The 115,343-nt window shown below is 29.8% G+C and carries 108 protein-coding genes and 3 other annotated features (1 of these 111 running past the window's edge); of the genes, 21 read left to right on the top strand and 87 right to left on the bottom strand.

Translation table 11 applies throughout. From position 1 onward, the window contains the following. On the bottom strand, window positions 1–657 hold the start of the coding sequence (locus QMG30_RS12005; RefSeq protein ID WP_281815656.1) for a beta-glucosidase. 1,503 nt of this gene lie to the left of the window's left edge; 657 of the gene's 2,160 nt are visible here — the first part of the coding sequence; the start codon lies at window positions 655–657; its stop codon lies off the left edge, out of view. Continuing rightward, on the bottom strand, window positions 650–2,020 hold the full coding sequence (locus QMG30_RS12000) for a glycoside-pentoside-hexuronide (GPH):cation symporter (RefSeq protein ID WP_281815653.1): 1,371 nt from the start codon (window positions 2,018–2,020) through the stop codon (window positions 650–652). The genes QMG30_RS12005 and QMG30_RS12000 overlap by 8 nt, the downstream gene beginning before the upstream one ends. A 168-nt stretch (window positions 2,021–2,188) precedes the next feature. Here QMG30_RS12000 and QMG30_RS11995 point away from each other — a divergent pair, with 168 nt between their 5' ends. Together QMG30_RS11995 and QMG30_RS11990 are read left to right on the top strand one after the other, a co-directional pair. Further along, window positions 2,189–3,364, top strand: a complete 1,176-nt coding sequence (locus tag QMG30_RS11995; RefSeq protein ID WP_281815651.1) for an AraC family transcriptional regulator — start codon at window positions 2,189–2,191, stop codon at window positions 3,362–3,364. 72 nt (window positions 3,365–3,436) lie between these two features. Next, window positions 3,437–3,697, top strand: coding sequence for a hypothetical protein (locus QMG30_RS11990; protein ID WP_281815648.1), 261 nt, complete (start codon window positions 3,437–3,439; stop codon window positions 3,695–3,697). A 104-nt stretch (window positions 3,698–3,801) separates the two neighbouring features. On the opposite strand, the gene QMG30_RS11985 is transcribed toward QMG30_RS11990, so the two are convergent. The 11 genes from QMG30_RS11985 to QMG30_RS11935 form a co-directional block, all read right to left on the bottom strand. Beyond that, window positions 3,802–4,221, bottom strand: coding sequence for a DUF1893 domain-containing protein (locus QMG30_RS11985; RefSeq protein WP_281815646.1), 420 nt, complete (start codon window positions 4,219–4,221; stop codon window positions 3,802–3,804). Beyond that, window positions 4,208–4,726, bottom strand: coding sequence for an ECF transporter S component (locus QMG30_RS11980; RefSeq protein WP_281815644.1), 519 nt, complete (start codon window positions 4,724–4,726; stop codon window positions 4,208–4,210). The genes QMG30_RS11985 and QMG30_RS11980 overlap by 14 nt, the downstream gene beginning before the upstream one ends. Before the next feature lie 88 nt (window positions 4,727–4,814). Further along, window positions 4,815–5,222 carry a DUF3842 family protein gene (locus tag QMG30_RS11975; protein WP_281815642.1) on the bottom strand — a complete coding sequence of 136 codons (408 nt, stop codon included), beginning with the start codon at window positions 5,220–5,222 and terminating at the stop codon, window positions 4,815–4,817. Continuing rightward, the gene (gene larC / locus QMG30_RS11970) at window positions 5,219–5,950 is read right to left on the bottom strand and encodes a nickel pincer cofactor biosynthesis protein LarC (RefSeq protein ID WP_281815641.1); all 732 of its coding nucleotides are present in this window, start codon (window positions 5,948–5,950) and stop codon (window positions 5,219–5,221) included. The genes QMG30_RS11975 and larC overlap by 4 nt, the downstream gene beginning before the upstream one ends. Window positions 5,951–6,113: 163 nt before the next feature. Beyond that, window positions 6,114–7,787 carry a hypothetical protein gene (locus QMG30_RS11965; RefSeq protein ID WP_281815639.1) on the bottom strand — a complete coding sequence of 558 codons (1,674 nt, stop codon included), beginning with the start codon at window positions 7,785–7,787 and terminating at the stop codon, window positions 6,114–6,116. A gap of 253 nt (window positions 7,788–8,040) precedes the next feature. Beyond that, on the bottom strand, window positions 8,041–9,069 hold the full coding sequence (locus QMG30_RS11960) for a potassium channel family protein (RefSeq protein ID WP_281815637.1): 1,029 nt from the start codon (window positions 9,067–9,069) through the stop codon (window positions 8,041–8,043). Between the two features lie 23 nt (window positions 9,070–9,092). After that, window positions 9,093–10,643, bottom strand: a complete 1,551-nt coding sequence (locus tag QMG30_RS11955; RefSeq protein ID WP_281815635.1) for a polyamine aminopropyltransferase — start codon at window positions 10,641–10,643, stop codon at window positions 9,093–9,095. Window positions 10,644–10,679: 36 nt separating this feature from the next. Further along, window positions 10,680–10,874 (bottom strand): DUF350 domain-containing protein, encoded by a 195-nt coding sequence (locus tag QMG30_RS11950; RefSeq protein WP_281815633.1) that lies wholly within the window; start codon window positions 10,872–10,874, stop codon window positions 10,680–10,682. Between the two features lie 61 nt (window positions 10,875–10,935). After that, complete coding sequence (locus QMG30_RS11945) at window positions 10,936–11,142, bottom strand: DUF350 domain-containing protein (protein ID WP_281815632.1); 207 nt, start codon at window positions 11,140–11,142, stop codon at window positions 10,936–10,938. 33 nt (window positions 11,143–11,175) lie between these two features. Next, on the bottom strand, window positions 11,176–11,985 hold the full coding sequence (locus QMG30_RS11940; protein ID WP_281815630.1) for a hypothetical protein: 810 nt from the start codon (window positions 11,983–11,985) through the stop codon (window positions 11,176–11,178). A 33-nt stretch (window positions 11,986–12,018) separates the two neighbouring features. Beyond that, window positions 12,019–12,543, bottom strand: a complete 525-nt coding sequence (locus tag QMG30_RS11935) for a DUF4178 domain-containing protein (RefSeq protein WP_281815629.1) — start codon at window positions 12,541–12,543, stop codon at window positions 12,019–12,021. A gap of 239 nt (window positions 12,544–12,782) precedes the next feature. On the opposite strand from QMG30_RS11935, the gene QMG30_RS11930 reads away from it, so the two are divergent. From QMG30_RS11930 to QMG30_RS11910, 5 genes are all read left to right on the top strand, one after another. Beyond that, window positions 12,783–13,166, top strand: a complete 384-nt coding sequence (locus QMG30_RS11930) for a type III secretion system chaperone family protein (RefSeq protein WP_281815628.1) — start codon at window positions 12,783–12,785, stop codon at window positions 13,164–13,166. Window positions 13,167–13,205: 39 nt separating this feature from the next. Further along, the gene (locus QMG30_RS11925) at window positions 13,206–13,880 is read left to right on the top strand and encodes a PspA/IM30 family protein (protein WP_281815627.1); all 675 of its coding nucleotides are present in this window, start codon (window positions 13,206–13,208) and stop codon (window positions 13,878–13,880) included. A 278-nt stretch (window positions 13,881–14,158) separates the two neighbouring features. Beyond that, the gene (locus QMG30_RS11920; RefSeq protein ID WP_281815626.1) at window positions 14,159–15,334 is read left to right on the top strand and encodes a hypothetical protein; all 1,176 of its coding nucleotides are present in this window, start codon (window positions 14,159–14,161) and stop codon (window positions 15,332–15,334) included. Window positions 15,335–15,428: 94 nt separating this feature from the next. Then, window positions 15,429–16,112, top strand: coding sequence for a response regulator transcription factor (locus tag QMG30_RS11915; protein ID WP_281815625.1), 684 nt, complete (start codon window positions 15,429–15,431; stop codon window positions 16,110–16,112). 3 nt (window positions 16,113–16,115) lie between these two features. Next, the gene (locus QMG30_RS11910) at window positions 16,116–17,870 is read left to right on the top strand and encodes a sensor histidine kinase (RefSeq protein WP_281815624.1); all 1,755 of its coding nucleotides are present in this window, start codon (window positions 16,116–16,118) and stop codon (window positions 17,868–17,870) included. A 76-nt stretch (window positions 17,871–17,946) separates the two neighbouring features. On the opposite strand, the gene speD is transcribed toward QMG30_RS11910, so the two are convergent. From speD to QMG30_RS11835, 15 genes are all read right to left on the bottom strand, one after another. Then, window positions 17,947–18,744 (bottom strand): adenosylmethionine decarboxylase, encoded by a 798-nt coding sequence (gene speD, locus QMG30_RS11905; RefSeq protein ID WP_281815623.1) that lies wholly within the window; start codon window positions 18,742–18,744, stop codon window positions 17,947–17,949. A 26-nt stretch (window positions 18,745–18,770) separates the two neighbouring features. Beyond that, a complete protein-coding gene (locus QMG30_RS11900) occupies window positions 18,771–19,358 on the bottom strand; it encodes a rhomboid family intramembrane serine protease (RefSeq protein WP_281815620.1) in 588 nt (195 codons plus the stop codon). A 250-nt stretch (window positions 19,359–19,608) separates the two neighbouring features. Further along, entirely contained in the window at window positions 19,609–20,727 is a 1,119-nt protein-coding gene (locus QMG30_RS11895; RefSeq protein WP_281815618.1) for a metal ABC transporter permease, read from the bottom strand. 2 nt (window positions 20,728–20,729) lie between these two features. Then, a complete protein-coding gene (locus QMG30_RS11890) occupies window positions 20,730–21,635 on the bottom strand; it encodes a metal ABC transporter permease (protein WP_281815616.1) in 906 nt (301 codons plus the stop codon). Between the two features lie 4 nt (window positions 21,636–21,639). Next, entirely contained in the window at window positions 21,640–22,383 is a 744-nt protein-coding gene (locus QMG30_RS11885; RefSeq protein WP_281815615.1) for a metal ABC transporter ATP-binding protein, read from the bottom strand. 32 nt (window positions 22,384–22,415) lie between these two features. Next, complete coding sequence (locus tag QMG30_RS11880) at window positions 22,416–23,342, bottom strand: metal ABC transporter solute-binding protein, Zn/Mn family (protein ID WP_281815614.1); 927 nt, start codon at window positions 23,340–23,342, stop codon at window positions 22,416–22,418. Between the two features lie 12 nt (window positions 23,343–23,354). Continuing rightward, window positions 23,355–23,792, bottom strand: a complete 438-nt coding sequence (locus QMG30_RS11875; protein ID WP_281815612.1) for a metal-dependent transcriptional regulator — start codon at window positions 23,790–23,792, stop codon at window positions 23,355–23,357. Window positions 23,793–24,022: 230 nt separating this feature from the next. Continuing rightward, window positions 24,023–24,973, bottom strand: a complete 951-nt coding sequence (locus tag QMG30_RS11870; protein ID WP_281815610.1) for a carbohydrate kinase family protein — start codon at window positions 24,971–24,973, stop codon at window positions 24,023–24,025. Window positions 24,974–25,012: 39 nt separating this feature from the next. After that, the gene (locus QMG30_RS11865; RefSeq protein WP_281815608.1) at window positions 25,013–26,059 is read right to left on the bottom strand and encodes an NAD(P)-dependent alcohol dehydrogenase; all 1,047 of its coding nucleotides are present in this window, start codon (window positions 26,057–26,059) and stop codon (window positions 25,013–25,015) included. 62 nt (window positions 26,060–26,121) lie between these two features. Beyond that, window positions 26,122–27,075, bottom strand: a complete 954-nt coding sequence (locus tag QMG30_RS11860; protein ID WP_281815607.1) for an ABC transporter permease — start codon at window positions 27,073–27,075, stop codon at window positions 26,122–26,124. Window positions 27,076–27,082: 7 nt separating this feature from the next. Continuing rightward, complete coding sequence (locus QMG30_RS11855; protein ID WP_281815605.1) at window positions 27,083–28,585, bottom strand: sugar ABC transporter ATP-binding protein; 1,503 nt, start codon at window positions 28,583–28,585, stop codon at window positions 27,083–27,085. A gap of 136 nt (window positions 28,586–28,721) precedes the next feature. Continuing rightward, window positions 28,722–29,741 carry a sugar ABC transporter substrate-binding protein gene (locus QMG30_RS11850; RefSeq protein WP_281815603.1) on the bottom strand — a complete coding sequence of 340 codons (1,020 nt, stop codon included), beginning with the start codon at window positions 29,739–29,741 and terminating at the stop codon, window positions 28,722–28,724. A 216-nt stretch (window positions 29,742–29,957) separates the two neighbouring features. Then, window positions 29,958–31,118 (bottom strand): ROK family transcriptional regulator, encoded by a 1,161-nt coding sequence (locus QMG30_RS11845; protein ID WP_281815600.1) that lies wholly within the window; start codon window positions 31,116–31,118, stop codon window positions 29,958–29,960. Window positions 31,119–31,248: 130 nt separating this feature from the next. Further along, window positions 31,249–32,604 carry a TldD/PmbA family protein gene (locus QMG30_RS11840; RefSeq protein ID WP_281815598.1) on the bottom strand — a complete coding sequence of 452 codons (1,356 nt, stop codon included), beginning with the start codon at window positions 32,602–32,604 and terminating at the stop codon, window positions 31,249–31,251. Next, window positions 32,604–33,995 (bottom strand): TldD/PmbA family protein, encoded by a 1,392-nt coding sequence (locus QMG30_RS11835; protein WP_281815596.1) that lies wholly within the window; start codon window positions 33,993–33,995, stop codon window positions 32,604–32,606. Before QMG30_RS11835 ends, QMG30_RS11840 begins: the two co-directional genes overlap by 1 nt. Before the next feature lie 651 nt (window positions 33,996–34,646). Between QMG30_RS11835 and QMG30_RS11830 the strand changes: the two genes are divergently transcribed. After that, entirely contained in the window at window positions 34,647–36,002 is a 1,356-nt protein-coding gene (locus tag QMG30_RS11830) for an NAD(P)H-dependent oxidoreductase (protein WP_281815595.1), read from the top strand. 45 nt (window positions 36,003–36,047) lie between these two features. Here QMG30_RS11830 and QMG30_RS11825 read toward each other — a convergent pair whose 3' ends face one another. Then, a complete protein-coding gene (locus QMG30_RS11825) occupies window positions 36,048–36,542 on the bottom strand; it encodes a flavodoxin domain-containing protein (protein ID WP_281815594.1) in 495 nt (164 codons plus the stop codon). A gap of 343 nt (window positions 36,543–36,885) precedes the next feature. Between QMG30_RS11825 and QMG30_RS11820 the strand changes: the two genes are divergently transcribed. After that, on the top strand, window positions 36,886–37,929 hold the full coding sequence (locus QMG30_RS11820) for a 2-hydroxyacid dehydrogenase (RefSeq protein ID WP_281815593.1): 1,044 nt from the start codon (window positions 36,886–36,888) through the stop codon (window positions 37,927–37,929). 127 nt (window positions 37,930–38,056) lie between these two features. Here the strand turns inward: QMG30_RS11820 and QMG30_RS11815 are convergent, their stop codons facing one another. The 20 genes from QMG30_RS11815 to polX all read right to left on the bottom strand — a co-directional run bounded on the left by QMG30_RS11815 (window position 38,057) and on the right by polX (window position 59,233). Further along, entirely contained in the window at window positions 38,057–39,079 is a 1,023-nt protein-coding gene (locus QMG30_RS11815; protein WP_281815590.1) for a hypothetical protein, read from the bottom strand. A 78-nt stretch (window positions 39,080–39,157) separates the two neighbouring features. Then, complete coding sequence (locus QMG30_RS11810; RefSeq protein WP_281815589.1) at window positions 39,158–40,177, bottom strand: uroporphyrinogen decarboxylase family protein; 1,020 nt, start codon at window positions 40,175–40,177, stop codon at window positions 39,158–39,160. Window positions 40,178–40,198: 21 nt separating this feature from the next. Then, the gene (locus QMG30_RS11805) at window positions 40,199–40,636 is read right to left on the bottom strand and encodes a PTS sugar transporter subunit IIA (protein WP_281815588.1); all 438 of its coding nucleotides are present in this window, start codon (window positions 40,634–40,636) and stop codon (window positions 40,199–40,201) included. A 14-nt stretch (window positions 40,637–40,650) separates the two neighbouring features. After that, the gene (locus tag QMG30_RS11800) at window positions 40,651–40,953 is read right to left on the bottom strand and encodes a PTS sugar transporter subunit IIB (RefSeq protein ID WP_281815585.1); all 303 of its coding nucleotides are present in this window, start codon (window positions 40,951–40,953) and stop codon (window positions 40,651–40,653) included. A 58-nt stretch (window positions 40,954–41,011) separates the two neighbouring features. Beyond that, complete coding sequence (locus QMG30_RS11795; RefSeq protein WP_281815584.1) at window positions 41,012–42,307, bottom strand: PTS ascorbate transporter subunit IIC; 1,296 nt, start codon at window positions 42,305–42,307, stop codon at window positions 41,012–41,014. Window positions 42,308–42,369: 62 nt separating this feature from the next. Then, entirely contained in the window at window positions 42,370–43,431 is a 1,062-nt protein-coding gene (gene ulaG / locus QMG30_RS11790; protein WP_281815582.1) for an L-ascorbate 6-phosphate lactonase, read from the bottom strand. Between the two features lie 4 nt (window positions 43,432–43,435). After that, window positions 43,436–45,166 (bottom strand): phosphoenolpyruvate--protein phosphotransferase, encoded by a 1,731-nt coding sequence (ptsP, locus tag QMG30_RS11785; protein ID WP_281815580.1) that lies wholly within the window; start codon window positions 45,164–45,166, stop codon window positions 43,436–43,438. Between the two features lie 14 nt (window positions 45,167–45,180). Beyond that, entirely contained in the window at window positions 45,181–45,441 is a 261-nt protein-coding gene (locus QMG30_RS11780) for an HPr family phosphocarrier protein (RefSeq protein WP_281815578.1), read from the bottom strand. Window positions 45,442–45,454: 13 nt separating this feature from the next. Continuing rightward, window positions 45,455–46,144, bottom strand: coding sequence for an L-ribulose-5-phosphate 4-epimerase (gene araD / locus QMG30_RS11775; protein WP_281815576.1), 690 nt, complete (start codon window positions 46,142–46,144; stop codon window positions 45,455–45,457). A 15-nt stretch (window positions 46,145–46,159) separates the two neighbouring features. After that, window positions 46,160–47,011, bottom strand: a complete 852-nt coding sequence (locus QMG30_RS11770) for an L-ribulose-5-phosphate 3-epimerase (RefSeq protein WP_281815575.1) — start codon at window positions 47,009–47,011, stop codon at window positions 46,160–46,162. A gap of 410 nt (window positions 47,012–47,421) precedes the next feature. Continuing rightward, window positions 47,422–48,381 (bottom strand): sugar-binding transcriptional regulator, encoded by a 960-nt coding sequence (locus QMG30_RS11765; RefSeq protein WP_281815573.1) that lies wholly within the window; start codon window positions 48,379–48,381, stop codon window positions 47,422–47,424. Window positions 48,382–48,571: 190 nt separating this feature from the next. After that, complete coding sequence (gene pyk, locus QMG30_RS11760; RefSeq protein WP_281815571.1) at window positions 48,572–49,996, bottom strand: pyruvate kinase; 1,425 nt, start codon at window positions 49,994–49,996, stop codon at window positions 48,572–48,574. 318 nt (window positions 49,997–50,314) lie between these two features. Then, window positions 50,315–51,562, bottom strand: coding sequence for an L-lactate MFS transporter (locus QMG30_RS11755; RefSeq protein WP_281815570.1), 1,248 nt, complete (start codon window positions 51,560–51,562; stop codon window positions 50,315–50,317). Window positions 51,563–51,572: 10 nt separating this feature from the next. Next, a complete protein-coding gene (locus QMG30_RS11750) occupies window positions 51,573–53,498 on the bottom strand; it encodes a DUF4914 family protein (protein WP_281815569.1) in 1,926 nt (641 codons plus the stop codon). A gap of 127 nt (window positions 53,499–53,625) precedes the next feature. Continuing rightward, window positions 53,626–53,991 (bottom strand): Na-translocating system protein MpsC family protein, encoded by a 366-nt coding sequence (locus tag QMG30_RS11745; protein ID WP_281815567.1) that lies wholly within the window; start codon window positions 53,989–53,991, stop codon window positions 53,626–53,628. 276 nt (window positions 53,992–54,267) lie between these two features. After that, entirely contained in the window at window positions 54,268–55,575 is a 1,308-nt protein-coding gene (locus tag QMG30_RS11740; protein ID WP_281815566.1) for a DUF6179 domain-containing protein, read from the bottom strand. After that, window positions 55,575–56,036 carry a DUF6323 family protein gene (locus QMG30_RS11735; protein ID WP_281815565.1) on the bottom strand — a complete coding sequence of 154 codons (462 nt, stop codon included), beginning with the start codon at window positions 56,034–56,036 and terminating at the stop codon, window positions 55,575–55,577. Before QMG30_RS11735 ends, QMG30_RS11740 begins: the two co-directional genes overlap by 1 nt. Before the next feature lie 461 nt (window positions 56,037–56,497). Next, on the bottom strand, window positions 56,498–56,794 hold the full coding sequence (locus QMG30_RS11730; protein ID WP_281815564.1) for a hypothetical protein: 297 nt from the start codon (window positions 56,792–56,794) through the stop codon (window positions 56,498–56,500). A 22-nt stretch (window positions 56,795–56,816) separates the two neighbouring features. Then, entirely contained in the window at window positions 56,817–57,377 is a 561-nt protein-coding gene (locus QMG30_RS11725; protein ID WP_281815563.1) for a ferritin-like domain-containing protein, read from the bottom strand. A gap of 149 nt (window positions 57,378–57,526) precedes the next feature. Next, window positions 57,527–59,233 carry a DNA polymerase/3'-5' exonuclease PolX gene (gene polX, locus QMG30_RS11720; RefSeq protein WP_281815562.1) on the bottom strand — a complete coding sequence of 569 codons (1,707 nt, stop codon included), beginning with the start codon at window positions 59,231–59,233 and terminating at the stop codon, window positions 57,527–57,529. Window positions 59,234–59,553: 320 nt separating this feature from the next. Between polX and QMG30_RS11715 the strand changes: the two genes are divergently transcribed. Next, a complete protein-coding gene (locus QMG30_RS11715) occupies window positions 59,554–60,270 on the top strand; it encodes an SOS response-associated peptidase (RefSeq protein WP_281815561.1) in 717 nt (238 codons plus the stop codon). Here QMG30_RS11715 and QMG30_RS11710 read toward each other — a convergent pair. The 3 genes from QMG30_RS11710 to QMG30_RS11700 form a co-directional block, all read right to left on the bottom strand. After that, window positions 60,217–60,726 carry a flavodoxin family protein gene (locus tag QMG30_RS11710; RefSeq protein WP_281815558.1) on the bottom strand — a complete coding sequence of 170 codons (510 nt, stop codon included), beginning with the start codon at window positions 60,724–60,726 and terminating at the stop codon, window positions 60,217–60,219. The genes QMG30_RS11715 and QMG30_RS11710 overlap by 54 nt on opposite strands. Window positions 60,727–60,867: 141 nt before the next feature. Then, window positions 60,868–61,350 carry a flavodoxin family protein gene (locus QMG30_RS11705; protein WP_281815556.1) on the bottom strand — a complete coding sequence of 161 codons (483 nt, stop codon included), beginning with the start codon at window positions 61,348–61,350 and terminating at the stop codon, window positions 60,868–60,870. A 22-nt stretch (window positions 61,351–61,372) separates the two neighbouring features. Continuing rightward, the gene (locus tag QMG30_RS11700; protein WP_281815553.1) at window positions 61,373–62,539 is read right to left on the bottom strand and encodes an iron-containing alcohol dehydrogenase; all 1,167 of its coding nucleotides are present in this window, start codon (window positions 62,537–62,539) and stop codon (window positions 61,373–61,375) included. A 350-nt stretch (window positions 62,540–62,889) separates the two neighbouring features. Beyond that, window positions 62,890–63,151 (top strand) — a binding site (T-box leader). 130 nt (window positions 63,152–63,281) lie between these two features. Between QMG30_RS11700 and tyrS the strand changes: the two genes are divergently transcribed. Further along, entirely contained in the window at window positions 63,282–64,529 is a 1,248-nt protein-coding gene (tyrS, locus tag QMG30_RS11695) for a tyrosine--tRNA ligase (RefSeq protein ID WP_281815551.1), read from the top strand. Window positions 64,530–64,754: 225 nt separating this feature from the next. Here the strand turns inward: tyrS and QMG30_RS11690 are convergent, their stop codons facing one another. The 14 genes from QMG30_RS11690 to QMG30_RS11625 all read right to left on the bottom strand — a co-directional run bounded on the left by QMG30_RS11690 (window position 64,755) and on the right by QMG30_RS11625 (window position 78,075). Further along, window positions 64,755–65,531: an ABC transporter permease gene (locus QMG30_RS11690; RefSeq protein ID WP_281815548.1), complete on the bottom strand. Its 777-nt coding sequence runs from the start codon at window positions 65,529–65,531 to the stop codon at window positions 64,755–64,757. After that, window positions 65,532–66,167: an ABC transporter ATP-binding protein gene (locus tag QMG30_RS11685; RefSeq protein WP_281815545.1), complete on the bottom strand. Its 636-nt coding sequence runs from the start codon at window positions 66,165–66,167 to the stop codon at window positions 65,532–65,534. Window positions 66,168–66,169: 2 nt separating this feature from the next. After that, window positions 66,170–66,490, bottom strand: a complete 321-nt coding sequence (locus tag QMG30_RS11680) for a PadR family transcriptional regulator (RefSeq protein ID WP_281815543.1) — start codon at window positions 66,488–66,490, stop codon at window positions 66,170–66,172. A 165-nt stretch (window positions 66,491–66,655) separates the two neighbouring features. Continuing rightward, window positions 66,656–67,330, bottom strand: a complete 675-nt coding sequence (locus QMG30_RS11675; protein WP_281815541.1) for an SIMPL domain-containing protein — start codon at window positions 67,328–67,330, stop codon at window positions 66,656–66,658. Between the two features lie 206 nt (window positions 67,331–67,536). Further along, window positions 67,537–68,622 (bottom strand): aspartate-semialdehyde dehydrogenase, encoded by a 1,086-nt coding sequence (gene asd / locus QMG30_RS11670; protein ID WP_281815539.1) that lies wholly within the window; start codon window positions 68,620–68,622, stop codon window positions 67,537–67,539. Between the two features lie 258 nt (window positions 68,623–68,880). After that, complete coding sequence (locus QMG30_RS11665) at window positions 68,881–69,417, bottom strand: DUF5698 domain-containing protein (RefSeq protein ID WP_281815538.1); 537 nt, start codon at window positions 69,415–69,417, stop codon at window positions 68,881–68,883. Window positions 69,418–69,762: 345 nt separating this feature from the next. Beyond that, a complete protein-coding gene (locus tag QMG30_RS11660; protein WP_281815536.1) occupies window positions 69,763–70,668 on the bottom strand; it encodes a GNAT family N-acetyltransferase in 906 nt (301 codons plus the stop codon). A 35-nt stretch (window positions 70,669–70,703) separates the two neighbouring features. Further along, window positions 70,704–71,012, bottom strand: coding sequence for an AzlD domain-containing protein (locus QMG30_RS11655; protein WP_281815534.1), 309 nt, complete (start codon window positions 71,010–71,012; stop codon window positions 70,704–70,706). After that, a complete protein-coding gene (locus tag QMG30_RS11650; protein ID WP_330680725.1) occupies window positions 71,013–71,771 on the bottom strand; it encodes an AzlC family ABC transporter permease in 759 nt (252 codons plus the stop codon). Window positions 71,772–71,883: 112 nt separating this feature from the next. Further along, window positions 71,884–73,635: a ribosomal protection-like ABC-F family protein gene (abc-f, locus tag QMG30_RS11645; RefSeq protein WP_281815532.1), complete on the bottom strand. Its 1,752-nt coding sequence runs from the start codon at window positions 73,633–73,635 to the stop codon at window positions 71,884–71,886. 740 nt (window positions 73,636–74,375) lie between these two features. Continuing rightward, window positions 74,376–76,145 carry a hypothetical protein gene (locus QMG30_RS11640; RefSeq protein WP_281815531.1) on the bottom strand — a complete coding sequence of 590 codons (1,770 nt, stop codon included), beginning with the start codon at window positions 76,143–76,145 and terminating at the stop codon, window positions 74,376–74,378. Between the two features lie 48 nt (window positions 76,146–76,193). Next, window positions 76,194–77,024 (bottom strand): YitT family protein, encoded by an 831-nt coding sequence (locus QMG30_RS11635; protein WP_281815530.1) that lies wholly within the window; start codon window positions 77,022–77,024, stop codon window positions 76,194–76,196. A gap of 67 nt (window positions 77,025–77,091) precedes the next feature. Further along, the gene (locus tag QMG30_RS11630; RefSeq protein ID WP_281815529.1) at window positions 77,092–77,280 is read right to left on the bottom strand and encodes a hypothetical protein; all 189 of its coding nucleotides are present in this window, start codon (window positions 77,278–77,280) and stop codon (window positions 77,092–77,094) included. A 429-nt stretch (window positions 77,281–77,709) separates the two neighbouring features. Next, the gene (locus tag QMG30_RS11625; RefSeq protein WP_281815528.1) at window positions 77,710–78,075 is read right to left on the bottom strand and encodes a YccF domain-containing protein; all 366 of its coding nucleotides are present in this window, start codon (window positions 78,073–78,075) and stop codon (window positions 77,710–77,712) included. Window positions 78,076–78,312: 237 nt separating this feature from the next. On the opposite strand from QMG30_RS11625, the gene QMG30_RS11620 reads away from it, so the two are divergent. Further along, window positions 78,313–79,248 (top strand): multicopper oxidase family protein, encoded by a 936-nt coding sequence (locus tag QMG30_RS11620; RefSeq protein ID WP_281815527.1) that lies wholly within the window; start codon window positions 78,313–78,315, stop codon window positions 79,246–79,248. A 95-nt stretch (window positions 79,249–79,343) separates the two neighbouring features. On the opposite strand, the gene QMG30_RS11615 is transcribed toward QMG30_RS11620, so the two are convergent. The 3 genes from QMG30_RS11615 to QMG30_RS11605 all read right to left on the bottom strand — a co-directional run bounded on the left by QMG30_RS11615 (window position 79,344) and on the right by QMG30_RS11605 (window position 81,108). Beyond that, window positions 79,344–80,237, bottom strand: a complete 894-nt coding sequence (locus tag QMG30_RS11615) for a hypothetical protein (RefSeq protein ID WP_281815526.1) — start codon at window positions 80,235–80,237, stop codon at window positions 79,344–79,346. 282 nt (window positions 80,238–80,519) lie between these two features. Then, a complete protein-coding gene (locus tag QMG30_RS11610) occupies window positions 80,520–80,810 on the bottom strand; it encodes a hypothetical protein (RefSeq protein WP_281815524.1) in 291 nt (96 codons plus the stop codon). A gap of 127 nt (window positions 80,811–80,937) precedes the next feature. Continuing rightward, window positions 80,938–81,108 carry a ribbon-helix-helix domain-containing protein gene (locus QMG30_RS11605; protein WP_281815523.1) on the bottom strand — a complete coding sequence of 57 codons (171 nt, stop codon included), beginning with the start codon at window positions 81,106–81,108 and terminating at the stop codon, window positions 80,938–80,940. A gap of 196 nt (window positions 81,109–81,304) precedes the next feature. Here QMG30_RS11605 and QMG30_RS11600 point away from each other — a divergent pair, with 196 nt between their 5' ends. Continuing rightward, entirely contained in the window at window positions 81,305–81,811 is a 507-nt protein-coding gene (locus tag QMG30_RS11600; protein ID WP_281815522.1) for a DUF5698 domain-containing protein, read from the top strand. Between the two features lie 135 nt (window positions 81,812–81,946). Here QMG30_RS11600 and ileS read toward each other — a convergent pair whose 3' ends face one another. Beyond that, entirely contained in the window at window positions 81,947–85,084 is a 3,138-nt protein-coding gene (gene ileS / locus QMG30_RS11595; RefSeq protein ID WP_281815521.1) for an isoleucine--tRNA ligase, read from the bottom strand. A 121-nt stretch (window positions 85,085–85,205) separates the two neighbouring features. Beyond that, window positions 85,206–85,434, bottom strand: a binding site (T-box leader). A 325-nt stretch (window positions 85,435–85,759) separates the two neighbouring features. Beyond that, window positions 85,760–85,975 (top strand) — a binding site (T-box leader). A 76-nt stretch (window positions 85,976–86,051) separates the two neighbouring features. On the opposite strand from ileS, the gene QMG30_RS11590 reads away from it, so the two are divergent. Continuing rightward, window positions 86,052–88,448, top strand: coding sequence for a valine--tRNA ligase (locus QMG30_RS11590; protein WP_281815519.1), 2,397 nt, complete (start codon window positions 86,052–86,054; stop codon window positions 88,446–88,448). A gap of 225 nt (window positions 88,449–88,673) precedes the next feature. Here QMG30_RS11590 and surE read toward each other — a convergent pair whose 3' ends face one another. From surE to QMG30_RS11575, 3 genes are all read right to left on the bottom strand, one after another. Further along, complete coding sequence (gene surE, locus QMG30_RS11585) at window positions 88,674–89,423, bottom strand: 5'/3'-nucleotidase SurE (RefSeq protein ID WP_281815518.1); 750 nt, start codon at window positions 89,421–89,423, stop codon at window positions 88,674–88,676. Window positions 89,424–89,492: 69 nt separating this feature from the next. Then, a complete protein-coding gene (locus QMG30_RS11580) occupies window positions 89,493–91,280 on the bottom strand; it encodes a M3 family oligoendopeptidase (RefSeq protein ID WP_281815516.1) in 1,788 nt (595 codons plus the stop codon). A 94-nt stretch (window positions 91,281–91,374) separates the two neighbouring features. After that, window positions 91,375–91,857 (bottom strand): GNAT family N-acetyltransferase, encoded by a 483-nt coding sequence (locus QMG30_RS11575; RefSeq protein ID WP_281815514.1) that lies wholly within the window; start codon window positions 91,855–91,857, stop codon window positions 91,375–91,377. A gap of 452 nt (window positions 91,858–92,309) precedes the next feature. Between QMG30_RS11575 and QMG30_RS11570 the strand changes: the two genes are divergently transcribed. The 4 genes from QMG30_RS11570 (at window position 92,310) to QMG30_RS11555 (ending at window position 95,912) form a co-directional block, all read left to right on the top strand. Further along, the gene (locus tag QMG30_RS11570; protein ID WP_281815513.1) at window positions 92,310–93,233 is read left to right on the top strand and encodes an ABC transporter ATP-binding protein; all 924 of its coding nucleotides are present in this window, start codon (window positions 92,310–92,312) and stop codon (window positions 93,231–93,233) included. Then, window positions 93,226–93,999: an ABC transporter permease gene (locus QMG30_RS11565; protein WP_281815511.1), complete on the top strand. Its 774-nt coding sequence runs from the start codon at window positions 93,226–93,228 to the stop codon at window positions 93,997–93,999. Before QMG30_RS11570 ends, QMG30_RS11565 begins: the two co-directional genes overlap by 8 nt. Before the next feature lie 108 nt (window positions 94,000–94,107). After that, window positions 94,108–94,806, top strand: coding sequence for a response regulator transcription factor (locus QMG30_RS11560; protein WP_281815510.1), 699 nt, complete (start codon window positions 94,108–94,110; stop codon window positions 94,804–94,806). Next, the gene (locus QMG30_RS11555; protein ID WP_281815508.1) at window positions 94,806–95,912 is read left to right on the top strand and encodes a HAMP domain-containing sensor histidine kinase; all 1,107 of its coding nucleotides are present in this window, start codon (window positions 94,806–94,808) and stop codon (window positions 95,910–95,912) included. The genes QMG30_RS11560 and QMG30_RS11555 overlap by 1 nt, the downstream gene beginning before the upstream one ends. 47 nt (window positions 95,913–95,959) lie before the next feature. Here the strand turns inward: QMG30_RS11555 and hpt are convergent, their stop codons facing one another. From hpt to QMG30_RS11515, 8 genes are all read right to left on the bottom strand, one after another. Then, window positions 95,960–96,496: a hypoxanthine phosphoribosyltransferase gene (gene hpt / locus QMG30_RS11550; protein ID WP_281815507.1), complete on the bottom strand. Its 537-nt coding sequence runs from the start codon at window positions 96,494–96,496 to the stop codon at window positions 95,960–95,962. Window positions 96,497–96,686: 190 nt separating this feature from the next. After that, window positions 96,687–97,334, bottom strand: a complete 648-nt coding sequence (locus tag QMG30_RS11545; RefSeq protein ID WP_281815505.1) for a class II aldolase/adducin family protein — start codon at window positions 97,332–97,334, stop codon at window positions 96,687–96,689. A 32-nt stretch (window positions 97,335–97,366) separates the two neighbouring features. Beyond that, entirely contained in the window at window positions 97,367–98,377 is a 1,011-nt protein-coding gene (locus QMG30_RS11540; protein ID WP_281815503.1) for a sugar ABC transporter substrate-binding protein, read from the bottom strand. 37 nt (window positions 98,378–98,414) lie between these two features. Next, on the bottom strand, window positions 98,415–99,389 hold the full coding sequence (locus QMG30_RS11535; RefSeq protein ID WP_281815501.1) for an ABC transporter permease: 975 nt from the start codon (window positions 99,387–99,389) through the stop codon (window positions 98,415–98,417). Next, window positions 99,379–100,881 carry a sugar ABC transporter ATP-binding protein gene (locus QMG30_RS11530; protein WP_281815499.1) on the bottom strand — a complete coding sequence of 501 codons (1,503 nt, stop codon included), beginning with the start codon at window positions 100,879–100,881 and terminating at the stop codon, window positions 99,379–99,381. The genes QMG30_RS11535 and QMG30_RS11530 overlap by 11 nt, the downstream gene beginning before the upstream one ends. 15 nt (window positions 100,882–100,896) lie before the next feature. Then, window positions 100,897–102,369 carry a rhamnulokinase gene (locus tag QMG30_RS11525; protein ID WP_281815498.1) on the bottom strand — a complete coding sequence of 491 codons (1,473 nt, stop codon included), beginning with the start codon at window positions 102,367–102,369 and terminating at the stop codon, window positions 100,897–100,899. 28 nt (window positions 102,370–102,397) lie between these two features. Beyond that, a complete protein-coding gene (locus QMG30_RS11520) occupies window positions 102,398–103,306 on the bottom strand; it encodes a glycyl-radical enzyme activating protein (RefSeq protein ID WP_281815497.1) in 909 nt (302 codons plus the stop codon). Window positions 103,307–103,331: 25 nt separating this feature from the next. Beyond that, window positions 103,332–105,743 carry a glycyl radical protein gene (locus QMG30_RS11515; protein WP_281815496.1) on the bottom strand — a complete coding sequence of 804 codons (2,412 nt, stop codon included), beginning with the start codon at window positions 105,741–105,743 and terminating at the stop codon, window positions 103,332–103,334. Window positions 105,744–106,017: 274 nt separating this feature from the next. On the opposite strand from QMG30_RS11515, the gene QMG30_RS11510 reads away from it, so the two are divergent. Next, on the top strand, window positions 106,018–107,019 hold the full coding sequence (locus QMG30_RS11510) for a LacI family DNA-binding transcriptional regulator (protein ID WP_281815494.1): 1,002 nt from the start codon (window positions 106,018–106,020) through the stop codon (window positions 107,017–107,019). A gap of 88 nt (window positions 107,020–107,107) precedes the next feature. Here the strand turns inward: QMG30_RS11510 and QMG30_RS11505 are convergent, their stop codons facing one another. The 4 genes from QMG30_RS11505 to QMG30_RS11490 all read right to left on the bottom strand — a co-directional run bounded on the left by QMG30_RS11505 (window position 107,108) and on the right by QMG30_RS11490 (window position 111,068). Beyond that, window positions 107,108–107,704, bottom strand: coding sequence for a hypothetical protein (locus tag QMG30_RS11505; RefSeq protein ID WP_281815492.1), 597 nt, complete (start codon window positions 107,702–107,704; stop codon window positions 107,108–107,110). A 337-nt stretch (window positions 107,705–108,041) separates the two neighbouring features. Beyond that, complete coding sequence (locus QMG30_RS11500) at window positions 108,042–109,091, bottom strand: uroporphyrinogen decarboxylase family protein (RefSeq protein WP_281815491.1); 1,050 nt, start codon at window positions 109,089–109,091, stop codon at window positions 108,042–108,044. Window positions 109,092–109,170: 79 nt separating this feature from the next. Further along, window positions 109,171–110,043 carry a helix-turn-helix domain-containing protein gene (locus QMG30_RS11495; RefSeq protein ID WP_281815490.1) on the bottom strand — a complete coding sequence of 291 codons (873 nt, stop codon included), beginning with the start codon at window positions 110,041–110,043 and terminating at the stop codon, window positions 109,171–109,173. A gap of 539 nt (window positions 110,044–110,582) precedes the next feature. After that, complete coding sequence (locus QMG30_RS11490; protein WP_281815489.1) at window positions 110,583–111,068, bottom strand: flavin reductase family protein; 486 nt, start codon at window positions 111,066–111,068, stop codon at window positions 110,583–110,585. Between the two features lie 537 nt (window positions 111,069–111,605). Between QMG30_RS11490 and QMG30_RS11485 the strand changes: the two genes are divergently transcribed. Together QMG30_RS11485 and QMG30_RS11480 are read left to right on the top strand one after the other, a co-directional pair. Next, on the top strand, window positions 111,606–112,598 hold the full coding sequence (locus QMG30_RS11485) for a diaminopimelate dehydrogenase (protein WP_281815487.1): 993 nt from the start codon (window positions 111,606–111,608) through the stop codon (window positions 112,596–112,598). 268 nt (window positions 112,599–112,866) lie between these two features. Next, window positions 112,867–113,775, top strand: coding sequence for a DUF362 domain-containing protein (locus QMG30_RS11480; protein WP_281815485.1), 909 nt, complete (start codon window positions 112,867–112,869; stop codon window positions 113,773–113,775). A 90-nt stretch (window positions 113,776–113,865) separates the two neighbouring features. Here the strand turns inward: QMG30_RS11480 and QMG30_RS11475 are convergent, their stop codons facing one another. Both QMG30_RS11475 and QMG30_RS11470 read right to left on the bottom strand, forming a co-directional pair. After that, the gene (locus tag QMG30_RS11475; RefSeq protein WP_281815484.1) at window positions 113,866–114,624 is read right to left on the bottom strand and encodes a transposase; all 759 of its coding nucleotides are present in this window, start codon (window positions 114,622–114,624) and stop codon (window positions 113,866–113,868) included. Between the two features lie 66 nt (window positions 114,625–114,690). Further along, entirely contained in the window at window positions 114,691–115,011 is a 321-nt protein-coding gene (locus QMG30_RS11470) for a DUF6951 family protein (protein ID WP_281815481.1), read from the bottom strand. Window positions 115,012–115,343: the final 332 nt, after the last annotated feature.

Here is a 115,343-nt window from a genome sequence, read left to right as displayed (position 1 = left end):
CTCTCCTCTAAATTTATTGTATGAACCCATAAGAGACGCTGCTCCTGCTTCAACACATTTTTTAAAATGAGGAAGATAAACTTCTCTAAGGGTTCTTTCATCACATTCAATATTTACTTTGAACCTTGAATTTTCAATATTATTTACTGCATAATGTTTAATACAAGCCATAACATTATGTTCTTGTACACTTTCAGTTAAAGCTTTGCCCATTTCTCCTAACAAGAATGGATCTTCTCCATATGTCTCTTGTGCCCTACCCCATGCAGGATGACGAAGTAAGTTAATACAGACTCCCGCAAAATAATTGGCTCCACCTGCACGTGCTTCAATACCAATAACATTGCCGATTTCTTTTTCCAATTCTCTATCAAAACTAGCACCACGTGCCATAGATACTGGAAAACAAGTAGAATGTCCCATTACAACTCCTCTAGGTCCATCGGTGAATGCAATAGGCGGTATATCTAACCTATCATTTCCATTGCTTTTAATGGGTATGGGATTATATGCATTTCCATATTCAATACTATTTTGAATCATATCCCAGTTACCATTTAGTAACCATACTTTTTCCTTTAGTGTCAGTTTATTCATTAAATCAGTAACCTTATTATTAATTTGTTCATCAGTTAATATACAATTTTTTTTAAACATTATTAACATCCTTTCTATTATTCTGTCGGTTCTTTAATTCTATTAGAATTTTACTATATGTTTTATTGTCAAGCTTATAAAAATTCAAAACTATAATTAATACTATTATCAGTAATAATGGAACAATTGATACTAGACTCTGAATTCCTATTAAAGCTGTTGTTGTTTGAACTGTATTCTCTATATAACCTGTCATCTGAAGTACGAAACCTGGTATCATTCCTCCAAGTGCCATACCAAATTTGAAGAAAAATCCTACAATAGCATATATAGTACCTTCTGCTCTTATGCCTGTTTTATATTCACCATATTCAATTGTATCTGGTACTAACCCCCATACAACTCCTGTTGCAAAACCAGCTCCTATCGAACCAATAACACTTCCAATTAATATAAGTGGAACAGATGTTGTAAAAGATACGATTGGTCTAATTAACGTTATTGCCATACCTAGTATAAATATATTTTTTTTCTCCATTTTTTTTAGTAATAATGGTGTAAATAGTAATGAAATTAATGTAACTACCATTGATAGAACTAGATTTAGTGAAATCAAATCTTCTCTCATCAAATTATATTTAAAGAAATAAACACCTACTGAACCTGTTATAGCATTATTACCAAAAAGAATTACAAACGCTAAACATATAATTTGTAATGGATGATTTGCTTTAAATATCTTGACAATGGTTTTCAAATTAATTTTTGAAACCTTATTTTCATTTATTGAAGTGTGCCTTTCTTTTGTTGTAAAAAAGGTAATCATCAATAAAACGACAGATATAACAGCAAATATAATCATAGTCAATTGATACCCTTTTGCTGGATTACCATCACCTAGACTTTTTGTTAATGATGGAATACCTACTGCAACTATTAACCCACCAGTCATGGCAAAAAACATCCTTATTGATGACAAACTAGCTCTGTCAGACGAATCCTGTGTCATTGATGAAGTCAACGCACCGTAAGGCACATTTATAAATGTATATGCCATACCTAATCCTATATAAGTTATATATGCATAAACTAATTTTCCAGTATATGAAAAATCAGGAGTAGTAAAACAAAGAACAGCTAAAATACCAAATGGTATTGCCCCCCATAATAAATAAGGTCTGAATTTACCCCATTTTGTATTCGTCCTATCAACAATACCTCCCATTATAGGATCATTAATGGCATCCCATAATCTTGCTACTAAGAAGAGTGTTGAAGCTGCTGCTGGTGAAATTCCGAATATATCCGTATAGTAAATCAACAAAAAGATACTGATAGTCTGAAATACTAAATTACATGCTAAATCCCCCATAGCATAACCTATTTTTTCACTCATTTTTAAATGTTCTTTAACTTGATTCATATGTATTCTCCTCCTTTATTATTTTCATCGATTGATAAAAATTATATCATCTTTAGCAAAATGACCGTATTAATATAAAAGCATTTGTGGTAAAATATTAGTCAATTAATAAACTTTATGAAATCACATAAGTTAAAAAAACACATTAAATAGAACTGGAGGAATTCTATGGATATATCCTCATATAAAGAAAAAATGTTCATGTACACTATGACAACTGGTCTACCAATAAGTTTATATACCAGTAGTGCTAAACTCATTCACCAAATTAATATTCCTGAAATACCCTTCAGTTTTTTAGGAGTTTTTTCACTAGAACAAATAATAAGGGATAAGAAATTATTTTATAATCATAAAACAAATTTTGAAGAATATTTTATTTCGTTACGCATAACTTCTGAAATTTATAATGATTTGATTGTTGTAGTTGGTCCATTTAAATACAAAATGCTTACCAACAATGAAATAAAATCTATTGCAAATCAACATGTTGGTAAATATAGAATGGTTGCATTACAAAAATATTATTATAGTCTCCCTATAGCTAAAATAGGTTCAATCAATCAGCACTATAAATATCTTGAATCTCTTTTTAACAGTACCCATATAGTATTTAATGACGTAGACAAAGATATAATATGTGTTAATTCTCTTGAAAAAAATATTATAGAATATAGAGAAATTGACTTCTACCATCATAATTATTTTTCAGAAAAACAGTATCTTAATATGATGTTTAAAGGCAGAGTCAATCTATATGAAGATTTGGATTTATCTAATATCGAAGCCGGTACAATAGCTAATAATTATATCAGAAACAGAAAGAATCTATGTATTATCAATATTGGTATATTTGAGAGATATGCAATCGAGCAAGGACTTGAAACTCATATTTCATTTACAATAGGAGATACTTATTTGAGGATGGTAGAAGAATGCAAAAATCTATCCGATATAGATATCATCATGCAAACAGCATTTAGGAAATACAAACAAGCTTTAGATCTAGTTTATAAAAGTAAATATTCAAAAATAATAAATACTACTATAAAATATATTAATAATAACTTATCAAACAAACTATCATTAAATGCTGTAGCAAAGCATGTGAATGTACATCCAAATTACCTATCCAAATTGATAAAAAAAGAACTTGGTATGTCTTTTACCGATTATATTTTAAAAGAAAAGATTGATGAATCAAAATTGTTACTTAAATATTCCAACAATTCATTATCAGATATAACTGGTATTCTAGGTTTTAGTTCTAAAAGCTATTTTATAAAATGTTTTAAAAAAATAGAGGGAATAACTCCTGGAGAATATGTAAAAAAACATAATTGATACCATAATAAATACTATTTTCTACTTACTAAATCATATATTAGTTATGAGTATAATATTTGGTGATAGAATATGGATAATAGAGATCTATACTATAATGAAATGCCTTTTATAAATATACAAGACAAGAGAAGGCTTAAGAACTATGAAGATAAATTAGTCATGATAAAATCCAAATTAGGATTTACTCACTTATTCCGATTAAGAGAATGTAACCCAAAATATATCACCGGCATTATGTATACAGGTAAACAATTCGAACCTGTAAAGATACCTCTTAATAATATAGAATGTTTTTATGCTACAAAACTAGATTATAATAATCTCAAGTAACAGTTTATAACCAAAATTCAGGTTGGCAAAGGATATTATCCAATCCATTGCCAACCTGAATTTTCATTTGGATAACCCGATTGATAACATGATGATGTTTCTAATCATTTATTTGATAGTTCCTGTAAAGTATTAATAATAACACTATACGCTTCTTCTATATTATTAATACTAGACACTGCATTTTCTATTGGACAAGGTCCTGTACCTGTTCTATTGATTATTTCAGGTACAATTTCTTTATAATGTACATCTACATTATACATATTAGCTGTATCTAAAGCTTTTTGGCTTATGATAGGAGTAATAACTTTCGTAGCTTTACATTTGATAGCCAAACACATTGCGCCTTTTCCTATGATTTTATCAATGACTGTTATATTGGTATAATCATATTCTTCATTAATATAATCCAGCAAAGGTTTTACACCTTTTTCTTTTGAAGTAAATACTACTTTATCATTATGTTTAACCATACATGTATAATTATTATTTTCTAATTCATAATTATCAAGCTGTCGCATTTTGATACCCTACTTTCTTAATCAAGACCATTATTGAAGGAATTACTACCAATTGTAATGCTATTCCTGGTAGTCCAGTCACTATCATCCCTGTAAAACTGATAAACTTAGGAAGCGTAATACCCAACAGATTTGTTGCAGCAAATATCATGAAACCTACAACTATTCTACCTGTAACCATAGCAGAAATCAACGATACAATTATATTCAATTCATATTTATTAAATAATAGACCTGCCATCAATCCATATACAGGCAACTCAACTATCATAAAAAACAGATTAGGTACTGGTGGCATTCCAGTAAAAACATGACTAATCAATACAGATACTAAACCTACTAATAATCCACTTATAGGACCACATACAAAACCTGCTAAAAGAACAGGTATATGCATAGGTAAGAAAATACTCCCTGCCAAATTGCCAAAAACATGAAACATCTGAGGTAATACAACTCCTAATGCTGCAAATAATGCTGTATAGACCAATTGTTTACTCTTCATATGAAATTCTCCTTCCAAAATGTATATACTATGTTAAATCCTAAGATAAAAAAACAAACACCAAAAAAGCCTTACAACCTTCTTGGTGTTATATTTCTCTTAGCACTTCCTGCACTAATTCTTCAATCAATTTATTTAATTTTTTACCTTTTACACCTGCAATTACCATATTGCATTTATTAAATGGCAAAAGTATTTTCTTCGCTTCACTGGATGAAATGGATAAAGCTATATCTGATGTAATTTCTCCCATCATAGCATCAGGTACCATAATTGCAAGAGGTCCTAAGATGATATCAACTCTTTTACTCATGACTTTTATAGCATTTTCACCAGTAGCACCGGAGTTCGCTCCAGATTTTATCATACCGGTAGTTGCAGTTGAATTCGTTCCAAGTGCAATTAATTCATGAGTTCTATCAATATTGTCTTTTAACTTTTCAATTATGATTTTTCCGATACCTCCGCCCTGTCCATCAACGACAGCTATCTTCAATTAACCACCTCTTCTCCAATTATTACTCTCAATAGATTTTTTATAGGTAAATTCTTTTTGCCTGATCCATAACCAACTCTTTTTATAGTCATCTTAGGCATAGAAATAAAATTCTCGGCTATAGTTTTAATAATCGCAGCACCAGTCGGTGTTACTAGTTCAGTTTTAATGTTAGTCTGATAAATCGGTACATCCTTTAATACTTCAACCGTAGCAGGAGCAGGTATTGGTATTATGCCATTAGCACATTCAATAAAACCTGTACCCAAATGAATAGGAGAAGCATATACTTTGTCTACATCTAATAAATCAATACATATTGAAGCACCCATAATATCAACAATTGAATCTAAAGCACCTATTTCATGGAAAAAAATATCTTCTACAGGTTGCCCATGTACTCTAGCCTCGCTTTCTGCAACTAAAATAAAAATGGACTTACCTATTTCTTTCGCTCTTTGGCTAATGAGACTTTCATCTATAATATTAATAATATCATTTAAGTTCCTTTTTGGATAGACCAAATTTTCATCTATATGTACATAAACATCTGTTGCACTTATACCATCTTTTCTCTTTTTGTTTATATCAAGACTGAATCCCTCAACATTTAATTTGTCTAGCTCTCCAATAAAAATATCTTTTTCGACTCCCAAATCTAGAAGTGCACCTAGAGTCATATCGCCACTCAGACCACCTAGACAATCAAAATAAAGTATTTTACCCATGTCTAAACACCTCCGATGTCCAAATTTGTACCAAACGTTTGGAATAACTATACTTTATCATAAGAAACCAATTAAGTCAACCTTTTCTAACATATAATTAACCATTATTACTATATTATATAGTATAATGGTTAATAAATATTACATTAATCTTTATTTAGTTTTAGTTTTTATAACCATTTTTTACTGCCCAATCCTTCTTGGAATTATATATGACCATATAGTCGTCTGGTACTTCCTTATAAATTAATTTCAAATAATATTTTGCCCTGTCCAGATCATTCAAAGTAACTAATTTATAATCCTGTCTTGTATATTCTCCATCCTTAGTAATACAATAATATAAATCACCATTAGGCTTTATCCAATTATCTTTAGTATTCATAATACTATGTAAAAACTTTTCAGCTAAGTCGAACAATTTGTCATCTTGATATAACAGATGGTATCTATACATGACTGTCATTTCAGATAGCATATGATTAAGAGAACAATGAGGCATTATTTCATTACCATCATAGTCCATATAATCTGCAATAAAAATATTTCCGTCCAGATAAAAACTATTGTTATCAACAAAATCAATGTAGAACTCAAAATACTCATCCAACACTTCTTTTATTTTTTCATCTGGATACACTTCCTGCATGTGTAAGAAACTGCTTATCGTGTCAGTATTGAATCTTGTATCATAGAATTCACCATTAATTTTGTAATCATCGTATAACCAATCAGATCTTGGTACTGTAGGAATATAATTCTTATCGTTATATAAATCAGCATAAGTATACATGAGACTTACACCATAAGTCGTAAATATACTACCTTGATCAAGCACCCAATAACAACCTCTCATATGTGTTCCACAAGCTGTCCTGTAGAAATCATTTTTAGCAGAAGGTTTATAAGTACTTGGATTATCATAATATATGCCATCAGCCCAAACATATTTTACATCAGCTAAATCTAATGCTGATAAAGTGGCTAAATTGAATTGTACACTTTTATCGTTAATTAAATTATTAAGAGCGACCATTCCGTTTACTTTAGTCGAATATCCATTCTTAACTGGCAGAACATATCTATATGTGTTTTTATCATCCATAATTATTGAATTATCCTGCTTAATTTTAGTTACAGATTTTACTGTTTCACCTATATCCTTCTCCAAGAAAACTCTTCCTAACATTATATGATTTTTATCTCCATCAACCAGATTAAAGATATTATTAAAATTTTGGCTTGATGTAACGTCATGAATATTATATTTTATAACATGGTTTTCATAATAACCTTCCGTAACACTTATACTATCAGCTTTTGAAGCTTCTATAGAAAATGACAGGCTTTTACTTTTTTTATTGTATGGGATATATTCCACATAATATAAAATTCCGCTATCAATAACTTCGTGAAATGTTAGTTTCAATTTACCATATTCCTCGGATAAATTAAGATCATAAGTATATTCATTCATATACTTATGCTTAACCAAACTCATATTAGTCAAAATTGGATCTATTGGTTTATCATCTATCAAATCAGCAATTTCTAACTCATAATCATTAACATTATCTTTATCTAAATCAAACCATATCTTGGAATAGTCTGTCTTATTTTCTGTAGATACTGTATTATTATCATCAATACCACTTAAATAATCTTTATATTCTTGCGTATCAGTAAAGTTATTCTTATCGTTGTCGTACTCAACATTTAAATTATTACTAGTTTCAATAGAATCATCTTTCAGCTTATAAATCACCAAAAATATTATTGCAATAGAAATAATAACTGCAAACATTACAGCTATTTTCTTACTAGAATTTCTCATCATTAGTATACCTCACTATTTTTATAAAAAGTTATTTATTTCCATTGTATCATAATTATGCACTATATTAAATCCTCACTTTCCCGATTGCATTTAACACCATTAATATTTTTAAGATACAATGAGAATTTGTAGTTAGGGAAGTTTTCTTAGTGCATATGAAAACGCTCCTATTTCATATGCTTAAAAAGTAGGACTTACCTATAAGCTAAAAAAGTATAAGTCATAAAAATTTCATTTCTATGACTTATACCTCTTACAATTTTTCACTAGATATGTATATGAGAATATCATTTTTCTTTATCTTCCTATCTTTATCAGGATTTAAGGAAACTTTTTCATTTGCGATTCCAACTAGAATTGTATTATATTTATCTATATATTTAATCGAAAGTTCTTTGAATGACATTCCTATATCATCTTCTTTAGCAGTACATTCATATAATTCATTACCATATGAGTTTGTCAATAATTCTTTTAATACAGAACTTACATTTTTATATACTGCACTCCTAACCATAACTCGACTACTCATTTGATTGCTAACAATAATATCATTAACATTTGCTCGTTCAAAATGGGGAGTATTCTCTTCATCAAGCACTTCCGCAATCAGGTGAATGTCACTATTGAATTTATCGACTGCCAGACATATGAGTACTGATTTAGCATCTGCCATTCCATCTTTATCTCTTAACTTTTCATCAGCTACAACTATCACAATATCCGCATAAGGAACATTAGCCTTTAATAATGTTTCATCTACAGTAGGATCTCCATGTACAAAATAGGTATTCTTATCTGGTAGATTCAAACTTTCAATTTCAGAAACTATAACTATTTTTCGTTCTGGACTATCTTTTATTAATTCTTTCAACATTGTTTCACTTTTCTTATTCCATCCAATAAGTACTATATGATTCTTGAACTTGATGTCCACTAATCCCCTACCTTCTTTCATTTTATTCTCAATAAAGATTGATGCAACAGCTGCTGTCACAAAACCAAATGTACTAATACCTATTAACATAAGGGCTACGCCAAACAGACGTCCTCCAAGTGTAACTGGATAGTAATCACCATAACCAACCGTTGTTGTAGTTACGAATCCCCACCATAAAGAATCACCATAACTTATATCAACATCAGCTTTACTTTCAAAAATGTAAAAAGCTGTTGAACACACTAATAATGCAACTATGAAAATTCCTATCAACTTATATATTTTACTCTTTTCCATTGATATATGCAGAACTTTAATTGCATTTAATAATACTGATATCATCTCATCGTCTCCTAGATTGTTTATTAATAACTATCCCAGGCTTTTTCGTAATAACCGAATAAAACAGGATTAGTAAGACTATTAACCTCTACTTTATCTTTTGATTTTTTCTCATCATCAGCAAAAACAAATAATGCCTTGACCATATCATTATTAAGGTATCTGGTTGGGACTTTTAGATCAATATCTTCTTCTTTAAATTCCTCATTGGAAGCTAATGTAAATCCCCAATCCCCAAATGAAGGTACATACAAATGGTATCCTGTAGTATAAAATCCTTCTGATTCAACGGTCTTACGGATACACCAATAAGCTTGTTCAGCATAATATGGACTTGTTGATTGAATAGCAACCATACCTCCATCATCTAACCTGCTATATATCAACCTATAAAATAAATTAGTATATAGTTTATTTAAAGCTTCATTGTTAGGGTCCGGTAAGTCCACAATAATAACATCAAATCTCTTATCCGTATTTTCAAGAAATTTATAGGCATCTTGATTGATGACATTCATCTTTTCATTATCCAAAGACTCCTTATTCAATGATTTCACGAGAGGGTTGGTCTTACAGAATTTTACGACTTCTTTGTCTAAATCAACTAAAGTAATATTCTCGACATCATCATATTTCAATATTTCCCTTGCAGCTAATCCATCTCCACCACCTAGGATAAGTATATCATTATGCTCTTTAGCAAGTGTCATCGCAGGATGAATCAGAGATTCATGATATCTATATTCATCCTGTGAACTAAATTGAACATTACCATTAAGAAACAAACGAAGATCATCACGATGTTTAGTTACAACTATTCGTTGATGCTCTGTTTGCTTCCTATATATTATTTGATCTCTATAGAAACTATCCTCAATCTTATCAGCTGTCGAATCAGCTGTTATAAAACCTACTATAATCAATAGAGCAAATAATGCAGCTAATATCTTCAACGCATCTATTCTTTTTATGTGGTCACTATACTTATAAATTATGATATTCGCAACTATTATATTGATAAAACCAACTAAAAAAGCTGTTTTTATATATCCTAGATGTGGTAATAAGATTAACGGAAATGCTACCGAACCTATTAATGCTCCAATATAATCGAAACTTAGAACATTAGCAAGCGTCATCCTAAGATTATTCTCTTTTTCTTCTATAATACGAGTAAGTATAGGTATCTCCAGTCCTACTAAAATACCAATTATAATTATTGTTATATACATCACAGGAAGATACACTTTGGTATATCCATATGCAGCAAATAAAAGCACCGCCGATATACCTCCAACTAAACCTATTGATAGTTCTATTATAACAAAAACATCAAATAAGTTACGTCTGAACTTCTTGGTCACATATGATCCTACACCCATAGCACTCATATACAATCCTATAGTAATAGAATATTGCTTAACACTATCCCCCAATAAATATGAACTGATTGCACCGATAATCAGTTCATATATTATTCCACATATAGCTATAATAAAAACAGCAAACATCAAAGGGGTAGCATTAATTTTCCCTGTATCTATATCTTTTTTAATGCTATTTTCTTTTGTCATGTTAACCTCCATAACTTTTTGCAAAGCTATTCAAACTTATAAAATTGCAGCACTTACAACTATTGCCACACCAATAAAAATTCCTGCTACTGCTAAACCTGCAGCCATATTATGATCATCAATTTCTTTGTTTAAATCGAACGGTGTTATTAAATCAAACACTTTATATCCTATTGCACAGAAAAACATACCAATTGCAAAATATATTATACTAGAAATGATAGGATTCATTTATTCAAACCTCCTTAGACATTATTATTTATAAATCAATTTTTATATGTACTTAAAAAACTTATGCAATAGCTGCTTTGATGATTATTGCTACCGCTATGAATATTCCTGCTATTACCGCTCCTACAGCTGGATTTTTCTCTTTAATCTCTTCGGCGAAATTATAAGGTGTAATCATATCAAATATTTTATATCCTACAAACATTAAAACTAATGCCAAAATAGCATAAATAATAGTTGCTACAAACTCATTATTTAAAAAGTCCATTATATTATCTCCTTCCTTAACATATCAATTTGATTATTTACCAAAGCTTGTACCTCCACCTAATCTTGATTTTGAACCAACACTACCAGAGCGAATTGACTTTGTTCTAGATGTACTACTACTTGATGTACTGTGACTTGTTTTTGGAGTACTTTTACTAGATGTTGAAGTGTTCTTACTTGTTGATGTATTACTATTTGTTGTCTTGCTAGATGATGTGTTGGAATTTTTAGTTCTAATCTTACTAGAAGCATTTTTATCTGGTTTAATTTTATTAGAATCAGTTTTTACTTTAGTCGTATCTTTTTTATCAGCAGTTGTACTCTTGCTTGATGAAGTTTTAACGTTTTTAACTGCTCTAGCATAACCATTTCCATAACGACTATTATCTTTTGTATAATACCTGCTAGAAGTATAAGAAGTATCATAGAACAACACTATGTTATTTCTATATGGTCTATACAAACCATGGTATCCATTATTATGTATATATTTTCTCGATGATATTTGTATATATGTTTCTCCATCTTCATTTGCATAGATTAATACATAATAATCATCATATGTCAATTGTATAGCTTCATTATTATCCAGATCAGTATAATCTTCTGGCCAATCTTCCTTCATTAGGTATTGAGCAGCTTCTTGTACAGTCATATCTGTTGTATATACATTGGCTTTATCTGATTTATCATAATTACTTGTTAGACTGGTCGCATATTGAAAATTAGAATTATCATCTAACTTCTTGGCTAATGATTTATGTGAACCTATACAACTGATTATGAAAATAAACCACATACATAAAACTAAACCTATAAAAATCTTTAAGCCTTTTTTCATATAAACTACCTCCTCTCATTGACTAGACCGTATCTAGTTATTAGGATAGATCTCCACATTATAATCTTCTATTTTCCTACCGACACCCATTTCTACTTCACCATTCCATATTTCAAGTGAAAGAAGTTTCTCACCGTCTTCATCACAATATTCATAGTAATCTACCTCTTCGCCTTTTACAGAACTAATATCTCCTTGAACATCTTCTACGATAGCATCACTGCCTTCTTGCATATAATATGTAACTCCTTTATATTCATAAACTTTTGGAGCCTCAGTAGTTATTGCAACAACTTCTTGATATAAGCATATCTCAATATCGTCATCTTTTTCTACGCTTAACCAATAAGTTTTCCTAGAATCTTTTAATTTGTATTCAGTCCATCTCCAACCGTGATCATTAAATTTTAGTATACCTTTAACTTCATAATCAACTTCTTCAATAGAAACTATATCTCCTACCCTCATATTAAGAACTGTCAATTTATCGTTTTCTGATTCCATTTTTGCAGTTTTGTTCGCTCTTGATATGTTTTTGATTCTATCAATAAATCCCATTAATATTCACCTCCTTAAATACACCAAAACTATATTATCATATATTTTATTATAGTAAAAGTTATTTTGCAAAAATTATATTATTTTGATGAAAATATGTCTTTATTGATAAATTAATATTGGATTTTTTATGTTATAATATATATAATTAAAAAAGTCATATACATATTGATAAATTTAATTTATAATTATATTGCTATGGCTTAATTAATAAACACTATTATAAGGAGGTTATCATGATGGATGTTAAACAAAGAATTGAAAGTTTTATGCTAAATATGAATTTACTTTACGAAGAATTAGATGAAAGCACATGGAAAATAGAAGATGATCTATCTCACATAGATAATATTGTAGTCAAATTAGTCGAACCAATAGTTTTATTCAGAGTTAAGATTATGGAATTACCTAAAAGCAATAAAGAGGAATTTTATAAGACTGTTCTAGAATTAAATGCTAATGATCTAGTACATGGTGCATATGCTATCGAAAATGATAGTCTGATCATCATAGATACGTTACAAGCTGAAAATCTTGATGAAAACGAATTTCAATCAACAATAGACAGTATAGGTCTAGCTCTAATACAACACTACGATTTATTAGCTAAATTTGCAGATTAACTTTACATACATACAAAATATAAAGGGAGGTAACTTATAATGGGTATATTTAATCGTATAAGTACAGTATTTAAATCAAACGTAAATGATCTAATTTCAAAAGCTGAAGACCCTGAGAAAATGTTAAATCAATTAATAATCGATATGGGTGAACAGTACAACGAAGCAAAAGGATCTGTTGCATCAGCTATAGCTGATGAGAAAAAATTAAAAAAAGCTTTAGACGAAGAAGTTGCAAAAGCTGCTCAATGGGGTAAAAAAGCAGAATTAGCTGTAGCTAATGGTAATGATGCTCTAGCTTTACAAGCTCTAAACAGAAAAAAAGAATATGATGATTTAGCTGAACAATATCGTCAGCAGTGGCAAGCTCAAAAAAATGCAACTGACAATTTAAAAGCTGGATTAAGAGATTTAAGTAATAAAATAGAAGAAGCTAAACGTAAAAAAGGTTTATTGATTGCTAGAACCAAACGAGCTGAAGCTCAAAAATCCATTCAAAAAACTATGTCAAGTGTTAATGATACAAGTGTATTTGATACATTTTCAAGAATTAGTGAAAAAGTTGATACAATCGAAAGTGAAGCTGAAGCTGAAACAGAATTAAATAGTTATATGGCTAACGATGATCTAAACAGCCAATTCGATAAACTTGAAAATTCAGACTCTGAAGTAATGGACGAACTTGCTGCATTAAAAGCTAAACTTGGTAAATAAAGGTTAATAAAATAAAAAATTCTGTAAAATATGAGGGAAATAGCTTTCTATGATTAAATAAACATATAGGAGGCTATTTTTTATGTCGATAGATAATTCTATTTGCTATGAATATAAATCACATCTTTTCTAATTTTCATTCACCTTCTACAGTAAGAAATGAAAACTTCAAGTATATAAAAACACATGATTCTCAAATACATTTCACACGTTTTTCACATGGCCATACTATACTTTACTCATGAAACAAATACAAATAAATTAATGGAGGAATTAGTATGAATATTAAAAAAGGATTATTAGCAGGAGCATTAGTAGCTACAATAGGTATAACATCGCTGAATAGCGTGTATGCAAAGACCGACGTAAAGGAGTTGAATGATAATATTGCCAGTGCCATAACTGAATATAGTGTATTTGATTTTAAACATTTCAGTAAAGAGTTTAAAGAAGATATATCAAAAGAAGATTATAAAAAAGCAGAAAAACTCTTTAACAAAGCTATTAAGTTAGAAGATGATTCATCTAAATATTGGGATGAACTATACAAACTTGATTTATTTGATGAAATAGAGAATGTTGATATTACTATTGGCAGTGATTTGACATTTGAAGAATTTGCAAAGAGTTTTAAAAAAGATTTAAAGGAAGAAGATAAAAAGAAAGCTAAGGAATTATATGAAAAAGCAGTACAACTTGATAAAGATAAAAAATATGATGAGGCAGTAAAAGTATGGAATCAATTATTTGAAATGAACCTTTTTGATGAAATGGGAGAAAATGTTAAAGTTGAAAATATGGATGAAGATATAATATTAAGTGGTTCAGAAGCAATTTTTATTGATGATTTATCTGAAATACCTGGTGATATTATTGTAGAAATAAACAATACTTCATTTGAAGAATTTTCAAAGAACTTCAAGAAAGACTTAAAGGAAGAAGATAAGAAGAAAGCAAAAGAATTATATGAAAAAGCAGTACAACTTGATAAAGATAAAAAATATGACGAAGCAGTGAAAGTATGGAGTCAGTTATTTGAAATGAATCTTTTTAATGAGATGAAAGATATTGAGCATATGAATATAGGAAATATCGAGGACGTAATTACATTTGATGGAGACATTGATATGGATAAAATTATTGAGTCCGGTGTAATTACAATTGATGGTGATATTGATATGGATAACGTGAGTAATTTTGATATGACTAAAGTTGATGGTAATATGATTATAAGTTCAGAAGCAATAATAGATATTGCTCAACCATTTACATTTGAGGAATTTTCAAAAGGATTCAAAAAAGATTTAAAACCAGAAGTTATTGAAAAAGCAAAAGAGCTATTTGAAAAAGCAACTAAAAAAGAAGAAGAAGTTCAAAAAGTATGGGATGAAATCTATAAAATGGATATTTTTGAGATAAATATTGAGGAAATAAGCACTGGAATAGAAATTTAGAGGACTAATATCTCAATATAATCACCTATTATATTTATATGGAAAATGGTATACTTATTATAAGTATACCATTTGCTGATATAAGGAGTTTATGATGAATAAAAATATTTTAGTTGTTGAAGATGAACAAAGAATGCGTGAAATCATATGTGATTATCTGGAAATAGATGGTTTTGCAGTTTTTCAAGCAGATAATGGCATAGAAGCAATGAATGTATTTGAAAATAATAATATTGATCTAGTTCTATTGGATATTATGATGCCTGGACTTGATGGCTGGTCTGTGTGTAGAAGAATAAGGAAAAAATCAAATGTACTTATTATCATTTTAAGTGCTCGTAGTGATGAAGATGACAAATTATTAGGATTTGAACTTGGAGCTGATGAATATGTGACAAAACCTTTCAGCCCAAAAGTATTAGTAGCAAGAGTTAAGACATTGCTTAGTAGATTTAATGAATCTAATGGTGAGCAAATAAAAAGCAATATAATTTCTAGAAAAGAGATACTTATAAATAAAGATGCTTATTCTATAAAAGTAGATGGAGAGGAAATTATATTTACAAAAAAGGAATATGATTTATTACTTTTTTTAATAGAAAATGAGGGAATCGTTTTGATGAGGGATAAAATTATTAATCATATTTGGGGATATGATTATTATGGCGATGGACGAGTTGTGGATACAAATATCAAAACCATTAGAAAAAAACTTGGTGATGCTTCCAAATATATAAATACAGTTGTTGGCGTTGGGTATAAATTTGAGGTGGTTTGATAAATGAAAAAAATTAAAAAGACTAAGTCTATCGTTTTTAAAATGTTTATAATTACATTTGTTTCTGTCATGAGTCTTATCACAATTATTTTTCTTGTTCAAAGTTTATTTATTAATAAATACTATATAACCAAAAAAATAGATAATATTATAAAAAACATGAATAGCTTTAGCAAACAGTATAAACAAGAAAAATGGAGTTTTGATGAACTCGCAAGACAGATTAATAAATTTGAGGGTAATAATAATACTACTTTGACAGTTAATGGATTGAGCTATGATGATATGCAAGTTGAAGAGTACATTCTAACATTACAAGTAGCTAATAGTAAGTATTATGATATTTATATTTCTAAAAGTGATTTGTTAAAAGCATTTGATGGAGAAATGCCTACCCAATATCAAAAATTTTATTTGGAAGCAGTAATCCTTGATACAGAAATATTGACTCCTATTAAAATAAATAATCATAAAATATATGATATATTAGGACAAGAAAGTTTTATTATATTAAAAGGTAATGCTATCCTTATAAATATTAGTAATGTAATGGATAATATAACAATTAGTTCTGGCATGGATATACAAGTGGAAAGAGCTGTAGATGTAATTAATTTTACCGATATTGAAGATATGACCCCACAGTATTCAAAAAAAGATGATGTGTATTATAAAATTGATGATATGCCTTTTACTAATGTAAAACAAGTTAATTTTACTAAAATAATAGAGATAGATAATGTGACAAAAACATATATCAACGCTACTGCCTCATTACAACCAGTTGGTGAAGTTATGAGTATATTAAGTGACTACTATATTATATTTTATTTATTAGCTGTTATTATATCTCTATTTATTGCATGGATATATTCAAGATCAATATCTTCTCCATTATTGAACATAACCAAGATAGCGGATAAAATGGCTGGAATGGATTTTTCAATCAAGTCCACTCATAATAGTGACGATGAACTAGGGGTTTTATCCAACAGTCTGAATATATTATCAACCAATCTTGATGAAGCTCTAACTGACTTGAAAGGAGCTAATAAACAGCTGGTAATTGACATGGAAAAAGAAAAACAGCAGGAAAAAGTCAGAAGAGAATTTGTTGCGAACATATCTCATGAACTAAAAACACCACTTGGTATAATAAAAGGCTTTGCAGAAGGAATAAAAGACGGTATCAAAAAGGAAAAATCAAATTATTATCTAGAAGTTATTTTGGATGAAATAGAGAAAATGAATACTCTTATACTTGATATGCTTGACCTATGTAAATTTGAGGCAGGCAAAATCGAAGATAAAGAAGGATTTGACATTATAAAGTTAATTAACAAAGCTGTTACTTTATTAGAAATGCACATTAGGGATAAACAACTAAAGATAGATATTGAAGGTGATTTCACAAAAGTATTTGGTGTGAAATTTCAGATTGATCAAGTAATCATGAACCTGATTTCTAATGCAGTAAAATATTGTACCAATAATTCAACTATAATTATCACGGGCGAAATCATTGACGACAACAATTATATATATATCTATAATGAAGGAAACAAGCTCACAAAAGAAGAATTAGATAGCATTTGGCTCAGATTCTATAAGATTGACAAATCTCATAATAGAGAAAACAGAGGAACAGGACTAGGACTAGCCATTGTTAAAGCTATACTCGATGGCCACGGAAGCGATTATGGTGTTATCAACAAACAAAATGGAGTAACGTTCTACTTTAATATAAATATCCTATAATAAAAAAATGAAAATATCCCATAACACTAAATAATGTGTGTATTATGGGATATTTCTTAAGATAGCCAATTAAATATTATTCTTCACAAAAGAATATTGAATTCATTTCATTTTTAATTTTTGTAGTAATACTTTGAATCTGATGATTATCTAATAATGTCTCTTTTTTCATTTCAAATAGATAACTATCTAATATAAATACATTATCAATCATTTTAGTATAAAAAATATTATTTTTAGGTGAATTGAAATCTACCATCTTATAATCTAATTTATTTTTTTGTGATATGAAATCTTGTATGGATGATATCTTATGGTCGATATAATGTTTTCTTCCGCTAGTATCTCTACTAAACCCTCTTACTCTATAATCGATAGTAATGATATTCGAATTGAACTTTTCAATTAAATAATCAATTGACTCTAATGGGGATATTTCTCCACATGTACTAATCTCTATATCTATTCTAATCACAAATATATCATTACTAGTATTATTTTCTGGATAAGTATGTACAGTTACATGGCTTTTATCTAGATGACCAACTATATGTTGGGTATTAGGTATAACATTTCCTCTATTACAAGAATCATCAATTCTAATAATTGGGATTTCCCCTTCTGATATCAATAAGCTGGCACTGGCACCTTGTGGGTCATAATCTTGTTTTGCAATATTTAATATATTTGCACCAATCATTGATGTAACATTTCTTAGTATATCCGTTAAATTATCAGCATTATAGTTACAATTGATAAATTCAATATATCTTTCCTTCATTTTCTTATTGCTTATATAACAAATATTATAAAAATTCATATTGAGAGTTTTAGTCAGGTTATTAAAACCATGTATTTTATATTTCTTACTCAATCCAATACCTTCTCTCCTTTTTCAAACTAAACATTATAATTAATCTGCTTCTTCTTATTTTTTTGTATTATAAATATATAACCAATTCCTACAACAGCACCTAATATATGACCCAATTCCGAAATATTATTAACCACGAATAGTCCATTATATATTTCTTTTGCTAAGAATAATATAGCTATACAAATAAATGTAAGAGGAACTTTTCCATCTTTCATATTAGTGAACGAAGTCAATACTATCATCATAAATACAATACCACTAGCTCCTAGTATTCCACTATTTAAAATAATCACTTGAAAAACTCCTATAATTATAGTTGTTATAATAATCAAAATCAAGATTGTCTTTGATGAATACTTCTCTTCTAACATAGGTCCTATTAATAAAATCAAAGTAATATTACCTAACAAATGATCTATGGAAGCATGTCCCAAAGGCCATAATATCATCTGAATCAAACTCATTACAGAAAATCCACCTCTATAAACAAAAAATGTATTAATAATATCTATAGGTATAATTTCATCTATAAAAAAAACTCCTGTTGCTAGTAGAGCAAATGTTAGAACCACAGGTGAATTATATTCTATTTTGTTTAGTAAGTTTTTCATAATAATACTCCTTTTGATATACTATAACTATTAGTACTTATTTCAATACTATATATTGTAAGAATTTAAATCCTTTAAGTTTTGTAGGCTAATCTTATTATAAACATTTATGTAAGTTCATGCAACATATTCTTGATTCATACTACTAATGAGTCGAAAAATGTTTAAATGAATAACTTAAAAGGACTGTCTCATACATTTTATTAATGATACTATAAAAAATGTACTAGTAAACAGTCCTACTCTAACATTATTCTGCTATTATTTCTTCATAACTTTTATTAGCATACTCCCTTCCTTCTTCAGTTAATTTAAAGATTCCATTGGTTTCAACAATAAAATTATCACTTTTTAACTTAATAACAATACGTTCTAAAAAATCTTTTTGCCAGTTTAAATGATTACTAATACTCACTATTCCATTTTCTATATATTCATTTTCATCACCCTCATGATTATATACATGAAATAACATAGTCTTTGCAGCAAAATCTATTTCCTGGTACTTACGTCTTCTAATGATGGTTATCATTCCTCTTTTGGGTGCAAAAATAAATATCAGCATAAATGATATACCTGTAAAAGTTGCCATGCAGCCTGCAATAGATACATCTAATAAATCTGCAAATTGATATCCTATGATAGCATTAACAGCTCCAATAAAAGCACTTAAGATTATCATTTTCTTAAGATCATCAGTAATCAAATAAGCTGATATAGGAGGACCAACCATAAAAGCAATAACTAATATAGAACCTACTGCCTCAAAAGCTCCTACTGCTGTAACTGAAACTGAAGTCATTAATCCATAATGGATTAATATAGGTGAAAAACCTAAAACTGCCGCAAGTCCTTTATCGAAAGTGGCTAACTTCAATTCTTTAAAAAATACGATTACCAGTACCAAATTTATTAACAATACTGTTCCCATAGAATAAATAGCTTTGGCTCCAATGTCAACTCCTCCTATAACCATTCTGTTAAATGGTGCAAAAGCTAATTCTCCTAATAGTACTGAATCAGTATCTAAGTGAACCGAACTAGCATACTTAGAAACAATAATGATTGCTATACTAAATAGCAAAGGGAAAACAACACCTATTGCTGAATCTTCTGATAACAATTTAGTTGAATTAAGAAGTTCCACTAAGTATACGGTTAATAATCCAACTACTGCTGCACCCATTATTAAGAGTGGAGAACTCAAATCAAATACAATGAAATATGCTCCAACGATTCCTAATAAAATGGTATGGGTTATAGCATCTGACATCATAGCCATTTTTCTTAGAACTAGAAATACACCAGGGATAGAACAAGCTACTGCAACGATTACTGCTATTATTTGAATCTCTAATTGTGGCGTCATATCTATTCCCCCTTAACAAACATACAACTATTTTTGTTGTTATAATCTCTAATTTTTTTCCATACCAAACCTCTATTAGGTGCAAGAAATATGCTAACTATCACTATTAAGCTTATAACAAGAACTATAGAAGGACCTGTAGGCATATTTTCAATTGACGAACTAATAATAGTTCCTAAAACTCCACTAATTGCTCCGAAAGCAGAAGCAAGTATAACCATTATAGAAAGTTTATTTGTCCACTGTCTTGCTGCTACACCTGGTGCTACCAACATTGCACTCATTAGGATTACACCTACAGTTTGTAGTCCAATGATTATTGTTGTTACTATCAAACCAGCTAACAAAAAATCTAATTTTTTAGTAGAAAATCCGATACTTCTTGCAAACTCATAATCAAAAGTTATTATTTTTAACTCTTTCCAGAATATAATTACCAATGCAATAACTACTATACCAACAATAAATATTATCTTGACATCCCTGCTAAGTAACGTCGAAGCCTGCCCAAAAATAAAATTTTCTAAACCTGCTTGATTCGCATTTGGAATCTTTTGTATATATGTCAATAGTGTAAGTCCAATACCAAAAAAAACTGATAAAATAAGTGCTAGAGCTGAATCAAATTTTATTCTAGAATGTTTATTGATAAATCCAACTATCCATGTAGCTAATAATCCAGTTATTAATGCTCCTATTAAGAGAATCACCGTACTTTTACTTCCAGTAAGTATAAATGCAATGGTAATCCCTGGTAATGCTGCGTGCGATACTGCATCCCCTAATAAACTTTGCTTTTTCAGTACTGCAAAGCTACCCACTATTCCGCTAATTATTCCAAGAAGCGCAGAACCCAATGAAACTATTTGTAATGTGTAATCTGTAAATATCATTTTAAAATCAACCATAACATTACCTGCCTTTTAACAATTTGCCAGTACTACGATATGTTTTTATTAGATTTTCTTCTGTAAAAACTTCCGAAATTGGTCCACATGCTATTAATTGGATATTTAGAAGAGTTACCCAATCAAAATATTCTTTTACTGTTTGTAAATCATGATGAACAACTATTACTGTTTTTCCTTGCTTTCTCATATCTTTTAGAATATCAACAATGGCTCTCTCAGTCTTTGCATCTACACCTTGAAATGGTTCATCCATAAAATAAATATCTGCATTCTGAACAATTGCTCTAGCAAGGAAAACACGTTGTTGTTGTCCACCTGATAATTGACTTATTTGCCTATTAGCAAACTCTTGCATCCCTACCTTAGTTAAGGCTTCCATAGCTAATTTTTTTTCTTTTTTGCCAGGTCTTTTAATCCAGCCTATATAACCATATCTTCCCATCAAGACTACATCTAAAACAGTTGTAGGAAAATCCCAATCCACACTACCTCTTTGTGGTACATAGCCTATATTTTTTCTCTGATGTTTATAAGAGTGTCCATTAAAAATAGTACTACCAGAAACAGGTTTTATTAAATCAAGCATAGCCTTAATCAATGTAGATTTACCTGCACCATTAGGTCCAATTATAGCCATTAGTACACCTTTTGGAATCCTTAGGTCAATATCCCAAAGCACTGGCTTTATTTGATATGCAACTGTCATATCTTCCACTTCTATTACATAATTATCTGAATTAACCATATGATTACCCTCTTTTTAATAATTAGTGTGTATTATTTTAATGCATCAATTATAGTATTTACATTACTTTTAACTGTTCCTATATAAGTTTCAGCTTCTGTTCCTTCACTTCCTAATGAATCAGAGAAAAGTTCTCCGCCGATTTCAACTTGAAAATCTCTAGCTTCTACGGCTTCTTGTAAAGCCTCAACATTTTTCTTAGGAACTGAAGATTCAATAAAGATAGCACCTATTTCATGTTCTACAATAAAATCTGCTAATTCTCTTACATCACCTGTACCAGCTTCTGAAGCTGTTGATATCCCTTGTAATCCCTTGACCTTAAAGCCATAAGTACTACCAAAATATTCAAATGCATCATGAGCAGTAATTAGAATTCGCTTGTCTTCTGGTAACTCATCAACTCTTGATTTAACATATTCATGTAATTCGTCAAGTTCAACCATATATTCTTCGTAGTTATTCGTGTATGTTTCTTCATTCATATTATCTAACTCAATAAGTCCATCTTTAACTACCTTTGCAGCATCTTTCCATAATAAAACATTAAACCAGATATGTGGATCATGTAAATCATCTTCACTTATAATTAAATTCTCCTCATTTATTCCAGAAGATATCTTGATAACTAATTTTTCATTATCATTGATATTCTGAAATATTTCACCCATTTTACCTTCAAGGTGTAGACCATTATATATGACCATATCTGCATTCTGCATCAATGATACATCACCAGCACTAGCTTTATATAAATGAGGGTCAACTCCTGGTCCCATTAATCCTTGAACTGATACGCTATCACCACCAATTATCTTGACTAAATCCGCAATCATAGTAGTTGTAGCCACTATGTTATATTTACCGTCAATTTTAGTTACTTTTTTACTGTTACCACAACCGCTTAATCCAATAGCTGAAATAATAACCAATAACATAATAAATAAATTTTTTTTCATTAAAAAACCTCCTTAATTATCATTTTTGTTCCCGATTGTTTCTTTAAGTCTAGGTATATAACTTCCATGGGGACATTGTTTCGGCTCTCCTAAAAATTTATAAAGTCTTTCTTCTAATAAAAATGAAGTAGCATGCTCTAATTTTTCTGCTTCTGCATGTACCTGTTCCCAAGTATATCCTAATTTCTCAAATAGAAAATATTCCCAGAGTCTATGGATTCTTATTAATCTGGTACCTATGTCTCTACCCTCATCAGTCAATTTAGTACCTTTATAAGGAACATATTCTACTAACTTTTTATTTACTAACTTTTTTATTGTTTCATTTACTGTTTGTGGCGTATGCCCTAATGTTTTTACAAGTTCATTATTATTTAGGTACTCATCTTCATTTTTATCTTCTAACATGAATATTACTTTTATATAATCTTGTTCTCCTCTATTTAACATTTTGTCCCTCCTCATTTGTTAAGGTTAACCTTAACTTTTCTGTTGATACTATTATATATTAAATAATAATGATTGTCAATATCATTTATTTGATTTATTTTGATATTCCAGATAAAAATTTTATGATTACTCTTATAATCAATCCCAATTGCAAAATTAAAAAACAAAAAAATAGAGAGTAACTAAACTATAGTACTCTCCATTCTAATTAAATATTTATCTTCAATCATTTATACAGTTTCATTAATCTGGTCCTCATTAGGCATAGCAGGTATTGCACCTTTTTTCAAAGTTGTAATTCCTCCTGCTGCATTGGCAAATAATAGAATCTGTTCCATTTCATCTTTTTCCATCTTTTGAATATCATGTAGGCTTTTTGACCTGATTTTATAATGTATTGCCCCTAAGAAAGCATCACCAGCCCCAGTTGTATCAATAGAATCCATCTTAAATGCTTCAACTAATCCTGTAGCATTTTCATTTGAATAATAAGCACCTTTATCTCCCATAGATATCAAGACAAGTGAAACACCCATTCTTTTAATCTTTTCTATACCTTCATTGATATCTGTTATACCAAAAAGGAATTCCATTTCCTCATAAGATATTTTTACTATATCAGCTAATGGCATTACTTCTAAAATCTCTTTTCTAGCATTCTCAGGAGTATTCCAAATCGCTTTTCTATAATTGGGATCATAGCTTATGATCTTACCCTTACATTTTGCATATTTAACTGCTGAAATAGTCGTACTCCTGCAAGGCTCATCTGTCAAAGATACTGAACCGAAATGAAATATATTGCAATTATCTATTAATTCTTTCTTGATCTCTTTTTCTTCAAGCATCATATCGGCACCTGGTTTTCTATAAAAACTAAATGAACGTTCTCCATTGTCACTTAGGTGGACAAAAGCCAATGTAGTATGTACATCTTCTGCCATAACAAGTCCACTGGCATTGATATTGACATCTTCTATCACTTTCTTTAGAAAATGTCCGAACTCATCATCTCCTACTTTTCCAATAAATCCAGTTTTCCCACCAAGTATAGAATTCATAGCCAATACATTAGCAGGAGCTCCTCCTGGATTTTGTTCAAAAGTAGGAGCTTTATCGCTTTCTTTTTTAATTGGAGTAAAGTCTATAAGAAGTTCTCCCATAGCAACTACATCATACATATTATCCCTCCTCTCTAATTTAATCCACGTATAAAATACCTACTTAATACGAACTACAGCCTTAACGATATCGGCCTTATTCTTAACACTACTATCCATTGCATTTTGTATATCGTCAAATTCAAATATATCTGTAACTATATCCTCAAGATTTATTTTGCCACTAGCTACTGCGTCAATTGCCATAGGATAAATATGACGATAACGAAAAACTGTCTTGAATGTTATTTCCTTATCTAATGCCAAGCTCATCTCTAAATTCATCATACCTGTTTTTCCATATCCTACTAAGACTATGTTTGACCCTTTTTTGACCATATGTATTGCTTGGTTGGTAGTAATCTCAGTACCTGCTGTTTCTATTACTAAATCGCAACCTTTTCCATCTGTAATTTCCATTAATTTGGACACAGCATCTGTCTCTGATGCATTAATTATATTGGTTGCTCCTAATTTAAGTGCCTTATCTAATCTTTTTTGCATTATATCCACAACTATGATATTAGACACACCTCTAACTTTTAGAGCCAACACACTCACAAGTCCTATAGCTCCAGCACCTGTAACCACTGCTGTTTGACCTACATGTGCATCTCCTTGACTGGCAGCATGCATTCCCACTGCCAATGGCTCGATTAATGCTCCTGACAATGTACTCACATTATCAGGTAACTTAAAGCATAGATCTGCATCATGAGCAACATATTCTTGGAAAACACCATCATATGGTGGTGTTGCAAAAAATATTACATCAGGACATAAATTATATCTTCCAGTTTTACAAAATTCACATTTTCCACATGTCTTACCTGGTTCTAAGGCTACACGGTCTCCTACCTTAAGATTAGTTACTTCTTTTCCTATCTCAACAACAACACCACCTGGTTCATGTCCTAATACGAAAGGTGGCTTTACAATATAATCTCCAATACGTCCAGTTTCATAATAATGCAGATCTGAACCACATATACCCACATATTCCAGTTGTACCAATACTTCCTTATTTTTCACCTTAGGGATTGGACGTTCTTCATATCCCATTTCTCCAACTTTATTCATTACAGCAACTTTCATTTTACCATTCATATTCTAACCTCTTTAACTTTCTTCATAAAATCTAGTTAATATACGTCGATTTATCTATGTAATTAAGCTGTAACAGCTTTCATTTTACCATTTTTCTGCATACAGTCAAACCCTACTGCTAACAATAATACAATCCCTTTAGTTACCATTTGAACATATTGACTAACATCAAGTAATACTAATCCGTTACTAAGTACACCAATAATTAATACACCCGCAATTACATTATAGATTTTTCCACTTCCTCCATTAACACTAACTCCTCCTAGAACTACCGCTGTTAATACATCAAATTCAAATCCTTTTCCAGCAAGAACTTGTCCAGAATTGGTTCTAGAGAGCATAACAATACCTGCAATACCTGCAAAAAGCCCAGAAAGTGAATACACTAAATATTTAACTCGTTTAACATTAATACCTGATAGTTTTGATGCTTCTTCATTACCACCAACAGCATAAAAATATCTTCCAAAATAAGTTTTGTTTAGAATATAAGAACCTATCGCCAAAATTATTATCATTACTATGACAGGTATAGGAATAGGACCCACATACCCTTGGCCTAATTTGGTAAAATACTTAGGGAAACCAAAAATAGGAATTCCTTTACAAATAATATACGCAACCCCTTCTATTATTGTCATAGTAGCCATAGTGACAATTAATGGTGGCATTTTAATATTTGCTATTATCCATCCATTAAAGAAACCAATCAATACACTCATAACTATTGATATAAGACTTGCTAAAATAGGATTCATATGTGCATTAACCATTAACCAAGCTGTTACTATATTTACTAGTGTAATCTGAGAGCCAATGGAAAGATCTATACCTCCAAGCAACAACACGAATGCCATTCCTACAGCGGCAATTCCTAACATAGAAACCTGACGTGCAACATTAAATAGATTGGATGGATTTAAAAAAGCCTTTGATGTTACACTGAAAAAAATAATCAACACTACTAGAACTACAAAGATTCCAAATTTCTTTAGTACAGTTATAAAATTCATAACATTATTACTCTCCTTTTACACTTGATGCAAGACTCATGATAGTTTCTTGACTAAAATCATGTTTATTTAATGTTCCTGAGATTTTCCCTTCAGATAAAACAATTATTCTATCCGACATGCCCATAATTTCTTCCATTTCAGATGATATCATCCAAATGGTTTTACCTGATTCAACCATTGAATTTATTAATTTATATATTTCATATTTAGCTCCTACGTCTATTCCTCTAGTCGGCTCATCTAATATGATTAAGTCAGGATTAGTCGCTAGCCATTTGGCGAGAATAACTTTTTGCTGATTACCTCCACTAAGATTTTTAACTAGTTGTTCTAAACTAGGAGTCTTGATTTTCAATTGTTTCTTGTATTTATCAGCTATTTTGTTCTCGTCTTTCTTATTTACAACAGACCCTTTTGATATTCTATTTAAAATAGCCATAGAAATATTGTTTTTAATATCTATATCAAGCAATGCCCCTTGATGTTTTCTATCTTCTGGAACTAAAGCAATACCGTGATCTATTGCCTCTCTTGGTGTTCTAGGTGATATCTCTTTGCCCATGAAAATTATTTCACCTTGTGTTTTTTGTTTAACACCAAACACTAGCTCTGCAAGTTCTGTTCTCCCTGAACCGATTAAACCCGCAAATCCTAACACCTCACCACGCTTTATTTGAAATGAAATGTCCTTTAGTCCATTTCCACAAACATCTTTAACATCCAATAATATCTCATCTTTAACTGCTAATCTACGAGATGGATATGTTTCTGTTAATTCACGACCAACCATTAATTTAACAAGCTCGTTAACATCAGTATCTCTTGTATTTATCGTTTTGACTTTTTGCCCATCTCTCATAACTGTTATTCTATCTGTCAATCTAAAAATTTCATCCAATCTATGTGATATGTAAATTATAGTCACACCTGATTCTTTTAATTTATCAACAATTGCAAACATAGACTCTACTTCAGATTTAGTTAAGGGTGCTGATGGCTCATCCATAATTAATATTTTAGCTTTTTGAGAAATAGCTTTTGCAATTTCAACAATCTGTTGATATCCTACTGTCAGATTTTTCACCAATTCATTTGGATTGATATTAATGTTAAACTGTTCAAATATTTTTTTTGATTCTTCATACATCGCTTTCTTATTAATCATCAATCCTTTTTTTCTAATAGCTCGACCTAGAAAGATATTTTCGGCTACAGATAATTCTCCTACATTGTTGAATTCTTGATATATAACAGCAATACCATTTTCTTCTGCTGATTTTGGTGTCATAGATGTGAATTTTTTCCCATCCACAATTATTTGCCCCTTATTCGGAGTAACTGCTCCTGTACATGTTTTAATTAATGTAGATTTACCTGCACCATTTTCTCCTACCAAAGCATGAACTTCACCTTTTTTAATTTTAATAGTCACATCATTTAAAGCCACTACACCTGGATAAGTTTTTACAATATTATTAAGTTCTAAAATTGTGTTTGTAATACCCATATAATCTACCTCGCGTAAGCATTATATTTTATTATGTTTATAGTAATTCACTTTCCTCTTTTAATTATATATATCAATCACTATATCTTTTAGTGGATTACATAGTAATATTTTTAAAAGAGGAAAGTCTAATATATTATTTGCAATAATCGTCAACGTTTTCTGCTGTTACAATTATAGTATTACGATATACTTCTTTTTCCACATCTTCACCTGCAACAAGTTTTTCTAACCAACCATAGATTTCATTTGCAATAGCTTCACCATTACCAGTAATAAGTACTGACATTCTATTGGCCTCATTATTTTTAATAGCTTCCATTTCTTGCTCTGTCGCATCAGCTGCAAAAACACCTATTTTATCTGTCAATTTACCTGCTGCTTTTATAGCTTCGTTAGCACCAACTGCACCACCGCCTCCAATACAACATACTACTTGTACCTCTGGATTAGCTTGAAAAATTGTTTCCATTTTTGCCATACCCTCTGTAGGATTAATAGCACTTGTTTTTGCTACTATTTTAGCTTTTGGCGCATATTCTTTAATTGCATCAACGATACCATTCCCTCTTTCTAGTAGAACTGGTATTTGTGGATAATCCAATACTGCAACTTCACATTCTCCATTATGTACATCATTTATCCATCTAGCAGCTTCTTGTCCTATAATCTTACCTAACTCATAGTTATCAATTAACCAAACGATATCTGCATTTTCTAAGTTCTCATCCCAACTGTAAACCTTTATACCTGCTTCTCTAGCTTCTGAAAGAACTTGTTCAACTGCATTGACATCTACAGGATGAACAACGATTGCATCAACATCATTAGCAATAAAATTCTCTATTTGTTCTATTTGCTTTGATGCATTGTTAGCACAATCGAGATATGTCATCTTACCACCGTCTGCTTCAACTAAACCTTTTAACGCTTCACAAGAGCTTGACCATATCTGATTACTTAAATCTTGAACTGTCATTCCAACTACCATACCTGAATCTTCTTCATTATCTTCATTCTTTTGTGTATCATCTTCCTTTTGTGCAATTACTTCTTCATCTTTCTTTTCTTCTTTTTTACTACATCCCACTGTCATTGTTACTCCTAATACTAGGATTAATAACATCATAATAGTTTTTTTAAAAGTCTCTTTCATTTTCATCCTCCTGGTAATTAAATAGATTTTTTAAGTCTTTATTAAACTCTTTAATTAAGTATCTACATAATATCACCATTAAAAATTTATGTCAATAGTTTTTTGTGTTTTTTATATAACTGATTATGTTCAATATAAGTTTTTTATAACTAATATAGACAAATAAAAACCCAGCAAATACTAATTTACTGGGTTTTTGCACAAGTATATTTTCTTTTAAACTGTACAAAGAAACGCTTCAATATGTTGTAATGCTGCACCAAGTGCTGATGCTTCAACTTTATAACGGCAAGGTTTAATGTATGATGCATCCATTTCAAAAGTATTCAGTATGGCTACTTCTTCTTTGACTCTCGAAATATATGGTTCAATATAACTACCTACGTACCCTCCTAAGATTATTGTACAATCAAATATCATCCTCAAGTTATTAATTCCTATTGCTAAACATGAAATGTAATTCTCCCATATTTTCAATAAATTTTTATTTCCGAGTTCTATTTCTCGAAAGAATTTTTCAAGTTTTCCATCTGTATATTGGGATAATGTTTTGGCAGAGCAATAAACATCAAAACAACCTCTTTTACCACAGTAACATTTATTACCATTTGGTATTAAAGTAACATGTCCGAATTCTCCTCCTCGCAAATTATCTCCTAGATATAATTTATCAGCAATAGTACTATCACTCAAATATGATTGTCTTTCAACAATAATAGCACCACCTACACTATTACTTAGTGAAAGATATACTGCGTTGAAACATTTATCATAATGATACATTTCTGCAAATCCTGCGGCATTGGCATCATTAATTAAAATACATGGATAAGGAATAAATTCAGAGAATCTTTCACTTTCAATATTGGAGAAATTAAGAGCATGTGAAAATTGGATTTTTTTATTTCTAGTATCAACAATCCCTGGTATGGAAATACCGACTCCCAAGAATTTTTTATCTTCATCTATTTCATTGTTTTTGAATTCAAGAGCTATTTCAGCCATTTCCTTGTAATATTCTCTATCATTAGAAAATGGCTTATATATTCTTTTATGTTTTAGCACATCCCCTGATAAATCAGTAATTACGAGTCCTATGTGGTTTTGCGTAATATCAATACCTAGTGCATAATATGATTCTCTAACTGGAGCGATAGCTGTAGCTTTTCTACCACCCGTCGATTCGAATTCACCAACTTCATGTACCAAACCTTGTTTTATCAATTCATTTATATTCTGTAGAACAGTTGGCATACTAATACCCAACTGGGTTGATATATCAGGTTTCGATACCCTTCCATATTTATTGACATATCTAAAGATTTTGTTACGATTAATTTTCTTGACCTCAATATTACTTGCTCTCTTTTTTATCATATAATCCCATCCTTATAACTTTATTAAAGTATTTACATTAGTTATTGTAGCATTCTGTTAATGATTTCACAAGAAATATTTTTTATTGATGAAAGCCCCTAACAATAGATTGTTAAGAGCTCTCTTTGACTTATTGTCCTGCTACGGATAAACTTTTGACCTTTATAGAAGGCGAACCGACATATCCATTATGCGGTAAAATAAATTCTAAGTCATTACCTATATCTTCAATATTCATTAATAATTCAATATAGTTACCTGCTATGGTTATCTGATTAACGGGTCTAGTTATTTTACCATCAATTATTTCATATCCGTATGCTGATACAGAAAAATCACCACTTATAGGATTAAGTCCAGAATGTAGTCCTTGCACATCTATGATCAACAAACCTTTTTTCGTACTTTGAATTAATTCATCATAACTTTTTTTCCCTATTTCAATATACATATTAGTAGGTGCGATATCTACTGCTGTGTTAAAAGAAGTTTTATAAGCATTACCAGTCGGCTGGACATTATCCTTATTAGCTGTCTTTAGATTATGAAAATATGTTGTCAATATGCCTTTTTTAATAATTTTCTTATATTTAGTGGCTACCCCTTCTGCATCAAATGGTCTGGTAAATGCTCCATCTTTCATAAAAGGATCATCTACTATTGTAACTTTTGTATCAGCAACCTGTTCTCCTAGCTTTCCTTTTAATAGTGACATATTTTTTTGTACTTTATCAGCAGAAAAAATGGATGCAAATGCATCTAGTATACTAGCAGATACATCAGAACGAAAAATCACAGGATATATTCCCGATTGTATTGAGGTGGCACCAAGCATTGACACTGCCTCACTTATTACATCATTTATTAATTTTTGACCCTTAAGTTTTGTAAAATCATTAGTTACTTGATATCTATAAGCGGATTTCACGTCTTCATGATCTTCTATATCAACATCTAACTCATATTTATATAAATTAGATTTGTACTTCAGGTTTAGTCCTTTAGTATTAGCTATCATAATACTCTTGGTCGCATCGTTAATCATATTATACGTAATCGACTTGACTCTGCTATCTAACTCTTGACCCATATTTTCTATCTGTTTAAGGTATTTGATTTTTTCTTCAACTGGGACATTTTCTGATTGTTTATTATATGTAACAATGTCCTTATACTCTTTAGAACCTTCATAAATTATATCTATATCATCATTATCTAACACTTTAGCATTTTCCATCGCTTCTCTTATAAGCATATCTATAGTACTTTCATCTATTTTTTCTGTATAAGAAAACCCCATCTTTTTATTATTATACAAACCTCTGAATGACAATCCTTCACTAACAGAATTTTCAAAACTATCAACATCATCATTGTATACATTTATATTTTGTTTTTTTTGGCTACTTATATATATTTCCATTTCAGCAAAGCCTGCTTTTCTCCCTTTTTCGAATAGTAATTTAATAAATTTCTTCTTATCCATTATCTCTCACCATCCCTTCCACCTACAGTCATTTCACTCACTCTCAGGGTAGGCTGACCAACATTAACAGGTACACCCCCACTAATTGAACCACAAATACCTTGAGAAAAATCTACATTATCACCAACCATGTCAATTTTTTCTAATACCTCCATTCCAGTACCTATTAATGTTGCACCTCTTACAGGTCTGTTTATTTTACCATTTTTAACTATATAACCTTCTCTAACTGCAAAATTAAATTCACCCGTTGATGGGTTTACTGAACCACCCCCTAAATATTTCGCGAATAAACCATATTCAGTATTAGCTATTATATCATCGATTGTAGATTTACCTGATGCAATATATGTATTGGTCATTCTTGATGTTGGAGCATATTTATATGATTCTCTTCTTCCTGAACCTGTAGGTTCCATATTCATTCTTCTACCATTAAATTTATCTATCATATAGTTCTTCAATATTCCATTTTCTATTAGGATATTCTTTCTTGTATTATTACCTTCATCATCAATATTACAAGAACCCCACTGATTAGGAATTGTACCATCATCAATAGCTGTAACTAGTTGTGAAGCAATTTCTTGGTCTAGCATATGAGAAAATACTGATGTATTTTTAGCAACTCTTGTCGCTTCTAAGCCATGTCCACAAGATTCATGGAATAATACTCCTCCAAAACCATTATTAATGATTACAGGCATTCTTCCGCTTGGACAATATTCAGCCATGAGCATTGTTTTAGCCATTCTTGCAGAATCTTCGGCATAATCTTTTACGTTAATCTCATTAAAAAATTCATAACCTTTTTGTGCACCTGGGAAATGAAGTCCAGTTTGCATTACATTATCCTTAGCCGCTACAGAATTTATTAATATTCTAGTTCTTATTCTTTTATCTTCCACCAATCTTCCTTCTGTATTAGCTATAAGAACATTTTGTATCTCATCCAGATATTGTACTTTCACTTGTGAGATAAGTGAGTCATAACTTTTAGCCGCCTCATATGCTGTTTTCATTAAATCCACTTTTTGCATCTTGGAAATAGAATCCGGCATAATTTCAATGGGATGAATATTATTTATGATACCTTTGTTAAAATTCAGTATTATATCTTTTTTCACACCTTTGATAGTTGAAGCGGCTTCTTTCGCTACTTTTATTAGATTATCTCTGGACAAATTATTGGTATAGGCATATAGATAATTAAATCCTTTAAATATTCTTATACCAATACCATAGATTTTTCCGGAAACACTTTTTTCAAGTTTTCCCCCAACTAATGTAAGGTTAGTATTATTTTTATCTTCTGCAAATATTTCTGCAAAATCTCCACCTGTCGACACAGCAGCTGTCAGTACATCCTCAATTAGCGATTTACTTAACACTTGATTCCCTCCTCCACATATATAATTTATTATTTTTACTACTAATAATATTATTGCAAATTATATATTTATAATACCACATTCACTATATTAATGTAATTGTAATTATATTTTAATTTTATTAATAATTCCACAAAAAAGAGTATATATATTCATTTACCAAATAATAAATAATTAAGTTTTATTAATTTTGATTTTATCTATTGTCAACATTGAAAGGCTAATGCGTATATGTTAAAATTAATAATGACTTATTACTAGGCTAAATATTTTTTAGTTTATAATTATTAATTACACAATTTTCCCAAATTTATAAATACAGTTTGAACACAAGTAATAGATTACTTTTAGTTAACTTACCTACATGTCACATCTAATTTGGGAAATTGATTAATTAAAAATCAGTAAGTTAAGTATTTTTGTTGCTCTACTACATGTTGATAACAAAAAAAATCAATGATACTTATGATCTACTATTAATAAATCATATAGACAATCTAAAAACTTAATTTCTTCAATAACTATAGGAATAACGAAAATTACTCAAATAAGAGCCGATTTAGCACTCTACAATGCAAAATCAAGTGGTAGAAATAAATTCATATTTAGTGAATAAATTATATATGATATAAACTAAAAAGAGGTGTTAGTATGCAAGTTCTAGTTATAAACGGTAGTCCAAAAGGCAAGTATAGTACCACATTACAATCTGTATTATACATAAAAAAGCATTTTCCAGATGACAACTTTGAAGTTATAAATGTAGGACAACAGATAAAAAAATTAGAAAAACCAGAAGAACTAACAAAAGTCATTGAAAAAGTAAATAATTGTGATCTAATTCTTTTTTCATATCCTGTTTACACGTTTATAGCACCTTATCAGCTTCATAGATTTATAGAATTAATGAAACAATCAAATATATTTTTAAATGAAAAATTTGCAACCCAAATCTCAACTTCAAAACATTTCTTTGATGTTACTGCACATAGATATATTGAAGAGAACTGTAATGATATGAACATAAAATATATCAAAGGTATTTCTTGTGATATGGACGATTTGTTAACCCCAAAAGGTAGAAAAGAGCTTCTAGTGTTCTGGAAATACATTAAATTTTCAGTAGAGAACAATATCAGTAATCCCATAAGTATAAACAATACTCCATACAGCACATATACTTACAATACTTGTCTTAGTGAAAATATTAAAAGCGAAGATCTTGAGACTGTAATAGTTACTAACTACACTGATAAAGATATAAGTCTTAAAAATATGGTCAATGATTTCTGTAATACCTATAAGTATAAAACCAAAATCATCAATATCAATGATTTCAAATTTGATGGTGGATGTCTTGGATGCTTTAATTGTGCATCAGGTGGACAATGCATATATAAAGACGGCTTTCAAGATTTGCTTCGTAATGTAATCCAGAATGCGGATTCTATAATATATGCTGCTACAATTAAAGACCATTCATTAGGAGCTTCATTTAAACTCTATCATGACAGACAATTCTGCAATGGTCATAGAACAGTTACCGTGGGTATGCCTGTAGGATATATTTTAAGTGGTAATTATTCTATGGAAGGTAATCTGAGAACTATTATTGAAGGAAGAAGCGAAGTTGGACACAACTACCTAACTTCCGTTGTAACTGATGAAGTTAAAAATGATGAGATAATTAAAAATAACTTAGTCAATTTATCTAAACAGACTGAATTTGCTCTAGAAAACAAATTAGTATTGCCTCAAAATTTCTATGGTATAGGTGGTATGAAAATATTTAGAGATCTTATCTACCTTATGAGAGGACTTATGAAAGAAGATCACAAGTTCTACAAAAAACATGGAATATACGACTTTCCACAGAAAAAAAAGAAAACCATTATCAAAATGATTTTAATAGGATGGCTGATGTCTATTCCTTCAGTTAAGAAAAAAGCAAAAGGCAAAATGAATGAAGCTATGATAAAACCTTATAGAGAAGCTATTGATAAATAATAGAAAACTGTTAATGATCTTTAACAAGTATAATAAATAATTGTTCTATTTGCAATTATTTATTATACCTGCAAATCTGTTTATGTTTTCACTTATAATACCATTATTTCTGGTTGTTGCAGAATTATCTGCTTTTGATACCATTTTAACAATAAGTCTATAAAACAAACTCACTTTATCTTTATTAATTTCTCCTCCAAATCCCTCTTTTACAACTGCTTTATTGCATAATTCATTTGGAAATACATCATTCAATTGCTTTAAGGCATTTTCTCCAGACATTGAACAAGCTACGAATAATCCTATTTTCTTATCTAATAAGATTTGTGTATTATCTACTAGAAATCTTCTTAATTTTTTTGGTAATCGTCCTGCATATATTGGTCCACCAATAATTATTGTATTATAACTACTGATGTCTTTTATAACTTCTTGTTGAATATTTATTATATTCACTTTTCCATACAACTTATTGGCTAATGCTTTAACACACTTTTCTGTAAAACCATATTTAGTAGCATAGACTATTAAAACATTCATGTATATACCTCCCGCCTATAAAAAATTATAAATATATAACTTATGTTTTAATATTGTAGATTTTCTTAACGAAATTTACATGCAACCATTTGATTATACCATAAAATAATAAGTGGTAAAAGTAATTATAAGCAAATAAGTTAAACATTATTTAGTTTTAAAAAAGGTTTTTTTTAATATATTATTGATGCTATAAATTAAATAGATAATAACCTTTTTTAATTAGTTATTGACTTATAAAATACATTACTTTATAATTATGTTTAGTTAATAATAATTATTATTTATTAGTAATGAATAAAATTACCTAATTAAATAAAATATATACTAAGAGGTGACTACTATGTTAAAAATTGCTTTTTTTGATACTAAACCATATGATAAGGAAATTTTTCAAGAATTAAATAAAAAATATGGATTTGAGATAATATATTTTGAAGAACGTTTGAATGATAAAACAGTTAAGCTTACAGAAGGTTTCGATGTAGTTTCAATATTCGTTCAAGACAAAGCTTCTTCCTTGGTTATAAATAAATTACATGAATACGGGGTTAAATTAATTGCACTACGTTGTGCAGGATACAATAATGTTGATTTCAAAGCAGCAAGAGATAAAATACACATTGTTCATGTACCAGCTTATTCACCTCATGCTATAGCAGAATTTACAGTATCCATGATGTTAACCTTAAATAGAAAAATACACAAGTCTCACACTAGAACAAAAGACCTTAACTTCTCTTTGAGTGGATTATTAGGATTTGATATGTATCAGAAGACTGTAGGTATAATAGGTACTGGCAAGATAGCTAAAATACTAATAAAAATTCTAAAAGGATTTGAATGTAATGTTATTGCTTATGATTTATATCCAGATACTAGATCAGCAGAAGAACTAGGCTTCAGCTACGTTTCACTAGATGAGTTATTCATAGAAAGTGACATTATTTCTCTACATTGCCCATTAACTAAAGATACAGAATATATTATTAATGCTAACAGTATTAACAAAATGAAAAAAGGAGCAATGATAGTTAATACTGGAAGAGGCAAATTAATTAATACAAAGGATTTAATTGAAGGATTGAAAGAATATAAAATAGGAAGTGCTGCATTAGATGTATATGAAGAAGAAGATAAATATTTCTATGAAGATTTCTCTGTTTCAGGAGTTAATGATGATGTATTGTCTAGGCTACTAACTTTCCCTAACGTGCTAATTACTTCTCACCAAGCTTATTTTACAAAAGAAGCTTTAAATAACATTGCAACTACTACACTTGATAGCATGATGCAACTTGATGAAGGTAAGCCTCTTGAAAACGAAATAGCATATATTTGTGATGAAAATGGTTGTATAATTAAGAAAGTTATAACTCAAAAGTAAGATTTCACTACAAATAAAAAACAGGTATAATAAATAATATTTATAGCTAATTATTTACTATACCTGTAACTCTTATTATTCAAATTCCAATAGCAGAACTATCCTTATATAAATTTCAAATCATTTTTCACTTAGTTAATTCATAAACAGCTATTTCTCCAACTTGGCGATTAGCAGCTAATATGACATCTTTATCATCCATATTAACCACAGATATATTACTTGGTCCTCCAGTATTATCAATTAATGTCGAATTAATATTACCTGTTTTATCCATCTTGAAGCACATGAGTTCCATTTTACCTTTTCTTCCACCAATAATGAATGCAGGTTCATTAAGAATCTTACCACCCCAAATTACATGTCCGAATTCATAAGAATAAGAATAAATAGGCTTAAGTTTACCATCAACTTTTTTATAGATAATGCCTTTATCACCATGAAATGCCTCAATAGTGGCTAATTCCATTACACCATCATTATCAATGTCACAAGTAGCAATATCACTTACTTCATGAGATAATAATTGCTCTGTCTTCCATTCTCCATCTCCATTTTCAGGTACATATATAGCAAATACTCCTTCACTGCCTGATACTAAAATAGTTCTTTTACCGTTCCATATACCATTACAGAATCCATGATTCTTGGTTATACCCTCTAATATAGGCTTAATATCAAAAGGTTCAGTTATATTATCATTCAATTTACCAATATACACTTTACCAGGTTTAGTCCAGTCATCTTTAAATTCTTTACCTTCACAAAGAGTTGAACCTATAAAATATATTTCACCATTTACGTCTATTATATCAAATCTATGCAGATAAGGTATCTTCATTATTGGTGTAATTTTCCAAGTTTTATCATACTGTAAAACAGCATGGACAATTCTTGATTCTTTTGCATCAAAGGTAGGGAAAAAATTCTGAGTAGCGATAAATTCTTTTTCTTTATTAGGAACAGGAATTATGTTCATTGTTCCACCTGGATTGTCCCAGACTATAGACTTATTATAATTTTCATCAAATCTAAGGCATGAACCTTTTCCTTCTGTTGCAATTAAATAATTATATTCATTGTCTATATTCATTATGTTTGTTGCATAAACTCTTTCTAAATTACCTAGTACTTTCTTATTAATTTTCATATGTTCCTCCACTATACAAAGGTGTCAATCTAACTAATATTCTACTATATTTTAAAAAATCAAGACCTTTAATCTTATTTATAATTTACCATGTTTTTGAAAACATTCTAGCGCAAATTGAAGAGATTCTTTAGTTGCACCTATGGCATCAAGATACCTGTATTCTACAGCAATCAATCCACCTTTAGGAGTTGACCAATATTCTATAAGTTTTTTCACTTCATCTTCAATAGCTTTTTTGTCTCCTGTTGGAAGTGTAGCTTGTATATCTATTGATGCTTCAAAACAAATCCTTCCAGCATACTTTTCTCCAATTTCTTCTATGCCTAATAGCTGTGGTTGATGTATATTAACGATATCAAAACCAAGCTCAATAAAATCTTCCATTAAGTCATTAACTTTACCATCTGTATGGAATCTAATATGCATACCACATTCTTTAATAACATCCATAAGTCTTTTATATCTAGGTTTAAATATTTCACGCCATAGATCAGGTGATATCAATAAACTATTTTGTGTACCCCAGTCATCTGTTGTATCAAAACAATTTATCCTTCCTTCTGATAAACGGTATGCCTCTTTTACAATACCAATCTGATAATCAATCACCTTATCTGCTAATTTCTTAACTTTATCAGGCTCAGTATAAATATCCATAAGTAGATTCTCAAAACCTCTTAGAAAGTGCATCCTCTCAAATAAACATTGAGGGCTATTCAGCTGTATGTATTTATCACCTGCAGATTCTAAAGCCTCTTCTAGTCCATCAAATCTACCTTCTGCATAAGGATCTGGTATTGGTAAATCATCAAGCATAGACCAATCTTTTAATGGATTGTCGACAACCATACCCATATCACCACTACCTGTATTAGCATCTTTATCCCATCCGCAACCCCATTCATCCATGAAATTTTTGAATGGACGAGGTTTCTTGTTCATATTGATTTTTATATCTCTATCTTCCCTAAGAGATCTTGGAATTTGTGTATAGATTCTATAAACATCACTTACTCCTAGGCTATTAAATCTAAGGCCAATACGTTCGGGACATTTGAATTCAATATTTCGTTTCATTATTTCATAACTTTTCACGCAAATAACCTCCAGTACATATTAAAATATATTAAGAATATCATTATTAGTATTAGCTTCTTCGATTTTATCAATATTATCTTCTACAGATATTGTTGTGACAATATCTTGCATCATTTCTAAATGAGATACATTGTCAGTAGCTGACAAACTTATAATAATACTAACTGGATCATTATCAGGATTACCAAAATTGACAGGTTCCTCAAGTGTCATAATCGAAATTCCGTTCTTTTTAACTCCATCTTCAGGCCTTGAATGTGGCATTGCGACTCTAGGACATATAACATAATAAGGACCATGTTTTTTGGTACCTTCAATTATTGATTTACTGTATCTATCATCAACAAAACCAGCATTGTGTAATAATTCAACACCTTGTTCTACTGCTTCTTCCCAATCTTTTACATTTATATTAGTACGTATTAAGTCATTTTGCTCAAGTAACTCTCTTAACATCCTAACCCTCATTTCTAGTTTATTTCATCTGGGAAATTTTCTTTTACCGTATTAACCAATTTATCAGTCAAAGTTTTTTCATCCATTAAATTAACAAGAGTAATTAACACTGTACCTTCAGGATATCTGATCATTTTTCCCCATTCTGGTGTAGTTATTATTAAATCAGTATTACTAGTGAATGATGCAGCTTCACCTGCTGAACACGAATCAACTACTACATCAATTCCTAATTTCTTACAGATACCTTTAACTTTAATTTTAATTATTGTACTTGTACCCATTCCATTTCCACATATTGAAAGTATTCTAATCATATAATATACCACCTATCTATTATTTTATTATTATATTGTAAACCTTTATCTATTTCTATTAACAAATACCTAAAAAACTACCGATACATTTAAATATATATATAATTCCTAACCAAATTGTTGCCCAGTCAAAACTTCCTTGCCAAGCATTAATACCTAAAGCAGATGCTGCTAATCCACTTCCCACTACTTGAATTATTCCAGAGCAGAACGTTATAATTAATGTTGCTTTCCAACCACCACGTTTATTAGCAAATATACCTATTACTGCATTATCAAAAAACATAGGTATGAATCCTGGTATAATCAATATTGGTGAACCAACTACAATTAATCCCACTACACCGAAAATCATACCGATAGCACCACCAACAAAACCTAATAACACAGCTTTTGGCGCAAATCCAAATACTGCTGCACAGTCTACAGCTACTACTGCACCAGGTAGAATCTTCTCTGATATACCTTGAAAAGAATACATTAACTCTGACACAAACATCCTTACACCTGTTAATAATATATATAAAGATACAGCTAAAGTAAGGCCAGTCTTAACAATATATATTATCCAATTAGTACCCCCCGCCATAGTTGTAACTGTTTCTTTACCTAATGCAACCATTAAAATTGTCACGAAAAATAGTAAAACTATAGATGAAGCTACCACATTATCCTGAAATATAGAAAGCCAATTTGGTAATTTTATTCTTTCAATATCATCATCTTTGTTACCTATTTTAGGTGCGATTTTATAAGCTATCAAGCTACCTAACATCTGTTGATGACCAATTGTAAAATCTGCTCCTCCACTGATTTCTTTAACTGGTTTAATTAGTAATGTAGACATAATACCCCAATACAAAGCGGTAATACTACTAGCTATTAATACCGTCACTAACATTGATGTATGTAAAAAGTTATAAACTATAAATGTTGAAATAGCCGTTTGAATAAGCATTACATTACCTGTTAAAAATACTGCACGAATCTTGGTATATTTTCTAAGAGCTACTAAAATAATGTTAATGATGAAAGCCCCTAACATTGTATATACAGTCCAAGTTACAAACTCACCTAATTTATCATTTGTTGCTACCATCGTACTATATGTATCTAGTAGAACACCTGTCATTCCGAACTTATCATTTAAAGCATCCAATAATCCTCCAAATGTACTAGTAAGTTTTGAAGAACCTACACCTAAAACCAGAACACCCACAGCAGTTTTTATTGAACCTGCTATAGCTTTGGATAAAGGTTCCTTCAGTGCTATATAACCAATTAATGTAACTAATGCCAAAAGTATATATGCTTCTCCCAAAATTTGTGTGAATATAAAATTTAAAGTATCCATAAAATATCTCCTCTTTAAGTAATTTATAATGTTTATTGGTAGTTATAATACTAATGTAGTCACTATAACAGAGACTTAAATGGTAGATCTGGTTCTATGGCAAATGCATCATGGAATCCTCTATCGTGGTGATATTCCATTTTATCTTTGTCAGCAGGATAAGTAAACTTACCTCCAACTTCCCATATGAATGGTTTGAACTTATATTGTAATCTGTCCTTTCTCATTTTCCACAATATTTGTATCTCTTTCGGATCTGCCATGAAGTTTGTCCATATATCATGATGAAAAGGAATAATTACTTCTGTATTTAATGATTCAGCCATTCTTAAGATATCTGATGATGTCATTTTATCAGTCATACCTCTTGGATTTTCACCATATGATCCAAGAGCAACATCAATCTTATGGTCATTTCCATGTTTAGCATAATAATTTGAATAGTGGGAATCTCCACTATGATATAGATTTCCTCCAGATGTTTTAAACAAATAATTGACAGCAAGTTTGTCCATATCCTGAGGCATTTTATCTTTCAGAATTACACCTTTTGGTGCAGTAACCAATTCTGTTCTATCAAATGAATCAAGAACAATAACTTCTACATCTTTTACTTTTACAGTATCTCCTGGTTTTACAATTACACACCGTTCTCTTGGTACTCCCCACTCTGTCCAAAGGTCTACACAAGCCTGTGGTCCTATGAATTTTACATCTTCCTTACAGTTTTGCATAATAGCTGCCGCCACATGTATATCAATATGGTCACCATGGTGATGAGTAGCAAATATTGCATCAACTTCTTTAATTGCAAAAGGATCAATTACACAAGGTGAATTTCTAAGATTTGGTTGCAAATCAACACACCCAATCATTCGTTGATGCTGATGTTGTTTTTTCATAAAGGGATTAGCTTTTGTTCTTTTACCACTTTTCACCCATAAATCTATACACAAATTGGTATTTTGTTCTGATTTCAACCAAATACCGGTACATCCTAACCACCACATACAAAAAGTACCTGGTTTCACAACTTCTTGTTCTATCTCTTCATTAAGCCAAGTTCCCCATTCTGGAAATTGACTTAAAATCCAAGAATCTCTTGAAACATCATTAACGTTCATTTATTCAACCTTCTTTCAAATTATTATTATTTATGTAATTATCTAAATAATTTTCCACTTCATCTACGCTGCTGATATTCAATAAGTCTTCTGCTATTTTTTTAGAACTTGAATAATTACATTTACGAATTATTCTTTTGACTTTAGTCATTGATGTAGGACTCATACTGAATTCATCTAATCCAAGTCCAAGCAATAATACAGCAGCTTTCTCATCTCCAGCAAATTCACCACACATACCTGTCCATTTACCTGCCTTATGTGATTCATCAATTACTTTTTTAATAAGCCTTAATACCGCCGGATGATATGAATTATACAAGTATTCAATTTTTTGATTACCTCTATCCACAGCTATTGTATATTGAGTAAGATCATTTGTTCCTATGCTAAAGAAATCCACTTCTTTTATTAGTAGGTCAGCTATTGTAGCAGCTGCTGGAGTCTCTATCATAATACCTACTTCAATATTTCTATTAAACTTTATTTTTTGATTATGTAACTCTAATTTTGCTTGATTTAATATTTCGTTTGCCTGTCTCACTTGTTCAATATGTGTAATCATTGGATACATAATCATTAAATTTCCATAATTACTTGCTCTTAAGATTGCTTTCAGCTGGGTTTTAAATATATCTTTTCTATCAAGACACAATCTTATTGCTCTATACCCTAGAAAAGGATTCATTTCTTGAGGACAGTTGAGATAATTAATATGCTTATCTCCTCCAATATCAAAAGTTCTAACAATAACTTGCTTATCACCCATTTTTACAGCAACATTTTTATAGGCTTCAAATAATTCACTTTCCGTAGGTAAAGATACCCTATCCATATATTGAAATTCTGTTCTGTACAATCCAATAGCCTCTGCTCCATTTTTCAAAGCATTATAAACATCTTTTTCTATTCCAACATTAGCTGCTATCTTTACTCTTCTTCCATCTATAGTTATAGCTTCTTTATCAGCTAACTTCTGTAATTCATTTTTTTCTTCTTTTAGTTCTTTCTGTTTTGATCTATATATTGTTATTTCTTCTTCTGTAGGGTTAATAATTACCGTTCCATCACAACCATCTATTATTAGAATGTCATCATTTTCCACTTTTGAAAAAATATTCTTCATTCCTACTACAGCAGGTATTTCAAGACTTCTAGCTATAATAGCCACATGAGATGTTTTACCTCCCATATCAGTTGCAAAACCTAAAACTTTATTGAAATTCATGGAAACTGTATCAGAAGGTGTCAAATTTTTAGATACCACAATTACTTCTTCAGACAAATCTTGTAAATTCACAATTTCAACTTCAGCTAAGTTATAAATTAGTCTTGTACAGACATCAATAACATCGCCTGCTCTTTCTCTAAGATATTCGTCATCTAATTCTTCAAACATATGACTAACCTCATTCATAGCCAACCTAACTGCTGTTTCAGCTACATAGAAATTATTTGAAACATATCCTTTGAACTTATGTTCAAGTATGGGATCATCTATGAGCATTAAATGTGCATCAAATATACTTGCTTCTTTTTCTCCTACTTTTGCAATAGTATCATCATAAAGTTTACTTAATTGGTCTTTCGTTTTTTCCTTAGCTTTTTCTAATCTATTAAGTTCATCCTCAACAGAATCCATATCAATCTTAGTATCATTTGGAATTACTTCAACTTTTTCAAGTAGAAATACTTTTCCTATGGCAATTCCTTGTGAAGCTCCAATCCCTTTCATATTGCACCTCCTCCTTATTCAACCATATTATTAATTAAATCAGTAAGCGCTTCCATTGCCATTCCCTCATCTTCACCATCTACTATAATCTCAGCCTTTGAACCTTTGTTTAAGCATAATGCCAATATACCTAATATACTTTTTGCATTTATTTTCTTATCTTCTTTCTGAAGGAAAACATCACTTTTGTAATTCTTAGCAACCTTAACAAATTCACTTGCTGGTCTTGCATGTAATCCTGTTTCATTTGTTATCTCTATCAAACTTTTTACCATTTAATACACTCCTCTATTTTTGTCCATAATATGCGTCTTTACCGTGTTTCCTAAAAAAATGTTTATCTAATAATACATCACTTATAGGCTCTAAACCTGGTGTCAATTGATATGCATGATATGCCATTTTTGCTATTTCTTCTAGTACAACAGCATTATGTACAGCTTCTGAAGCATTCTTGCCCCAAGTGAATGGCCCATGATTTCTCACTATAACTCCTGGCATATCCATTGGATTATATTCTTTAAAAGTTTCAACAATAACTTTACCTGTTTGTTCTTCATATTGTCCTTGTATCTCATCTGAATTCATTTCTCTTGTTACTGGAATATATCCGTAAAAATAATCGGCATGTGTTGTCCCAAGTGCTGGTATTCTTCTACCTGCCTGCGCCCAAGTTGTTGCCCAGCTAGAATGATTATGCACAACACCACATATATCAGGAAATTTATCATATAATACGACATGTGTAGGTGCATCAGACGAAGGGTTCAGATGTCCTTCTACTATATTTCCTTTTAAATCAATAACTACCAAATCATTTATAGTCATCTCATCGTAAGGTACACCACTTGGTTTTATTACAATTAAACCTTTACTACGGTCAATACCACTAACATTTCCCCAAGTATAAGTAACCAAACCTTTTTTAGGTAATTCAAGATTAGCTTGTAAAACTTCTTCTTTAAGAGATTCCAACATAATTTCCACTTCTTTCTATATTTTCATACCAGCTTTATTCATTTTGTTAATTATCCATTTTCTTGCATCTGTAATAATCTGCATGAAATCAGCAGAATCATCTACCCACATCTCAACCAATATAGGTCCTTGATAATTCATTCTATTTAATTGTGTAAAACCTTCAACAAAATCTACACATCCTTTTCCAAAATCGACTCTTCTGAATTCCCCTGGCAAAGTATCTTTCGCATGAACAGCAACTATATGTCCATCACCACATTGTAAATCTTTTGCTATATCATTGCCCCAAGCAGAGATGTTACCCAAATCTGGATAGACTTGAAAATAAGGTGAATTAAATTCTTTTACATAGTCCATTATCTTTTTGACAGATCCTGTGAATTTATAATCCATTACTTCCATAGCAAGTATTATATTGGCTTTACTAGCCCATTCAATACTTTTTTTTAATCCTTCGTAGAATCTTTGTATGGTCTTCTCATTGCTTTTTTCATAAAAAACATCGTATCCAGCAATTTGAATTACATTAATACCTACATCTGATGCAAATTGGATTGCCTTTTTCATTATATTTAGAGCTTCATTTCTTATCTGGTCATTTTCACTTCCAAGTGGATATCTACGGTGACCACTTAAGCACATACTAGGAATCCTAACTCCAGTTCTATGTATGGCATCGGCTAGTTCTTTTCTCTGTTTACTATTCCATTCTAATCTGTTTAATCTTTCATCACTTTCATCTATTGATATCTCTACATAATCATATCCAGCAATTTTAGCAGCTATCAAACGTTCTTCCCAAGTATAATAGGATGGAATGGCTTTTTCATAGATGCCTATTGGATTTCTATCTAAATCAATCATGTTATAACCTCCAACCATAAATATTTACTATTAACTTGTGATAAGTATATATTACAATACCTTTTTGGTCAATATATATATATTATTTTATACATATACCCATATTTTTGTTAAACATCAACATATGTTCAGAGGTAACATAATTTCTAATTAGTAAAATATTGCACATTTGTGCAGATTATTATGCAGAATTAATCAATGATTCAAAATTGTAAGGCGAGAATAATAGAAAGTAGTACTATCCTAATTAATAAAAAAACTACCTTCATTTAAGAAAGTAGTATATATTATATTTGAATTTATTATCAATAACTTGTACCATTAAGAGCCATAAAAAATGAATAAATAACAATTTATGAATATACTACTGCTAATTTTATTTAGCATAGTTATATAGAACAGTCAATTAACTAAATGGAACCATATGAATCCATAGTTATAACATTAAGTGCAGATTTTTCATCTGTTACAAGTACGTTGATTAGTTCTCCTTTTAAAGCACCATAAATAGACTTTATCTTGGATGCTCCTCCAGCAACACCTATTACATATTCTTTTTTGATTATCTTCTTTATATCAAGCCCAATAATGCTTTTATGAATTTTGGTATCAATAATATTACCGTTAATATCATAGTAATAGCCACAAATATGCCCTATTGCTCCTTTTGAACGAAGATTAAATATCTCTTCTTGTTCTAAAAAACCATTCCAAAGAAGGCTTAGGTCATCAGCTGATAGGAAACCTAATCCTGTAAGAATAATATTAGCTGCTTCAGATAAATTTAATGTTTCAGCTACAGCTACTGTCTTCATTAGGACTTCTCTTGCATTTTTATCTTCAAGAAATAATGGAGTAAATAAATAATAATAACTTCCTCCATAAGCATTAGCAAATTGTCTAGCTATTTCTGGGCCTTCAATACTAGGATCATTGCTATTGGTTGAACCAACTAATTGAACTACTGTAATGGGAATCTTCTTACTTGGAGAAATAGTGTTAATAACATTTTTCATAGTTTTTCCTCTTGATATGCCTATAATTGTATTAGGCTTCAATAATGAGTCAACATACTCATTAGCTAATGTTCCAATACCACTTAACATCTGATCTGTCTCAATATTGCATCCTAATAACACATGAGCATCTTTTAAATGAAACCTTTTCTTTAGTTGTTCTTCTAAATAAGTATTTCTTTCATTTGGTCCGTGAATAATTATTTCTACAATACCGTTTTCTCTAGCTTCTTGAATCAGTCTTGAAACCTTTGAACGAGAAATATATAAAGCATTAGCTATTTCAGATTGAGTTAAATTTTCATAATAATACATATTCGATACTTTAACTAATAAGTTGATTTGATTTCTCATAAGATGCCTCCAAGCAATAAATTAATGTCATTTCATAATAATATTACCATAGATAAAACAACTGGTCTATAGCTCAATCAACATTTTTTGGTAAAAACAAACAAAATGAATGAAAAAATACCCACCTTATCATTACCTATGTATACTAAAACTTTAATTAGTATAAGTTAATTTTAAGGTGGGAAAATAATTATTCTACTATTTGAACTTTCATTAAATTAGTTTTACTACCTTCTGCAAGTGGAACCCCAGCAGTTATTACAACTGTATCTTTCGAATTGACTATTCCTAATTCTCTTGCCATAATAACGGATTTATAGAATAAGATATCTGTTGATGTTTCTTGTTTTAGATATAGAGGTGTGACACCCCATAATAATTGCATCTGGCGCCTAACTTTCCTATCACTGGTAACTGCAATTATTCTTACGTCAGGTCTATACATTGAAATCATTCTTGCTGTATTACCACTATAAGTTGGACATATTATTGCTTTTGCTCTTAGATGTATTGCAGTAGTATAAGCCGAATAACTAACTGCATGAGTAATACTAGTCTGTGATTTTTTACAAATATTTCTTTGCTCATGATCATCCATGCTTTCGGAAGCATAAGCAATTTTACTCATTACTTTTACTGCTTCTACTGGATATAATCCAGCAGCTGTTTCACCTGATAACATTATTGCATCAGTTCCATCGATTATCGCATTAGCGACATCTGATACTTCTGCTCTAGTTGGTCTTGGGTTTTTTATCATAGAATCAAGCATCTGTGTAGCTGTAATAACAGGAAGCTCATTTTGATTACATTTATCAATGATCATTTTTTGTACTATCGGTATTAATTCTGTTGGTGTCTCCACTCCTAGATCTCCACGAGCTATCATTATTGCATCTGATACTTTAATAATAGCATCGATATTATCTACACCTTGTTGATTTTCAATCTTAGAAATTATTTTTACATCTTTACCGCCATTATCATCAATGAATTTTCTTATACCTTTAACATCTGTATCTTTTCTTATAAATGAGGCTGCTATGAAATCGATATCGTTTTCAAGTCCGTACAATATTTCTTCTTTATCTTTTTCTGTAATCGCAGGCAAATTAACATCTACATTGGGAACGTTAATACCTTTCTTATTCTTTACAATGCCACCATTTTTCACAATGCATTTTATAGATTGCTCTTTAGTGTTAACTTCTAATACTTCAAGTTCAATTAATCCATCATCAATAAGAACTTTACTCCCTATTTTTACATCTTTATATAGTGTAGGATAAGTAATACAAAAACCTTCTTTTGTTCCATCGAAACTACCATTGAATATTTTTATTTCTTGTCCCACTTCTAATTTTAGTTGCCCACCTACGAAATTTTTTGTTCTTATTTCTGGACCTCTTGTATCCATTAATATAGCAACTGGAACATCTAACTCATTTCTTACTTCTTTTATTATACTAATTATTTTTTTATAGTAATCTTTCGTTCCATGAGATAAATTGAGTCTAGCAATACTAAGTCCATTCTTTACAAGCTCAGTAATAGTTTCTTTATTATCACTGGCAGGTCCAATCGTACAAATAATCTTTGTTTTTGCTTTATACATATAGGCCTCCTAATTTATTTAAAAAAATATATTTAATTTTACTAAAATATTAAAAAAATTCTTGCCCATTGTATTATACCTTCATAATTACTATTTGTAAATAATATATATTTCCAAAATTATATTGAATTTTGATTGTTTTTTATTAATAACTTCGCATCCAATTGCATGTAGCAACAACTTATTCGTGAATATGCTGAGAAGGAAAACATTCAAGTTTTTATTTATCCCAGTTTCAACTATAGAATAGTTATTTACTATTACATTGCATTGGGATCAAGGGGCATAAAACCAAAATTGCTGAACAATGTTTCTATTTTAATTTAATTTAGACTTAGGTTTGAGTGTTAGCAGAGCTATAAACATACCTATGATCGCCATAATCATTATAGGCAAAAAGATATATTGATAGCTGCCAAACTGTGTTCTAATAAAACCTGCCAAAGGTGTTCCTATTACTGCACCTATACCGTATGCAGTAAATAAAACACCGTAATTACGACTATAGTTGGCTTCACCAAAATACATGGCTACAGTCGTTGGTGCTATTGAAAGCCATGCACCCAAATTCATCCAAAGCACCGATAGTGCTATTATATATATTAAGATTGTATAATCTTTGGTCATGTACATTAGACCTGCTGTAATAAAAATAAGTATGAATGATGTCATAGCAGATATAAAGGGAGTGAATCTATCTGTAATCCAGCCAAAAAGTGGTCGCCCAATTGCATTAAAAATCGCAAAAATGGATAAAAGGAAGGCTGTTGTATTGGAATCAATTTCGAACAACTCTTCACCAATTTGGCTTGAGATACCAATAATCATTAGTCCAACAGAAGCACCAATAACAAAACATAGCCACAATCCTTGAAATTTAGCATTTTTTATTACTTTTAGAATGCTAACTTCATGAGTACTATTATTATCAACTTTCGATTCATCATTAATATCTTCTTTTTGACTAGCAGGCTTTTCAAAATATAGTCCTATCAAAGGTATCACTATTAAGAAAAAAATACCCACAGCTTTAAACGTATTATTAACGCCTATTTGATTGATTAAAGCTTTTGTTATCGGAGCTGTTACTAAAGGTGATAGGCCAAATCCTGCAAGTAATAATCCTATAGCTACACCACGTTTTTTTGTAAAACAACTTGATATGACTTTTATTGGTGGTCCATAAGCAATACCAACACCAGCACCTGATATTGCACCATATGAAACTATAATCATATTAAAGGATACTGCAATACCTGATAGAAACCAGCCTAATCCTACCATAATACCACCTATTAAAATCATAAGTTTAGGATTCAAGCGATCAATCAATTTACCAGTTATCACCATAGATGCTGTATACCCTAATAAAAATACTAAATATGGTAAACCACTCAAAGTAGCATCAATCTGATACTGCTCTTCTATGGGGGTTCTAAACACACTCCATGAATATACTGTTCCTAGACACATAAACATTATCATCCCTAGAATAACAAACATCCATCTTTTGTATTTATAATGATTTGTTGAACTATTTGTACTACTTTTTTTAAAGGTATTCATAGATATACTCCTATTTCATTGATATTAATTTTATATAATCATCAACTGTACCATCATTCATAAAACAATTTATGATTTCTCTTCCGAGTGGGAGCAATTCATCTGTATTAAACTTAGCAAGCTCACGTTCAAAGAAATGTTTTAATATTTTGGCACCTTGATCATATGCTTCTTCACCTACACTTAGTTGGTAGTTTGTCTGTAAAATCCCTTTAGGAATATTATAACCATCAACTCTTAATCTATTTAAAGAATAACCAAGTAGTGAACAACGTGATTCTACAATTTGTTCTGGTTTAAACTTTGCACTGCCCTTTCTAGCCAAATACTCTCTCGCTATCCATTGTGCATTAAATCCAACTTCATAAGATCCAATATGCTGATTCGGAATAAGGACATATCTTGTACTTGGTGTATTAATTATCTGTTCTAACAATAAGTTAGCTTGATCTACCATTTTACCAGTAGCAAATGGCCAATATGAACCTACACCTTCACTAGTCATACCTTCTGAATCGGTAATACTAGGATTAGCATGACCTCTTGGTGCTACTAGTCTCCATATCCAAGCTAATGCAGGTGGTAATATATGCAGACACCCAATAATACCATAAGTCGGATCCGATTTTGTGCATGCTGGTGTTCGAACACCAAAGCTACGTACATCTATTTCAACAGGTTCTGAAACAACTTCTGGAACAAAACTTCTTGGCATTATTACCCTTGGATTAGGACAAGGTTTCCCTGGAGCATCTTGAATATGATCCCATATTAGAATCGTAGAATCAGGAGACGCATCCATGTTCAAGAATATCAAAGGTTCTTTTGGATGTATACACAGTTTTTCATGCTGTGGAGAAGTCCCATACTCTGTAATATGATTAAATCTCAAAAACCAGCCTGCTTCCGCATCCTTAACAACTAATTTATTATTATTTTGTAGTTCAGGATGACACATAGCCATATCATCAGTCACTGGATTCAACTCACATGTATCTGCTATTTCAAGATATATACGTTCATTAGTTACTGTGTTTTCCCCAAATAATATACTTCCATCTACTTCTCTATGCACTTCTTCAATCATTTCACTTTTACCACCACCACTAGCTCCTTCGTGCATGATAATCAATGAATTATCATATGGTGTGGTTACTTTTACTGTTGATGCATGAACAGTTGTCCAACTTTCCAACTCACCTATATTAAGTAAAACACCATAGATACCTTTTTTCGCACTTGGACCTGGATATAAATTGAATGAAAAGATTTCATGAATATCGTCAAGTCTATTATGGACAACAACTTGCTTACCATCAAAATGTGTATGTCTAAAAGGTGGAGCTAAATATATTATTGCCTTAGGCTCAAATTTCTGATCTATTTTCTCTTCTGGTATAAATCCTTGTAGATCAGCAAGCCCCCCTGCAAAAAAGGCAGCATTAACAGGACAGATAAGTAGTGTTGGAGAGCCATATTCATCATCTCCAGCAATAAGTGGCATTACTATTAGTTCTTGATTTTTCAACCATACATAAGTCTCTAATCTTACGCCGTCAAAATCCTCATTAAATCTTTCTTTGTATCTTGTTTTGTCTGTATTTTTATTATCTCCGATAACCATGCAATCTGGATCACGCCTTCTCATATACTCTTCATGATAATTGACAGATAATCCATTTTTACATTTAGTTACCGTAGCTTCTTGCGTTAAACCAATTCCGTCAATAAAATAATTAACTTTAAATACTGATTGTCCTCCACCAGTAGCTAAATCTAGCAGATGCTCTCTATTTCTTGGTACAATCACTTTTGAAGCTGAATTCAATATGCTTCTAACGTCTTCATTAACTTTAAACCTAGTTACATCAAATGAGCTCATAATATCTAACATTCCCTTTCCTTTGCTAAGTCTTTTTATTTTTTGGATATTCATTCAGTCATATATTTCCTATAAAATAAAAAAGCAAGCCAATATCCACTAATTATAATAGTGAATATTGGCTTACTTTTAACTGGTTAAAAACCATTTAATTGTCTTCCAATGATCTATATTCTGTTTTTTAATTACCAAAAAACTTTTCTTCAATATTTTCATCAAATGTCACAACAATAATCTTCTCTCCTGTTATTGTACTTACATCTGAGTGAATACTAATAATGTTTGAGTCAATCACTTCATTTATAGAATTCCTAAATCTAGTATTAACCTTTTCAAAAAGACGTGAACGAACCTTCTTAATGAGTTCTGTTCCATCATTAGTCTCTGCAAGTGATTCCTCAGCTAATGTCAAAAATCCCCATTGCCTTACAAAAATAACATCATCCATTATTTTTGCATTAATTCTTTTAGGGCCTCTTCCCATATATTCAGCTTCAAATCGAGTAATTACTTCACAAATTTTAGCTTCCTTCTGTCCCTTTGTCATAAATAATCTCCCATCAAATTCCACGCTATCGGCTTGGTTCAAGCTGGTTAATCCATCTCTAACCCTTCCATTTGCGTTTTCCCTTAAGATGATAACATAATAATCAAAATAATGCAAGTTTTTTATTTTTCACTTGCATGATTGTGACTCGTTTTGCAATTGCTTTTTACTTTTCTCCATACTCAAGTTATTCTTTTGACCCTTTCGATAACTCTTTCTTTAATATTTTTTTGTTTGTATCTAATAACATATTATTATGCTTATATTGTTTGATTTCTATATGATTATATTGTAATTTCTTATCAACCATTCAACATCTATGATTCTGCTCTTATCTAAATTATATATATATTCTCTATAGTATATTTGCCACTCTTCACTATCATCACTTAATTGATAAGATAAAATATCTATATCATCCTTATACATCAACTGTTCTTTATATACCATTTTCCCTAAGATAGCTAATTCTAGATTACCTAATATATCAAAAACTGTATAGTAATTTTCTTTTTCGAAAAGACAATCAGATTTTAATATATCTACGAAATCGATCAATGAACTTACATTAGCTTTAATCAGACTAGTTATATCTTTTACACTAGGACAATGTTTTATATTCTCAACCAACTCTCTGAATACGTCATCGTCCATTTTATTGTTTACATCCAGTAGATTGATTTTTTCTATGGATTGTACATCATTTGTTACAATCATATATTTTAGACTACTATGGTTGATATTTGAAATGAGCCTTTCTTTAAAGATATTTTTATACATATCAATATAATTGATAAGATCATCATTATTAATCTTTAAAGTACCGATAATAGTTCTAAATATATTATCTACATATTCTTGTAACTCAGTAATATTCATGTTATACAACTTCTCAACTATTACTTCATAATCATCTTCATTAATTCTGGTGGTTATTATCCCTTTATTAGCAATAATAGAAAAAACATAATTATTAATGACAAGTTCAAATACATTGAACAACTCTTCCTTATAATTCATTTTATTTATTATTCCATAATTATTTAATAAATCATCCAATTCTTCATAAAAATATCTACAGAATTCTGTTTCAACAATTATTTTTTCAAGATATTCTTTTATATAATAAGCGCCCTGAACATTCATATCATCTATGGCAAGAGGATAATCTATACAGCACATTGTTTCATGAGCTGAAAATATACAATTATAATATTTAAGGAAATATGGTATTGCATTTTCTAGTGTATCATTGTAAGCTTGTACTTCAATATCCAATTTATTGTCTATAGTTTCTTTATATAAAGTTTTACATTGTTCCAAACATCTTTTTACTTCACCTAACCCAATATCATAAACTTGCTCTAGCCCATGATTCTGTAAAACTATAACTCCTTCTTTTTCAGAAAACTTATCAAAATAGGCATCAATAGAGTAATTAATAGACGCAAGTAGACTCTCTGCTACTTCAACCTTTATTGATGAACTTTCACCGAAAGTATATTTTTCAATCAACCTTTTTAATATGTTTAATAGTTCCATATTATTGTTTTGTATATATCTTATTATTAGATCATTATCCATTAAAAATATTCTCCTTTAAAAAAGTCGTTCTCTTGATTTCTAATTCGTTGATTTCTAGAAAATGATTCGATTTCTCTTCCTTGCAATAATTCAATAGAACCCTTACAATAATTTTCAAAAAAATCTTTCAAAGTTTCAATTATTTCATCGTCACTTAGATTATCTTCTGTTTCATTTTTCATATAATAAAATATTTCTTGTAATTCCATTAAAGTCGTTGAGTAACTATCTTGTTGTATATAAGCAGAAGTATAAAAACTTTTAATTAATTTATCGATAACATCTGTTCCAATCTCAATACGCCCATAACCTCTTAGCAAATCCTTTCTGACTTCAAGTACTTGTATAATTTCTTGCCTCGAAAGTTTTAACCCATAGGTAGCAGTTTCTTTATTCAATTTCATTATTTTATTAACTTGTTTATTTATTGAACTTTTTGTCATAATAACTGGTAGATTCATAATTATATACCTCCTAAAAAATTTATAGTAAAAAATAACTTGACAAAACAAACGAAATATGATACAGTATAGTTGAGTTATTATGTGGATTATCAAAATTAAATCTAAATTTTATTATATCCCGTTTATATAAGAATGTCAATATATTTTTTCGTTATATACTTAATTGTATAAAACAAAAAAGTATGCTCCTCACATACTTTTTTTTCATTAATACCCTTATTAAATTTTATCTATAATTTAACTTTCCTTATCTACACAATCACTATTTAATATTCTTATAGTTAAGTATGTCAAGAATAATAACAAACAGGATAGTAATCCATATTTAAATAACTTCCTAATCATGTTCATTCCCCCTTTGGTAATAACATACACCCATTATATCAATTACCAGTAACTTAAAACATTGATTTGACTTACAAATATATGTACAACCTTACAAGTCTGTAAGTTTACATTTAATCCTTATTTCCACAGTATGGACATGACTTCTGATGAACATCATATTCATTATGGCAACTACTACATACCTTCTTATCTGATTTAGAAAGATAGCTTTTCTTGGGTGATTCCATATTTACTTTTATGTAATATTTTATTTCTTCTTGGTTATCAATTATTTTACCTAATGCAAAAAATATTATTGATGAAAGAAAACCACTTATAATAAATAATAATAATTGATCACTTCTAAATCCAGTAATAAATGAAATAATTAATACAATTATACCAACCACATAAAGAACAATGCTCAACTTTACCCCTCCTCATTGTATTTTAATCACCTTGTGTTATGGTTATATGTTCTTTTTCAACATCTGCTAGAGCTCTAAATATATTTTTATAAGCTTCAGGGACCTGATTATAATAACGTTCATAAAATTCAACAGCATGTTTTTCTCTTTTATTTGCTTCTATAAATAACAATTCATCTGTATTATGTTTAGTGTAATCCATTTTTCTAAGTATCGGTAATTGTTCAAACCCACCAAAATTCTTATGAACTCTCGCATGCATCATTTCAACATTACTCAAGTCCTGAAACATTTTCTTCAATTCCATATTATTGGTTTGTTTACTTGCTTCTGCATAGAATTCACTGTTGAACATTTCAAGTTTCATACCTATATCTAGTATTTTTCTAGTTTTATCATCCAAATCTCTTTTATCAAGATCTATATAACTTTCATCATCACTGAGGTATTCTTCAGTAACTCCACAAAATGGACATCTTATTATTTTATTATCCGTATTTTTATCTATAAATGATGAACTATTTCTATCATAATTTTTCTCATTTATAATCATTCCACATATTAAACATCTCATTTTCTTCATGTAAATCATCTCCTAATGTCTTGTATATATTATAACATACTTTATTTTATTAATACAATGTTACAGTTATAATTAACTCAACTTCAATGTTCAGCAGAGACAAGTTATTAAAAGAATTACCTGATAAGGTTAAAAATATATTACAAATATTAGTTAAAACATTTAACAATTTCGTTTACTGTTAAAGTATTTATTATATCCTTTTTCTCTAACCACCCTTTACGGGCAACATTAATGCCATATCTCATATAATCAAATTCTTTAACGCTATGCGCATCAGGGGATATTACAAATCTACCACCCCTATCTTTTGCCTTTTTCATATACCTCCAATCCAGATCCAATCTATAGGGGTTAGCATTAATTTCAATGTAAACATCACTTTCAATTGATGCCTTTATTATTTCTTCCATATTAATCTTATACCCTTTCCTACTTAAGAGTAATCTTCCTGTTGGATGCCCTAATATATTCATATATGGATTGGATATTGCTTTTAATATCCTTGCCGTCATCTTATTCTCATCCATTTTAAATACACTATGAACAGAACCTATTATGAAATCAAAAGTACTCAATATCCCTTCATCATAATCAAGACTACCATCTGGAAGAATATCTGATTCAATACCTTTCAAAATAAGAAAATCTTTATATTTTTCATTGAGTTTATCTATTTCTTCATGTTGCCTCCTAACATCATCTACTGTCATCCCTCCTGCATAAATAGCTGTTCTACTATGATCAGTTATACCCAAATAATCATATCCCCTATTAATACATTCCCTAACTAATTGTTCAATGGATGCATTTCCATCACTATAATCAGTATGAACATGAAAAACACCTTTCAACTCATTTTCAGTAACTAGACATGGTAATATATGTTTTTTTGCAGCCTGTAATTCTCCATAGTTCTCTCTTAATTCAGGTTCAATATATTGCATATCAAATACGTTAAAAATATCTTCCTCGTTATGGCATATAATCAACTCATCATCTTTAAACATACCATATTCATTAATTTTGATTCCCTGCTTTTTGGCTAAATGTCTAAGAGCTGTATTATGTTCTTTACTCCCAGTAAAATGATGAAGTGCATAAGGAAATTGACTATCTTTAACGACTCTTATATCTGCATTCATACCATTTTGAAGTACCACACTTGATTTTGTTTCTCCCTTGTTAACTATTTCTTTTACATAATGATGTGAAGTAAATAAATCCATTACTTCATTAGGTTTATTACTACTTGCTAATAAATCTATATCTTTCAATATTTCTTTTTTTCTTCTAAGACTTCCAGCAATTTCACATCTTAGAACTAAACTACTTTCTCTTAATTGATCTAATAATTCTTGTGCTAATACTTCACCAATAGGATAATGAAATTGTTCTGAATATTTATTATAATTCTCTATTCCTTCTAGAATCTTATCTTGAGTTTTTTTACTGAATCTTGGTAAATCAAGTAATCTATCTTTCTCACAAGCTTCTCTTAACTCTTCCATAGTACTTATACCGAAATTCTTATAAATAGTCATAATTTTCTTGGGACCCAATCCAGGTATACGTAACATTTTTATTAGTCCTTGTGGAATTGATTCTTTTAATCTATTATAATATTGCAGTTCACCTGTAGTAACAAGTTCTGTAATTTTACTTGTAAGTGCTTTTCCAAAACCTTTTATACTTGATAATCTATTTTCTTGTACTAATGTATCTATATCATCTTGTATTACTTCTAGTTTTTTTGCAGCATCATAATATGCTTTGGATTTGAAAAAATTTTCACCTTTTATTTCTAATAATAATCCTATCTCGTTAAGGATTTTAATTACTTCACTTTTATTCATTTTCATCCACCCGCTAACTGTTATATGATTCTAATTTCAATATGAAATTTAATTATATAAGTAGAATCAATAATATAAGTATTTTATCAGTTTATTATATCCACATTTGATAGATTCAATCAATATTACTAGAAATATTATTATATAACACACAAGTTTAATAGTTTATTATTATTATATTTTCCCCCTTTAAGGATAGATACTATTCTTAGTATAGATTATATTTTATATCAATTTCTTTAAACTCCTTGTTTAGAAGTCATTTTATTTGATATAATATAATGAAAATAAATTTATTTTATATTGAAAGAAGGATTATTATGTGTGGTCGTTTTGTTTTAACTTTAGATTATAATATGCTTGTTGATATTCTAAAGGGTAGATTCGATATTGAAAATATTAAGTCCCAACTTGACTATATACCACGGTATAACATTGCTCCAAGTCAACAAGTCCTTTCTGTTATAAGTAATGGTATTAATGAAAGAATAGGCTATTTAAAATGGGGATTCATTCCTTCATGGTCAAAAGACGTGAAATTCAATTATAAAATGATTAATGCCCGAAGTGAAACAATAGATAATAGACCTGCGTATAGAAAATCTTTTATAAGTAGAAGATGTTTAATATTATCTAATGGATTTTACGAATGGAAGAAAGATGGAACCAATAAAAAACCCATGTTCATTACTCTAAAAAACAAGAATCTTTTTTGTATGGCTAGACTATACAACATATATTATACTGAAAAAAAAGAAAAAATAAGTACATGTACAATTTTAACAACATCTCCTAATGAATTAATATCTTCCATACACAATAGGATGCCTGTAATCCTTAATAAAAAAGATGAGAAAAACTGGTTAAATCCTCAGATCAAAGATTCAATTTATTTAAAATCTTTATTGCAACCATATAAAACTGATGAGATGCAAGCAATAGAAGTATCCAGTTTAGTAAACTCACCTAAAAATGATAATCCATTATGCACTAACCGATTTGTTCATAATCTTATCCAACCACTTATTAACTTTTAGAGAAACTCCATCTTTATCAGTTTTTAATGGATCTTGAATTTCCAGTTCTCCAATAAATGTATTATCATCTTGCAATATTTCCTTTAGTATTTTGAATGCTTTGCCACTACCACTACCTGCAAAGCAACAGTATGCGGCAATATTTTTATTCCTTATTTCATTTTCTGATAAAAAGGAATTGATAGCTGGTGAAAAATGTCCTGCCCATATAGGTGTACCAATAATTATTGTTTTGTAATCATCTAGATTAATTTCATATGGTAGCAACTCAGGTTTTTTATTAGTTATAGCTTGAATTCCCCCAATTAAATATTTCATGAAACCTTTAGATTTTATATTTTTTTTCAGTTTGATTTCCAATAAATCACAACCAATATTTTTTTTTATTTCCTCGGCAATAAATCTGGTGTTTCCTTGTAAAGAATAAAACACTACTAATTTTTTATCATTATCCATTAATATATCCACCTCTCTTTTTTCTATTATTAACATATATATCAAAAAAATACTTGTCAATAAAACAAAACCTAAGCTTCAATTCTTACAAATTCCCATAGCAAAAAACAGGTATCTATCATTGGCCACAATAAATGCATATCATTCATTTATCTTATCAAGCCAATCAAATAATTTTTTAATTGATTTATCTTTGCCTCTTTTTATTGGATTAGTGATTTCTAATTCTCCAACGAATTCATTTCCTTGCAGTTTTGCTTTAATGTTTTTAAAAGCTCTTCCATTGCCTCTACCAGCATGGCAACAAAATAAAGCTATTTTTTTGTTTTCTATAGTATTTGTCGTTAAAAAAGTATTTATCGCAGGTGCATTATGACTAGCCCATATCGGTGTACCAATATAAATAAAACCATAGTTATTAATATCAAGGTTATATGATTTCAATTCTGGTTTTTTCCTACTCATAGCTCTACCTATTAAGCGCACAAATTTTAAGAATCCCACTTCCTTATCAAGTTTTAATTCTAATAAATCTGCATTCTCATGTCTTTTTATTTCTTCAGCAATAAATCTAGTATTTCCACTTAACGAATAAAATACTACTAACTTCTTAACATCTTCCACAATTTTACCACCTTTCGTATTCCTATAACCGAGACTGAAGTATATTTTTCATTTGCTCATTACTAAGCATTATAGGATTGTTTTTATAGCTAGTCTTTTTAACAATGACATCTAAATCATTTTCTTTCAATCCGAACTTATTAAGTCTTGGAATCTTCAGTTCACTTATCCAATATTCTAAAATATCAATTAATCCCTTACAAGAAGTTTCTATATCCTTCTCATCACATCCAGTAATTATGGCACCTACTTTAGCATATTTTTTTAGGTATTGATTACCATTCTGTTTACTAAGTAGTTCAATATTAAGTTTTACAGCTTCTGGAAGTAAAGTTCCACATAATACTCCATGAGGTATGTCTACATATCCTCCGACACTAGAAGCAAAACCATGGACAATACCTAACCCTGCATTTGCCAATGTAATACCTGAGACATAAGATGCATAGGCCATATCGCCTCTTTTTTCCACAGAGTCGTATTCATCTGAGCAAACATCCATAAAAGATTTAGCAAAATATTCAATTCCAGAAACAGCTAATGCATCTGTCATAGGAAATGCTTTGGTTGATAAATAAGAACCTATCAATTGAGTTAAAGTATCCATTCCGCTAGCTGCTGTTATATGAGCAGGACAACAAACCATTAATTCTGGATCAATTATAACTACATCCGGTACAAAATTATCATGTCTAATTGATTTTTTGAATCCATCTTTACTCACTGAGCTAAGGACAGCATTTTTAGTGGTTTCACTTCCTGTTCCTGAAGTTGTGGGAATAGCTATTAGAGGAATCTTATGTCCATTATGAATCTTACCTTCTCCTACTCCCTCCAAATATGCCATTACAGATTCTTCTTGAGGTAGCATTGCCGATATAGCCTTACCTGTGTCCATTACACTTCCACCGCCTATAGCGATAACTAGTTGTATATTGGATTGTCTGTATTTACCTACTTCGTTATCTATTACTTCAGGAGAGGGTTCACCTGTAACTCTAGTCTCATATATATTACATTTTTTAAATTTATCTAGTATGTCATGATATTGTTTAGTCTTTCTAAATGAATTAGCCCCTATTACAAGTAATATATTGTCTGCATCTTCAACTAATTTAAGTTTATCTATAGTATATATACTTTTAGCATTAAAAATAGTTTGTGGCACTCTAGCGAAATTGAAATTCATTGTTTTTCTCAGTCCTCTTCTTTAGTATATTTAATTTTTTTATGTATTTTTCTTGAGATTCATATAGATAGTTTTCGTCAATAATCTCAATATATATATTCTAAATCAAATTTTAAATTTTGTCATGAATTATTTTATAATATTTATAATATTTTCTTATCTTATGCATAATATTGTAAATATTAAATATATATTTTCATTGAATAAATTTCTCTTAAATATTTTTACATTTAATTAAATCCACTACACTATAATTCATATTTATAAAAAAATGTTCAACTTTCACCCTTGACAAGCATATAATATAAGCATATAATCTTAATTAATTCAATTTGATATTTAAGTATATATTAAAGACTGTGATAAGAATTAGTAGAATCAGTAGCGTTTTCAAGAGAATTGTCGGTTGGTGAAAGGCATAAAACAAGCTGATTTGAATACATCTTTGAGTTTCCTATCGAAAGTTAATCGAGTAGACTAGTGACGGTTTGGTGTACGTTATAATACCAAGGCATCCTATTGGATTACCATTAGCGTGCTTATCAAGATTGTTATAGTGATATAACAATAAATCAAGGTGGTACCACGTGAGATTACACTCTCGTCCTTTTTATTAAGGATGAGAGTTTTTTATTTGCATTTTTATTTACTTATTAATTGAATTGATACTACAAATGAATATATCTTTGGGCCTAAAAGATTATTATATAAATTAAATTCAAATATTTATGGAGGTTATGTTATGGATACTAATGTTTTTGATACTTTGAAAGAAAGAGGATACGTTTACCAATTAACTCATGAAGAAGAAATTAAAAAAATACTAAATAGCTCTACTCCAGTTACCTTTTACTTAGGTATTGATCCTACTGCTGACAGTTTGCATATAGGACACTTTTTTGCTTTAATGATGTTTCGATACTTACAAGACGCTGGACATAAAGGTATTTTAGTTATTGGTGGTGCCACTGCATTAATTGGGGATCCAAGCGGTAAAAGTGATATGCGTAAAATGCTTACTAAAGAACAAGTGGCACATAACGTAGAAGAAGTCAAAAAACTCGCAAGCAGATTTATTAAAATTGATGGTGATAATCCTGCTATCATTCTTAGTAATGCAGAATGGATTAATCCTTATAGTTATATTGATTTCATGAGAGATATAGGTATTCACTTTAATGTTAATACTATGTTAGCTGCAGATGCTTATTCTAAAAGATTAGAAGAAGGCGGACTTACATTTTTAGAAATGGGTTACATGCTTATGCAATCATATGATTTTGTGCATCTTAACAAGGAATACGGATGTACTTTACAAATTGGTGGTAGCGACCAATGGGGAAATATTGTTTCTGGAACTAATTTAGGAAGAAAACTTAATTTTGCTAATAATGATGAAAGAGATATCATGTTCGGACTTACTTGTCCTCTTCTTATGACCAGAGAAGGTAAGAAAATGGGTAAAACAGAATCTGGTACGTTATGGGTAGCTAGAGATAAAACTACTGTTTTTGATTTTTACCAGTATTTCTACAATGTTAATGATGATGATACTGAGATGTTATTGCGTTTGTTTACTAGAGTTCCTCTAGATGAGATTATCCAACTATGTAAAGAAGATATTCGCGGTGCTAAGAGGTTAATGGCTTATGAGATAACTAAATTAGTTCATGGTAAGGAAGAGGCTGATAAGGTTCTTAAAACTATTACTGAAATTTTTGATAAGAACAAGATTGCTAGTGATATGCCTAATTTTGATATTGACAAAAAGTTAATAGAAAGTGGAATATCAATTAATGATTTATTGTTTATGTGTGAATTTGTTGGTTCTAAGTCAGAAGGAAGAAGATTGATTAAGCAAGGTGGAATTAGTTTGAATGGGGATAAAATTGAGGATGTTGATTTTGTTGTTGGAGTTGGTGATATTCAGGATGGGTGTCTGATTTTGAAGAGGGGGAAAAAGAATTATTTGAAGGTTGTAGTTAAGTAAACTTTAAGAAGTTAACTTTTATTTGTTGGATAGAGAAGTTTATTGTGGACTAACAGATATAACGTTTAAGGTATAATATTCTTTTTTACTTCGCCTTACTCCTGAAGGATCGGTCTTCGTAAAAAAGAACATTATACCTTATTATTGGCTATACTTAGATTGATTACTTGGTAAACGAGTGTTCTATTGTGTAGACTAACGGTTGTATTATTTAAGGGATAATTGTTAGGACAGTTGGTTTTCTTTATTGAAGAATGTTTTGTATCCTAGTTGAAGAAGTATTATGACTGATAGTGACACGGAGCCGAAGATACCTAGCATTATGGCTATTTGGTAGGTTATTGCTGTGGTAGGGACTACTCCAGCAAGGATTTGACCTGTCATCATTCCTGGTAGAAATACTATACCCATTCCTAGCATGGAATTAATTGTGGGGAGAATTGCTGCATCAAAGGCTTTGTTTATTACGTTTTTAGAAGCTAGTTGTGGAGTTGCACCTAGGATGAGAGCTTCTTCTATTATAGATTTCCTGGCAATCATACCATCTAGAAGCGAGTTAATTCCCAAGGATATACCTGTCATGGAGTTTCCTATAATCATACCTGCTAGAGGAATAAAATATCTGGGATCATACCATTCAGGTAACCTTATAACTACAAATAAGAAGTATGCTAGGCATGTTAATGTACCTAAACTCATTGCAAGTGCTATAACTTTTTTCAATTTTGATGATAGCTTTCCTTTAAATTTTTTATAAACAGTGTAAATTGCAAAAGATTCCATAATTATTATGATTAATATTGTTATAAATGGATTTTTATTGTCAAATACATATACTAGAACATACCCTGTAAGTATCAGCTGTAGGGTCATCCTTATAGATGATATGATTATTTCTTTTTCTCTACTGATTCCTCTGATCTTTACTATGACAAGAACGAAAAGCACAAATACATATGCTAATGCAACCTGTATTGCTGATAAGTCTATGATTCCTTCCATCTATATCCCCTCCTCTATATATCTGCCTTTGTTGATTTTTATTATTGTGTCTGAATATTTGTTGGCCATTTCATTGGAATGAGTAACCATTATAAGGGTTTTGTTGTTGTCTTTTACGTATTCTGTTATCATTTTGATTAATAATTCTTCTGTATTGTTATCAAGCGATGAAGAAGGTTCATCTAGTAAATATATTGGTGAATCAAGAAGTAACACTCTGGCTAGAGATAGCCTTTGTTTTTCACCCCCCGATATTTTTTGTGCGTCATCTTCTAATTTTTTGTTTAATTGAACTTTTCTTAGAATATCCTGTAAAGTTGTATCGTTTGGTATATCTCTATTTTGATATTTTAATCCTATCAAGAGATTATCTCTAATATTACCATCAAATATTATTGGGGTTTGGGACAACATTGTTACTTGTCTACGGTGTGTTACTGAATCCATCTCATCTAATTGCTTGTCTTTAAATAGAATTTTACCTTCAGTTGGAGAAATCATTTTATTTAATAATCTAAGTATTGTAGTTTTGCCACTACCGCTTTGTCCAACTAATGTTGTTATTTGATTTTTTTCAATGCTTAATGATGGCAAATCGAGTATATCTTTGAATTTAACATCTTTAAATTGGAACATATTCATTCCTCCTCTACAATTCCTAATTCTGCTATTAATTCTATCAGGTATTTTTTTGTTTCTTTTAATTCCATTTTACCTTCTTCAGTAATTCTGTAATATTTTCTTATTTTACCTTTGACTTTTTCATTATAGTGATTAATCAATCCATCTTTCTCAAGATTGTGTAACAACGGATATAATGTTCCTGGACTTAATTTATATCCATGTTTTGATAGTTCTTCTAGCATCCAACTTCCATATATGGGTTCTTCTTGGGCATGATGTAATATGTGTAAACATATAAAACCTTGAAATAATCTTTTACTTATACTGTTTTGCATATCATAGCTCCTTATATCATTTTTCATTATCGTATTTCGATATCGTATACTGTTATTATAATATTAATAATTTGTATTGTCAATATTAATATATTATTAGACACGGATTGGTTTTCAAAGAATAAGCTACGTCTACACTAAAAAAGACCCTTTTTTAAGGGGTCTTTAATATTCAAACGTAGCTTCTACCATAGCTACAATGGTAAGTTTACCTGATTGAACAGGTATACCGCCATCTTTATATACAGCGGATTCATAAGGTTTCATTTGATCTCTACTAGTTTTTTCAATAACTTTTACCGGTCGTGGATTAATATCAGCATTAAGTGTCATTCCTATATTTTCTGCCTTATCTTGTGCATTGATAATTGATAATTCTAATGCATCTTCGTAATATTTTTCTGGCTCATCAACAGTAAAGTTAAGTCCTTGTTGATAATTAACACCGTTTCTTACTGCATTTTCCATAATCATTCCAACTGAACTTAGATCAGTAACTGTAACCTCTATTACATGCCTTACTTCATAACCTCTAAAATCTTGTTTACCTTCAATATAATCATATTGAGGTACTACAGTGTATTGGATAGTCTTAATATCTGTTTGACTTACTCCATCATCTAGAAGTCCTCTAATAACCTGGTCCATAATTTTCTTATTTTCATCTTGGGATGTTGCTACATTTGGATCTTTCGTAATAACACCAATCTTAATAATAGCGGTATCTGGCTCAACATCTACTCTACCAATACCTACTACAGTTATCAATCTGTTATCAGATTTATTAACTTTTTCGGTGTAATAAACAGGACGTCTGTGATAGTACAATTCTGGTATCATACTGTTCCCTCTAAATATATTTGTTCTATATATATTATGTTTAGATAAGCAATAAGTTACTATTGGTGAGTAGAAATTACTTTAATAGTCTTCATATAAAAATTGCAACCGTTAAGTAATAAATTAAAAGGTTCTCTCACAATTCATTTTTATGAATAATGAATTACGAGAAAACCTATATTAATTATATTCATCTATTAAACTATCTATTTCTTAGTAATATATCCTTCAGCTGTCAATAACTCCGCAATCAAAACTGCTCCACCAGCTGCACCTCTTAAAGTATTATGAGCTAAACATACGAATTTGTAATCATATAAATTATCTTCTCTGAATCTACCTACTGTTACGCCCATTCCATTTTCATAGTTACGGTCAATTTTTGTTTGTGGACGATTATCCTCTTCCATGTATTTCATAAATTGTTTTGGTGCAGATGGAAGTTTCAATTCTTGTGGTCTTCCTGAATAATTATTAATTATTTCAATAACTTCTTCAACCTCAGGTTTTTCTTCAAAATTAACTGATACAGCTGCCAAATGTCCGTCCGCTGCTGCAACTCTTATACATTGTGCAGATATTACTGGTTTAGTTGATGCTACGATTTTATCATTTTCAATTGTACCCCAGATCTTCATTGGTTCCTGTTCACTTTTTTCTTCTTCTCCACCGATATAAGGTATTACATTATCAACCATTTCAGGCCAACTCTTAAATGTTTTTCCTGCTCCTGATATAGCTTGGTAAGTACATACATTAACTTCTGTTGGTTTATACTTCTTAAGTGCATTAATAACAGGTACATAACTCTGGATTGAACAGTTAGGTTTCACTGCTATAAATCCTCTTTTTGTTCCAAGACGTTTTCTTTGGACATCTATAATCTTTAGATGTTCATCATTTATCTCAGGTATCACCATCGGTACATCTTCTGTCCAACGATTAGCTGAATTATTAGATACAACAGGTATTTCAACCTTCGCATATTTTTCTTCTAATTCACGTATTGATTTTTTATCCATGTCTACAGCACAAAAAACAAAATCAACCATGCTACTTATTTCTTCAACATTAGATGCATCTTTCATAGTCATATTTGCAACTTTTTCTGGAATATCTATTGCTTGCGCCCAACGCCCTTTTACTGCTTCATCATATGTTTTACCAGCTGATCTTGGACTTGCTGCTAGACATGCTATGTCATACCAAGGATGTTCATGTAATAATGTAATGAATCTCTGACCTACCATACCAGTAGCACCGATTATACCAACACGTAATTTACTTTCCATAATTTATTACCTCACTTTTTAGTCTTTTTCATTGATTTTAAAAAATATATCTTATATAATGAATAAACATTATTAATCATTTGTCTTTCTAGCATATACATTTGTTTTTGCTATGCGTAGATTTTATCACGATTTTAATAAAAAATCAAGTCTTTTGCTAATTTATCTCTGTATTTTATTAAAGTATTGTTATCTTATAATATATATATATTCATATATAGCAAAAAATCACTAAAAACAATTAGTGATTTTTTTTTATTACGCATGAACATTTGTAGTTGTTATCTTACCTTCTACTTTACTAAGATTTTTAATCTTAAGTGTAGGATTTTTTACTTCATATTCATCTAATATCTTTTCTAGAATTTTAAATTCATTCCTCTTCATTACTATTTCAACCTTATGTCTTCTATCGCCATGCATGCCACGAGCAAGGAAATTATTAACTGTATATCCTTCTCTTCTAAGCTTTTCTGCGACTTTAATCATCTTGTCTTTGTTACTTAAAAATAAATCCACTTCAATAATTCCTAGAGCCAAACGCTCCTCAATCTTTCCACCTATAAACACACCAAATGTTCTACCAAATGCATATGCTATTGTATAATGAAATCCACCTGAACTAGTAACCTTCGTAAGTACTGATGCAAAAATAATTGCATCTATAAATACTAAAATGTATACTGGGTTCATGATTTTTTTTGAAATCAATATTGTTTTAAGTGTAGCTAAAATATTAGTAAGAGAGGTGATTATGAATAATCCAACTAAAGTCAATATGAGTTCTTGTGTCATATCGCCACCTCCTTATATATTTTCTCATTAAATGAGAATTTTAATGTCATTAAATATGATGTAGTTCCTGTTAATAATATGTATATATTATAAAAATTCTATCAGCCGCGGAATTCTATAGATAAATATATCTTTTCAAAATATTTCTTTCAATATAAAAAGACCAATATCGCTATTAGTCTTTAATAATCAAATATTAAAATTTTATATAAAACAAATACATCTTATTAGCATTTTTACATTTACATAACTTTAATAACTTTTTGCATTATAACACATTTTAATATAAAAAGCAAACGTTTTCCAAATTAATGTAGTATTTTTTTATTTTCAATGCTAACATTATTAGGCATGTGCTAATTCTGGAAATCTAAAAGGTTTAGTTATATTATTGTTGAAATTCTTAACAAATAATGTCGTATCATTCTCTTCTAATTTATTTATCTGTAAGTCTTTCATTGTCAGATCTGGTGTGAAATTAAAAATAACTTTTGTAACATTTTTAGTAGCTATATGAAGAAGCACCTTTTCTAAATCTATATTTTTATTACTTAAGATATCATATATCTGTAATACATTATCTTCTATACTATATATTACAATCATATCATCTTCTTCAAGATAATATATATCATCAGTAAAAACATATAGCATATAGAAAAGTAACAGCCCTTGTGTATTTCTTATACCAAAGTCATTTGATATGTATGTTCTAGTTTTAGATAATCTTCTAATGATATTCATATCCATCTTATCTGACATACTCAATTTTCTTAACTCAGAATTCTTTTTGTCATTATTATATGTATAATAGGTAACAAACGAGTTTTCTTCAAGAGGGCTATAACCACATTTTTTATAGAATTCATTAGCATGATCATTACCAAATAAAAATATGAAATCAGCTTTATTCTTGTAATCATCATCAACGTGTTTCATTAATCTTCTAGCAAACCCTTTATTTCTGTAATCTTTATGTGTCATTACCGTTCCAATCTGAATGACACTTAACTCTTGACCTTCAATTATTATTGACATCTCATTAACCGAGACATTGGAAATAACTTTGTCTCCATCTACAAAAGAATAAGGAATATATTTATCATCCCAGAACTTTTTTTCATACCAAGGTTCAAAATCAACACCAAATGTTTCTTTTGCAAGTTCATTAAAACTTAATCTTTGAAAATCATTATCTTTATAGTTCTTTATGAATCTTATTTCTCCCATAAAAATCTTTTCTCCATTCATTTGATTTTAAACACCTATGAAATATTGTTTCACTACTATATAAGCAATTCAAATATATATACAGTTAGAATAGCACTTACAGCCACTTTTATTAAGCTTTTATCAAAATATGCTACGACTAATGCAGTTAAAAGTCCTGCTACCGCAGAATATATGTGTTTAGTTGAATAAAGTATGCTAGGAAATGTCATAGCTCCCAATACCGCATATGGTACATAACTTAAAAAAGAACAAAGGAACTTTGACTTGATTTTACGTTTAAAAATAACTAATGGTGCTACTCTCGGAATATATGTAACCACTGCCATAATAAGTACTGCAATAAATTGATTGGTAATTGTCATCTAATCCTCCTCCTTTGGAAACAAAAGTGCACCAATGGATGACGCTATTATTGTTGCTATAATGATTCTCCATCCAGAAGATATGTTGACGAAAATTGGAATCCATGTCAAAATGCAGTTGACAGTTACAGCTATAGCAACAACCATCAGAGCAGGTTTTGATTTCTTGGATTCAGGAACTATGAGAGCTATAAACATGGCATATAATGCGATACCCATAGAGTTCTGTACACTTTCGGACAGAACAGAACATGACATTGCTCCAAGTGCAGTTCCTAGTCCCCATCCAAGAAATGGTCCCGTTATAAGACCTAACATATAAAGGAAAGATATATTCCCTTTTTCCATTGCCGCTAAAGTAAATGTTTCATCTGTAATTCCAAAAGATATCAAGCACCTCTTAAAAATACTCATAGGTTTTTTAATTTTTTGTGATAAAGCTAATGACATAAGCATATAACGAATATTAATAACAAATGTAGTTACTCCAATTTCCAGATAAGATGCTCCTGCTATAATTAGTCCAGTTCCAGCAAATTGTCCAGCTGAAGTAAGGTTCGATAATGAAATGAAAATAGTCAACCATATAGGTAATCCACCTGTTACAGCCATTAACCCAAAAGTAAAAGAAACAGGTACATAGCCTAATGCTATGGGCATTCCTTTCTTCAATCCATCATAAAACTCATTATTGGTTATATATTTATGTTGTGATTCATTGTAATCTCTTGTCGCTACGTATTCTTTCAGTTTTCTCACCTACCAGTTATATAACAATGTCGTTTAATTGTATTTATTGTAACAATATATATAATAATAGATGAATAATATTTGTCAAGATTTTCCCGGCAATTTATGAATATTTATTAGATTAGTTGTTTAATATAGCTAAATCATTTTTTTGTTTTATCAAATCTTGGAATTCTCGGTCAAGCGACATATATCGTTCTTCTTGTTCACTTGATATACTTAATTCCCCTAATACTTTTGCTATGCGATTATTAATAATAATTAATTTTTCCTTATAATTTTTATCCTCTGGCATATTAATACTATTCGTTTTCTTTTCTTTTTTTGTCATATAATCTGTAAAAGATTCTTCTTTTCTATTTATTTTACCATCTTCAAAAACTAATACTTTATTACATAATTTTTCTAATAAATACCTATCATGAGAAACAATAATTATCGTTCCTAAATAATTTGCTAAAGTCTTCTCTAGCATTTCACGACTATGAAGATCTAGATGGTTGGTAGGTTCATCAAGTATAAGAACATTATTTTCCATCATTATCATATGTGCTATCTTAACTCTAGTCTTTTCTCCAACACTTAAATGTTTAATTTTTGTATTTATCATTTTGTTGGTGAAACCCATGTTAGCCAACAATGTTTGAAGTATACCCCTTTTTGTAAAATCATCTATATCAAAAAATTGTAATACCGTTTTATCTATATTCATTTCGCCTACATCTTGGCTTAGATAAGCTATCTTTGTTGATGGACTAACGTATATTTTCCCTTGTTCTAGTTTTAATTCATTAAGAATAGCTTTTATAAGTGTAGTTTTACCACAACCATTTTTGCCATATACTCCAATTTTTTCACCTGATTTAATGTAAAATGAACTTTCTTCAAATAAAAATTCACCGTCAAATGATTTAACAATATCTTTTGCTTCAAGTACTTTACTACTTTTGGAGTTGTTAATAAATTGGAATGTTATTTTCTGTTCTTCTTTCGGCTTTTCTATTCCCTCGAATTTAATTTTCTCTAGCATCTTAATCTTTGATTTTACTTGTTTATCTCTTTTCTTGACTTTAGCTCTACGTTTTTCTTTTAGTCCAAATTTCTCTTTTTGCCCATTTGTTTTTGTTGAGTCTCTATGTCCTTTTTCAGCCCAATACTTTAATCTATTTATTTCTCTATTAATATTTTCTTTTGTCTTTTCTTGAACTTCATATTGATGTAACCTTGTTTCATACCTTTTCCTCTTTTCATTATAATAATCAGAATAATTTCCTTTATATGAATATGCTCTTCCATTATCAATCTCAATGACTCTATTACAAATTTCATCCATGAAATATCTATCATGAGATATAATTATAACGGTTCCTTGAAATCTTGAAAGATTGGTTATCAACCAATTCACACCTTCATAATCCATATGATTAGTTGGTTCATCTAGTATGAGTAGACCTGGTTTTTCCGACCATATTTTTGCAAGTGCAAATTTTGTCTTCTCTCCTCCACTAAGGTTATTTAGTCTTATGTTGTTGAATTCTTGTATTTTATCTGTTCCAAGTTTTTTTGATGCATATATAAAATTACTTATATTTATTTTATCTTTGCTTATTAGCATATTATTGAACTCATTTTGTGAGTAATATGTTGACTGATGTAAATAACCTATTTTCACATTTTTTTTATGCCAAATCAATTGTCCTTCATCTTGTTTCAGCTCACCAGTTATAATATTGGCAAGAGTTGTTTTACCAGCTCCATTATTGCCTACTATAGCTATTCTATCTAAATCCTCTACGTGAAAATTGACATCTTCTAATATCACTCTATCTTTAAATTCTTTTTTTATATTTATACCTCTTAATAATAAAGACATATAATCTCCTCCGTCCATATTTATCTATCAAAGAAGCAATGTCTTTATACATAACTTTATAATCTAACTTCCTAGTAAATATTTCACTACAATAATTAAAAAAATATATTGAATTATTATTTTACTGCTTCAAATATAATACTTATAAAAGATTATAAGTAAAATCCAATAAAATCATATAAAACAAAAAGCTGTAGATTGAATTAGTTCAATCTACAGCTATATATCCTCATTAATCATACCAGTTATCTCGTATCTAACATATTACTGATATTTAAATTTGAATGTAAAGCAGACAAATAATAGTTTATCTATTATAATATTTCAAACTAGTTCTTAGCTATAAAAATGCATAAAGATACTGTCTTTCTCTGATATAACAATGTTACTTGTTAAGTCTAAACAATACTCATACACTTATTAAATTATTTCTTATCTAGCTAAAAACATAATATTCATCTTTTTCTCCTTTTCATTCATTGATTATTTACTAACCTAATATTAGCAATGTATGTTACATTTGTCAAGTTATTATACTTTAATTTTTTAATTTATACAATAACTGACTACTTGCAGTCTAAACTCACCATCTTCAGCTTATATTTAAAAAACTGTAGATTGAATTAATTCAATCTACAGCCATATATTCTCATCAATCATATTAGTATTTTAATATAATATCTTTATATTGATTTATCATGAATAACATTTTTTACATTTATTTCAATATATTAAATAATTCATCCTCTTACTAAAGCATCATCTATTATTTGTAAGAAATATTCCTTTTGGGCATCTTCATGATCTATATACCATTTCTTGGCTTTTTGCAATAATCTATCTCTAGTTTGTGATTTTTCAAGATAACTTAGGAAAACGGTAATAGTCTCCATATTACATTCTTTATCTTCATACTCGACATTAATGATTTTTTCTATCAAATCATTTTTTTGTTCCAATATTTTTTCTCCTATATCATCAGAAAACAGCTCTTCATATTGTGTATTATTGGAACTAATCTTATTAAAACATCTATTAATAGTATCGCATTGATAATTTATAGTCTTTTCTATACCAACTATCTCTTCATCCAGACTACAACCGATACTCAATAAATATTTTAATGAATAATTACCTGTTATATTATTATAATTTTCTTTTATAAGTTCATACTCTTGTGTATATCCCATGGATTGTGGCGGTGAACAATATCCATATGTAAGAAATTCATAACTTCTAATTAGCTTATTATTATAAATTTCATACCAGTCTTCTCCGAATTGTGATATTCCAGTACCATAACCTTTGCATATAGGTTTAACAGAAAAACATTGTTGTTTACTCATATAATTTATATTTATTTCACTATCCGATCTATTAAGCCAAGAGTAACCGTCAAGATAAGTACCTTTATCGTCGTATAACAATATATATATATTATACTTACAATTACCAACAAGTAATGAATATTTTTTATTATCAATTTCTAATTTATATTCTTTATAGTTATATTTTTTTTCATTTTCACTATTATAATTATCTATATACTTCATAAATTCTTGCTTTGACAATGACATTACATTATTAATACCAATACCACCAAACCACTGATTCATCAAAATCAATTGGTTTATTCTATTGTATATTATCGTAATTAAATCATCTTCTTCATAACTAACATATTCATTCATAAACAAATAGGCATCTACATATTTATAATTATCTAGAAGCCAGCTATATTGCTTATAAGCTAATTTCAATATATTTTTTTCAGTTATATCATTTTCAATTTTATTTGAAATTTGTTTTATTTTATTCTCTATAGAAGAAGAATCCACTTTTTTATAATCAATTGATTTTGTAGTTGTATTTACCAAGATAAATCTGTCTCTGTCCCATTTATATTTATTATACACATAAAAATCTCTACCTCTATTGAAGGAACTAAAACAATCATTTTTCATTGGAAAATCATTAGAACAATTATTAAAATAACTACTTATATATGGTTCTTCATTAAACATCAATCTTACTATTTTTTTGTTCTTGTAAGTAAAAAATTCATAATTATAATATTCATCATCATCGACTTGATACCCAATATTAAAATCCAGAATGTCATCATTAGTATAATCTTTAGTTAATATTTTAAAATCTTTAGATATTATTAGATTATCATTTATTGAAGCTCCTAAAGATATTTCATCTATAACTCTATCATCATTTATAATTTGTATAGAAAGTTTACCGCTATACTTATTATCTCCGATATCTTTTCCCTCATTTAATACAACTTTTATTATTTCTTCTACCCCATCTTTATCTAAATCAACCCGTGACTTAGTGATTTCCATATGTGCCATAGTTGCTTTATTATCTGCAAAATTATCATTTGTCTGTTGATTCTTCATGTCATCTTTAGAATTATTAATCTGAAAGCAATAGACATTTCTACTACTTCCAGTTAAAATTATTATACTGATAAGCAATACACTAAAGATTTTTCTCATTATTACTACCCTTCCTTTCTCAATTATCATTTCACATATGGCATATTTTTAATCGCTAAAACCTCCACCAATAACTTCAATACTTTCAGTTACATATACAAAACTACTATCATTCAATGATGCAATATAATTCCTTAAAGCAACTAACTCTGGATTAGTTACAACCGTTTTTATCATCATTTTTTTTCTTATTTTATAAGTTCCGACGCATGGGATAAAAGTAACTCCTCGTTTTAAGTCTTTATGTATATATTCTGTAATTTCCAAGAAATTATCAGAAATTATGTTAACGCAATATTCCCTCCTTGTTCCCAATATGATATAGTCTGTCACTTTACCAGCAATATAGATACATATTAACGAATATACAATACATGTTATATCACCATAGATAAGTGATGAAGATATTATACAGAAATTAAGTATGGTGAAATAAGTACCTATCGTTATTCCCTTTTTTTCTTTTAGGTACATGCCAACAATAGCTTCCGGTCCATTAGCTGCACCCTCCTTAATTATTAATCCTGCTGAAACTCCAAAAAACACTCCCGCCACTATTGCTGCGATAATCGGATCTGTACTAAACTCTGGGATAAAATTTCCTACGACTCCAATAAAAATAGTAAATATTGCAAAGCAAAAACCAGCATAAAAAACTAATTTCTTATTATATTTGAAATAAGACCATATGATAACCGGTAAGCACAGAGCTACTAAAACCAATTGTATATTTGCACCTGTCAATTTATTCACTACAGTTGCAATACCACCAAATCCCCCTCCTATTAAGTCATTAGGTAATAGAATCTGACTAAAAGCTGTTGCTGAAATCAGTTGCCCCACAATAATAATCAAGTAATGTTTAATCTTCTTTAGCATTTATGTGCTCCTTTATTGCAATAAGTCATCTATGGTATATATAAGTTCATCGTCATTATATTCATCATCATCTTGTTGATATTACTTCTTTTAATTCAACCAAATCATCTCTAAGAATTTTATTCTCTATTCCATTTTCAAACATCTCATCGTAAATATAGTTATCATCATTTCTACCAATTGCAAAATTATAATTTTCATCTTGAACTCTCCAGTTATACTGCTTTATTGGTGATTTATCTATTACATTTGTCACATGCCATAACTAAACCTATTATAACTATAATTAAGAATCCTATCTTTATTCTTATGGAATTCATTATAATCCGTATCCTACAAAAGCAATTATATTCATAGTTAATTCATTGTATTTTCATAATATTAGACCAATTTCCGACTTAGTTTGTTGAATAAATCATGTCAAATGCTGTAGACTTAATAACTTCAATATCATTCTACCACATAGGAAAATTATTATCTATATAGAACTTAATCTTTTTAGGTAAAATTTATTAATTCAGTGTTTTTGATTTATTAAAACCAATAGTATACTATTAATTCAAAAAAATGAAGGATAGAGAGTTAAACTTTTATACATTTTATACTTCAAAACTGGTAAATGAATAAAACAAATGGCATATGTCATATATCAGTATAATAGACAACTGCCATTTCACAAAGTAATTTATCTAATTATTTTTGCTCCAAATGGAATAAGAGCTAATCTAGCGAATTTAAAATGCTGAAGACCAAAAGGTATACCAACAATTGTTATACAATAAATCAATCCGATGGTAAAATGTCCAAGACACAATTCCCAACCAAATAATACTAACCATATTATGTTACCAACAAGACCAAAAGCACCGAAATTACCCAAATCAACTTCTGAGCCAAATGGCCATAGAACCAGATTGGATATTTTAAAACACTGCCTTCCAAATGGAATAAATACTATAGTGATACATAGTAGTATTCCTGCCAAAAACCAACAAATTGAACTAATAAGTCCACCGAAAATTATCCATATAAAATTACCCAGAAATTTCAATATGTCATCCCCCTTCCAAGTATATTAACAATCTACTATATCAGTATAAAATATGTCAGTTTTTTTGTAAATGTGAAAACAATTAGATTTTAATTAGTAATGTTAAGCTATATTAATCATTTTATAATTAAAACGTATATTAAAAGTCATATATAAATAAAAACATTATATTTTCTATATACATATTTTTTAAATAATATAATATAAATATATTAACTATTCTACAGGAGAAATAATATGATCGTAACCCCTGATTTACATACTCTTGATTATTCTATTAAATATGGTGTGAAATGTTTTGAATTAGTAGCTGAACCTGTTAAGCAAGAAATATTACCTGGTGTTTTTATGAATGCATGGGGATATAATGGTTCTACACCAGGACCGACAATCATAGTAAATAGTGGTGATAATGTTAAGATTAGAGTCTATAACAAATTACCTCAACCAACTAGCATACACTGGCATGGACTAAATATACCCAATGATATGGATGGTGTCCCTGCTGTAGAACCATCTCCACGAATAGACCCCGGTAGTTTCTTTGATTATGAGTTTTTGATTACTAATCCACCTGGTACTCATATGTATCATTCTCATTATAATACTGTTATGCAAGACACCATGGGATTAAAAGGCGCTTTTATAATTAAAAATAACACGACAGAAAATATCCAAAAAGATTATTTTATAATGCTAGACGAAGTTAATCTAAAGCATCTACGAAAATTTATTGTTAAGAAAGGTATTTATAACATTAATCCATTTACCATGAATTCTAATTTCTTTTTTATGAATGGACGTTGCTTCCCTTACACCTCCCCCCTTCTTGTAAAAAAAGGTGACAATTGCAGAGTTAGATTTGGAAATATTAGCCTTAACAATCATCCTATCCATTTTCATGGACATCAATTTGCAGTAACAGCAGCAGATGGTAATCCAATCCAAAAAGAAAATCAAATCATTAAGAATACTATTTTAGTAGCATCCGGTGAAACATGGGATATAGAATTCAACTGCAATAATCCAGGTTTGTGGCCTCTACACTGTCATCTAACTCAGCATGTGTCTAATAATTTGCAACTTCCTTTTGGAGGAATGGCAACTTCTGTGAATTATATAGGTTTTAAGGGTAAAGCTGCTAATCCTGTTCCTTGGTCGTTTGTGAAATAATTGAAGAGCTACTTTATGTGTGTTGAATTGCATAAAGTAGCTTTTTAACTTTCCAATTTTCTAAAAAAACATATTATGTAATATCTAATTATATTTTATTTTTTACTATAGTTTAATGTAGACATAATGTTTCCTACAACATTTACTGTTTTAATGTTTTCACTTTGATATTTAGTTGCATAATAAGCATTTAAATGTTTTTCAATATTTTCTCTTACTTCACTTTCACTAATATCATCATTATAATAGTTAGAAAATTGAGTAAAGAAATATGCTTGTTCATTATCATGAAAGTTTTGTTTATTATTTATCATTTCATCTTTATACTCATATTGCTTATCTGTTCCAAAACTTTTAACTTTATAATCCAAAGTCATTTCTTCCATAATTAAACGCCTACTCTCAGTATTAAAGTGGCTATATTCAGAAATAAGATTGCTAAACCCTTCTTTTAAATCATCTGGTACAAGTGTATCATTTAAACGTTTTAATGCCACTTCTGATGCTTGAGTATAAGCAACTGATTCTATTGAATATCCTCTATATCCATCCATACTATTTAGTTGGTCCAATGCATTAGTTATCTTTTTTAAGCATTTCTCAATCTTTTCTACTTTTTCTGCCTTTACTCCATTCTCTTTTAAATAATTATTAAATATATTCCATTGGTCTTCTGAATTATTTTCAAATTTACTTTTACTACCATTTATTGCTTTGGCACTCAAAGGTCTTTTAAAATAATTCTCTGTCCTATATTCTTCGGATAGTAGCTTAACATTAGTATTATTTATATTAGTAGATTCATATAACTGATTAGCATAAATGTTTTTTTCTCTTGCTTCTTTTAAAAGAGACTTACCTTGTTTACTAATTAAAAGAGTCACGTTATCAATCATTTCATTACTTGTATTATTGTTTTGTTTGTTTGTTCTTATGTAACTGTTGTTATAATTATAGTAAATATCAAAATCATTATTATTTATTTTCATATAATTCTCCTATATCATGCTCAAAATATTAAATCAACATACCATTGATATCGGAATCTTTTATAAATTATCAATATATATAAGTTAATTTTTTTATTAAAATTAACATTTTTAAATATTACTATATAATTCAATTATTATATTACTTAACACTATTTTTTATAAAAATATCATTTTATACAGTTAACAATATAACAGAAAGCTACTTTATGTGCATAACGTTAATAAAGCAGCTTTTTTAATAACTATTCTTAAATTGAGTAATAATGATATATATGTAGTCTATCTCAATACATTTAATTTCCTTAATAATTTTATACAATCTCTATAACCTGATAAATACATGTATTCATATACATATGTAGTTTTAAACGATTCTTTATCAATATAATTTCTTACAAATTTTTTATTCTCATCACTTAATGAATTTATTATTCTATTAAATTCATCTTGCAAATCATTCAAGTAATTTTCTGTTTCTTTATATCTAATATCAGTTTGTGTAAATTCCCTATAAGTTAGTATTTGCATTTGTAATAAAAAATCATTAAAAAGTTTCTCAAAATCTTCCATATAATTATACCTCCTATTATTGAATTGCTATCCAAAACAGGGTATAATATATTTACCTCTATTTAATGATAGCGGTGTTTATGGAAGTGGTGAATATTGTTTGCTCGACATCTACACCACTTCCTATTTAATTATCATCAATCAACCGAAGAATAGCTTTTCTTATTGCTTTTGATCTAGATATATTATTAACATTACAATATTTATCTAATTTATTCAAAGTTTCTGTATCTAGCCTAAACCCAACCCTTACTGGCATTGGTTTATCAGTCGGTCGACCCATTTTCTTCTCCGTCAAATATTCACCTCTCTTTGCTCGACATTATTATTTTATACTTTTGTCGAACAAAAGTCAAATTAATTAATAATTATAAATATAACAAATAAAAAGTAATACCTGTAATTGTGTTCAAATAAATGTATCGTATAAAAATTCTCCATTTACACATATTATTATTAATAATCAAAGTCCACCAAGACAAGGAAGATTCCTAATGGAAACAATACTTTTAATAATAATATTACAATTACTCTACGTTCCCCTTCTTACAATGAGAACTATTTTTATGGTAAAAAATAATAGTATAATAGCATCTGTATTTGGTTTTTTTGAAGCAGCAGTATATATATTTGGTCTATCACTTGTTATTAGTGGTAATCAAACCTTCTTGACTATGTTTATCTATGCTCTTAGCTTTGGAGTTGGAATATTCATTGGTAACCTAATTGAAAAGAAATTGGCCATTGGACATATAACTTACAACATAAGTCTAAAACATGAAAATCAACTGTTTATTGATAAACTAAGACAATCAGGATTCAGGGTTACAGTTTTTGAAGGGAAAGGAAACGGAGGTAAGAGATACCGCTTAGAAATTCTAATGGACAGGCATAAAGAAGATACGCTATGGGAATTGGTAAAAATGTATGAACCTAATGCCTTTATTATTTCTTTTGAACCTAGAAAATTCAAAAGAAGATATAGTAAATTGTTAAAATAACAAAATATGCTATAGCCTTGCATTTAAAATAATTTCTTTTAATAATAAGCTACTTCTATTTTTAAAACATTTAGAAGCAGCTTTTTATTATAACATTTTCTTGATATAAGATATTACAACTGATTGTTTACTAATCTAATATTTTTTAATGGCTATTCTGACTTTCCTGTTATCTAATAAAATGTCTCTACTACTCATACTATTAACCAAACAATTACTCAATGTATCAGCCAATACTTCATTTATAATATAATCCCTATATTCATCAACAGCCCTATTGATCTCTGCATCATCAGAAATGATTGCTACATCAACCTTTTGTTCTAAGCTATAATCAAGTTCCTTTCTGAAAACTTGAAAATGTCGTATTATGTCTCTAACATATCCTTCTCTTTTTAATTCATCACTTATGACAGCTGATAATCCTACAACTAAATCTTCTTCTCTCGCCGTAAGAACATTTTCTTTCGCTTTGGACTGTTTATTGAAATACTCTACGGGTAGAGAATTGTTATAACCTTCTAGATATATTTTATCTCCGTTATCATATTGTCTGACTAATTCATCCATATCATTTGATTCAATATTATCAAGCAACTTTTTGACCTTAGGTAGTTCTTTGCCTAATTTGGAACCTGCTTCCTTGAAATTTAGAGAAAGATATTCTTCTTGCAACTCTTTTACATCTTTAACAAAAACTATTTTCTTAACATTTGTCTCACCTAAAACCACTTTATGGAATTTCTCAATAGCGGTCACATAATTATGATTTTCCAACACATATATCTTTTCTAACGGCTGTCTAACTTTAATTTGCTTTTCATTTCTTAATCTTAGAACTAGATTTATAACTTTTCTTGCTATATCAACTTCATTAATTATCTCCTCGTTATACAAATCACTGTTATAAACCGACCAATCAGATAAATGCACTGACTCCTCAGCATCATTTTCCATTTTTCTAATACAACTCTGCCATATATACTCAGTCAAAAAAGGTATGACAGGTGCCATTATTTTTACAACTGTCTTCAGGGCAAAATATAAACATTTATAAGCATTTAATTTACTATCATCGTTATCTGCTTTCCAAAACCTTCTTCTATTCACTCTTATATACCAGTTAGAAACATCATCTATAAAATTCTCATAAGTTTTTATTATTAGAACAGTATTATAATCATTATAGGCTTCTGTACATGTCTTTATGAATTCTTGGGTTCTAGACAACAACCATCTATCCATGTCATCTAGAGATGATAAACTAGCTGTATCCATTATTATATCTGGTTTATCTATTGATGCGTACATATTAAAAAAAGCAAATACATTGTATAGATTAAGTATTTTTCTCTTAGCTTCATTGCCTGAATTGTAGCCAAATCTTACTTCATTATTGACTGACGTTCCTGCAAAAAGGTAACGTATACCATCAGAACCTATTTCCTCAGCAGCTTCATCAAATTTTATCATATAACCTGTTTTTGAGAATCTGGTACCATCTTCAGCTACAACCATGTTGTAAGCTAACACTTTTTCATAAGGAGCTCTTCCTTCTAGAACAACACCCATATATAACATGGAATAGAACCATAATCTTATCTGTTCTCTCATCTCAGTTACCCATTCAATTGGAAAATATTCCTTCCATTTTTCCTTATTTTCAAAATACCCTAGAGTTGTAAAAGGTACAATTCCAGCATCTAACCAAACATCTCCTATATCTGGTACTCTAGTAACTTCTTCACCACATTCTGGACAGACAATCTTAACATCATCTATCCATGGTCTATGAAGTTCTGGCAGTTCAGCTTTTCTAAGAGCTCTTTCCATTAATTCTTTTTTAGAACCTATTACAGTCAGCTTACCACAATTGTTACATACGTAGAATGGTAAAGGTAATCCATAAAATCTTTTTCTTGATATATTCCAATCACTCATATTGCTTAACCAATCTATCATACGTTTTTCCATATGCTCAGGTGTCCACTTAACATTTTTAGCTGCTTCAATCAACTTAGGTCTTACTTCATCACTTTTTATATACCATTCCTTTACTAATCTATATATAACCTCAGATTTACAACGCCAACATATAGGATAACTATGCTCGTATTCCATGATTTTAAACATTTTATTGTCATCAGCTAACCTATCAAAGACTAGTTGTGTTGTATCTTTTATAGATTTTCCTGTTAAGAAATCGAAACCATCCAAGAATAAACCCGTTTCATTTACAGGCTGAATATGTGAAAGTCCTAATTTCTTCCCTAATTCATAATCTTCTTCTCCACATCCAGGTGCTATATGAACTATACCTGTACCCTCACCTGCATCTACATCTTTCCATGGAACGATTTCGTGTTGTATATTTTTTTGCTGTTCCATATTAGGGAAACATGTTTCATATTCTGATCCTAACAAATCAGATCCTTTTATAATTTCTACTACTTTTTTATTGAAGTCTTTCAATACGCCTAGAGCCTCTTTAGCCAGAACTAACTGCCTATTATCTTTGTTAATTTCTACGATACAATAATCTATTTCTGGATTTACCGCTAAAGCCACATTGGCAGCTAATGTCCATGGTGTTGTTGTCCATACTAGCATATCGTAATTCTTACCAATAACCGGTAATCTAAAGAATACTGATTTATGAGTTACTTGTTTATAAGAACCTGACATTTCATGAGCTGAAAGTGAAGTCCCACATCTTGGACACCAAGCCATTGGTCTATTATACTGGACAATCCAACCTTTTTCATGACATTTTTTTAGGAAATGCCATATGCCTTCAATATTATTGTCTCTATGAGTATAATAGGAATTTGACCAATCCATCCATTGACCTAATCTTTTTGACTGTTTAGTTATTGTCTGACTGTATTTATTTATTCGTTCAATACATTTGTTAGTGAAATTATCTAATCCATACTTGACAATATCGTTTTTAGTTGCAAATCCTAATTCTTTCTCTACTTCAACTTCAACCCATAATCCCTGAGTATCAAATCCATTCCTATAATGACATGAATATCCATTCATGGCTTTGTATCTTAAAAAAATATCTTTAGTGGTTCTCCCCCATGCATGATGGACTCCCATAGGATTATTAGCTGTTATTGGTCCATCTAGAAATCTGAATATCTGGTTGTTCCTATTTTTATTCTGTAGTTTATGAAAATAGTCTCCATCTTCCCACAATCTTAGTATGTCATGTTCCATGGTCACAAAGTCTAATTTTCTGTTATCTTCTTTTTCACTATTGCACATAATATTCCTCCTTTTTTTGTGACTAGGAACGCTTCATATGAACTCTAATACCTAAATAAAATTTTTTATTTAAGTTATACGCAGTTGATTACAGGCATTCAAAAAGCCCCTACAGATATACTGTAGGGGCGAACTATGCCGTGTTACCACCCTATTTGTCTTATTAATAAGACCGCTCATTGAAGGTTCCATCAAACCCTGGTCTATAACGGGACCTCCCGTATTCGCTTACTTATTTTCAGCTAATAAGCTCAGAAGGGATTTAGTAAATACTGTTGTACTGATTTTCACCAAACATCAGCTCTCTAAAACAACTAATGTAATTACCATTTCTTCATCAGCGCTTTTAATATAGCGCTAATTATATCATGCATATCCATATGTGTCAAACAAATATTAATATTTTGATATAATTAAGCAATTAATAAAAATTAATTTATTTATTTAGTTATAATATATTATTTATTATGCAAAACAGTGCTAAATATTATTCATAAAAATCATTCATTAACTATTAGTCCATCTCAACAAAATATAATAAATATTATTTATTGTATATCATTGAATCTCAAAACATAAAATATTATTAATAATTATCTATTTTTTTAAAAATAATAAAATTATTATTGACATTTGAACAAAAAAGATTTAAACTGTTTATTAAATTTTATTGATTAGTAAGCTTTGACGAGAAGTAGTATTTGTAATTGGGATTCCAGAGAGGAGTAGTATGGTGAAATACTCTATGAACAATACAAAGAAGTAGTCTCTGAGCAATGAGAAGAAACCATATATTATGGGACTAGACCTCATCGGATTTCTCCGTTATCAGAATTAAAGTGCATGATATCATGAATTTAGGTGGTACCGCGGATAGTCTCCGTCCTATTATAGTTTTAGGATTGGGGATTTTTTATTACCTAATTTTAATATCTATTTAACGATACTCTTGAAAGGATGTGTTTTAATGTTAGACAAAAAATATAACCCAACAGAAACAGAACCAAGAATACGTAAATTCTGGGAAGAAAATAAAATATATGAATTTAATTTAGATGCCTCTAATGATATATACTCTATCGATACACCACCTCCAACTATAAGTGGTAAACTTCATATAGGTCATATATTTTCATATACCCAAGCTGAAATGATCGCCAGATACAAAAGAATGAGGGGATACAATGTATTTTATCCTTTTGGATTCGACAATAATGGATTACCTACTGAAAGACTTGTTGAAAATGAACTCAACATAAAAGCAAAAGACCTGCCACGAAGTGAATTCAATGATAGATGTCTTGAGATTATTGGAAAATATGAAAACGAATTCAAAGAATTATGGAGTTCTTTAGGTTTCAGCTGTGATTGGACCAGATCATACAAAACAATATCTCCCTTGTCACAAAGAATATCACAAAAATCATTTATCGATTTATACAAAAAGGGAAAAGTATACCTAGAAGAAAGTCCTGTTCTGTACTGCACCAATTGCCAAACATCTATAGCACAGGCAGAACTAGAATCAAAAGATGTAAAATCAACCTTTAACCATATCAAATTCTTTGTAGATAATGAGATACTGGAGATTGCTACAACAAGACCAGAACTACTCAACTCTTGCCAAGCAATTTTTATAAACCCTAAGGATAAAAAGAATAATCACTTCATAGGAAAAAAAGCTGTAGTTCCTTTATACAACTTTGAAGTTCCTATCATGTCCGATGAAAATGTAGATATGGATAAAGGCTCTGGTATGGTTATGTGCTGTACATTTGGTGATACTACCGATCTTGAATGGTACAAAAAATATAACTTCAGTTATAAAAAAACTATCAATTCAAAAGGTATTATAGATGACAATGTTGAATACATCAGTGGATTAACAATTAAACAAGCACGTAAAAAAATAATCTCCCTGCTTGAAGAAAACGGACTTCTCATAAAGAGTATCTCAATTAATCACAATGTATCAGTTCACGAAAGATGCTCAACAGAAGTAGAAATATTACCTTCCAAACAATGGTATATTGATATTTTAAGCTCCCAAGAAAAATTGCTAAGTCTTGCAGATGAGATCAATTGGTATCCATCACATATGAAAACAAGATATATCACATGGGTAAAAAATCTAAAATGGAACTGGTGTATATCAAGACAACGTTACTTCGGTGTACCCTTCCCTGTATGGTATTGTGCTGATTGTGGTAGAGTAATAATTGCAGACGAAAAAGAATTACCCATCAACCCGATAGAATCTCCCCCTAGCCATCCTTGTACTTGTGGTTCAACCCACTTAATACCTGAAACTGCTGTACTTGACACTTGGGCAACTTCCTCCGTATCTCCTCTTATTAATGGACATTGGAAGGAAAAAGATGATATAACAGACAGAATAATACCAATGGGAATGCGTACCCAAGCCCACGAAATAATACGAACATGGGCATTCTACACAATAGCCAAAACATATTTCCATCTAGGTAGAATTCCCTGGAAAGATATTATGATATGCGGTTTCGTATTAGCACGAAAAGGTGAAAAAATAAGCAAATCCAAAAAGAACTCAAAAACAGAACCTACTCAACTAATTATGACTCACTCTGCCGACAGCATAAGATATTGGACAGCATCAGCCAAATTAGGAACAGACACAACCTTCTCCATAGACGACCTGAAAATATCAAAAAGATTTATTACCAAACTATGGAACGCAAGCAAATTCTCACTAATGCACCTTGAAAACTACAACCACCAAAAAAGTGATTATATATTACCCCAAGACCAATGGATCATGGATAAACTAAACTCCACCCTACAAACAGCATCCAACTACCTAGACAACTACGAAATAGGTCTAGCCCGAAATACAATAGACAACTTCTTCTGGAACGACTATTGCGATAACTACCTTGAATTAGTTAAAGACAGACTATATAAACCAGAAATCCACGGCCACGATAACAGAAAATCAGCCCAATTCACAATATACACCACCCTACTTGGACTATTAAAGGCCTACTCAATATTCACCCCATTCATAACAGAAGAAATATACAAAAACTACTACCAAGAATATGAAAAAGAAATATCCATCCACCTACTGAAATGGGAAATAAAGAAATCCATCAACAAAAAATCCCTTGAACTTGGAACATATATAAAACAAATATTATCCGAAGCAAGGAAATACAAAACCGAACACTCCCTATCCATGAAACACGAACTAACCAAAATAATAATAACCCTCCCCACACCTTACCAACAAACCCTTACAAAAGTACTCCCTGACCTCCAAGCAGCAACCCACTCAAAAAGCATCATAATAAATACCTCAGAAACTTTTACAATACAGATAATATAATCATAATAAAAAATAAATTATACACCCACTAAATTCACCTTATATAATAACCCCCTAATCACTATAACCACATATCATTCACTAAATACTACTCCCTCAATATTAAAAAGTGTTATATGATTCGGTTTACGCTGACCTATCCTTCCCAAGGATTAAGGCAAGTAAAACGAATCATATAACACTTACTCATACTTCCGTTGTCATCCTACTATAACTAATTAAGCGCTAGAACCACACTTCCACTTCATTTAATATCCCAAAATTAGTCAAATCATAATGCAAAGGTGTCACCGTCACATATCCCTTATCAATATAATAAGAATCTGTCTCTTCATCATGCTCAACTTTCCTAACCCCTTCCAATCTGTAAACTACATTCTCTTTATCACTATCATCCTTCACATAATAATGACTATGTTGCACCTTTCCAATCCTGCAAACCTTAAGCCCCTTAATATCTTTCTTCTCTATAGGCGGAACATTAACATTCAACACTATATCATCCTGTAACCCATTAGTATCAGCCACTTCAATTATCTTCCTAACATACTTCGCCGCATTCTCATAAGAATATAATTCAGCATGCCACTCCGTAGAAACTGCTATTGCCGGAATATCACATAACGTAGCTTCCACTGCTGCAGAAACAGTCCCCGAATACAATATATCAGTTCCCAAATTATAACCAATATTTATTCCAGAGATAACCATATCCACCTTATCAACTATCTGATCTACAGCTATTCTAACACAATCCGCAGGTGTCCCACTAACTGAATACGCTTTAGATTTCAGACCAGGAAGTTCCACCTCATTAACAATCAAAGGTTCTCTTATCGTAATAGAATGACTTGTAGCACTCCTCTGATCGCTTGGAGCTACTATTACGATATCATGATACTTTTCTAATTCCTTACATAAAATATGAATCCCTTTCGCATGAACACCATCATCATTAGTAATTAATAGTCTCATAGTTATCCTCCTTCTACTGCTTATATAAATTTAGCTAGCCCTTTTATACTTTAGGACTAGCTATAATGTCTAACACTCTTTATCTATTAATTCTATCAACATATCTATATCATTTTCTACCATTTTCAAACCACCTCTAAAGAACTCGATATCAGTCAAATCAATACCTACACTCTGTCCTATACCAAAAATTGAATTCTTACCAGTTGATTTTAACAAAGTATCATATTTAGGTAAGAAGCTATCTCCTTCTTCCTCATACATTGCATATAACCCTTTTGCGAACAACAATCCAAAAGCATAAGGAAAATTATAATAATTTCTGTTAACATAATAATAATGCACTTTACTAACCCACGCATACGGATGATTATACTTATGGTCAAGAGCATCACCATAAGCTTCTTTCTGAGCATCTGCCATAAGCTCGCATAACATATCAACTGATAGAGTAGCGTGCTTACGTTGCTCAAACACAGCCTGTTCAAATAAGAATCTGCTATAAATATCCATTAGAATACCTACATATCTTAGAATTTGATCATTAAGTATAGCAAAACGTTTCTTATCGTCCCAATTGGCTAAAGCAGATTTTATAACAATAGTTTCACAGAAGGTAGATGCTGTTTCTGCAATAGGCATTGTATAATTCCTATTAAACAAACGCTCATCTTTCAAACAATGTCCATGATAACCATGACCAAGTTCATGCGCAAGTGTAATAACATTAGTGAGCGCCCCATCAAAGTTCAATAGAACACGGCTCTCTCCTATAGGAAGATTGGAACAAAATGCTCCTCCTCTTTTACCTGCTCTTGGCTCAACATCAACCCAATTTTTATCAAAAGCCATTTCGACATAATCAGCAAGTTTCGGATTGAATGATTTAAAATTGTCATGAACAATTTTCTTAGCTTCTTCATAACTGATTTTAGAAACATTCTCTCCTAATGGGGAATATAATTCATACCATGGAAGACCATTTTCATATCCCAAAAGCTCAGCTTTTTTCTTAAGATACTTACGAACAACAGGTAGAGCTTCTCTTATTGTTTCAAGTAATACATCCAGTATCTTACTATCCATTCTGGAATAGAAAAGTGTCATATCAAGTGGTGAAGAAAATCCTCTTAATCCAGTCTGTGTAATAGCTTCCCCTTTAATACCATTAAGGCATGCAGCCATAGGAAGTGTTATCTTGTCATAAGCCTTTATTTCACTCTCATAAGCACGTTTTCTTACATTCTTATCATGTGAATAAGCCATGTTTCTCACAGCACTAATTGGTATCACATCTTCTTCTAAACCATAAACTGCTGGTAATTCAACTTGTAGAGTAGACAATAATTGCTGATGCAACTTAGTCCAAGCTGATGAACCCGTAGTTTTCATCTTTGCTATTATACTTTCTGTGTCACTATCTAAACTGTGTTTATCATTCTCTACCATTTCAAACAATATGTATTTATGTTCTTGCAGATATTGTGTAGAAGACAAAACATTTTCTAATGCATCAATTTTACTCAAATACTCTTGAAACATAACTTCCAATTCTGTAACTACTGGTAACATAGTATCAATAACACTTAGTTTTTCAAGAGCAGTCTGATTAGTTGTATCTGTAGCTGATTGTAAACGTGAATAGGCTGCGTAACGATCAATTTTGAACTCTATTGATGTGAGGGTTTCCAATATATATGTAATTTTTTCAGTATCATTTAGTCTTGTATCATCAATCTCTTTCTGAAACCATTCCTTAAGTATTGTAGTCTCATCTTTTATTTTTTCTAGATCCTGTTCCATGTTAGGATCATCAAAAGATTTATAAAGCGATGTTAAATCCCAATGTGTACTCATAAATTTACTCCTTTCAATTTTACCCTTAATACATTTATTATAAATTACTGTACCAAATTTAGCTATATGTAATTTGGAATTTCATTGCTAGTTTCTATTTTTCCATTACTATAAATCTCATTTCATTATCTGGCATTTCCCTTACAAATGCTGTGACCTTAGAAAATCCAGCTCTTTCATATAAATTTATTGCTCTTTTGTTGAACTCTGCAACAGTTAATCTAAAATCATTATTATCAAATTTCTTCTGTGCATATGTCAATTCTCTTGATAAAAAATCATACCCTTTACTTTTACCACACAAGTCAGGTCGTAGACCTAACCCTATATCTATTAAATCTTTATTGGAATAGACATCATATTCATTGCCTGCAGGTACCTGAGCTGCATTTCCAAAACAGTAAAATCCTATCAATTCATTATTCATATCTAGAACTGCATAATAAGAACCGTCTAATAATTCCTCTATATACTCATTACTTCCATCTCCACTATAAATATTATATGGTTCTTCATAAATCCACTTAGATATGACTGCAGCATACTCGCGATTCATATTCACTATATTATAATCCATTAAACCCACTCCTATATATTTGGCTTGTATATATCATTGTATCACATCAATAATACTTTATGGCGATATTTTTATATCATATATCAGTTACTCAACTTCCCTACTTCAATATTTCATATAAGTAAGCTAATTTAAAGGCTTTATATAAGAAAAACAAATAAAAATTATAACCCTTTATTAGCATTCATACAATTATAGGTAAGAAAAATCGATTAAGTTAATAATTTCTTAATATCTTTATAAGAGTCTATCTATTATTAGCCATTAAAATTAGTAAAAGTAAGAACAACAAGGCTATACTCAATATAATATTTTAAGGAAAATAGAAAGTTTAACTATAATAGGTTGATAAGTTGTATAGAGGTTACCTCTAGTAATTTGTTATCTAATATAAATAAAACAAAATAAATATTATACTAAGTTAATTACTATGAAAACAAAGGAGATAAATTATGAGCGATTATGTACTAGAAGTCAGTGAACTGGAAAAATTATATGGTACTAAAAAGATAATCAGAAATGTCAATCTAAAAATCAAGAAAGGAGACATTTATGGATTTCTAGGTAGAAATGGTGCTGGAAAAACAACTACTATCAAAATGATACTGAACCTTTTACAAAATGATAAGGGAACCATAAAAATAGATGGTTATGATGTGAAAAAACAGTTCAATAAAGCTATCAGTAGAGTTGGTGCAGTAGTTGAAACACCTAGATTCTATACATATCTATCAGCTTACGATAACCTTAGATTAATAGCTAATCTACATCCTGATGTAACTAAAAAAAGAATATCAGAATTGCTTCATCTAGTAGGTTTGTCCAAAAGATCGAAAGATAAAGTAAAAACTTATTCTCTAGGTATGAAACAGAGGCTTGGTATTGCCAGAGCCCTATTAAATAATCCAAGCTTGGTTATACTAGATGAACCCACTAATGGACTAGACCCTCAAGGCATAAAAGAAATAAGAGAAATAATAAGTCAGTTGGCAATTGAACAAGATATAACTTTCTTGATTTCAACTCATCTGCTATATGAAGTGGAACAAATCTGTAATAAAGTTGCGATATTACAAGAAGGAGCAATCATTGCTGAAGGAGCTGTGAAAGATCTATTAGACAACAGATATGAAATTATAGAGATACATACTAAACCAACTAATCATTTACCTGATATACTTAAAAACATAACTTATATTAAATCAATTAATAAAATACCGAATGGATTAGAAATAACTCTGGAAAAAAGTCATTCAGGTAAACTTAATCAATTTCTTATATCCAATAATATAATAGTAGATTATGTTATACCAATAAAACCTTCACTTGAAGAATACTTTATATCTATTACACAAGGAGGCAATCACAATGCATAATATTGTTAAAAACGAACTTATCAAAATATTTAAAAGCAAAAGGATATATATTTTCATGGGGATACTGGTTTTGTTAGCACTTGTACCCTGCATCGGTAATTTAATATTTAATTCAGGTAATAATGAAGATATAATTGGTCAATTACTGCCAATTGAAACATTACAAATGTATTTAGAGATTTTATTGCCAATATTAATAACTGTTCTCGTTTCTGATATGTATACTGAAGAATATTCTAGCGGAACTTTAAAACTACAGATGATACACCCAATAACAAGAGGAAAATTCTTATTATCAAAAGTTATTGCTTTAGGAATCTCTATTCTATCACTACTGATTTTTGCTATGTTAACAACTTATCTATTTGGTATGTTATTTTTTGGATGGGGAGATTATTTCATGTTACAAGGCACAACATATTCAACTGGAGAAGGTATTTTATTAACTTTTAGCTCATACTTGATTTCGTCATTACCACTACTTAGTTTTGGTATGTTAATATTGCTCATAAGCATGAAGTTTCACAGTGGAAGTGCAACCGTAGGAACCGGTATAGGTATATTTCTTATTTTAACTTATGTTAATAAACTAATAAAATCTGTCAAACCGTATTTAATAACTAATTATTTTGATTTATACAGCTTATTAACTAAACCATTTGATTTTAATGAAGCTGTAACTTATGTAGGTGTACTTGCGATTTATGGAATTGGTTCATACATTATAAGCTGCTTTATATTTTCCAAAAAAGATATCCTATATTGATATTTGTTATTTATTAAAAGAGCTCAGATAATTTGTTGCTTTTATCTTATATTCCTATTCTGTAAAATATGCTATAATAGCAATAAATTATTTATAGGAGTGTTAAAGATGTTACAATATACAATATTAGTAGTAGATGATGAAAAAGAAATATGCAATCTCATAAAAGACTATTTAGTAAAAGAAGGTTTTAATGTCATCTTAGCATATGATGGTCAACAGGCAATAAACTATTATAAAGAATTCAATCCTATACTAGCTATACTTGATATTATGTTACCTATAATAGATGGAATGGAAATATGCAGATACATACGTTCTCAATCAAATATTCCCATATTGATGTTAAGTGCTAAAAAGACAGATATTGATAAAATATTAGGACTTGGGCTTGGTGCTGATGATTATATTACCAAACCCTTCAGTCCAAAAGAACTTGTAGCTAGAGTCAAAGCTCATATACGTCGTTATACTATACTATCCTCTCAGAAAACAAATCCAAGTATTCTTAAATATAATAATCTTGAGATTGACATAAAAGGATATAATGTATCTGTTAACGGTAATAAAGTGGATTTGGCTTCAAAAGAATTTGAAGTATTAAGTTATCTTGCTCTTCATCCAAACCAAGTGTTCACTAGAGAACAGATTTTTAATCATGTGTGGGGATTTGATGAATATGGAGACATTAATACCGTTACCGTACATATAAGAAGAATAAGAGAGAAAATAGAAAAGATATCATCTGAACCTATGTATATAAAGACCGTATGGGGTGTTGGATATAAATTTGAAGGAGTGGAATAATGAAATTCACGTTAAAAAGGAAAATGCTTGTTTCGTTTTCTGTTGTCCTTATAATACCTCCTGTATTAACCGTATTCTTACTATTCATTAATATATATAACCATATATCAAACCATAACATCAATGACTTGAATAACTTTCAATCAAGTAATTATACCTTTAACAATTGTCTAATCATCGTATTTGGATTTATTACAATGATTATACTTATAATTTTATCTATATATATTATTTCTAAAAGTGTTTTGACACCTCTAAAAGAACTTAATATAGCAACAAAGCATATCGCCGATGGTAATCTTGATTATAGAATTACCTATAATAAGAATGATGAATTAGGATTATTCTGTAAAACATTCGATTCTATGAGAGTTAAATTAAAAGAATCCTTAGAAAAACAAGCCCGAGATGAAAAATCTCGTAAAGAAATGATTGCAAGTGTTTCTCATGATTTACGTACTCCCCTTTCTTCAATAAAAGGCTATGTGGAAGGTTTACAAGATGGTATAGTCAGTGATAAAAAAGATGTTAATAATTACTTGTCTATCATTAAAAATAAAACAGACACATTAGATAAATTGATTGATGATCTCTTTGATTTTTCTAAACTGGAACTAAATAAACTAGAGATGAACTATATTGTAGATGACAGTAATAACATATTATCAGATATGTTTAGTAATATAAAATTAGAATTCCAGAATAACAATGTCAAATTGGATATTGAAAAACCTTATCCCTCTGTCCAAATAAAAATTGACCCTTATAGATTAAATCAAGTATTTGACAACCTCATAAATAATGCTTTAATTTATTCTGATAAAGATTTATTAATCAAAGTTGGGGCTATAATAAAAGATTCCGACCTTGTATTTTATGTAAAAGATAATGGTATAGGTATAGAGCAAAAAGATTTACCATATATTTTTGAAAGGTTCTACCGAAGTGAAAAATCAAGATCCAGACAATATGGAGGAACAGGTTTAGGGTTATCCATTTGTAAAAACATAATCAATATTCATGGAGGGGAAATATGGGTAGACAGTATTATACATGAGGGTAGTTGTTTTTATTTCAGTATACCTATAACTAATAAATGTGTATAATAAAAGGCTCTCATTATATGACAGCCTTTTTATTGACAGCTATTTTATTATTGATAAGCTTCTTCCTTCAATACTCCTACAAAAGGTAGATTCCTATATTTCTCATCAAAGTCGATTCCGTATCCAACTACAAATTCATCTGGAATATCAAAGCCTTTGTAACTAACATCAATATGTGCTTTTCTTCTTTCCGGCTTATCTAGTAGAGTACAAATACTTATACTCTTAGCCCCTCTTGATTTCAAATAATCTGTAAGATAGCTTAATGTTGTACCTGTATCAATAATATCTTCTACAACCAACACATTTTTTCCTTCAATATCTTCATCTAGATCTTTTAATATTTTAGCAACACCCGAACTCTCTGTAGAACTTCCATAGCTTGATATAGCCATAAAATCTAAAGATATAGGAATGTTGATTTTTCTAATCAAATCAGCTACAAAAACATTAGCTCCTTTTAATATGCCTACTACAACTAATTTTTCACCGGTAAAATCCTTAGTAATTCTATTAGCAAGTTCAGTAACTTTCTTAGCAATAACTTCTTCCGATACAAGTACTTTTTTTACATCATTTAACATGATTTATCCTCACTTTCTCAATTCAAGTCAAAGACATTATAACACCAATTGGAAGAAATGTGAACATACTTTTGCATTTTAATTAGAATGTTCGAAAAACAGTTTATGGTTCTATCTTTCTACAAATCACAAAAAAAGGTTGCTCACATTAAATTTTTCATTTTCTGTGATACAACCTTGAAATTAATTACTATTTACCTTGTCCATATTTATATTTAGCAAATTCCTTCATTGCTTGAATATTTTCTTCTGATAGAGGTACAAAATCTTTTCCAACCGATCTAATTAATTGATATATTTGTGCTGTAACTTCTAAAACATTTGCAACTTTGAACGCTGCTTCCATACTTTCACCAACACATACTGCTCCATGAGATTGAAGTAAACAAGCATTTGCTTCTTTTCCTAATGCTTTAATACATTCTTCTGCAAGTTCTTTAGTACCTGGTAAAGCATAATTAGCAGTTTTTACTGGTGCTCCTAATGCTTGTGCTGCTTCATCAATTAATAGAGGTATATCTTCTCCCATACAAGAGAATACAGTAGAATATATTGGATGAGTATGTACCACAGCTTTTACTTCTGGTCTATTTCTGTAAACACTAAGATGTAATTCTGTCTCTATTGTAGGTTTTCTAGTACCTTCAACAATCTCACCATCTAGATTACATACAACAACGTCATCTGTAGTACAATCACAATAATCCATTCCACTTGGTGTTAGATAAACAAGTCCTGTTTCCTCATCTTTAACACTTATATTCCCCCATGTTTCAATTGTAAATCCTGAATTAATTAATTTTTTACCTGATTCGATTATTAATTTTTTAAAGTCCATTTTTCCCATCCTTTACTATTTTTATTAACTGCTTACTCTGCAAATTGTTCACAATATTTTTTGTGTTCTTCTACGTTTTCTTTTGTTATTAGTTTTGCTCCTGTGTCAATATATTCCTGTGAATCTTCACCATTAATAATATTCACCATATTTTCAACACCTAGAATACCCATTTCTGCTGGATACTGAGCAACTGTTCCATACATGTCTCCTTTTTCAACCATATTTAATGCTTCACTGATAGCATCAAAACCTATGATACTGATATCTTCTTTTTTACCTGCTTCTTCTACTGCACGTAAAGCACCTATAGCCATTCCATCATTAGAAGCAAATATCAATCCGATATTCGGATTAGCACTTAATATATTCTGAGTAGCTGTATATCCTTGGTCTACTTCCCAGTTTGCTGATTGCTCTGCGACAACATTAACATGTGAGCCAGCTGCATCGAAGAAACCATTTCTTCTGTCTGCTGCATTCTGTTGTCCTTCAATACCTGTTAGTATAGCAGTTTCAATTCCTTTTTCAAAGTTTTCTATGACATATGCTCCAGCAAATTTCGCACCAGCATAATTGTCTGTTCCATAAAAAGGTACTTCGAAATCTACTTCATCTAAAATACTTTGGTCTATCTTGGTATCAAGATTAATTACAGGTATTCCTGCTTCTTTACATTTTGTTAAAGCAGTTGATAATCCCTCTGAAGAACTCGGTACAATACATATTCCATCTACACCTGATGTAATCATATTTTCTACAATTGTTAACTGAGCTGCAGCACTTGCATGTTGGTCAGCTGCTTGTACATCTAATTTTATTCCTAATTCTTCAGCCTTTTGTTTTGCACCATTCACCATTGTGATAAAATATTCATTGTTTAATGTCATAGGAACAAATCCTATAGTAATTTCTTTTTGCTTATTGGAAGAACCATCATCCGTTGGAGATTTTGAATCATCCTTAGTTGTATCTTTACACCCTGCTAAAACAAATGCTACTAAAAGAATTGACATAATTAACGTTGATAATCTTTTTTTCATAAATAATCCTCCTTAAAATTATTTAAAGCATTTATAATTATTCAGCTCTTCTCTCTTTTGCCTTATCAAAGAAAACAGCTGTAATAATCGCTAATCCAATTATTATAGTTTGGAAATATACTGGAACATTCAATATCTGAAGACCACATTTTAACATTCCAAGTATTAATGCACCAACTAATGTATTACCTATATTCCCTTTACCACCTGACATTGCAATACCACCAATAACAACTGCAGCAATTGAATCAAGCTCATATCCTGAACCTGCATTAGGATCTGCATAAGACAATCTAGATAATAATAAAATACCTCCAATAGCTGCGAATATACCTGAAATTATATATGAATAGACTTCAATTTTCTTAGTCTTAACTCCTGCTAATTTTGCAGCCTTTGCATTACCACCAATAGAATATATCCATCTACCTAATCTAGTTTTAGTCATTATGGTCATCATTATTGCATATAGAATGAAAACGTATAAAATTGATATTGGCATTCCGAATATTTTAGTATTCATAATTGCTTTTAATCCTTCTGGAAAACCAGAAATAGGTTTACCAGAATTAAGAACCATAGTTACTCCTCTAATGATTTGTAGAGAACCTAATGTAACAATAAATGCAGGTATTTTCCCATAACTTATTAATGCACCATTACAAGCTCCAATTAATATACCTGTAACGACTAGGAGTAAACAAACCACTCCAATAGGCATACCCGATTTTATTAGTAAACCACCTAATATACCAACAAATCCAACCGTTGATCCTACTGAAAGATCGATTCCGCCTGTAAGAATTACAACAGATTGTCCTATAGCAATTACCGCAATAACCGATGACTGTGTTATTACATTCTGAATGTTACCGAAGGTTAGAAAATTTTTGCCTGCTAATCTACACACTACAGTAAATATTATCAAAATAGCTACAGCTCCAATATACAGTGTTAAAGATTGCAAATCAATTTTTTTCATACCATCTTTTTCTAATACATCATTCTTCATCATTATTCCCTCCATATAAAGCACAAGATAATATGTCTTCTTGTGTCAGATTATCTTCATTAGGTAAAACAGCAGCAATTTCTCCTTCTTTCATTACCGCTACAGAATCACACATTTTCAAAACTTCTACTAGATCAGATGAAATCATAATAATTGAAGCACCTTTTTCAATTAGCTGTCTCATTATTTCATATATTTCATCACGTGCCCCAACATCAATTCCTCTAGTGGGTTCATCAAATATATATATATCAGAATCAGAAAATAACCATTTAGCTATTACTACCTTTTGTTGATTTCCTCCTGATAAGTTTTCTACTTTATAGAAAGGACTATGTGTTTTAATCTTTAATTTACTGATAAAATCTTGTGTAACTTGTTTCATTTTATCTTTACTTAATAAAAGTCCACCAAATCTATTAAGATTAGGTAATGCCACATTATCTAAAACTGTATGCATTAGTATTAATCCTTCATCTTTTCTATCTTCACTCAGATAAACCATACCATTATCTATTGATTCTCTTATGCTGTTCCCTTTTAAGGTTTTACCCTTTAGACTAATGCTTCCTCTTTTGGTTTTGTATGCCCCTATAATACACTTAGCTAGTTCAGTTCGGCCTGCACCAACAAGCCCTGCTATACCTAAGATTTCACCTTTTCTTAGTTTCAGACTAACATCCTTAATTAAATTTTTGTAATATAAGTTTTTGACTTCTAAAACTACTTCATCCTTAATATATTTGTTTTCTACCTTTTCAAAACTTACTTTTCTACCAACCATTAATTTGGTTAATTCATCACAGTCTGTTTCATTAAGATTAACAGTTGAAACATATTCCCCATCTCGCATAACTGTACATCTATCACCTATCTCAAATAATTCACTCATTCTATGAGAGATGTATATAATTCCTACACCATCAGATTTTAATTCATTAATAATTTCAAACAATTTAGCAGTCTCTTTATCTGTGATAGCGGCAGTAGGCTCATCAAGTACAAGAATTTTAACATCATTAGATATGGCCTTAGCTATTTCCACCATTTGCTTTTGTGCTACACTAAGTTCAGATACCAATACGGTAGGATCGACCTTCAACCCAATTAAGTCCATATATTTTTTTGATTCTTTTATTGCAGTTTTTTTGTCAATCAAACCATTTTTAGTAAATTCCTTACCAATATATATATTCTCGAAAATAGGTACACAAGGATTCAAGTTGAACTCTTGATAAATAACACTTATTCCATTATCAATCGCTTCTTTTGGAGACTTGAATTCAACACATTCTCCATTAAATTTAATGATACCGCATTCCTTTTTATAAGCAGCAGATAATATCTTAATTAGAGTAGACTTGCCTGCTCCATTTTCTCCCAATAGAACATGAACTTCACCTGGTTTTACTTCAAGTTTCGCATCGTTTAACACCTTAACACCATAAAAGCTTTTTGAGATACCTTTCATTTCAAGTATATTCTCTTTCATACCATACTCCTCACTTTATACTAATTTAGAATACCTATCTACTATACTGTTATCTTCATTCTCTATTTGATATTCTTCTAAATTAATAGATTTTTTAACAATATCTCTCATATCTTTTAAAGATATATCTTTTTCAAAATGTTTAATTTGAACAACAATATTGCCAAGAGATGTACTTTCTTTACTACAAGCAATAATTCTTTTACCTGTTCTTTTTGCTGTCAATTTATTGACTACAATATTTTTCGAACCACCTCCTACGATATATATATCTTCGAATTGTTTTCCTATTACCTTTTCCAGACTGCTAATGGTTTGAGCATAACAACAAGCCATTGATTCTTGCACTGCTTTAATTACAACACTCCAGTTAAAATCTCCTTTTATCTGGTTAGTTTCAGTCAGATAACTATATATTTCTTTTCCCATATGAACAGGATTGAAGAATCTATTGTTGTTAATATTAATAAGTGGTACTTCTCCATTATACAATTCAGCTATATTATTTATTTCTTCCCATGAATTGTCTCTATTAGTTATTTCATCATATTCTTTTTTTATTCTTTGAATAATAAACATCCCTGCACTATTTTTTAATATTGTTATTTTATTAAATGCACCTATTTCATTAGTTAAATTGCTTTCTAATACTTCCTTAGTTACGACTGTTTTTTCTAATTCTGCACCTATTAACGACCAAGTACCCGAACTGATAAAAGCAAAATTATCTTCCATAGTAGGTATTGCCACTACAGCAGAAGCTGTATCATGAGAAGGTACACAGATAACAGGTATATCATAATCAATACCTACTTCGGCCTTGATAGCCGGAAGTAAATTACCTATAGTCTCACCATGTATACCTATTTCACTAAATAAATTCCTAGGAATTCCAAATTTATTACATACTTTCAAGCTGATATTTTTAGTTATGGAACTTAATATTTGTGTTGTACTTAATTCACTAGGTTCATTTATCATAACTCCGGTCAACATATAATTAAGTATGTCCGGTATCATAAGTAACTTATCAGCTTTAGCAAAAATATCAGGCATTTTTTCTTTTATTCCATTCAACATGAATACAGAGTTAATTTTGTCACATAATATTCCAGTCTCATAAAACATTTTATCTTTTTCATCGTTTGATAAAGCATTTAAAGATTTTTCACCAATTGTATTTCTATAACTTAATGGATTACTTATCATATTCTTATCTTTATCATATAATGCAAAATCTACACCCCATGTACAAATACCGATTGAATCGATTCTATCTATATTTTTTTTAACTTCTTTTAAGCTTCTTATGAAAAAATCAAATATTTTTTGTAAATCCCAGTAATAATAATCTTGTACTTTTATCATACTATTTGACTCTTGTGAAATAACCTCTGTTGTAATCTTATTTCCATCATATTTACCAAGTACAACTCTATAAGAAGAATTACCACAATCTAGTGAAATAATATTTTTAACTGTATTCATAATAGCCTCCTTTATACGTATTTTTATGCTATTGGATTCTAATATTCAATCTATAATCTTTAAATATATCCTTAATACAGTTTAGATCACTTGTTTTTAAAGACTTCATATCACCCATATCATACTTTCTCCCTAATCCTTCATACTTTGGCATTCCTAATCTGTGATAAGGTAAGAAAACAACTTCTTCTATATTATCTAACTTCTGAATGAAATCCAGAAACTGTCTTATTGAATTAATATCATCATTACATCCAGGAATATAAGGATACCTTACAGATAACTTTCCTTTATAATTCTTTGATAGCCATATTAGGTTATCAATAATCAATTTATTATCTTTACCCGTCAATTCCTTATGTTTCTCACTATTCATGTGCTTAATATCATAATAAATATAATCTACATAATCACATGCTTCTTTTATATTCTTTATATCAATATAACCACAAGTTTCTACCAATGTAGTGATATTATAATCTTTCAATCTCTTACTGCATTCTTTTATGAATCCGCTATAGAAAAATGGTTCACCACCACTAAATGTAATACCACCACCTGACATTTGATAGTATTTATTATCTTTCAGAATCTCCATAATCAATTCATCAACTTGCATGTCTACTCCTATTAGACTTCTTGCATTATTAACGCAATTATCAATGCATTTTCCACAGTAATTACATAGATCAGTATTGGTTATATATAATAATCCGTAGGTTAAATCTATAGCTTTTTGATTACAAATATCTATACACTTACCACAATTAGTACAGGGAGCCTTCTTAAATAATATTTCTTTTTTGAACTCTTGGGATTCAGGGTTTGCACACCATTTACATCTTAATGCACAACCTTTCAAAAAGATTACTGTCCTTATACCTGTCCCGTCTTCTGTAGCAAATCTTTCAATATTAAAAACTCTTGCTGTCTCCATAAATCTCAGCTCCAAAATCATGTGATTATATTTCTAATTCAGTTCTATTAATAACATCTAGTTGAACTTCAGGTACTAATGTAGTAAATAATGCACTATATCCAGAAACCCTAACCATCAGGTCATTATACTTTTCTGGATTTTTTATTGCCTCTTTGTAAATTTCACCATTTACAACATTGAATTGTATTTGTTGTCCATAATTATTAAAAAGTACTTTTACCATATCTATAATACGTTGTCTATTTCCTTTCGTTGCAAGAGCTGAACTAGTAAGTCTCATATTAAATATTGCTCCTTTTTGAAACCATATACTAGGAAGCTTAGATATTGAATTACACGCTGCTGTTGCTCCATTTTTCTCTGAACCATTTGCTGGAGATATACCATTATTGACTGGATCTCCACTTTTCCTTCCATCAGGAGTTGCTCCTATACATCTACCAAAAGCAATATTTCCTGTAACAGGACTTTGACTATATGAATAGCAACAAGGTATAGGACCTTTTCCATATTTTGAACTTTTATAATCGTATCTATATGAAGAACCGATAAAATCTTCTAATTTTACTACCCAACTATCTGCAATATCATCATCATTACCAAATTTTGGTGATTTATTCTTCAATATTGCTCTAATTTCTTCTCCTCTTGGTAAAGTATCATTATCTTCAAAATTAGTATTTAATGCATGCAATAACTGTTCTAATGTAATTAACTTTTTATCAAAGACAATCGTATCTATAGCAGCTAATGCATCTCCTGCACTGATAGTTCCTGCTGTAGGTCCACCGTCTGCTGAGTATAGGGAACCACCTTCAACAAGATCTAAGCCCCTACCAATACAATCTTCAACTAATGAAGCTCTAAAAGCATTAATATCAGTAAGTACGTGAATCTCATCATTAATATGTTCGGTAACGACTTGAAGGTCCATAAAATATTTAAGCATTTGTTTATACTCATCGAATATCTCTTCAGTAGTTTTGCATTTATTAATGTCTTTAGTAGTTTTCTTAAATAATTTACCTGTATTAGGGTCAACACCATTATTTAGGGTTATTTCCAGTACTTTTTCAACATTTAACCAAGGTCCTTTTGCTGCAAAATCCCATTTACCAGGTATTGAAGCCTCGATACACCCATCAGGTGACCAATCTACTAAATCTTCTTTTGCTATTCCCATGTTTTCTAAAGTTCTCATAAAAGCCTTATCATTATAAAATGCCGGTTGCCCTCCTTGATGAATCATAACTGCTTCTAAAGCTTTCAACATAAAATCATCATTTGTTTTTTCAAACCATTTTACTGAAATAGAAGGTGTAAATAATTTAACATCTTGACATGCTTCCACGCATAAATATGAAATATCGTTTACTGCATCTTCACCATCTGTTGTTTGCCCTCCTATAGCTAAGTTGATGAACATTTGATATCCAAGGAAAAATTCTGAATCAGGCCATGAACGCAGTTTATTAAGTTCATTACATTTTACAAAGAATGCTTCAATAATTTCTAACCCTTCTTCTCTTGTCAATGTACCTTTTTCTATATCACTTTTATAAAATGGATAAACATATTGATCGAATCTACCTAATGAAATAGCGTGACCGTTAGATTCTAAATGTACAGCGAGTAAAATCAAATAAATGCTTTGAACTGCTTCATGAAAAGTTTTTGCAGGATTCAATGGCACGTTTCTACAAATATTGGCTAAGTTCAATAATTCTATTTTTCTTTTCTTATCATTAATTTCATTTGCTCTTAATTCACATTGCTCAGAAATACGATTAGAAAAATTAACTACTGCCTTATTACTTTTTAAAGCAGCTTCTAGAAACCATTTCTTCTTAACATTTCCAGGTTCTTTTAGATCCAATTCAGATATTCTCTTCTCAATTCTTGCAATGACATCTTTCAAACCTTTTTTTAAAACTAAATCATAATCAACAATAACATTACCTAAACCTGCGGCTGAAACCCATGTATCGTCAATAACACCTGCATTCCATGCCTCATTTATCTCTTCTGGAAGAGTTTTTCTAAAATTTTCATATAAAGATTTACCTTCCCAGTAATCTATACATGAAAGAATATCTTGTTTTGTTTTTTCTTCATAATAAAATTTATCTCCAGGTCTTTCATTAAAATAATATGGATTACCATTAAATTCTTCTACCAACCATTCATATGAATACTCCGGATAAATAGGTGATGATTTGGGCCATCTAGCTTGATTCCCTACTATTATCTCATCGTCAGATATAACAATTGACATCTTATCCAATACTTCATAGAATGCATCCGCTCTTCTTATAGCAATCGGCAGCCCTTCAGATTGTTTCATTGAATTCGTAAAAATAACACATCTCTCAGAACAAATCTTTGGCTGAGTCTCAAATAATCTTTTTCTTAATTTAGTTATTCTTTCATTCATATAATCAGCACCTTACTATGTATTTTGTAATAATGTAACTTGTTACAATAATTATTATATGCTCTTTTTTTAATGTTGTCAATATCTTATTGTGTATTTTTACATATTTTATTGTTATAAGCTAATATATTTATGCATATAGACGGACCAAGCTACTACTAATATGTTTTTAATAGTAATATTCCTCAATAATTTAAATTTACTTAAATAGTATTGCATTATAATGCATTTTATAGTAAACTTGTTACATAACAAAGTAATAGGGATGATAAAATTGAGTACTAATAAAAAAAAGTATTTTGGTATTAGAGATATAGCAAAGATTGCAGGAGTTTCAACTGCAACTGTTTCAAGAGTTATTAATTCACCAGATTCAACATCGGAAAGTATCAGAAAAAAAGTGATGGCAGTTATAGAAGAATATAATTATGTTCCAAATCAAATGGCCAAAAATCTATTTTCAATGACTTCAAATTCAATAGCTATTTTTGTTTATGATATGGAAAATCCATTCTTTACGTCGTTGGTTAAAAAACTTAATAACATCGCCTTTAAAAATAAATATACACTATTGATTTGTGATACTGAAAATAACATCGATAAAGAACAAGAATATTTGAATTACTGTAAAAGTATACGTACTTCAGGAATAATACTTACTGAAGGAGTTAATTATGACCTTTATTCATCTGATAGTCAACAAACTATTGCATGTCTGGATAGATCAGCTGATACTAGGTTTTCTACTGTCCGATCAGATAATGTTAAAGGAATGAAACTTCTGATTGACTATCTATACAATCTTAACCATAGAAAAATAGCTTTTGCTGGAGCAATGGATGAATTCCAAACAGCAACAGAACGTAAGAATAGTTATATCAAATCATTGAAATCTCATAATATAGACGTTGATGAAGAATATATTTTTACAGGTCATTTTAATTACGAAACTGGTGTTAAGGCACTTAATTATTTTTGGTCTCTCAACCAAAAACCAACAGCGATTGTATGTGCAAATGACCAAATAGCAAAAGGGCTTATTATGGAAGCTTATAAATTGAACATTTCAGTTCCAAATGATTTATCTGTTGTAGGATTCGATGGAATTGTTTCATCATATTTTTATCCTAGAATAACAACAATTGAACAGAATATTAAAAAACTAGCTAAAGCATTATTTAAAGCAATAACCTCAAAATCAACTGCTCCTGTACACGAAATAATTGATGTTTCAATTGTCATTGGGGAATCTTGTAAGAAGATAGAATTAGAATAAAATATTATCGTAAATAAGGTTTGTACATAATTAATGCTTATAACTAGAATTCAACAAATCCCATCCTTTGAAGGATGGGATTAATTGATTAAAGCCACTTGATTAGTAAATCTTTAATCTGCATTATAGTCTTTTTCTTATCATCATTATTGCTTCCTAGATTTTTAGTCTTTAATAGATAATTAAATATTGCTACAGCTTGCTCATCTGTTAAATCATCATTAGCTTCTAGAGCGATGTTATTAATTTCCATTATGTCTTCTTTCTGTAACAAAAATACTATGTCTTCTTTTTGCATATTATATAGGGTTGAATCCGTACTTATATTAGAAATAATCTCTTTTGCCTCATTAAATGTTATTTTTGAGAATTTAATACCCTCGAATAATTTAGAAGATTCTCTAGAATATACAGACCAATTCTTTTCTTTATTAAGGTAAGCTGTAAATGATCTTATTTCTCGTGTAGATATTTTATCCTTCTGCTTCTCTACAACTAAGATTAATCGAAAAAAATTATGTTCAATCTTAGTCAATATAAGTCTCTTACTCCATGAGCGAAACTTAGCATTGAATTCTTTTAACGCTTCAAATAAATCTTTTTCATTATCGTTGAAATTAATCTTTTTACCTTCCTGTGAAGGTGTTTTTAGTCTTAGAGAAATACTATACAAACTATATATCATTTTTTTCACCTCAGGTTGTCTGCTTTTAAATTACATTTTCTATTATTATAGCACAACAGTTATTAATGTCAAGTAATATAATTCTATATAGTTCTATATTATGTGAATAAATATTAATTAGAGCTAAATGCAGTATTATATTGGATATAATAAATCAATATAGAAAAACATAGTGTTATATATTATAATTAAGTGTCATTTGTCTGAAAACCGTATTATAAATATAGATATATCAAAAACTTTAGAAAACCCAATAGATTTAATGATATATTCCTAATAGTATAATATTTATTTGATATTATACTATTAGGATTTTTCACGGTAAACCCTATTGATTCTATTCGCCTCTTTGAATTCTTGCTGTTTCTACCATGGCTAAATAACCTTCTATAGGAACATAACTTGGTATGGAATTACCTGAACCTAGAGCAAATCCTTTGTGATTAATTGAAGAATCTATTACATTTTTTACATATTTTTTTATTTCTTGTTCGGTGGAGCGACATAATACATCTGTATCAACGCCTCCAAAATTACCAATAACATCTCCATATTTTTCAACCCATACTGAAAAAGGAGCTATTTGGTCTTCATTAGAATGTTTAGCATTAATTTTAGCTATATTAATGAGATCATCCATTACATCGAAAATCTGACCGCATGAATGTAGTAAAAAAGGCTTGTTATAAGAATGAACTTGGGCAATTATTTTCTGGTATTGAGGGATAATATTATTTCTAATATCTGTAGTTGATATTAAAGTTTGACTTTTGAATCCAAGGTCATCACCAAACCTGCATACAGCATATATATCTCCAAATTCATTTAAAAATCTTTTCCATATTTGAATCATCATGTCCCCTACTTCCCTAAATAAATCTTTGTAAAGTTCAGGATCATCTATTGAGATATAGCAGAGATCAGTATATCCCACTATATCTTGTACACATTCAAAAACTCCATTACCTGGTCCCCCTATGGCTTTCATTCCTTCTGGCATTTCTTCTCTTAATACTATAAAATCCTCAGAATAAGCCTTGAAAAACAAATCAGGAATTTCTTTCCATGGATATTTATTAAAATCATCTCTCGTTTTAATAACTCCAGGTTGATGGTTCCCTAGAGCACCACTTCCCGGCATTATTGCACCGATACATCTTTCCATTGAAACAGTATCATATCCCATTTCTCTAAAAAACCCAGTATAAATTTTCATATATTCTCTTTTATCTGCTTGGTTCCCATTAATTAAATCAACAAACTTTTTATTAAGAATTTTCTCCATTCTTTCATCTGAAATAATATGCTCATATAACGGCATTCTATCAGGCTTTACATTATTTGCTGCGTTTACAAGATTCATATAATCCGGTATAAAGTTACTCATATTTATTACCTCCCATTATAATAATGATTTCTAACTATAGATTAACTTAATGAGAGATAAAAATATATCTATTTTTTGCTCATTTCTTTACATATTTTGCTTTTTTAATCTTACTGGGAGAATATCCCCTGATTCTTTTGTACACTCTGTTAAAACTAGATATATTATTATATCCTACTTCATAGGCAACCTGAGAAATGTTCATATCTTTATTAAGAAATAATTTTTCAGCTTCACAAATTCTAACAAAATCAATATATTCTTTAAAATTACTACCAGTAACTTTCTTAAAGAAACGCGAAAAATAATAATAACTTTTATTAGCCATAAATGCAGCTTTTTCAAGGGTAATTTTCTCTCTATAATGCAACTCTATATATTTTAATATGGGATTGATTTCTTGTAACTCCTCTTCTTTAATTCCGGGTTCATATAATTGTAATTCATCATTTCTAATTAAAAGAGCTATCATTTGATAAATATAACCTTTAATAAATATCTCATATCCAACTCTTTTTTCTATAAATTCATTGTAAATTCCTATGAATATATCAATTATTTCTCTTTGGCTCTGAAAAACTCTAGGAGCATAGAGTTTTTGGTTTCTTGTCTTTTGTAAAAATGTGATTATATATTTAGATTCATATATAACAGATAAATTACTTAACATGTCTGTCAAAAACTTAACAACTAGTATTTTTGTTTTATCATAATTATTACACCATGTACCATGTATATCCCCATTTACTAGTAAAATTACATCATTAGTTTTTACATCAATAACTTTATCATTTATTTGTTGTAAAGCATTACCTTCTATCATATACAATATTTCAACACAATCATGCCAATGTGGTTTAACAGTTATATTTGATTTTTGATTATCTTGAATAAACACGTCAACAGGAAAAGGAAATTCAGGTAAAATCAAATTTTCTTTATATGGTTTCATCATATATTTCTCCTTATAAATATAAAGTTATTATGGTATATAGCTACTTGTAATAGTACTATATACCATAATTTATTAATAGTAAATGTTTATTTACAACAATATAAAAATACCGTTAAACAAAATATATTAATACCTAGCTAAGTTAATCAATATACTAAAAACCACTACCTAAAATATATTTTAATATATTTTTAGATTCAATACCACTTGGAACTAAATGAACTGGCTTATTCAGAATAAAATCATTAGGACCATCAACTTTCCAAGATATAATTAAATATTAATAATTGCAATTAACATCAAATATCAATCAAATAAATATTCTAATTTATTATTTTTATTATTAAGTTTTAAAAAAAGTATGTATAAGTAATTTTTCAAAAAGCACCCTTCATATTGATTTTAAAAAAACACCTTTTATATGATATATATTAGTGACAATATTTTGCAATCATATAATAGGTGTTTTTTAATAAATTATTTAATTATCTATTATCTATGAATCAAAAAGATCCGTCCCATTGATTCATTATGTATTAAATTAAATCTAATTTAGAATAATCGATGTTTCCATCTGCATCAACAATGTTTTCATCCGCATTTACCTTTTCAATTTTTCCTATAAACATTTCATGTGAACCTGTCATGATAGAATCAACAACTGTACATTCAATATTTACTGGACAATCAACTAAGATAGGTGCATTGACTTTACTTGCATCAGCTGTATTAATTTTAGCTAATTTATCTTCATCTCTCCCACTTACACTACCTAAATAATCAAATTCTTTTTTAAAATCTTTAGTAGGTAGATTTACAACAAAACATTTTGTATCCTTTACCATTTGGTATGAATATCTAGATGGAACTATTCCAACCATTACCATTGGTGGATCGTAGCTACAATTACCACAATAACCAACAGCAAGTGCATTGTCCTTACCATTTTTATCTCTACAAGATACTAATACTTTTGGTGCTGGTTGTAAACTAGATTTTGCTAAAGCCTGTTTTTTATTCATAATACGAACTCCTTTTTTATTAAATTGTATAATTTATTTTACTTTACTACTTATGTTACTCCTTTAGATATATAATGTCAATTTGTATTTTATCCATAATTATTAATGTAATTTATAATATTTTATTATATTTTTTTATTGATTCATTTATAGAATCAGCATTTTTACTAGTTAAACGAAATCGGTTACTACTTGAAATTGAATCTCTCTTTTTATATTTCACTAATTTGATAATTTAATTAATTGCAGGAAGTGAAATTTTTTATTTACTTTTAATGTGTATCATTGTATAATTTTTATTAAAGATTATATATATAGAAACTAGTGATATTGTGGTATTGATTAAAAGGATAATGCTGCTTATTAATATAGAAGTTTCTTAATACATATGAATATTTTTATTATTCAAATTGAATTAATTAATGTATTATCGTTAATACAAAAAGTTTATAACCCCAAAAATCTAAATTTTATTACAAGAACAAGGGGGTTAACCACTTGAAAACCTTTAATAAAATAATTCAGGGAGGAATACACATGAAACACATTATAAAAGTTGGTATAGTTGGCTATGGTAACCTAGGAAAAGGCGTAGAATTTTCCATAAAGCAAAATGATGATATCAAGTTAACTGCTATTTTTACAAGACGAGATCCAAAATCTTTAGTAGTCGCTGATAAAGATATAAAAGTATTATCAATATCCGAGGCAGAAAAATATAAAAATGATATTGATGTTTTAATTTTATGTGGGGGCTCAGCTACTGATCTTCCTGTACAAGGACCTCAGTTTGCAAAAATGTTCAATACAGTGGATAGTTTTGATACTCATGCTAAAATACCAGAATACTTTGAATCAGTTAATGAAGCTGCCAAATCAAATGGTAATGTAAGTATTATATCAGTTGGTTGGGATCCAGGACTATTTTCTATGAACAGATTATTATCAGAATCTATATTACCAGACGGAAAAGGTTATACTTTCTGGGGTCGTGGTGTTAGTCAAGGCCATTCTGATGCGATTAGAAGAATTGAAGGAGTCAAAGGAGCAGTTCAATATACTATTCCTATTGAAAATGCTCTTGAAAAAGTTAGAGCAGGAGAAGCACCAGAATTATCAACTCGTGAAAAACACTTAAGAGACTGTTATGTTGTAGCTGAAGAAGGTGCTGATAAAGATAAGATAGAAAAAGAAATTAAAGAAATGCCTAATTATTTTTCTGATTATGATACTAATGTAACTTTCATAACCGAAGAAGAACTGAAAGCTACTCATTCAGAGATGCCTCATGGGGGATTTGTAATCCGCAGCGGGAAAACAGGTGAAGAAAATAAGCATAATCAAATCATTGAATTTTCTCTCAAACTAGATAGTAATCCAGAACTTACTGGTAGTGTTTTAGTCGCTTATGCGAGAGCAATCTATAGATTAAGCCAAGAAGGTGCAACTGGTGCAAAAACTGTTTTCGACATACCACTTGCATACTTATCACCTAAGACTGGTGAAGAATTAAGAAAACAATTATTATAATTTTATTTATGATCTACGATATCAATATGTAAACTTCAGATTGATGATTTCTCAAGAAATGCTATGTTTTATATAGCATTTCTTTTTTATGAGGAGTAGCCTCTTTGTTCTATTATATGAAAATCCTACTTTTTCAAACATATAAAACGTTCTTAATAGTAAAACCTATCATAAATTCTAATTAATTTAGTTAACCAACAAAAGACATGTATAATTCTATCTAGTCAAGGAAATAATAATCTAAAACTTTATGTAAGAGGATGATTATATGCGACAAAGGAAAAGAATGTCTTCAGACATATCCATAACCAATGACCCCAATGAAAGTAAAGCTATAACAGATGGACTTAATAATATTACCGCACATGAATTAATTACTGAAAATGATGTAGTAGTCATAACTCCCAACTGGGTCAATTTTGATAAACCTAATCCGGATTCTGCAGTTGTAGTTGGACATGAAAGCCTAAGAACCATTATTAAATACGTTAAAGGCAATAACCCCAAAAGAATAGTAGTTGCAACTGGTTCTGGTGGACAACCCACTAGTGATGTCATGAAAAAAGTTGGTTATGATCAAATAATCCAAAATGAAGGTGTTGAATTTATAGATCTAAATTATGGTCCTTATACAACTATCAGTCTTAACAACCAAAGACCTTCATCAACCAAAATAAATAAACTAATTGAAGATGTAACAGTACTAATTTCATTTACCCAACTTAAACATCATGAATCTGCAACAATGTCAGCTTGTATTAAGAATATTGCTCTTGCATGGCCTCCAGCAGAGATACATGGATATCCTAAAAAAGCTCTAGGCATACATGATGATATTCATAGTTTTATATGTACAATGGCAGAAACAATACCTATAGATATATCTATTTTAAGTTGTAATCCAACTATGATAGGAACTGGTCCAACAGGAGGTATTCCTAGACACACTGAACTAGTTGTTTGTGGAACAGATCCCATTTCAGTAGATACTATAGGCGCTAGATTATTAGGTTTCAAACCTGAAGCAGTTCAATATTTGGATAAATGTGATAGATTGAAAATGGGAATAACAGACTTAAAACAAATGAATATGATTGGATTGGATCTAGTCAGTGCCGAACAACAATTCAGCAAAAAAGTATATGGAGAAACATTAGCTATAGATAGTAAAAATTAAAAAAACATGGAAGTTACCTTTCTATAACATAACAAAATGATATGCTCAGAATTAATATCATATGAGCATATCATTAATTGTTTAAATGGATTATCCTACTTTAGAAGCTTTTTCAATAATTCCCCGTCCTAATCCTAAAACCCTGCTTAACTGCCTTATACTAGCACCAGTTTCTTTTTTGATCTTAAAAATCATATTATCCCTATCACTTTTTGTAAAATTATTAATATCTTTGATATTATATCTTTTTTGAATATGTTCTTTCAACTCATAATCCGTAAATTTGATTTTCTGGTCATATTCTAAGCATTCATCTGAATTTGATCTAGTCATATAAGCTTCAAACTTTTCTTTATCGTGAAAGTGATTAAGTATGTTGTTGGTATCAAGCTTAACTTTATCACCATATAATCTGTCAATATACTTATGGTAGCTACTCCAGATATATTCAGCTGGTGAATTAGTCATATTTGCTTTTACAGGATTCTGATGTATGTATCTAGCGACCATCAATAGATAATTTTCGCTCTCTACCACTTCACTTTTATACCTGTTTTCAAAAAGATGTCCCGTTCTTCCATACTTATTGTTATGCCATTGAACATAACTTACTGTTATTCTCTTAATGCTGTTACCTATTTCTTCATTTTCTTTTATCAATAGATGAACATGATTATCCATAAGACAATATGCATATAGAGAAAATCCCCCGACCTGTTTAGCTTTTAGCAAAGTCTGTAGAAATCTATCTCTGTCTTCATCATCCATAAAAATATTACGCTTGTCAATTCCACGTAACATGATGTGATATATACCTGACTTACTTCTTTCTCTTTTTTTTCTTGCCATTTAACATCACCATATTAAATATATCATATTTACATCAGCAAGTCAAAAGAAGCGTCCCTTAGTCATTTATTCATCTTTGATTACATCAATCTCAACTTTTTGAGGTAACGCTAATCTGCATTCTACTTCAATTCCTTTTAATATTGCAGTTGGTATTGGACATGATGGATGTTTACAATACTTTTTAGCTAACCTACATACTTTGGATTCACCAAATGTACCTAAAACTTCACCGAAACTATCTATTTCTATTAATTCATCATTTATAGTTTGATAATTAGGACAATCCGTTTGAACATTAATAGTCACATTTTGCATGTCTTTAGATTCAACATCAATGGTTGTATCAAATCCGCATATACCTGGTTTTACTTTTACATGTGTCATTTTATTAATCCTCCAATTTTTATGATATAAGTTAATTCTCGTCAATAATACAATTATAATTTTTATAAAAACAAATTTCTATTAAATATTTGCTATTTATATCAATATATTATTTATTAATTTCCCCATGCTCTACATTACAACTCGAATAACGTAACTCAGTTTTATTGATTTTAATACAATTTTATTTTTTTTAATAAAGTTATGTCAAGCATTTTTGAAAATGTCTCGAAATTTTTAAAATATGAGCACCGATTATTTTGGTGCTTTAATAACTTCCGCATTTATTCCACGGTCCTATTTACAACGAGCCTCTAATGGCATGGTTTTAT

Source organism: Vallitalea longa (assembly GCF_027923465.1).
GTDB lineage: Bacteria > Bacillota > Clostridia > Lachnospirales > Vallitaleaceae > Vallitalea > Vallitalea longa.
This window is presented reverse-complemented; position numbering and strand designations above follow the sequence as displayed.

Bases quoted from the DNA above. Each gene is read 5' to 3' on its own strand.
- QMG30_RS12000 (WP_281815653.1), bottom strand. From the start codon at position 2,020: ATGAATCAAGTTAAAGAACATTTAAAAATGAGTGAAAAAATAGGTTAT.
- QMG30_RS11995 (WP_281815651.1), top strand. From the start codon at position 2,189: ATGGATATATCCTCATATAAAGAAAAAATGTTCATGTACACTATGACA.
- QMG30_RS11990 (WP_281815648.1), top strand. From the start codon at position 3,437: ATGGATAATAGAGATCTATACTATAATGAAATGCCTTTTATAAATATA.
- QMG30_RS11985 (WP_281815646.1), bottom strand. From the start codon at position 4,221: ATGCGACAGCTTGATAATTATGAATTAGAAAATAATAATTATACATGT.
- QMG30_RS11980 (WP_281815644.1), bottom strand. From the start codon at position 4,726: ATGAAGAGTAAACAATTGGTCTATACAGCATTATTTGCAGCATTAGGA.
- larC (WP_281815641.1), bottom strand. From the start codon at position 5,950: ATGGGTAAAATACTTTATTTTGATTGTCTAGGTGGTCTGAGTGGCGAT.
- QMG30_RS11965 (WP_281815639.1), bottom strand. From the start codon at position 7,787: ATGATGAGAAATTCTAGTAAGAAAATAGCTGTAATGTTTGCAGTTATT.
- QMG30_RS11960 (WP_281815637.1), bottom strand. From the start codon at position 9,069: ATGATATCAGTATTATTAAATGCAATTAAAGTTCTGCATATATCAATG.
- QMG30_RS11955 (WP_281815635.1), bottom strand. From the start codon at position 10,643: ATGACAAAAGAAAATAGCATTAAAAAAGATATAGATACAGGGAAAATT.
- QMG30_RS11950 (WP_281815633.1), bottom strand. From the start codon at position 10,874: ATGAATCCTATCATTTCTAGTATAATATATTTTGCAATTGGTATGTTT.
- QMG30_RS11945 (WP_281815632.1), bottom strand. From the start codon at position 11,142: ATGGACTTTTTAAATAATGAGTTTGTAGCAACTATTATTTATGCTATT.
- QMG30_RS11940 (WP_281815630.1), bottom strand. From the start codon at position 11,985: ATGAAAAAAGGCTTAAAGATTTTTATAGGTTTAGTTTTATGTATGTGG.
- QMG30_RS11935 (WP_281815629.1), bottom strand. From the start codon at position 12,543: ATGGGATTTATTGATAGAATCAAAAACATATCAAGAGCGAACAAAACT.
- QMG30_RS11930 (WP_281815628.1), top strand. From the start codon at position 12,783: ATGGATGTTAAACAAAGAATTGAAAGTTTTATGCTAAATATGAATTTA.
- QMG30_RS11925 (WP_281815627.1), top strand. From the start codon at position 13,206: ATGGGTATATTTAATCGTATAAGTACAGTATTTAAATCAAACGTAAAT.
- QMG30_RS11920 (WP_281815626.1), top strand. From the start codon at position 14,159: ATGAATATTAAAAAAGGATTATTAGCAGGAGCATTAGTAGCTACAATA.
- QMG30_RS11915 (WP_281815625.1), top strand. From the start codon at position 15,429: ATGAATAAAAATATTTTAGTTGTTGAAGATGAACAAAGAATGCGTGAA.
- QMG30_RS11910 (WP_281815624.1), top strand. From the start codon at position 16,116: ATGAAAAAAATTAAAAAGACTAAGTCTATCGTTTTTAAAATGTTTATA.
- QMG30_RS11900 (WP_281815620.1), bottom strand. From the start codon at position 19,358: ATGAAAAACTTACTAAACAAAATAGAATATAATTCACCTGTGGTTCTA.
- QMG30_RS11895 (WP_281815618.1), bottom strand. From the start codon at position 20,727: ATGACGCCACAATTAGAGATTCAAATAATAGCAGTAATCGTTGCAGTA.
- QMG30_RS11890 (WP_281815616.1), bottom strand. From the start codon at position 21,635: ATGGTTGATTTTAAAATGATATTTACAGATTACACATTACAAATAGTT.
- QMG30_RS11885 (WP_281815615.1), bottom strand. From the start codon at position 22,383: ATGGTTAATTCAGATAATTATGTAATAGAAGTGGAAGATATGACAGTT.
- QMG30_RS11880 (WP_281815614.1), bottom strand. From the start codon at position 23,342: ATGAAAAAAAATTTATTTATTATGTTATTGGTTATTATTTCAGCTATT.
- QMG30_RS11875 (WP_281815612.1), bottom strand. From the start codon at position 23,792: ATGTTAAATAGAGGAGAACAAGATTATATAAAAGTAATATTCATGTTA.
- QMG30_RS11870 (WP_281815610.1), bottom strand. From the start codon at position 24,973: ATGTATGATGTAGTTGCTATGGGAGAACTTCTTATAGACTTTACTCCA.
- QMG30_RS11865 (WP_281815608.1), bottom strand. From the start codon at position 26,059: ATGAATGGTAAAATGAAAGTTGCTGTAATGAATAAAGTTGGAGAAATG.
- QMG30_RS11860 (WP_281815607.1), bottom strand. From the start codon at position 27,075: ATGAATTTTATAACTGTACTAAAGAAATTTGGAATCTTTGTAGTTCTA.
- QMG30_RS11855 (WP_281815605.1), bottom strand. From the start codon at position 28,585: ATGGGTATTACAAACACAATTTTAGAACTTAATAATATTGTAAAAACT.
- QMG30_RS11850 (WP_281815603.1), bottom strand. From the start codon at position 29,741: ATGAAAGAGACTTTTAAAAAAACTATTATGATGTTATTAATCCTAGTA.
- QMG30_RS11845 (WP_281815600.1), bottom strand. From the start codon at position 31,118: ATGATAAAAAAGAGAGCAAGTAATATTGAGGTCAAGAAAATTAATCGT.
- QMG30_RS11840 (WP_281815598.1), bottom strand. From the start codon at position 32,604: ATGGATAAGAAGAAATTTATTAAATTACTATTCGAAAAAGGGAGAAAA.
- QMG30_RS11830 (WP_281815595.1), top strand. From the start codon at position 34,647: ATGCAAGTTCTAGTTATAAACGGTAGTCCAAAAGGCAAGTATAGTACC.
- QMG30_RS11825 (WP_281815594.1), bottom strand. From the start codon at position 36,542: ATGAATGTTTTAATAGTCTATGCTACTAAATATGGTTTTACAGAAAAG.
- QMG30_RS11820 (WP_281815593.1), top strand. From the start codon at position 36,886: ATGTTAAAAATTGCTTTTTTTGATACTAAACCATATGATAAGGAAATT.
- QMG30_RS11815 (WP_281815590.1), bottom strand. From the start codon at position 39,079: ATGAAAATTAATAAGAAAGTACTAGGTAATTTAGAAAGAGTTTATGCA.
- QMG30_RS11805 (WP_281815588.1), bottom strand. From the start codon at position 40,636: ATGTTAAGAGAGTTACTTGAGCAAAATGACTTAATACGTACTAATATA.
- QMG30_RS11800 (WP_281815585.1), bottom strand. From the start codon at position 40,953: ATGATTAGAATACTTTCAATATGTGGAAATGGAATGGGTACAAGTACA.
- QMG30_RS11795 (WP_281815584.1), bottom strand. From the start codon at position 42,307: ATGGATACTTTAAATTTTATATTCACACAAATTTTGGGAGAAGCATAT.
- ulaG (WP_281815582.1), bottom strand. From the start codon at position 43,431: ATGAACGTTAATGATGTTTCAAGAGATTCTTGGATTTTAAGTCAATTT.
- ptsP (WP_281815580.1), bottom strand. From the start codon at position 45,166: ATGAAAGGGATTGGAGCTTCACAAGGAATTGCCATAGGAAAAGTATTT.
- QMG30_RS11780 (WP_281815578.1), bottom strand. From the start codon at position 45,441: ATGGTAAAAAGTTTGATAGAGATAACAAATGAAACAGGATTACATGCA.
- araD (WP_281815576.1), bottom strand. From the start codon at position 46,144: ATGTTGGAATCTCTTAAAGAAGAAGTTTTACAAGCTAATCTTGAATTA.
- QMG30_RS11770 (WP_281815575.1), bottom strand. From the start codon at position 47,011: ATGATTGATTTAGATAGAAATCCAATAGGCATCTATGAAAAAGCCATT.
- QMG30_RS11765 (WP_281815573.1), bottom strand. From the start codon at position 48,381: ATGAGAAATCAAATCAACTTATTAGTTAAAGTATCGAATATGTATTAT.
- pyk (WP_281815571.1), bottom strand. From the start codon at position 49,996: ATGTATAAAGCAAAAACAAAGATTATTTGTACGATTGGACCTGCCAGT.
- QMG30_RS11755 (WP_281815570.1), bottom strand. From the start codon at position 51,562: ATGAATACCTTTAAAAAAAGTAGTACAAATAGTTCAACAAATCATTAT.
- QMG30_RS11750 (WP_281815569.1), bottom strand. From the start codon at position 53,498: ATGAATATCCAAAAAATAAAAAGACTTAGCAAAGGAAAGGGAATGTTA.
- QMG30_RS11745 (WP_281815567.1), bottom strand. From the start codon at position 53,991: ATGACAAAGGGACAGAAGGAAGCTAAAATTTGTGAAGTAATTACTCGA.
- QMG30_RS11740 (WP_281815566.1), bottom strand. From the start codon at position 55,575: ATGGATAATGATCTAATAATAAGATATATACAAAACAATAATATGGAA.
- QMG30_RS11735 (WP_281815565.1), bottom strand. From the start codon at position 56,036: ATGAATCTACCAGTTATTATGACAAAAAGTTCAATAAATAAACAAGTT.
- QMG30_RS11725 (WP_281815563.1), bottom strand. From the start codon at position 57,377: ATGAAGAAAATGAGATGTTTAATATGTGGAATGATTATAAATGAGAAA.
- polX (WP_281815562.1), bottom strand. From the start codon at position 59,233: ATGAATAAAAGTGAAGTAATTAAAATCCTTAACGAGATAGGATTATTA.
- QMG30_RS11715 (WP_281815561.1), top strand. From the start codon at position 59,554: ATGTGTGGTCGTTTTGTTTTAACTTTAGATTATAATATGCTTGTTGAT.
- QMG30_RS11710 (WP_281815558.1), bottom strand. From the start codon at position 60,726: ATGGATAATGATAAAAAATTAGTAGTGTTTTATTCTTTACAAGGAAAC.
- QMG30_RS11700 (WP_281815553.1), bottom strand. From the start codon at position 62,539: ATGAATTTCAATTTCGCTAGAGTGCCACAAACTATTTTTAATGCTAAA.
- tyrS (WP_281815551.1), top strand. From the start codon at position 63,282: ATGGATACTAATGTTTTTGATACTTTGAAAGAAAGAGGATACGTTTAC.
- QMG30_RS11690 (WP_281815548.1), bottom strand. From the start codon at position 65,531: ATGGAAGGAATCATAGACTTATCAGCAATACAGGTTGCATTAGCATAT.
- QMG30_RS11685 (WP_281815545.1), bottom strand. From the start codon at position 66,167: ATGTTCCAATTTAAAGATGTTAAATTCAAAGATATACTCGATTTGCCA.
- QMG30_RS11680 (WP_281815543.1), bottom strand. From the start codon at position 66,490: ATGCAAAACAGTATAAGTAAAAGATTATTTCAAGGTTTTATATGTTTA.
- QMG30_RS11675 (WP_281815541.1), bottom strand. From the start codon at position 67,330: ATGATACCAGAATTGTACTATCACAGACGTCCTGTTTATTACACCGAA.
- asd (WP_281815539.1), bottom strand. From the start codon at position 68,622: ATGGAAAGTAAATTACGTGTTGGTATAATCGGTGCTACTGGTATGGTA.
- QMG30_RS11665 (WP_281815538.1), bottom strand. From the start codon at position 69,417: ATGACACAAGAACTCATATTGACTTTAGTTGGATTATTCATAATCACC.
- QMG30_RS11660 (WP_281815536.1), bottom strand. From the start codon at position 70,668: ATGAATGGAGAAAAGATTTTTATGGGAGAAATAAGATTCATAAAGAAC.
- QMG30_RS11655 (WP_281815534.1), bottom strand. From the start codon at position 71,012: ATGACAATTACCAATCAATTTATTGCAGTACTTATTATGGCAGTGGTT.
- abc-f (WP_281815532.1), bottom strand. From the start codon at position 73,635: ATGTCTTTATTATTAAGAGGTATAAATATAAAAAAAGAATTTAAAGAT.
- QMG30_RS11640 (WP_281815531.1), bottom strand. From the start codon at position 76,145: ATGAGAAAAATCTTTAGTGTATTGCTTATCAGTATAATAATTTTAACT.
- QMG30_RS11635 (WP_281815530.1), bottom strand. From the start codon at position 77,024: ATGCTAAAGAAGATTAAACATTACTTGATTATTATTGTGGGGCAACTG.
- QMG30_RS11620 (WP_281815527.1), top strand. From the start codon at position 78,313: ATGATCGTAACCCCTGATTTACATACTCTTGATTATTCTATTAAATAT.
- QMG30_RS11615 (WP_281815526.1), bottom strand. From the start codon at position 80,237: ATGAAAATAAATAATAATGATTTTGATATTTACTATAATTATAACAAC.
- QMG30_RS11610 (WP_281815524.1), bottom strand. From the start codon at position 80,810: ATGGAAGATTTTGAGAAACTTTTTAATGATTTTTTATTACAAATGCAA.
- QMG30_RS11600 (WP_281815522.1), top strand. From the start codon at position 81,305: ATGGAAACAATACTTTTAATAATAATATTACAATTACTCTACGTTCCC.
- ileS (WP_281815521.1), bottom strand. From the start codon at position 85,084: ATGTGCAATAGTGAAAAAGAAGATAACAGAAAATTAGACTTTGTGACC.
- QMG30_RS11590 (WP_281815519.1), top strand. From the start codon at position 86,052: ATGTTAGACAAAAAATATAACCCAACAGAAACAGAACCAAGAATACGT.
- surE (WP_281815518.1), bottom strand. From the start codon at position 89,423: ATGAGACTATTAATTACTAATGATGATGGTGTTCATGCGAAAGGGATT.
- QMG30_RS11580 (WP_281815516.1), bottom strand. From the start codon at position 91,280: ATGAGTACACATTGGGATTTAACATCGCTTTATAAATCTTTTGATGAT.
- QMG30_RS11575 (WP_281815514.1), bottom strand. From the start codon at position 91,857: ATGGATTATAATATAGTGAATATGAATCGCGAGTATGCTGCAGTCATA.
- QMG30_RS11570 (WP_281815513.1), top strand. From the start codon at position 92,310: ATGAGCGATTATGTACTAGAAGTCAGTGAACTGGAAAAATTATATGGT.
- QMG30_RS11565 (WP_281815511.1), top strand. From the start codon at position 93,226: ATGCATAATATTGTTAAAAACGAACTTATCAAAATATTTAAAAGCAAA.
- QMG30_RS11560 (WP_281815510.1), top strand. From the start codon at position 94,108: ATGTTACAATATACAATATTAGTAGTAGATGATGAAAAAGAAATATGC.
- QMG30_RS11555 (WP_281815508.1), top strand. From the start codon at position 94,806: ATGAAATTCACGTTAAAAAGGAAAATGCTTGTTTCGTTTTCTGTTGTC.
- hpt (WP_281815507.1), bottom strand. From the start codon at position 96,496: ATGTTAAATGATGTAAAAAAAGTACTTGTATCGGAAGAAGTTATTGCT.
- QMG30_RS11545 (WP_281815505.1), bottom strand. From the start codon at position 97,334: ATGGACTTTAAAAAATTAATAATCGAATCAGGTAAAAAATTAATTAAT.
- QMG30_RS11540 (WP_281815503.1), bottom strand. From the start codon at position 98,377: ATGAAAAAAAGATTATCAACGTTAATTATGTCAATTCTTTTAGTAGCA.
- QMG30_RS11535 (WP_281815501.1), bottom strand. From the start codon at position 99,389: ATGAAGAATGATGTATTAGAAAAAGATGGTATGAAAAAAATTGATTTG.
- QMG30_RS11530 (WP_281815499.1), bottom strand. From the start codon at position 100,881: ATGAAAGAGAATATACTTGAAATGAAAGGTATCTCAAAAAGCTTTTAT.
- QMG30_RS11525 (WP_281815498.1), bottom strand. From the start codon at position 102,369: ATGAATACAGTTAAAAATATTATTTCACTAGATTGTGGTAATTCTTCT.
- QMG30_RS11520 (WP_281815497.1), bottom strand. From the start codon at position 103,306: ATGGAGACAGCAAGAGTTTTTAATATTGAAAGATTTGCTACAGAAGAC.
- QMG30_RS11515 (WP_281815496.1), bottom strand. From the start codon at position 105,743: ATGAATGAAAGAATAACTAAATTAAGAAAAAGATTATTTGAGACTCAG.
- QMG30_RS11505 (WP_281815492.1), bottom strand. From the start codon at position 107,704: ATGATATATAGTTTGTATAGTATTTCTCTAAGACTAAAAACACCTTCA.
- QMG30_RS11500 (WP_281815491.1), bottom strand. From the start codon at position 109,091: ATGAGTAACTTTATACCGGATTATATGAATCTTGTAAACGCAGCAAAT.
- QMG30_RS11495 (WP_281815490.1), bottom strand. From the start codon at position 110,043: ATGAAACCATATAAAGAAAATTTGATTTTACCTGAATTTCCTTTTCCT.
- QMG30_RS11490 (WP_281815489.1), bottom strand. From the start codon at position 111,068: ATGAATAAAAAACAGGCTTTAGCAAAATCTAGTTTACAACCAGCACCA.
- QMG30_RS11485 (WP_281815487.1), top strand. From the start codon at position 111,606: ATGAAACACATTATAAAAGTTGGTATAGTTGGCTATGGTAACCTAGGA.
- QMG30_RS11480 (WP_281815485.1), top strand. From the start codon at position 112,867: ATGCGACAAAGGAAAAGAATGTCTTCAGACATATCCATAACCAATGAC.
- QMG30_RS11475 (WP_281815484.1), bottom strand. From the start codon at position 114,624: ATGGCAAGAAAAAAAAGAGAAAGAAGTAAGTCAGGTATATATCACATC.
- QMG30_RS11470 (WP_281815481.1), bottom strand. From the start codon at position 115,011: ATGACACATGTAAAAGTAAAACCAGGTATATGCGGATTTGATACAACC.